This window comes from Arachidicoccus ginsenosidivorans (genome assembly GCF_007971385.1).
Classification (GTDB): Bacteria; Bacteroidota; Bacteroidia; order Chitinophagales; family Chitinophagaceae; genus Arachidicoccus; species Arachidicoccus ginsenosidivorans.
This window is the reverse complement of record NZ_CP042434.1, coordinates 3,748,643-3,863,985: the sequence shown is the minus strand read 5'-3', so window position 1 is coordinate 3,863,985 and position 115,343 is coordinate 3,748,643. Positions and strand designations below refer to the sequence as shown.

Annotated in this window: 109 protein-coding genes, 4 tRNA genes, 4 pseudogenes and 1 riboswitch (1 of these 118 cut by a window edge); of the genes and pseudogenes, 46 read left to right on the top strand and 71 right to left on the bottom strand. The window is 41.8% G+C overall.

The window, feature by feature from the left end; translation table 11 throughout:
- The first annotated feature begins 274 nt into the window (after positions 1–274).
- Positions 275–1,327, top strand: a complete 1,053-nt coding sequence (locus tag FSB73_RS15535; protein ID WP_225974062.1) for a DUF6807 domain-containing protein — start codon at positions 275–277, stop codon at positions 1,325–1,327.
- A 35-nt stretch (positions 1,328–1,362) separates the two neighbouring features.
- Here FSB73_RS15535 and FSB73_RS15530 read toward each other — a convergent pair whose 3' ends face one another.
- The 3 genes and pseudogenes from FSB73_RS15530 to FSB73_RS15520 all read right to left on the bottom strand — a co-directional run bounded on the left by FSB73_RS15530 (position 1,363) and on the right by FSB73_RS15520 (position 5,437).
- A complete protein-coding gene (locus tag FSB73_RS15530) occupies positions 1,363–1,863 on the bottom strand; it encodes a cupin domain-containing protein (RefSeq protein WP_146784161.1) in 501 nt (166 codons plus the stop codon).
- A gap of 254 nt (positions 1,864–2,117) precedes the next feature.
- Positions 2,118–4,420 (bottom strand): annotated as a pseudogene (locus FSB73_RS15525) (GH92 family glycosyl hydrolase).
- Positions 4,421–4,747: 327 nt separating this feature from the next.
- Positions 4,748–5,437 (bottom strand): GLPGLI family protein, encoded by a 690-nt coding sequence (locus tag FSB73_RS15520; protein ID WP_146784158.1) that lies wholly within the window; start codon positions 5,435–5,437, stop codon positions 4,748–4,750.
- Between the two features lie 159 nt (positions 5,438–5,596).
- Between FSB73_RS15520 and glgB the strand changes: the two genes are divergently transcribed.
- Together glgB and FSB73_RS15510 are read left to right on the top strand one after the other, a co-directional pair.
- The gene (gene glgB, locus FSB73_RS15515) at positions 5,597–7,552 is read left to right on the top strand and encodes a 1,4-alpha-glucan branching protein GlgB (protein ID WP_146784155.1); all 1,956 of its coding nucleotides are present in this window, start codon (positions 5,597–5,599) and stop codon (positions 7,550–7,552) included.
- Between the two features lie 71 nt (positions 7,553–7,623).
- Positions 7,624–8,235, top strand: a complete 612-nt coding sequence (locus tag FSB73_RS15510) for a peptidylprolyl isomerase (protein WP_225974061.1) — start codon at positions 7,624–7,626, stop codon at positions 8,233–8,235.
- A gap of 156 nt (positions 8,236–8,391) precedes the next feature.
- Here FSB73_RS15510 and aspS read toward each other — a convergent pair whose 3' ends face one another.
- From aspS to hisF, 5 genes are all read right to left on the bottom strand, one after another.
- Positions 8,392–10,224, bottom strand: coding sequence for an aspartate--tRNA ligase (aspS, locus tag FSB73_RS15505; protein ID WP_146784152.1), 1,833 nt, complete (start codon positions 10,222–10,224; stop codon positions 8,392–8,394).
- Between the two features lie 93 nt (positions 10,225–10,317).
- Positions 10,318–11,280, bottom strand: coding sequence for a TlpA family protein disulfide reductase (locus FSB73_RS15500; RefSeq protein ID WP_146784149.1), 963 nt, complete (start codon positions 11,278–11,280; stop codon positions 10,318–10,320).
- Positions 11,281–11,630: 350 nt separating this feature from the next.
- Positions 11,631–11,828: a phosphoribosyl-ATP diphosphatase gene (hisE, locus tag FSB73_RS25220; RefSeq protein WP_225974060.1), complete on the bottom strand. Its 198-nt coding sequence runs from the start codon at positions 11,826–11,828 to the stop codon at positions 11,631–11,633.
- The gene (locus FSB73_RS25215; RefSeq protein WP_225974059.1) at positions 11,749–12,120 is read right to left on the bottom strand and encodes a phosphoribosyl-AMP cyclohydrolase; all 372 of its coding nucleotides are present in this window, start codon (positions 12,118–12,120) and stop codon (positions 11,749–11,751) included. The genes hisE and FSB73_RS25215 overlap by 80 nt, the downstream gene beginning before the upstream one ends.
- A 56-nt stretch (positions 12,121–12,176) precedes the next feature.
- Complete coding sequence (hisF, locus tag FSB73_RS15490) at positions 12,177–12,935, bottom strand: imidazole glycerol phosphate synthase subunit HisF (protein WP_146784146.1); 759 nt, start codon at positions 12,933–12,935, stop codon at positions 12,177–12,179.
- A gap of 199 nt (positions 12,936–13,134) precedes the next feature.
- Between hisF and FSB73_RS15485 the strand changes: the two genes are divergently transcribed.
- A complete protein-coding gene (locus FSB73_RS15485; RefSeq protein ID WP_146784143.1) occupies positions 13,135–13,533 on the top strand; it encodes a GNAT family N-acetyltransferase in 399 nt (132 codons plus the stop codon).
- A 22-nt stretch (positions 13,534–13,555) separates the two neighbouring features.
- On the opposite strand, the gene FSB73_RS15480 is transcribed toward FSB73_RS15485, so the two are convergent.
- The 4 genes and pseudogenes from FSB73_RS15480 to FSB73_RS27685 form a co-directional block, all read right to left on the bottom strand.
- A complete protein-coding gene (locus FSB73_RS15480) occupies positions 13,556–14,209 on the bottom strand; it encodes a rhomboid family intramembrane serine protease (protein WP_225974058.1) in 654 nt (217 codons plus the stop codon).
- Positions 14,210–14,317: 108 nt separating this feature from the next.
- The gene (locus FSB73_RS15475; protein ID WP_146784140.1) at positions 14,318–14,791 is read right to left on the bottom strand and encodes a 23S rRNA (pseudouridine(1915)-N(3))-methyltransferase RlmH; all 474 of its coding nucleotides are present in this window, start codon (positions 14,789–14,791) and stop codon (positions 14,318–14,320) included.
- Positions 14,788–14,931: a hypothetical protein gene (locus FSB73_RS27690; RefSeq protein ID WP_394344796.1), complete on the bottom strand. Its 144-nt coding sequence runs from the start codon at positions 14,929–14,931 to the stop codon at positions 14,788–14,790. The genes FSB73_RS15475 and FSB73_RS27690 overlap by 4 nt, the downstream gene beginning before the upstream one ends.
- Before the next feature lie 50 nt (positions 14,932–14,981).
- Positions 14,982–15,277, bottom strand: a pseudogene (locus FSB73_RS27685) (phosphatase PAP2 family protein).
- Positions 15,278–15,541: 264 nt separating this feature from the next.
- On the opposite strand from FSB73_RS27685, the gene FSB73_RS15460 reads away from it, so the two are divergent.
- Positions 15,542–17,551, top strand: coding sequence for an LTA synthase family protein (locus FSB73_RS15460; RefSeq protein WP_146784133.1), 2,010 nt, complete (start codon positions 15,542–15,544; stop codon positions 17,549–17,551).
- 166 nt (positions 17,552–17,717) lie between these two features.
- Here FSB73_RS15460 and der read toward each other — a convergent pair.
- From der to FSB73_RS15440, 4 genes and pseudogenes are all read right to left on the bottom strand, one after another.
- A pseudogene (der, locus tag FSB73_RS15455) lies at positions 17,718–19,030 on the bottom strand (ribosome biogenesis GTPase Der).
- Positions 19,031–19,233: 203 nt separating this feature from the next.
- Positions 19,234–20,106, bottom strand: a complete 873-nt coding sequence (era, locus tag FSB73_RS15450) for a GTPase Era (RefSeq protein ID WP_146784130.1) — start codon at positions 20,104–20,106, stop codon at positions 19,234–19,236.
- A gap of 192 nt (positions 20,107–20,298) precedes the next feature.
- Positions 20,299–20,370 (bottom strand) — tRNA-Met (locus FSB73_RS15445).
- Between the two features lie 255 nt (positions 20,371–20,625).
- Positions 20,626–21,378 carry a C40 family peptidase gene (locus FSB73_RS15440; RefSeq protein WP_146784127.1) on the bottom strand — a complete coding sequence of 251 codons (753 nt, stop codon included), beginning with the start codon at positions 21,376–21,378 and terminating at the stop codon, positions 20,626–20,628.
- A gap of 120 nt (positions 21,379–21,498) precedes the next feature.
- Between FSB73_RS15440 and FSB73_RS15435 the strand changes: the two genes are divergently transcribed.
- From FSB73_RS15435 to FSB73_RS15410, 6 genes are all read left to right on the top strand, one after another.
- A complete protein-coding gene (locus FSB73_RS15435) occupies positions 21,499–22,068 on the top strand; it encodes an RNA polymerase sigma factor (protein WP_225974057.1) in 570 nt (189 codons plus the stop codon).
- Positions 22,061–22,423: a hypothetical protein gene (locus FSB73_RS15430; RefSeq protein WP_146784124.1), complete on the top strand. Its 363-nt coding sequence runs from the start codon at positions 22,061–22,063 to the stop codon at positions 22,421–22,423. Before FSB73_RS15435 ends, FSB73_RS15430 begins: the two co-directional genes overlap by 8 nt.
- Before the next feature lie 86 nt (positions 22,424–22,509).
- Positions 22,510–23,799, top strand: a complete 1,290-nt coding sequence (locus FSB73_RS15425; RefSeq protein WP_146784120.1) for an NAD(P)/FAD-dependent oxidoreductase — start codon at positions 22,510–22,512, stop codon at positions 23,797–23,799.
- Positions 23,800–23,969: 170 nt separating this feature from the next.
- Positions 23,970–26,009 (top strand): putative porin, encoded by a 2,040-nt coding sequence (locus FSB73_RS15420; protein WP_158639574.1) that lies wholly within the window; start codon positions 23,970–23,972, stop codon positions 26,007–26,009.
- Between the two features lie 34 nt (positions 26,010–26,043).
- The gene (gene murB / locus FSB73_RS15415) at positions 26,044–27,084 is read left to right on the top strand and encodes a UDP-N-acetylmuramate dehydrogenase (RefSeq protein WP_146784114.1); all 1,041 of its coding nucleotides are present in this window, start codon (positions 26,044–26,046) and stop codon (positions 27,082–27,084) included.
- Between the two features lie 30 nt (positions 27,085–27,114).
- Entirely contained in the window at positions 27,115–27,375 is a 261-nt protein-coding gene (locus FSB73_RS15410) for a PLDc N-terminal domain-containing protein (protein ID WP_146784112.1), read from the top strand.
- 47 nt (positions 27,376–27,422) lie between these two features.
- Here FSB73_RS15410 and FSB73_RS15405 read toward each other — a convergent pair whose 3' ends face one another.
- From FSB73_RS15405 to FSB73_RS15335, 17 genes and pseudogenes are all read right to left on the bottom strand, one after another.
- Positions 27,423–29,114, bottom strand: a complete 1,692-nt coding sequence (locus FSB73_RS15405; RefSeq protein ID WP_146784109.1) for an APC family permease — start codon at positions 29,112–29,114, stop codon at positions 27,423–27,425.
- Between the two features lie 342 nt (positions 29,115–29,456).
- A complete protein-coding gene (locus FSB73_RS15400) occupies positions 29,457–30,440 on the bottom strand; it encodes a polyprenyl synthetase family protein (protein ID WP_146784106.1) in 984 nt (327 codons plus the stop codon).
- A gap of 76 nt (positions 30,441–30,516) precedes the next feature.
- A complete protein-coding gene (locus FSB73_RS15395) occupies positions 30,517–32,394 on the bottom strand; it encodes a M13 family metallopeptidase (protein WP_262712653.1) in 1,878 nt (625 codons plus the stop codon).
- Positions 32,304–32,582, bottom strand: a complete 279-nt coding sequence (locus FSB73_RS15390) for a hypothetical protein (protein ID WP_146784100.1) — start codon at positions 32,580–32,582, stop codon at positions 32,304–32,306. The genes FSB73_RS15395 and FSB73_RS15390 overlap by 91 nt, the downstream gene beginning before the upstream one ends.
- Positions 32,583–32,684: 102 nt before the next feature.
- A pseudogene (locus tag FSB73_RS26815) lies at positions 32,685–33,286 on the bottom strand (chorismate synthase).
- 11 nt (positions 33,287–33,297) lie between these two features.
- Complete coding sequence (locus tag FSB73_RS26805; RefSeq protein ID WP_262712345.1) at positions 33,298–33,684, bottom strand: chorismate synthase; 387 nt, start codon at positions 33,682–33,684, stop codon at positions 33,298–33,300.
- Between the two features lie 63 nt (positions 33,685–33,747).
- The gene (locus FSB73_RS15380; protein WP_394344854.1) at positions 33,748–34,338 is read right to left on the bottom strand and encodes an HAD hydrolase-like protein; all 591 of its coding nucleotides are present in this window, start codon (positions 34,336–34,338) and stop codon (positions 33,748–33,750) included.
- A gap of 78 nt (positions 34,339–34,416) precedes the next feature.
- Positions 34,417–35,775, bottom strand: a complete 1,359-nt coding sequence (gene aroA, locus FSB73_RS15375; protein WP_146784094.1) for a 3-phosphoshikimate 1-carboxyvinyltransferase — start codon at positions 35,773–35,775, stop codon at positions 34,417–34,419.
- A 13-nt stretch (positions 35,776–35,788) separates the two neighbouring features.
- Positions 35,789–36,829 carry a 3-dehydroquinate synthase gene (aroB, locus tag FSB73_RS15370; RefSeq protein WP_146784091.1) on the bottom strand — a complete coding sequence of 347 codons (1,041 nt, stop codon included), beginning with the start codon at positions 36,827–36,829 and terminating at the stop codon, positions 35,789–35,791.
- 107 nt (positions 36,830–36,936) lie between these two features.
- Entirely contained in the window at positions 36,937–38,025 is a 1,089-nt protein-coding gene (locus tag FSB73_RS15365; protein ID WP_146784088.1) for a chorismate mutase, read from the bottom strand.
- Positions 38,026–38,098: 73 nt separating this feature from the next.
- Positions 38,099–39,793, bottom strand: a complete 1,695-nt coding sequence (locus tag FSB73_RS15360) for a DEAD/DEAH box helicase (protein WP_146784085.1) — start codon at positions 39,791–39,793, stop codon at positions 38,099–38,101.
- A 47-nt stretch (positions 39,794–39,840) separates the two neighbouring features.
- Entirely contained in the window at positions 39,841–40,380 is a 540-nt protein-coding gene (locus FSB73_RS26800) for a prephenate dehydrogenase/arogenate dehydrogenase family protein (protein ID WP_262712651.1), read from the bottom strand.
- The gene (locus FSB73_RS26795; RefSeq protein WP_262712344.1) at positions 40,275–40,745 is read right to left on the bottom strand and encodes a prephenate dehydrogenase/arogenate dehydrogenase family protein; all 471 of its coding nucleotides are present in this window, start codon (positions 40,743–40,745) and stop codon (positions 40,275–40,277) included. Before FSB73_RS26795 ends, FSB73_RS26800 begins: the two co-directional genes overlap by 106 nt.
- A 30-nt stretch (positions 40,746–40,775) precedes the next feature.
- Positions 40,776–41,951: a pyridoxal phosphate-dependent aminotransferase gene (locus tag FSB73_RS15350; protein ID WP_146784082.1), complete on the bottom strand. Its 1,176-nt coding sequence runs from the start codon at positions 41,949–41,951 to the stop codon at positions 40,776–40,778.
- Positions 41,952–41,966: 15 nt separating this feature from the next.
- Positions 41,967–42,821 carry a prephenate dehydratase gene (locus FSB73_RS15345; RefSeq protein ID WP_146784080.1) on the bottom strand — a complete coding sequence of 285 codons (855 nt, stop codon included), beginning with the start codon at positions 42,819–42,821 and terminating at the stop codon, positions 41,967–41,969.
- Positions 42,822–43,335: 514 nt separating this feature from the next.
- Positions 43,336–43,686, bottom strand: a complete 351-nt coding sequence (locus FSB73_RS15340; RefSeq protein WP_146784077.1) for a DUF805 domain-containing protein — start codon at positions 43,684–43,686, stop codon at positions 43,336–43,338.
- A 527-nt stretch (positions 43,687–44,213) separates the two neighbouring features.
- Positions 44,214–44,453, bottom strand: coding sequence for a hypothetical protein (locus FSB73_RS15335; protein ID WP_146784072.1), 240 nt, complete (start codon positions 44,451–44,453; stop codon positions 44,214–44,216).
- 153 nt (positions 44,454–44,606) lie between these two features.
- On the opposite strand from FSB73_RS15335, the gene FSB73_RS15330 reads away from it, so the two are divergent.
- From FSB73_RS15330 to FSB73_RS15320, 3 genes are all read left to right on the top strand, one after another.
- On the top strand, positions 44,607–45,173 hold the full coding sequence (locus tag FSB73_RS15330; RefSeq protein WP_146784068.1) for an RNA polymerase sigma factor: 567 nt from the start codon (positions 44,607–44,609) through the stop codon (positions 45,171–45,173).
- 7 nt (positions 45,174–45,180) lie between these two features.
- The gene (locus FSB73_RS15325) at positions 45,181–45,513 is read left to right on the top strand and encodes a hypothetical protein (protein WP_146784065.1); all 333 of its coding nucleotides are present in this window, start codon (positions 45,181–45,183) and stop codon (positions 45,511–45,513) included.
- Between the two features lie 170 nt (positions 45,514–45,683).
- Positions 45,684–46,277, top strand: a complete 594-nt coding sequence (locus FSB73_RS15320) for a S1C family serine protease (RefSeq protein WP_146784062.1) — start codon at positions 45,684–45,686, stop codon at positions 46,275–46,277.
- 202 nt (positions 46,278–46,479) lie between these two features.
- Here the strand turns inward: FSB73_RS15320 and FSB73_RS15315 are convergent, their stop codons facing one another.
- Both FSB73_RS15315 and eno read right to left on the bottom strand, forming a co-directional pair.
- Positions 46,480–49,704 (bottom strand): hypothetical protein, encoded by a 3,225-nt coding sequence (locus FSB73_RS15315; protein WP_146784060.1) that lies wholly within the window; start codon positions 49,702–49,704, stop codon positions 46,480–46,482.
- Positions 49,705–49,882: 178 nt separating this feature from the next.
- Positions 49,883–51,157 carry a phosphopyruvate hydratase gene (eno, locus tag FSB73_RS15310; RefSeq protein WP_146784057.1) on the bottom strand — a complete coding sequence of 425 codons (1,275 nt, stop codon included), beginning with the start codon at positions 51,155–51,157 and terminating at the stop codon, positions 49,883–49,885.
- Between the two features lie 377 nt (positions 51,158–51,534).
- Here eno and FSB73_RS15305 point away from each other — a divergent pair, with 377 nt between their 5' ends.
- On the top strand, positions 51,535–52,674 hold the full coding sequence (locus FSB73_RS15305; RefSeq protein ID WP_146784054.1) for an AI-2E family transporter: 1,140 nt from the start codon (positions 51,535–51,537) through the stop codon (positions 52,672–52,674).
- A gap of 107 nt (positions 52,675–52,781) precedes the next feature.
- Here FSB73_RS15305 and FSB73_RS15300 read toward each other — a convergent pair whose 3' ends face one another.
- Both FSB73_RS15300 and ligA read right to left on the bottom strand, forming a co-directional pair.
- The gene (locus FSB73_RS15300; protein ID WP_146784051.1) at positions 52,782–53,474 is read right to left on the bottom strand and encodes a Rossmann-fold NAD(P)-binding domain-containing protein; all 693 of its coding nucleotides are present in this window, start codon (positions 53,472–53,474) and stop codon (positions 52,782–52,784) included.
- Positions 53,475–53,506: 32 nt separating this feature from the next.
- Positions 53,507–55,615 (bottom strand): NAD-dependent DNA ligase LigA, encoded by a 2,109-nt coding sequence (gene ligA, locus FSB73_RS15295; protein ID WP_146784048.1) that lies wholly within the window; start codon positions 55,613–55,615, stop codon positions 53,507–53,509.
- 280 nt (positions 55,616–55,895) lie between these two features.
- On the opposite strand from ligA, the gene FSB73_RS15290 reads away from it, so the two are divergent.
- From FSB73_RS15290 to FSB73_RS15275, 5 genes are all read left to right on the top strand, one after another.
- Positions 55,896–56,501 (top strand): DUF5606 family protein, encoded by a 606-nt coding sequence (locus tag FSB73_RS15290; protein WP_146784045.1) that lies wholly within the window; start codon positions 55,896–55,898, stop codon positions 56,499–56,501.
- Positions 56,502–56,709: 208 nt separating this feature from the next.
- On the top strand, positions 56,710–58,443 hold the full coding sequence (locus FSB73_RS15285) for a M3 family oligoendopeptidase (RefSeq protein ID WP_146784042.1): 1,734 nt from the start codon (positions 56,710–56,712) through the stop codon (positions 58,441–58,443).
- A gap of 28 nt (positions 58,444–58,471) precedes the next feature.
- On the top strand, positions 58,472–59,020 hold the full coding sequence (locus FSB73_RS27285; protein WP_317132801.1) for an alcohol dehydrogenase catalytic domain-containing protein: 549 nt from the start codon (positions 58,472–58,474) through the stop codon (positions 59,018–59,020).
- Positions 59,008–59,508, top strand: a complete 501-nt coding sequence (locus FSB73_RS27280) for a zinc-binding dehydrogenase (protein WP_317132800.1) — start codon at positions 59,008–59,010, stop codon at positions 59,506–59,508. Before FSB73_RS27285 ends, FSB73_RS27280 begins: the two co-directional genes overlap by 13 nt.
- 18 nt (positions 59,509–59,526) lie before the next feature.
- The gene (locus FSB73_RS15275) at positions 59,527–60,174 is read left to right on the top strand and encodes a DUF1990 family protein (protein ID WP_146784039.1); all 648 of its coding nucleotides are present in this window, start codon (positions 59,527–59,529) and stop codon (positions 60,172–60,174) included.
- 104 nt (positions 60,175–60,278) lie between these two features.
- Here FSB73_RS15275 and FSB73_RS15270 read toward each other — a convergent pair whose 3' ends face one another.
- The 13 genes from FSB73_RS15270 to FSB73_RS15210 form a co-directional block, all read right to left on the bottom strand.
- Positions 60,279–61,397, bottom strand: a complete 1,119-nt coding sequence (locus FSB73_RS15270) for a DUF5074 domain-containing protein (RefSeq protein WP_146784036.1) — start codon at positions 61,395–61,397, stop codon at positions 60,279–60,281.
- A 47-nt stretch (positions 61,398–61,444) separates the two neighbouring features.
- Entirely contained in the window at positions 61,445–62,341 is an 897-nt protein-coding gene (locus tag FSB73_RS15265; protein ID WP_225974055.1) for a hypothetical protein, read from the bottom strand.
- A gap of 39 nt (positions 62,342–62,380) precedes the next feature.
- Positions 62,381–63,517 carry a YncE family protein gene (locus tag FSB73_RS15260; RefSeq protein ID WP_146784033.1) on the bottom strand — a complete coding sequence of 379 codons (1,137 nt, stop codon included), beginning with the start codon at positions 63,515–63,517 and terminating at the stop codon, positions 62,381–62,383.
- A gap of 3 nt (positions 63,518–63,520) precedes the next feature.
- Positions 63,521–65,647, bottom strand: coding sequence for a TonB-dependent receptor plug domain-containing protein (locus FSB73_RS15255; protein ID WP_225974840.1), 2,127 nt, complete (start codon positions 65,645–65,647; stop codon positions 63,521–63,523).
- Positions 65,648–65,814: 167 nt separating this feature from the next.
- Positions 65,815–66,016, bottom strand: a riboswitch (cobalamin riboswitch).
- A gap of 584 nt (positions 66,017–66,600) precedes the next feature.
- The gene (locus FSB73_RS15250; protein ID WP_158639573.1) at positions 66,601–67,125 is read right to left on the bottom strand and encodes a T9SS type A sorting domain-containing protein; all 525 of its coding nucleotides are present in this window, start codon (positions 67,123–67,125) and stop codon (positions 66,601–66,603) included.
- An 86-nt stretch (positions 67,126–67,211) separates the two neighbouring features.
- Complete coding sequence (locus tag FSB73_RS15245; protein ID WP_146784025.1) at positions 67,212–69,335, bottom strand: BspA family leucine-rich repeat surface protein; 2,124 nt, start codon at positions 69,333–69,335, stop codon at positions 67,212–67,214.
- Positions 69,278–69,703 (bottom strand): PKD domain-containing protein, encoded by a 426-nt coding sequence (locus tag FSB73_RS15240; RefSeq protein ID WP_146784022.1) that lies wholly within the window; start codon positions 69,701–69,703, stop codon positions 69,278–69,280. The genes FSB73_RS15245 and FSB73_RS15240 overlap by 58 nt, the downstream gene beginning before the upstream one ends.
- Positions 69,704–69,811: 108 nt before the next feature.
- Positions 69,812–70,444, bottom strand: coding sequence for a response regulator transcription factor (locus FSB73_RS15235; protein WP_146784019.1), 633 nt, complete (start codon positions 70,442–70,444; stop codon positions 69,812–69,814).
- A 153-nt stretch (positions 70,445–70,597) separates the two neighbouring features.
- Complete coding sequence (locus FSB73_RS15230; RefSeq protein ID WP_394344853.1) at positions 70,598–70,870, bottom strand: sensor histidine kinase; 273 nt, start codon at positions 70,868–70,870, stop codon at positions 70,598–70,600.
- Positions 70,870–73,605: a triple tyrosine motif-containing protein gene (locus FSB73_RS15225; protein ID WP_146784011.1), complete on the bottom strand. Its 2,736-nt coding sequence runs from the start codon at positions 73,603–73,605 to the stop codon at positions 70,870–70,872. Before FSB73_RS15225 ends, FSB73_RS15230 begins: the two co-directional genes overlap by 1 nt.
- Before the next feature lie 73 nt (positions 73,606–73,678).
- Positions 73,679–74,149 (bottom strand): pantetheine-phosphate adenylyltransferase, encoded by a 471-nt coding sequence (coaD, locus tag FSB73_RS15220; RefSeq protein WP_146784007.1) that lies wholly within the window; start codon positions 74,147–74,149, stop codon positions 73,679–73,681.
- Between the two features lie 36 nt (positions 74,150–74,185).
- Positions 74,186–75,121, bottom strand: a complete 936-nt coding sequence (locus FSB73_RS15215; RefSeq protein ID WP_146784003.1) for an aspartate carbamoyltransferase catalytic subunit — start codon at positions 75,119–75,121, stop codon at positions 74,186–74,188.
- Between the two features lie 112 nt (positions 75,122–75,233).
- Complete coding sequence (locus tag FSB73_RS15210; protein WP_146784000.1) at positions 75,234–75,461, bottom strand: hypothetical protein; 228 nt, start codon at positions 75,459–75,461, stop codon at positions 75,234–75,236.
- Between the two features lie 141 nt (positions 75,462–75,602).
- On the opposite strand from FSB73_RS15210, the gene FSB73_RS15205 reads away from it, so the two are divergent.
- Together FSB73_RS15205 and FSB73_RS15200 are read left to right on the top strand one after the other, a co-directional pair.
- The gene (locus tag FSB73_RS15205; RefSeq protein ID WP_146783996.1) at positions 75,603–76,157 is read left to right on the top strand and encodes a 3'-5' exonuclease; all 555 of its coding nucleotides are present in this window, start codon (positions 75,603–75,605) and stop codon (positions 76,155–76,157) included.
- Positions 76,158–76,241: 84 nt separating this feature from the next.
- On the top strand, positions 76,242–78,554 hold the full coding sequence (locus FSB73_RS15200; RefSeq protein ID WP_146783991.1) for a Tex family protein: 2,313 nt from the start codon (positions 76,242–76,244) through the stop codon (positions 78,552–78,554).
- A 131-nt stretch (positions 78,555–78,685) separates the two neighbouring features.
- Here FSB73_RS15200 and rfbD read toward each other — a convergent pair whose 3' ends face one another.
- Both rfbD and FSB73_RS15190 read right to left on the bottom strand, forming a co-directional pair.
- Positions 78,686–79,561, bottom strand: coding sequence for a dTDP-4-dehydrorhamnose reductase (gene rfbD, locus FSB73_RS15195; protein WP_192904063.1), 876 nt, complete (start codon positions 79,559–79,561; stop codon positions 78,686–78,688).
- A gap of 14 nt (positions 79,562–79,575) precedes the next feature.
- On the bottom strand, positions 79,576–80,703 hold the full coding sequence (locus FSB73_RS15190) for a DegT/DnrJ/EryC1/StrS family aminotransferase (protein WP_146783988.1): 1,128 nt from the start codon (positions 80,701–80,703) through the stop codon (positions 79,576–79,578).
- Positions 80,704–81,021: 318 nt separating this feature from the next.
- Between FSB73_RS15190 and FSB73_RS15185 the strand changes: the two genes are divergently transcribed.
- Positions 81,022–81,984, top strand: a complete 963-nt coding sequence (locus FSB73_RS15185; RefSeq protein ID WP_146783985.1) for a D-2-hydroxyacid dehydrogenase family protein — start codon at positions 81,022–81,024, stop codon at positions 81,982–81,984.
- Positions 81,985–82,248: 264 nt separating this feature from the next.
- Positions 82,249–82,872 carry a trimeric intracellular cation channel family protein gene (locus tag FSB73_RS15180; RefSeq protein WP_146783983.1) on the top strand — a complete coding sequence of 208 codons (624 nt, stop codon included), beginning with the start codon at positions 82,249–82,251 and terminating at the stop codon, positions 82,870–82,872.
- 116 nt (positions 82,873–82,988) lie between these two features.
- On the opposite strand, the gene FSB73_RS15175 is transcribed toward FSB73_RS15180, so the two are convergent.
- The 11 genes from FSB73_RS15175 to porT all read right to left on the bottom strand — a co-directional run bounded on the left by FSB73_RS15175 (position 82,989) and on the right by porT (position 90,154).
- Positions 82,989–84,560: an ArnT family glycosyltransferase gene (locus FSB73_RS15175; RefSeq protein ID WP_146783980.1), complete on the bottom strand. Its 1,572-nt coding sequence runs from the start codon at positions 84,558–84,560 to the stop codon at positions 82,989–82,991.
- Positions 84,561–85,077: 517 nt separating this feature from the next.
- Positions 85,078–85,359 carry a hypothetical protein gene (locus tag FSB73_RS15170; RefSeq protein WP_146783977.1) on the bottom strand — a complete coding sequence of 94 codons (282 nt, stop codon included), beginning with the start codon at positions 85,357–85,359 and terminating at the stop codon, positions 85,078–85,080.
- A 382-nt stretch (positions 85,360–85,741) separates the two neighbouring features.
- Positions 85,742–85,852, bottom strand: a complete 111-nt coding sequence (locus tag FSB73_RS27680) for an RloB domain-containing protein (RefSeq protein WP_146783974.1) — start codon at positions 85,850–85,852, stop codon at positions 85,742–85,744.
- Positions 85,846–86,118: an RloB family protein gene (locus FSB73_RS15160; protein ID WP_146783971.1), complete on the bottom strand. Its 273-nt coding sequence runs from the start codon at positions 86,116–86,118 to the stop codon at positions 85,846–85,848. Before FSB73_RS15160 ends, FSB73_RS27680 begins: the two co-directional genes overlap by 7 nt.
- An 81-nt stretch (positions 86,119–86,199) precedes the next feature.
- Positions 86,200–86,715: an AAA family ATPase gene (locus FSB73_RS15155; RefSeq protein WP_146783968.1), complete on the bottom strand. Its 516-nt coding sequence runs from the start codon at positions 86,713–86,715 to the stop codon at positions 86,200–86,202.
- A gap of 95 nt (positions 86,716–86,810) precedes the next feature.
- Complete coding sequence (locus FSB73_RS15150; protein WP_158639571.1) at positions 86,811–87,491, bottom strand: AAA family ATPase; 681 nt, start codon at positions 87,489–87,491, stop codon at positions 86,811–86,813.
- A 230-nt stretch (positions 87,492–87,721) separates the two neighbouring features.
- Positions 87,722–87,807 (bottom strand) — tRNA-Leu (locus FSB73_RS15145).
- A 33-nt stretch (positions 87,808–87,840) separates the two neighbouring features.
- A tRNA-Gly gene (locus tag FSB73_RS15140) sits at positions 87,841–87,916 on the bottom strand.
- Positions 87,917–88,019: 103 nt separating this feature from the next.
- On the bottom strand, positions 88,020–88,244 hold the full coding sequence (locus FSB73_RS15135; RefSeq protein WP_146783962.1) for a hypothetical protein: 225 nt from the start codon (positions 88,242–88,244) through the stop codon (positions 88,020–88,022).
- A gap of 62 nt (positions 88,245–88,306) precedes the next feature.
- Positions 88,307–89,317, bottom strand: coding sequence for a glycosyltransferase family 2 protein (locus FSB73_RS15130; RefSeq protein ID WP_146783960.1), 1,011 nt, complete (start codon positions 89,315–89,317; stop codon positions 88,307–88,309).
- A gap of 90 nt (positions 89,318–89,407) precedes the next feature.
- Positions 89,408–90,154, bottom strand: a complete 747-nt coding sequence (porT, locus tag FSB73_RS15125; protein ID WP_146783957.1) for a type IX secretion/gliding motility protein PorT/SprT — start codon at positions 90,152–90,154, stop codon at positions 89,408–89,410.
- A 123-nt stretch (positions 90,155–90,277) separates the two neighbouring features.
- Between porT and mgtE the strand changes: the two genes are divergently transcribed.
- From mgtE to FSB73_RS15095, 6 genes are all read left to right on the top strand, one after another.
- The gene (gene mgtE, locus FSB73_RS15120) at positions 90,278–91,708 is read left to right on the top strand and encodes a magnesium transporter (RefSeq protein WP_146783954.1); all 1,431 of its coding nucleotides are present in this window, start codon (positions 90,278–90,280) and stop codon (positions 91,706–91,708) included.
- A 66-nt stretch (positions 91,709–91,774) separates the two neighbouring features.
- A tRNA-Arg gene (locus FSB73_RS15115) sits at positions 91,775–91,848 on the top strand.
- Positions 91,849–91,952: 104 nt separating this feature from the next.
- On the top strand, positions 91,953–92,174 hold the full coding sequence (locus FSB73_RS15110; RefSeq protein ID WP_146783951.1) for a hypothetical protein: 222 nt from the start codon (positions 91,953–91,955) through the stop codon (positions 92,172–92,174).
- 566 nt (positions 92,175–92,740) lie between these two features.
- Positions 92,741–92,932, top strand: a complete 192-nt coding sequence (locus tag FSB73_RS15105) for a hypothetical protein (RefSeq protein ID WP_146783948.1) — start codon at positions 92,741–92,743, stop codon at positions 92,930–92,932.
- A gap of 45 nt (positions 92,933–92,977) precedes the next feature.
- Positions 92,978–93,280, top strand: a complete 303-nt coding sequence (locus FSB73_RS15100; RefSeq protein WP_158639570.1) for a hypothetical protein — start codon at positions 92,978–92,980, stop codon at positions 93,278–93,280.
- Positions 93,281–93,941: 661 nt separating this feature from the next.
- A complete protein-coding gene (locus FSB73_RS15095; RefSeq protein ID WP_146783942.1) occupies positions 93,942–94,442 on the top strand; it encodes a hypothetical protein in 501 nt (166 codons plus the stop codon).
- Positions 94,443–94,521: 79 nt separating this feature from the next.
- On the opposite strand, the gene FSB73_RS15090 is transcribed toward FSB73_RS15095, so the two are convergent.
- The gene (locus FSB73_RS15090; RefSeq protein ID WP_146783939.1) at positions 94,522–95,673 is read right to left on the bottom strand and encodes an FAD-dependent oxidoreductase; all 1,152 of its coding nucleotides are present in this window, start codon (positions 95,671–95,673) and stop codon (positions 94,522–94,524) included.
- An 89-nt stretch (positions 95,674–95,762) separates the two neighbouring features.
- On the opposite strand from FSB73_RS15090, the gene FSB73_RS15085 reads away from it, so the two are divergent.
- The 5 genes from FSB73_RS15085 (at position 95,763) to FSB73_RS15065 (ending at position 99,543) form a co-directional block, all read left to right on the top strand.
- On the top strand, positions 95,763–96,731 hold the full coding sequence (locus FSB73_RS15085; protein WP_146783936.1) for a helix-turn-helix domain-containing protein: 969 nt from the start codon (positions 95,763–95,765) through the stop codon (positions 96,729–96,731).
- Between the two features lie 49 nt (positions 96,732–96,780).
- Entirely contained in the window at positions 96,781–97,323 is a 543-nt protein-coding gene (locus FSB73_RS15080; RefSeq protein ID WP_225974054.1) for an RNA polymerase sigma factor, read from the top strand.
- Complete coding sequence (locus FSB73_RS15075) at positions 97,307–97,678, top strand: hypothetical protein (RefSeq protein ID WP_146783933.1); 372 nt, start codon at positions 97,307–97,309, stop codon at positions 97,676–97,678. Before FSB73_RS15080 ends, FSB73_RS15075 begins: the two co-directional genes overlap by 17 nt.
- A 344-nt stretch (positions 97,679–98,022) precedes the next feature.
- The gene (locus tag FSB73_RS15070) at positions 98,023–98,367 is read left to right on the top strand and encodes a hypothetical protein (RefSeq protein ID WP_146783930.1); all 345 of its coding nucleotides are present in this window, start codon (positions 98,023–98,025) and stop codon (positions 98,365–98,367) included.
- Between the two features lie 36 nt (positions 98,368–98,403).
- On the top strand, positions 98,404–99,543 hold the full coding sequence (locus FSB73_RS15065) for a hypothetical protein (protein WP_146783928.1): 1,140 nt from the start codon (positions 98,404–98,406) through the stop codon (positions 99,541–99,543).
- 88 nt (positions 99,544–99,631) lie between these two features.
- Here the strand turns inward: FSB73_RS15065 and FSB73_RS15060 are convergent, their stop codons facing one another.
- The 3 genes from FSB73_RS15060 to FSB73_RS15050 all read right to left on the bottom strand — a co-directional run bounded on the left by FSB73_RS15060 (position 99,632) and on the right by FSB73_RS15050 (position 102,664).
- Complete coding sequence (locus FSB73_RS15060; RefSeq protein ID WP_146783925.1) at positions 99,632–100,045, bottom strand: hypothetical protein; 414 nt, start codon at positions 100,043–100,045, stop codon at positions 99,632–99,634.
- Positions 100,046–100,316: 271 nt separating this feature from the next.
- The gene (locus FSB73_RS15055; protein ID WP_146783922.1) at positions 100,317–101,180 is read right to left on the bottom strand and encodes a hypothetical protein; all 864 of its coding nucleotides are present in this window, start codon (positions 101,178–101,180) and stop codon (positions 100,317–100,319) included.
- A gap of 161 nt (positions 101,181–101,341) precedes the next feature.
- Positions 101,342–102,664 (bottom strand): aspartate kinase, encoded by a 1,323-nt coding sequence (locus FSB73_RS15050; RefSeq protein WP_146783919.1) that lies wholly within the window; start codon positions 102,662–102,664, stop codon positions 101,342–101,344.
- 394 nt (positions 102,665–103,058) lie between these two features.
- Here FSB73_RS15050 and FSB73_RS25210 point away from each other — a divergent pair, with 394 nt between their 5' ends.
- From FSB73_RS25210 to FSB73_RS15035, 4 genes are all read left to right on the top strand, one after another.
- On the top strand, positions 103,059–103,841 hold the full coding sequence (locus tag FSB73_RS25210; RefSeq protein ID WP_225974053.1) for a S10 family serine carboxypeptidase-like protein: 783 nt from the start codon (positions 103,059–103,061) through the stop codon (positions 103,839–103,841).
- Positions 103,838–104,554, top strand: coding sequence for a hypothetical protein (locus FSB73_RS25205; protein ID WP_225974052.1), 717 nt, complete (start codon positions 103,838–103,840; stop codon positions 104,552–104,554). Before FSB73_RS25210 ends, FSB73_RS25205 begins: the two co-directional genes overlap by 4 nt.
- Positions 104,555–104,678: 124 nt before the next feature.
- Positions 104,679–105,416, top strand: coding sequence for a DNA repair protein RecO (recO, locus tag FSB73_RS15040; protein ID WP_146783917.1), 738 nt, complete (start codon positions 104,679–104,681; stop codon positions 105,414–105,416).
- A 69-nt stretch (positions 105,417–105,485) separates the two neighbouring features.
- A complete protein-coding gene (locus FSB73_RS15035) occupies positions 105,486–106,421 on the top strand; it encodes a DUF3078 domain-containing protein (RefSeq protein WP_146783914.1) in 936 nt (311 codons plus the stop codon).
- Between the two features lie 173 nt (positions 106,422–106,594).
- On the opposite strand, the gene FSB73_RS15030 is transcribed toward FSB73_RS15035, so the two are convergent.
- The 3 genes from FSB73_RS15030 to FSB73_RS15020 are packed head-to-tail and all read right to left on the bottom strand — an operon-like array spanning position 106,595 to position 108,136.
- On the bottom strand, positions 106,595–107,572 hold the full coding sequence (locus tag FSB73_RS15030; RefSeq protein WP_146783911.1) for a type II toxin-antitoxin system HipA family toxin: 978 nt from the start codon (positions 107,570–107,572) through the stop codon (positions 106,595–106,597).
- Positions 107,573–107,576: 4 nt separating this feature from the next.
- On the bottom strand, positions 107,577–107,927 hold the full coding sequence (locus FSB73_RS15025; RefSeq protein WP_146783908.1) for a HipA N-terminal domain-containing protein: 351 nt from the start codon (positions 107,925–107,927) through the stop codon (positions 107,577–107,579).
- Positions 107,924–108,136 (bottom strand): helix-turn-helix domain-containing protein, encoded by a 213-nt coding sequence (locus FSB73_RS15020; protein ID WP_146783905.1) that lies wholly within the window; start codon positions 108,134–108,136, stop codon positions 107,924–107,926. Before FSB73_RS15020 ends, FSB73_RS15025 begins: the two co-directional genes overlap by 4 nt.
- 255 nt (positions 108,137–108,391) lie before the next feature.
- On the opposite strand from FSB73_RS15020, the gene ribD reads away from it, so the two are divergent.
- The 7 genes from ribD (at position 108,392) to FSB73_RS14985 (ending at position 115,074) form a co-directional block, all read left to right on the top strand.
- The gene (gene ribD / locus FSB73_RS15015; RefSeq protein WP_146783902.1) at positions 108,392–109,558 is read left to right on the top strand and encodes a bifunctional diaminohydroxyphosphoribosylaminopyrimidine deaminase/5-amino-6-(5-phosphoribosylamino)uracil reductase RibD; all 1,167 of its coding nucleotides are present in this window, start codon (positions 108,392–108,394) and stop codon (positions 109,556–109,558) included.
- Between the two features lie 17 nt (positions 109,559–109,575).
- Positions 109,576–110,190, top strand: a complete 615-nt coding sequence (locus FSB73_RS15010; RefSeq protein ID WP_146783899.1) for an IMPACT family protein — start codon at positions 109,576–109,578, stop codon at positions 110,188–110,190.
- Positions 110,191–110,326: 136 nt separating this feature from the next.
- Positions 110,327–111,247: an acetyl-CoA carboxylase, carboxyltransferase subunit beta gene (accD, locus tag FSB73_RS15005; RefSeq protein WP_146783895.1), complete on the top strand. Its 921-nt coding sequence runs from the start codon at positions 110,327–110,329 to the stop codon at positions 111,245–111,247.
- 272 nt (positions 111,248–111,519) lie between these two features.
- Complete coding sequence (gene smpB / locus FSB73_RS15000) at positions 111,520–111,960, top strand: SsrA-binding protein (RefSeq protein ID WP_146783892.1); 441 nt, start codon at positions 111,520–111,522, stop codon at positions 111,958–111,960.
- A 190-nt stretch (positions 111,961–112,150) separates the two neighbouring features.
- Positions 112,151–112,663: a DUF2911 domain-containing protein gene (locus tag FSB73_RS14995; protein WP_146783889.1), complete on the top strand. Its 513-nt coding sequence runs from the start codon at positions 112,151–112,153 to the stop codon at positions 112,661–112,663.
- Between the two features lie 30 nt (positions 112,664–112,693).
- Positions 112,694–113,839, top strand: a complete 1,146-nt coding sequence (locus FSB73_RS14990; RefSeq protein WP_146783886.1) for a cysteine desulfurase family protein — start codon at positions 112,694–112,696, stop codon at positions 113,837–113,839.
- A 182-nt stretch (positions 113,840–114,021) separates the two neighbouring features.
- A complete protein-coding gene (locus FSB73_RS14985) occupies positions 114,022–115,074 on the top strand; it encodes a TerC/Alx family metal homeostasis membrane protein (protein WP_146783883.1) in 1,053 nt (350 codons plus the stop codon).
- A gap of 97 nt (positions 115,075–115,171) precedes the next feature.
- Here the strand turns inward: FSB73_RS14985 and FSB73_RS14980 are convergent, their stop codons facing one another.
- A protein-coding gene (locus FSB73_RS14980; protein WP_146783880.1) for a DNA gyrase/topoisomerase IV subunit A crosses the window boundary here: on the bottom strand, positions 115,172–115,343 show its 3' portion. It continues 2,363 nt past the right edge of the window; only the last 172 of its 2,535 coding nucleotides appear in the window; the start codon falls outside the window, past its right edge; it ends in the stop codon at positions 115,172–115,174.

Genomic DNA, 115,343 nt, shown 5'->3' with positions numbered 1-115,343 from the left:
GGTCCATTTACCAAAGATAAATAGCACTAATTTTTCCATTTTGCTGCTAATTAATCAACTAACCAAATTTGTCATTTTACAAGCTTATAATGGCTTTGTAACCTATTTTCATAGGCCTTATCTCTGTTAATAATACCCTCCTTCAAAATCAACTTCAATGATCCGCAGCTGCACGGCACCTACGGAGGCTACCCCAAATGCCCATTTTTACCGATTTATGGCTATTTTTAGACAAATTTCCTTTTAGCCAATCTTAAAGTAAAACAAAGTGGGGATGAAAATAATATTACAAGCAGGGATTACTATCGGTTTAATCAGTTTTGCACTATCTGGGACAGCGCAACGACACAGATATACGGTAACAGAAAATAAAGCGAATAATGAGATTGACATCAAAATTGATGGTAAGTTATTTACAGCTTACCTCTATTCAGACAGGTTGATGAAACCAGTGCTGTATCCCATCACCACTGCAAATGATGATACGATCACCAGGGGTTGGCCGCTGGCACCTCGCCCGCTGGATCATGTGGATCACCCCCATCATATTGGCCTCTGGTTCAACTATGAAAGTGTAAACGGGCTGGATTTCTGGAATAACTCTTCTGCTATAGCCCCTGAGAAAAAAAGCCACTATGGCCGCATCCGCCATGTACATGTAGATAAAATCACCACTGGCAAGGATGGTGCAACACTTCAGGTCAGCGCCTTTTGGGAAAATGCAGCGGGGAAAAGACTACTCAAACAGCAGACAAAATACGTTTTTGCCCAACTAAAAAATATGCGCACCATTGAAATGAGCGTAAAACTCACTGCTTTGGACAAGGAGGTCGATTTTAAGGACACCAAAGATGGCCTAATTGCAATCAGAATGCGAACTGAACTTGAACAACCTTCTACTGTCCGGGAAAAATATATCGACAGCTCGGGCCATATAGCCACAAATAAGCAGACCAACCAGGCAGTTGCAACTGGACTTTACAGAAGCAGTGCAGGCGTTAAAGGCGACGCAGTATGGGGCAGCAGGGCTAAATGGGTAGCGCTTGATGGCAGGCTGCGTAACAAAGATGTATCGATTGTTATTTTGGATCATCCAGTAAATATCGGCTATCCAACCTACTGGCATGCAAGAGGCTATGGCCTTTTTGCGGCCAATCCCCTGGGGCAAAAAGTCTTTAGCAACGGCAAAGAAGCCTTGAATTTTTCCTTAAAGCCAGGCGCATCCGCTCAGTTTAAGTATAAGGTACTGATCACAAGCCCTAAGCACCTGACAGATCAACAAATCACAAGGGCAGCTCAAAAGTTTTGGAACACCAAATCTTTTTAAGCGTTTAGTTACAAAAACAATTGATAAAACCTAGCTCAGTCCAGATAATCAGGGGGATAGATCGTTTGACCCATACGCTCACCAAGGGTTTTTAACTGCTCTTTTTGCGCTTCAGTTACGGGTTGAACCGGCAAAAACTGCCCGGGGGCAACAGGCGTCCCTATAAGTGCAAATACCGCTTCCAGACCGGCAGGCATTACCGTACAAAGCAGCCGGGCATTTTCTCCCGATTCATTTTTAAAGGCGTGTACACCGCCCTCATAAGGAATATGAACAAAACCACCTTTACCGATGGTAGCGTGTCCTGCCTGCGTCTTAAAAGTCACCTCCCCTTCCACAACATAAAAAAACTCTTGCATTTTTGGATGGGCATGTGGAGCTGGTCCGCCACCTGGTGGCACCAGCATATCAAAACAACTATAAGCTCCTGCCGTCTGGGCGCCTGTTACAATCATGCGGTAATTATTACCGGCAACACCCAGTGTATCACCCGCATTAGCTTCTATGACCTTTATATTGGTTGATCCTGTTTGCATCAGCTTACTTATTAATTTTTAAAATAGTTTACCAAAACTACCTTTATTTTATGAATATAACGGCTCAGCGGGTAAATAGTAACACCCTATTCGCAAAATGCAGTAAGTCACCGTATTTGTTCTGACGTGCAACATCAATGATATAAAATGCAAAAGGGCAACAGCCGACTTATCAAAGATGAAGTCTCGACTGTTGCCCTTTTAATTGTAATGGCTAAATAAACCTATAACGTATAGTATTATATCTTCGCGGCTTATTGCTCTAGTGATAAAGAGAACGGCCTGTCGCTCGCTTTCACCCCTCTGTTCTTATTGGGCTGGCTACCCATTTTGACATTGATGACTGCCCCATTTAAAAGATCTTTATGGGTGATAAAGTCTTTGCTGTACGCTTTACCATTCACGGTCATGCTTTCAATATAACGATTTTCTTTGCTGTTATCAGGGGCATTAATCACAAAGGTTTTACCGTTTTCCAGTTGTACGGTCATTTTCTTAAACAGTGGTGCCCCCAGGGTATATTGTGTAGAGGCCGGACATACCGGATAAAAGCCCATCGCTGAAAATACATACCAGGCGGAAGTTTGCCCATTATCTTCATCACCGCAGTAGCCATCGGGGGTAGCTTTATATAATCTGTTCATGGCCTCTCTTACCCAATACTGTGCTTTCCAGGGAGCGCCCGCATAACTATACAAATAAATCATATGCTGGATAGGTTGGTTACCATGAGCGTATTGCCCCATATTCATCACCTGCATTTCCCGCATCTCATGGATCATCCCACGGGATTTATGGCCGGGAGCTGCAAATAACGGCGGTGCAGAAAAGACAGAATCCAGTTTCTGGATAAAGAATTTATTGCCCCCATTAAGTCTATCAGCCCTTGTACATCCTGAAATACAGACCAGGTATAATGCCAGCTATTGCCCTCAATAAAATCCCGGCTCCAGCTATAGGGATCAAAATCAGCAATAAAAGAGCCGTCTGTATTTTTACCCCGCATAAAGTTTGTGGAAGCATCAAACACATGTTTATAGTTGAGCGCTCTTTTTCTGTAAAGATCCGTTTCAGCCTTGGGTTTACCCAGGGCCTTGCCAAGCCTGTAGATCGCATAATCATCATAGGCATATTCCAGGGTACGGGCCACGCTATGGCCGGCCTTGGTATCACTGGGTACATACCCGTATTTATCGTAATCCTCAAATCCGACCCTGCCGGACGCTTCAGGGCCTTTGCTATGTGCACCATGCACGACTGCATCATATAATGTATTGATGTCATAACCGCGAATACCTTTCAGGTAAGCACCTGCGACAACGGAAGCAGAATTTTGTCCCAGCATGATATTGGAATATCCGGGACTGGACCATTCTGGCAGCCAGCCGCCTTCTTTATAATCATTAATCAATCCTTGTTGCATTTCTTTATTGACATCTGGAAAAGCCAGACTCAAGAAGGGATATAATGCCCGGAAAGTGTCCCAGAATCCGGTTCCCCCAAACATATAGCCGGGTTTTACTTCTCCAGTATATGGACTCCAGTGCACCGGTTTCCCTTCAGCATTGATTTCATATAGTTTGTTAGGAAAGAACATCATCCGGTACAGACAGGAATAAAAGGTCCTGGTCTGGTCTACTGTGCCGCCTTCGGCCTTAATACGGCCCAACTTATCATTCCAGATCTTGCGGCCTTCTGTCACCATCTGATCAAAGCCTTTACTGCCCTGTTCTCTTTTCAGATTTAATTCTGCCTGCGCTTCACTGATAAAAGAAGAAGCGACTCTTGCATGAATCTTTTCTCCCTGAGTCGTTTTAAAACCAATAACAGCCAGTACATGATCTGCCTTGAGTGATTTTTCATCAGTTAAGGTTTCATTATCATATAGCTGACTGAAATCAAACGGCTTATCCAGATAAATAACAAAATAGTTTTTAAAGTTTTTTAGCTTTCCTCTGGAATATCTGGAGGTATATCCAACAATCTTGCGTTCAGCAGGTATTACTTTGATATAGGAGCCTTTGTCAAATGCGTCAATTACCAAAGCCGCGCTGTCTGATTTGGGATAAGTGATCTGGAACTGCGCCGTACGCTCCGTTGGCGTAAGCTCAGTCGTTACATTGGCATCTGCCAGAAAGACTTTATAATAATAGGGTTTTACCGTTTCTGCTTTATGAGAAAACCAACTGGCTCTTGCTTTTTGGTCCACTTTCACACCACCCGTGGTAGGCATGATAGCAAACTGACCATAATCATTCATCCAGGGAGAAGGCTGATGGGTTTGTTTAAAACCGCGGATTTTGTCAGCTCCATAAGTATATTGCCAGCCGCTACCCATTTCACCGGTCTGTGGCGTCCACATATTCATGCCCCAGGGCATACCAATGGCGGGATAGGTATTGCCATTAGAAAGTTCAAATTTTGAGTCCGTCCCCATCAGTGGATTCACATAATCGACCGGATTTTGCAAGTGGGAGACAAACTGCGCATTTGCCTGTAGCGTGATAGCGCCCAAACCCAGGCCCAAGGCCAGAAAATTCAGTAATACTTTTTTCATTAAATTGATTTTTGATCAGTAAACGTAAGCCTATGCCTTAATTTCAGCTTGATTTGGTATTAAACCTCTATATCCTGCTAATACAAAGCATACGGGCAGTGAATGTATGATTTTTTGTCATTTTCCTTCCATTCTGATAGCAGCAATAACAATTTGGATAAAATTGACTAACATTTTAAATTAGAAAACGCTTGGACCGGGCGCAAATCCATTCATAAAGGCCGGTAATCCTGGAAGATTAGATATAAATCTAAAGGCAAATAAAACAGTTGATAGATCCAGATTCCAGCTGGTATTACAAGATTGATTTTCCACTGTATGATCCCGCTAATCCTCCTGTTTTAACCTATTGGGATCCAATAACCTGTAACCTTCTTTTGGAATAATAAAATCTGCTGCCGGTACGGGATTAAAACTAATTTTGGTCGCCGTAAAGGTGATTTTGTATTTATGCATGACCTGAGCTTCGTATTCAAGGATTAATCCAGGAATCAGTTTAAATTCATAGGGATTATCCCCTACCGTTGTTTTAAGTTCCGGCGTATAATACATATTGATGGTGGCGCCATCCTTTAAAGTAGCAATTGCCTTAATACAGTTATAACCCAAGATTTTTTTGCTGTCTTTTTTATCAAAATCTACCTTCATGTCCCGGTATTTACCGTATTGGTTTTCCCACTGCTGCTTGCTGAGTACAGACATATAATCCTGATCATTGAGGTGATAGAGCACATAAGCCTTATCCCCATTCTGGTTATAGATAATTGATTGGGAAAAACCATTAAATACCATAGTGGATTTACTCATACCTCCCCTGACCAGTAGCGTTTTGGAAGCAGATTTGATCATATTAGAATCCAGGTGCTGGTTATTGCCGGCCGTCAGTTCATAATGCAGGCTCAGATCTCCAACTGTCTTTTGCGCAGATAGACTTGTAAAACAACCTAACAGCACCAAAATAATCAGTGCCAGCCGGCCTGTTTCCAATACAATTTTTATAGGTTTAAATACAGACATTTTTTTTCTCTCCAAAAAAGAAATCAAGGCTTATAATAATTCATTCTTTTAAATCCCGCTTGATTTATTTCTACCAGTGAAAATAATACATTATCGCCTTAGTTACAACAATTTTATTCCTCTGGAATGTTGTATATTGCTTAAAAATTGACAATTTCCATGCCCACTCCTACTAAAATAAAATATGAACAACGTTATTTTGTGGACAGCAGCAAATCCGTTTGGAACTATTCGTTGTTTACAGATGAGGATATTACGCTTTTCCAGCAGGGAATCCATTGTGGCATGCATCACTTGCTTGGCAATCATCAAATTGAGGTCATGGGCACCAGGGGCACTTATTTTGCCGTCTGGGCACCCAACGCTGCAAGTGTAAGAGTCGTAGGGGATTTTAACAACTGGGACAGTGATGCCCACCCCTTAATTGTCCGCCAGGACAATTCCGGCATCTGGGAGGGCTTTATTGCTGAGGTAGGAATGGGAGAACTCTATAAATACCGCATTATCACACCAGAATCAGCCGTATTGGACAAAGCAGACCCTTATGCCTGTTACTGGGAGAAAAGACCGCTTACGGCCACCATCACTTATGAGCCTAAATATCCTTGGACAGATAATGACTGGTTGCGCAAAAGAAAAAAAGTCAATAGTCTGAATGCGCCTTTTTCTGTTTATGAAGTGCATCTAGGTAGTTGGATGCGTCCGGATCCTAACAATGAAGATAGCTATAACAGCTATCTGAATATGATCGATTTACTTGTTCCTTATGTAAAAGAAATGGGTTTTACGCATGTAGAATTTATGCCGGTTATGGAATTTCCCTATGATGGCAGTTGGGGCTATCAGGGTGTCGGTTATTTTGCGCCCACCAGTCGCTTTGGGACACCGGAAGATTTTATGAAGCTCATAGACGCTTTCCATAGTGAGCAGATCGGTGTTATTTTGGACTGGGTTCCCTCCCATTTTCCAAGAGATGCACACGGTCTTTATCTTTTTGACGGTTCCAATGTTTATGAATATGCGGATAGCAGAAAAGGATACCATCCAGATTGGAACTCATATATTTTTAATTATTCCAGGGGAGAAGTCAGAAGTTTTTTACTCTCCAGTGCCCATTACTGGTGTGAGCAGTATCACGCTGATGGACTGCGCGTAGATGCGGTGAGTTCTATTTTGCGTCTGGACTATAGCAGAGAAGAAGGACAGTGGGAACCCAATGAATTTGGGGGTAACGGCAATACGGAAGCCATCGCTTTTGTCAAACTTCTAAATGAAACGCTTTACCGGGATTTTCCGACTATACAGGTTATAGCTGAGGAATCAACTGATTGGCCAGGTATCAGCCGGCCAACCTATCAGGGTGGAATGGGCTTTGGTATGAAATGGATGATGGGCTGGATGCACGATACAATTAAGTATTTTCAGCGGGAACCCGCGCACCGCCCCTATCATCAAAATGAATTCACTTTCTCCATGGCCTATTTTTATAACGAAAACTTTATGTTGCCGTTAAGCCATGACGAGGTGGTTCATGGTAAAAGTCCCATGATTTATAAAATGCCGGGGGACGATTGGCAAAAATTTGCCAATCTGCGGCTACTGTATACTTATATGTTTTGCCATCCGGGCGCGAAACTACTTTTCATGGGAAATGAAATCGCTGCCACCCAGGAATGGAATTACAAAGGAGAACTGCCCTGGTCACTACTAATGTGGCCCAGCCATCAGGGCATGAAAAAATGTGTCAGTGATCTGAATCTCTTATACCGGACAGAAGGCGCTCTTTTTGAAAAACAGTTTGATAAAGCAGGTTTTGAATGGGTAAATCTGCATCATGAAGACCAGGCCATCATCGTCTTTAAAAGAAAAGGCCTTAAAAGCAAAGATGATCTAGTCATTATCTTAAACATGCGCCCGGAAGTCCACTGGAATTTTGAGTTGGAACTATACGGCAAAAACAAATGGACAGAGATCTTTAACTCTGATAAGGAGCTTTATTGGGGGTCAGGCAATGTTTATAACACAGAAATACCCATGGAAGCATTGGATAAAAAGGCCAAACATTACCTTGTGAAAGTTCATTTACCGCCCCTGGCAGCCATTGTTTTAAAATAAAACAGCAAGAAGAAAGCAAAAAAAGAAGAAGACTTACTCTATTAATAAATAGCCACAGATTAGTTGAAGCAATGATGAAGACTTTAATATCCCTTCCCGCAAAAAGAATTTTAACCGGTTTATTATTTTCCATTATCCTGGCCAGTTGCGGTCATCAGTATGCTCATCCGCACGTATTAATTGAGACCAAGTACGGCGATATAGAAGTAGAGATTTATCCCGACAAGGCACCGGCAACCTGTAAGGCATTTCTCTCATACGTGCACCAGGGATTATACAAGAATTCCAGTTTCTATCGGGTGCTAAATAGTGATAATCAGGCCTCAGATGCGCCCAAAGCGGAACTTATCCAAGGGGGCATCTGGCAGACAAACCCAGACAAACTCCGTACACTCAAAGGTATTCCTCATGAATCTACCAAACGTACCGGCATCCTGCATAAAACAGGCACCATATCGCTGGCCAGAGAAGCGCCCGGTACGGCAAATTCTGAATTCTTTATTGTGATAGGTGATCAGCCAGGCTATGATTCGGGGGGCGCGAATAATCCGGATCATTTAGGATACGCTGCCTTTGGCCGGGTGGTGCGGGGTATGGACATTGTTATGCTGCTCTATGATAAACCTGAAAGTGGGCAGTCTTTTGATCCGCCTATTCCTATTTATGATATCAAGCAGCTTTAGCAGTAGCCGTGCTTTACCTTGAATATGTAGCGTATCTTATAGGGCAGCGCCCTTTGATCAAATGATCAAAGGGCGCTGCCCTATAAGGTTGTTTTTGGGATAGCCTATTTACAACTTGCATATATTCAGGTACTTATCCCGTCTGACTTTGCATTTTTAAGGCTTGCCCGGCGCCAACTTGAGCGCTAATTCATCCAGTTGCTTTTGGTCTACACCAGAGGGCGCATCAATCATAACATCCCGTCCACTGTTGTTTTTAGGAAAAGCAATAAAATCACGGATACTCTCACTGCCACCTAGTAGGGCGCAAAGCCTGTCAAAGCCAAAGGCCAGGCCGCCATGCGGTGGTGCCCCATATTGGAAGGCGCCTAACAGGAAGCCAAATTTCTCCTGCTGTTCCTTTTCGTCCATCCCCAAGGCAGCAAACATTTTCTCCTGCAATTCCTTTTGGAAGATACGGATCGATCCGCCACCGATTTCATTACCATTTAAGACCATATCATATGCATTGGCCTTAATATTCGCATAAGGATGTTCCAAATATTTTTCCGGATCGCTGATTTTAGGATCATTGCCAATCATGCGCTCAATATCACTGGGCTTGGGAGAGGTAAAGGGATGATGTTTGGCGACCCACCTGTTTTCTTCAGGCGCATATTCAAACAGCGGAAAATCAAGGACCCATAACAGTTTGTACTGATCTGCTCTTCTCAGCCCGAGACGTTTGCCCATTTCCAGGCGTAGTTCACTGATCGCCTTACGGGTACGCTCCTCCTTACCAGCCAGGATCAATACCAAATCACCTGCTACCGCACCTGCTTTACCGGCGATAATGCTCAGGCGGTCGCTGTCATAAAATTTATCAACGCTACTCTTATAAGTGCCGTCGCTTTGGCATTTGATATACACCAGTCCCATCATACCAATCTGCGGTCTTTTAACCCAGGCCGTTAATTCATCGAGCTCTTTGCGTGTATATTCGGCTCCACCGGGTACGGCGATCGCCACAACCGTTTCAGCTTCATTAAAAACCTTAAAGTCAACCCCTTCAAAAATGCCCTCAACGGCAGGTTTAGTCGGAAAAGTATGGGCTGGAAATTTTAAGTTGGCCAGTTCCATGCCAAAGCGGATATCTGGCTTATCATTGCCATAACGCCACATGGCCTCTTCCCAGCTAAGGCGAATAATCTCTTCTGTATACTGCTTTGCCAGGACATCTTCAAAAACCTTGCGGATCAGCCCTTCAAACATCTGCAGCACATCTTCTTGTTCAACAAAAGCCATTTCGCAGTCAATCTGGGTGAATTCCGGTTGACGATCTGCCCGCAAATCCTCATCCCTGAAACACTTGACAATCTGATAATATCGATCATACCCGCTGATCATCAACAGTTGTTTGAAGGTCTGCGGGGATTGTGGCAAGGCATAGAACTCCCCTTCATTCATCCGGGAAGGCACAATAAAGTCCCTGGCCCCTTCTGGTGTTGATTTAATCAAAAAAGGTGTTTCTATATCCATAAAGCCCTGATCGTGCAGATAATTTCTAACAGAACGGCTCACCTGATAACGCAGCTGAAGGTTCTTTTTAACCGCGTTTCTTCTCAGGTCCAGATAACGGTATTTCATGCGCAGGTCCTCTCCACCATCTGTATCATCTTGAATGGTAAATGGAGGCACGGCTGATTTGTTTAAAACAGTAAAGCTTTCCACCAGTATTTCAATTTCACCGGTCGGAATTTGCTTATTTTTATTGGAACGCTCGGCCACCTTTCCTTTGACCTGAAGCACGAACTCACGACCCAGTGGCGTTTGATCCAGCTGTTCATTTAAGGCTTCTCCAAAAAGCAACTGTGTCAGTCCGTAGCGGTCTCTGAGATCCACAAACGTAATGGATCCAAATTTACGGATGGTTTGTACCCATCCCGATAGGGTAACTTCCTGTTGTATATTTGCCAGTGTTAATTCACCGCAGGTATGTGAGCGATACATATAATTGATGATTTCTTTTTTAGGGCCACGAAGATAAGGTTTATTCAGGATTTACACACTGAGAGAGAGAGGATCTGACGGGCCGTCTATCCATTACCGGGCCATAGCACCCGATTTGGCCATCAGTTTCAATAAACCCTGGGCGGAAATATTTTTGGCCACTATTTTACCCTCCGGCCCAATGAGTATATTTTGAGGTATACGGTGAATGGCATAGTTACGAACAACCGGGCTATTCCAGGCCTGTCCGTCATAAACATTGATCCAGTCTGTCCGGTCTTGTTTTTTGGCACGTAGCCAGGACGCTTTATCTGTATCTACGCTGACAGCTATTACTTCTAGCGGACGGTCTTTGAACTGGTGATAAACAGCCAGAAAGGAAGGCATTTCTGCCCGGCACGGACCGCACCAGCTAGCCCAAAAAAGTACCAATACGTATTTTCCACTGTACGCTTTGGTTGCGATCATGTGCCCCTGGTCATCAGGCAGCACAAAGTCAATAAAAGCCTGCCCGACCTGATTATTGGCCCTACCTTTTAATTCCTGCCGCAGATACGCCGCATAGCTATTGTTAGCGCCATTTCCTTGTAAAAGCCCAGCCAGACTATGTAACGTATCCTGATTGATCTCAATTTCTCTAAAGCAACTAATCAAAAGTGCTTTGGCGCCAGTGTCCTGATCTCTATGTTTCAATACGAACCGGCGCATGGCGGCTCTGTAATGACTTAAGACATTTTGATAGGCCCTCAGATTCGCCTTGCGCTGGGCCGGCACCTGAGGTTGCTTTATGGCTTCCTGATAGTGGGTAACACTGTCTTCCAGTCTGGAAAAGTGCTGATTATACCAGGCCAGCTCTGCGCTGTCACTCAGCTCCGTCATCATGTTTTGCGCCTGGAGTGTAACCGCAATAAAGCTTAACAGTACCAAGAGCGTTAATTTTCCCAGGTGTGTATATAGCGTTTTACCAGACGTTTTACCCATTTTTTTACCCGGCGTTTTTAAAAAACGGTGGAAAAATAAAACAAAGGCCAATAAAGCTGTTTTTGTATGATTCATGAATCAAAACTAAATATTCAAATATTAGACGTAATCATCAACAAAAGCCAGGCCATGCTAAATATAACTAATGACCGAAATATTTTCACGTAAGTGCCACCCCTTCGGCCTGATTTCTGGCCAATAATGCTGGATAATGCGAAAATAGTAACCAGGTTTACATTTAGCATGAATTAAATTTTCGCCAAGCGCTACTGCGACCCTTATTTTCCGCTTATAGCCTTCCTGCATGCATTACTTCCCGGCAGCCTGATCGTGGCGCTTACGCAGCACCTGCAATACGTCTTCCAACCTGTATCCTTTTGCATTTAATAAAATCAGGTAATGGAAAAGCAAATCAGCACTCTCATTCAAAAGAGGCCTTCATCACTGTCTTTGGCCTCGATTACGACTTCAACCGCTTCCTCTCCTACTTTCTGAGCGATTTTATTGATACCCTTATTAAAAAGACTTTTAACATAGGACTTTTCATCTCCTGAAGTTTTCCGCTGCTGGATGATATTTTCTAATGCTACCAGAAAACTGCCACATTCGTTTTTCTCCCCCAACAAGTATCTGCACCTGTATGACAGACCGGTCCAAAGGGACAGCCTTAATCAGAATTGTATCCTGATCGCAGTCTACTTTCATCTCTTTAAAAAGCAAGTAATTTTCACTTTCTTCACCTTTTGTCCAGAGCCTGTTTTTGGATCTGCTAAAAAAAGTAACCTTGCCCAACTCCTTGGTTTGGTTTACGGCCGCTTCATTCATAAAGCCCAACATCAGCACCTTGCTGGTCTTAGCGTCCTGTACAATCGCAGGCACCAGACCATCGGGATATTTTGCATAATTAATTTCCATGCTTTGTTTTTTATATTTTCTTATCTTGGCTATTTACCTTGCTTTTATCATCTTTATTATCTTCTGACCGGTACGCCGGCAGCTGCCAGCTGTTCTTTCAGGTAACCGATTTCAATTTCCTTAAAATGAAAGATACTGGCAGCCAGCGCCGCATCTGCATGCGCTGTTTTAAATACATCTATAAAATGTTCTATGGTGCCGCCACCGCCACTGGCAATAACCGGTACGGGTAAGGTCCTTGCCAGCTGCGCTGTTATATCCAGCGCAAATCCTTGCTTGGTACCATCATTATTCATAGAAGTCAAAAGAATTTCTCCTGCACCCAGCGCCACTGCTTTTTGCGCCCAGTCTTCACAGAGCACTTCTGTTTTTAGCCGTCCGCCATTTAAATAGACATACCACTTGCCATCGGCTTCCTTTTTAGTATCAATGGCCAGTACCACACATTGACTGCCGAAGGCGTCTGCCATTTCTGTGATCAGTTCGGGCCGTTTAAAGGCCGCAGAATTAATTGATGTTTTATCAGCGCCGTTATTAAGGAGTACCCGGCCATCGGCTACTGAGCTGATGCCGCCACCTACCGTAAAAGGTATATTAATATGCCGGGCAATTTTGCTGACCAACTCACTTAAAGTTTTTCTTTTTTCTACCGTGGCGGTGATATCTAAAAACACCAGTTCGTCAGCCCCCTGATCAGCATAAAACCGACCCAGTTCAACCGGATCACCGGCATCTCTGAGACTTTCAAAATTAACCCCTTTTACGGTCCTGCCATTTTTTATATCCAGGCAGGGAATGATTCTTTTTGTCAACATAGTTATTAGGTGGTCAAAATTACTGGCATTCTACGGGAAAGACAAATAAAGGGCCGCTAACCCTTAAAAAAACAGTGCAAACACACCAAAACAAACAACCACTTGTTACTAAAAATTTTAAGGGGAGGTCTTTCAAATTAATTAATTTTGAAGTGGTAAAGGACCATTATTTATTTCACCCAAAACATTTACCATTACCATGGCCATTCATTATAGCCTAACCAAAGAGATCGCTGTTGACGCCATTATCGACGTATTTAATAGCTCAGCCATCAATCGGCCTACCCAGGATCCTGAGCGGATTAAAACCATGTTCGCCAGGGCAGATCTGATCGTCAGTGCATGGGACGGGGATCAATTAGTAGGCATTGCCCGCAGTCTGACCGATTTTTGTTATTGCTGTTATCTTTCAGATCTGGCCGTCAGTAAGCCTTACCAAAGCGCGGGCATAGGCAAGGAATTAGTCGCCCGGACCAGGCAGGCTATTGGGCCTAAGTCCATGCTTTTACTGGTGGCTGCCCCTAGTGCAGTGGATTATTATCCAAAAATCGGTATGGAACCGGTAAACCGTGCATTTATCTATCCCCGGGAAAATTAAATTACTCCGTGTCAGCGCTGGGTCAGATCTGAAAATAACTTCTGACACTGAGTACAAATTGGGCCAGAATATTAAAATGGGACAACAGCTGACAGGCGATTATGGCAAAACCAATCCCATAAAGACCACCGTACAGGTGGGCGGAGTGGTTAATTCTGGAGCTGCCTCTTTTATCCAGCCAGGCTGTGATAATCAGGTAAATCGCCCCAAATATAAAAGAAGGCAGGCTTAAAAACGGGATAAAAATCAGACCGATTTCAGCGGTTGGCATCAAAAGGATGCTGACAAAGACAACCGCCGACACCGCCCCGGAGGCACCCAGGCTCTGGTAGGCACTGTTATTTTTATGTTTGACATAGGTCGGTAATAAGCAAACCATTAAAGCAGATACATATAACAGAACATATAAAAATCTACCCAGGCCGCTGCCAAAGATATAAGCAAAGTTATTTTCCACAGCGATGCCAAAAGTATAAAAGGCATACATATTAAAAGCCAGGTGACCAAAATCACCATGAATAAGTCCACAGCTGAAAAAACGGTACCACTGTCCCTGTTCGCTAATGGCGGGCGGGTAAAAAATCAACTTGCTCATCAATACCTCATTGGAAAAGGCCCTGAAAGAGACGATACAGGTAATGATAATAATGATAAGGGTCACACTTATATGCTCCATAATAATTGGTTAGTTGGGACAGACTGCACGCACCTATAGCCTTTTGGCAGTCCTATTTTTTATTTAGATTTAAATTTAAATATATTCTATTGGTGGTCTCTTTTTGGTTTATACATGATGGTATTTTTCCCCCCGATTGATACTACAGGCCCTGTAGATTTGTTCGGCCAGGATCAGGCGCACCAGCATATGCGGGAATACCAGATCAGAAAGACTCCACACCAAATGGGCTGTCGTTCTTACCGCTTGATCCACCCCAAAAGCACCACCGATCAAAAATACAATCCTTTTGGTACTTTGCACGCTTCGCTGGGCAATTAAAGCCGCCAGCGCGGGCGAGGACAACATTTTTCCTTTTTCATCTAACAGCACGAGATAGTCTGCTGGCTGCAGCTGCGCTAAAATCAGCTGCCCTTCTTGTTTGATTAAAGTTGCTTTATCCAGGGACGCTGCATTTTTGGGTGGGGAAATAATTTGCCACTCGGCCGGATAATATTTTTGTATGCGCGTGGTAAAATCCTCTATGGCGGCTGATAGTTGCCGGTCATGTGCCTTACCCACAGACCATAATGCTATTTTCATAACCGGGTCGTTTTAGGTAGTGTTTTAGCTGGGGCAATGGCTGGTAATTCAGTCTGATCTTCAACCCTGTCCTTTTGAGCGTCTGCCAAATGCGTCTTTTTGAGCTGTCCATCTGATAGTGGTGCTGGCACTACAGGCATCTTAAAAAAACGGTTAAACAAAAAGTACATGCCTGTTCCAACAGCCGAGCCTAGTAGGCCCCCCCTATGATATCTGTCGGATAATGCACCCCTACATAGATCTGCCCATAGCAAATGGTCGCTGCCCAAAAGATAAATAGCCAGACCCATTTGCCAAAATAGCGCCTGAGCGTTAGAAAGAAAAAAGCGCAAGCGCAAAATGATTGCTTGCGTGGGAGGAAGGAAAGCTTCCGCTTTGTGGCCGGTGACGCACCAGAAATCTTTCTTTTAGGCGCATGACCACATCATTGCAAGGACGGACCCTGTCAAAATATTCTTTTAAAAAATGACTACTGAGCTGATCCATAATAGCTACAGTGGCGAGCACAAATAAAAACCAGGGCAATGCCTTCTTACCAAAATTAATAAAGGCAAAAAGCGCCAGAAAGATATATAAAGGGATCCAGGTGTTTTTATCCCGCCACCAAGGCAAAATGGCATCCAGCACTGGACTGGTCCAGACCGTATTTATTTTCAGAAAAAGATATTTATCAAAATTTTCAAAGTAGGAAAATATCATTTATTAGCGGAGGTTTAAAAATTTACTACTTTTGGAGCCAAAAATCAGCTCATGAAGCGCATAAAAATACCAAGTTCTATCCAATGGTTATTGATAATTAGCATATTTTTTATCCTGCTCATGTCTGTTATGCGGCTCATAGAGATGAATGTCTTCCCCAAACCTGCATTGGATATCGATCATCCCATGGGCAAAGCTTTCTTTTTGGGGTTGCGCTATGACCTACGTGTGGTAAGCGTAGCGGCGCTCGTAGGCTTTCTTTTATCCCTGATTCCCGCACTACATCCTTTTAAGAAAACCGCAGGGAAAAAAGCGGCCTTTATTTATTGGGGAATATTCACATTTCTTTTTGTTTTTATCTATATCGCCGGCTTCGCCTATTTTGCCTATCTGGGCGCCAGTCTGAATGCCAGTGTGCTGGAATATTTGCAAGAGGATGCCTCTTTTGGGATGGTCATGGAGACTTATCCGGTATTCTGGATACTTTTTACTTTGATCATAGGCACCTTTTTACTCCACTGGTTTATCCGGCTTTCCTATCGTTGGGTAAAAAGAAGATGGGAAGCTGCTGGTAATCAGAACTTTCAGGTAGAAAAACCTTTCCGTATCAGTACCGGTATCGCTTTTTTCCTTTTACTGGCCTTTTTTATTTTCGGGCGACTGGGGCAGTATCCACTCAGGTGGAGTGATGCCTTTACCCTGGGCAGTGATTATGCCTCCAATATGGCGCTCAACCCTTTTCAGAGTTTTTTTAGTACCCTACAGCATTCTAATGTTTCTTTTGACAAGGAAGCGGTCAGAAAAAATTACGCTAAAATGGTGGATTTTCTGGATATAAAAAATCCGGATCAAAATACGCTTAATTATGAAAGAGTCATTACACCAGATACGCCTTCCCTGCAACCACCCAATGTCGTGGTGGTGATCTGTGAGTCTTTTAGTTATGTCAAGAGTTCCATGTCGGGCAACACCCTAAATCCCACACCTTATTTTGATTCCCTCTCTAAGCAAGGTTTATTTTTTACCCGCTGCTTCTCACCATCGGTGGGAACAGCCAGAGGTGTCTGGGCCGTGGTGACCGGTCTTCCCGATGTGGAGCGCAACTCCACCTCCAGCCGCAACCCGGGTGCCGTCAATCAGCATACCATTATACAGGCTTTTAAAAACTACGACAAAAGCTATTATATTGGCGGCAGTCTTAGTTGGGCCAATATAAGAGGTCTTTTGGAGAATAATATTCCGGGCCTGAAAACCATTGAACAACCCGATTATGATGCCCCAAAAATCAATGTATGGGGCGTCTCTGACAAACATATCTTCGCCAGGGCCAATCAGGACTTTTCAAAGAAAAAAGGGCCCTTTTTTGCCGTCATCCAGACAGCAGATAACCACCGGCCGTATACCATCCCGGATGAAGATAAAGACAGTTTTAAATTGGTCAATGTACCGGAAAAAGAAATACTGGCCAATGGTTTTACCAGCCTTGCAGAGCTCAATGCCTTCCGCTATACGGATTATTGTTATCGGCATTTTATAGAGGCAGCCAAAAAAGAGGCCTATTTTAAAAATACTATCTTTGTATTTGTAGGAGACCACGGCACCAAAGGGGACGCTTCTAAATATTATCCAGACGCCTGGACCAATGGTTCTTTGGTAAATATGCATGTCCCCTTGCTGTTTTATGCACCCGGCCTGATAAAACCAGCCGAAATAGATAGTTACGCCTCGCAGATAGACCTTTTGCCAACCGTCGCTGGTTTGGCCAAGTTACCTTATAAAAACACGACCATGGGACGTGATCTGATGAGTCCTCATATGCGGGAAAATCCGGATCATAACGGCGTGTTTATCTACGATCCCAGTAATATTACGATTGGTCTGATTCAGGATTCGCTGTATTATTTTTATGATGTCGACCGTCAGCAAAAACCCAAGGTGTTTAATATGTTCAATAACCATCCGGTTCATATCACGGATTCCATTAAAAACCATTACGAACCCATGATTAATGCCATATATCAGACAGATAAATACATGATTTTAAACAATAAAGTACATTGACCCTTCGCCTCTTATTGGCGTCGTACGGTGCCAGCGCCGTACAACCACAAGAATCACAACCACCACAACCTATCCTTTTTCCATCAAATAAAGTACCCTGCCCGCTGTGGATGATACAGCTTGGGCAGGGTACTTTATTTAATAAACGGCGGCCATGGCCACTTTGTTATTTCTTTCTAAAGAAAATCCGGACCGGCACACCTTTAAAATTAAAATGACTGCGCAATTGATTCTCTAAATAATTTTTATAGGGTGTTTTGATATCATCCGGGTAGTTCGCAAAAAGGCAAATGACGGGACATGCGTTGGTAATTGCATGACGTATTTAATCTTAATAGAATTACCTCTAACCACCGGAGCGTGATAGGATTCAATGGCTTTAAGCATGATGTCATTAAGCTTACTGGTGGCAATCCTTTGCTTTTTATTCTCACAGACTTCCAGTGCAATTTCTATCGCCTTGAAAATCCGGGTCTTTTCTTTGGCAGAGATAAAGACAATAGGAATATCATTAAAAGGCGCGATGCGCTTTTTAAGTTCTTTCTCATAATCTCTGGCCGTATTGGTATCCTTATCTTCAATCAAATCCCATTTATTGACCAGTAGCACAATTCCTTTGCCCTTTCTGGCGGCCAGTGAAAATATATTAATATCCTGAGCCGTTATGCCTTTTTCGGCATCCAGGACCATAAGACAGGTATCCGCCTCATCCATAGCCTTGATAGCACGGATCACAGAATAAAACTCTAAATCATCCTTTTCCTTATTTTTTTTACGGATGCCCGCAGTATCGATCAGTACAAATTCTTTCTGAAAGAGATTGTAATGGGTATGGATGGTATCTCTGGTCGTACCGGCAATTTCACTGACAATGGTTCTTTGTTGACCGGTCAGGGCATTGAGTAGTGAGGATTTACCCACATTGGGTTGCCCGATAATAGCAATTTTGGGCAGATCTGTTTTTTCAGCAGAATCTTCTGCCTGTGGTCCCATCATTTCTGTTACGGCGTCCAGTAATTCTCCTGTCCCGCTCCCACTCATGGAACTAATAAAAAACACTTTTTCAAAGCCCAGAATATAAAACTCTGTAGCCTCTAAATAGCGGTTATTGTTGTCCACTTTATTAACTGCAACAAGCACTGGTTTGGTGGTCCTTCTAAGCATATTGGCCATCGCATCATCCAGATCAGTGATCCCGGTAGCTGCGTCTGTCATAAATATAATCACATCCGCCTCATCAATAGCAGTTTTTACCTGTTTGCAGATTTCTATTTCAAAAACGTCCTCAGTTCCGTGAACAAATCCACCGGTGTCTATTACATTAAATGAGCGGCCATTCCACTCCGTTACACCATATTGACGGTCTCTGGTAACGCCACTGACATCATCCACTATGGCCTTTCTCTCCTCCAGCAGGCGGTTGAAAAACGTACTTTTCCCTACATTGGGACGACCTACTATCGCGACTGTATAACTCATAAATTTATTTTTGTGTGGACCAATCAACGCCGGCTTTGTTGTAAATACCCCGACTTTTTTCCTGAGCTGTTTTCTAAATTAATTATTAGGTTCTATCTGCTTAATATATGCTTATTATGTACTTATTATTTGCCTGGGCTTCTCATTTATAAATGCCTGTTTCCTTATCCTTTAGATGTTAAAACAGGGGCATTTAACCCAGCTTAATTATACCCGTATTCTTTTAGCTGGGCATCATTTTCTCGCCATTTTGGACGCACTTTGACAAATAACTCTAAAAACACTTTTTGTTCAAGAAACTTTTCAATGTCTTCCCTGGCCAGCGTTCCGATCTTTTTGATCATTTTACCTTTTTCTCCGATCAGAATCATCTTCTGGGTTTCTCGTTGAACAATAATATCTGCCTGTATCTTTGTCAGCGTTTGTTTTTCTTTAAAAGCATTGACCATAACAGCTGTATGATAGGGAATCTCATCTTGAAAAAGCTGATAGATTTTTTCACGGATTAATTCTCCCACAAAAAACTTTGTGGGCAGGTCAGTGAGTTCATCCTCATCATAAAAAGCCATGCCTTCTGGCAACAGCTCCACAATAGCACGGGTTAGCTTCTCAAATATCTTTTGATTTAATGCACTAAGCGTCACTACTTTTTTACAATAAGGCAACTCGGCGAAAAACGCTTTGGCCTCTTTAACCCTTTCTGGACTTGCTACATCAATTTTATTGAGGGCAATAATACAAGGAACCCTGAGTTTCAATGCGTTAAATAGTTCAGCGCATTGCTGCAAGTCATCTTGTATATCCACGAGCAATACAGCTACATCCGCATCCTCCAGGGCACTTTTAACATTGCCCATCATTTTTTGATGCAACTTGTATTTTGGTTCAATAATGCCAGGTGTATCGGATAAAATGATCTGGTACTCATCTTTTTTATTCAAAAAACCTTTGATCCTGTGTCTGGTCGTTTGAACCTTACTGGAGACAATTGCCAGCTTCTCGCCTAACAGCGCATTGAGCAAAGTGCTCTTACCGGCATTTGGTTTCCCAAATATATTGACGAACCCAGATTTCATGAAGGTGATTTAAACAAAAATTAATGAACCGTTACCAAACACAAAGGTAGAATTTTAATACCGAACGAAAAAAGCATAAAAAAGAATATTATAGGTGGCAGCGACCGGAAAAAAATGCCCTAAAAACAGAAAAGCTCCACATTATGTGGAGCTTACTAAATTTAGCATTTGCTATAATTTCCCTTTCGGCTGTTGCGAGGGGCGGGATCGAACCACCGACCTTCGGGTTATGAGCCCGACGAGCTACCGCTGCTCTACCTCGCGATATAGTCTTTATCAAATATGGAGTTTAACTCCTTGAATTCGTTTATTTCGCGCTTATTTAAAGGCTTTCTTATTCCAAAATCAAAACTTTTTTTGATCTTTTCTAACCCTTATTAGCTATGTCTTTAGCTATGTTTTTAGCTATGTCTGCCATTTGTTCTATTCGGTGCATTATCAAGTGTTACGCACTTCAGATACACCTTGTTTCCCAAACGGGTTGCAAAGATAAGGGGGAAATATTTACCGACCAAACTTCTACCAAACTCTTTTTATAATCCTCAAAAAATGAGTTCGTTTTCCGCTGGCCTTTTGTTTGATTCCCTGTGAATCGATCATATCAATTCTGACCTGTCCTGAGCTGTGGATAATTTTATTGGGCGCCAGTAAAATCCCAACATGCGTAATGCTTCCTTCCTCATTATCAAAAAAGGCAAGGTCTCCGGGCATGGATTCTTCCAAAAAGCCAATCACCTCTCCATGCGCCGCCTGCTGATAGGCATCTCTTGGCAAATCGGTTCCAAATAACTTGAAAACCTGCTGCACAAAACCGCTGCAATCTGTACCTGCGGTGGTCTTCCCACCCCAGAGATAAGCCGTGTTCATATAAGCCATTGCAGCTTTTTGCAGGCTTCTTTTAGTTTTGTGTTTGGGTTTTAAGCTGGGCAATACTCCGTAATCCACTTTTATCCCAGCCAAGGTCTGGCATTTCCAGATCGGTGTACCCGGATAGATCAGCATGGGCCCACCGGCAAACTTTATTGTAGTGGCGCAGTCTATATACCCCAGGATTTTTGATTTTTCCAGCCAGCTTTCCAATACATCCGTTACCTGACTTGCTTGCACCCAACCAACATACTGATCAAAAACGGTTCTGACCTGAACAAAATCCCCATCCCTATTGAGCAATTCTGCCATTTCTCCAAATAATAATTGACTGACCATCTCAGCGCGGTGGCTAGGCGCCAGTCTAAGTGGTGAAATAGGTGTTATACCGATAACGTGAAACATAAATTTCTCACTAATAATTAATTATAAATGGCTAATTTTAGCCTAAGAAGCCGTTTTTTCAATAAAACATTTTATGGAAATTCCATTTAAAATGCATCTAAATAAAAAAGATTCTTCTCTTTGCGTCAACATCACGAAAAATACAATGATGACTTTCTACTCAGCAAATATATGCAGAGTCAGGATAATTATTGGCTTGGAATCTTACTTGAACGATATACCGTGCTGGTTTTAGGGGTAACGATGAAGTATCTGGGCGATCCTGAAGCCGCCAAAGATGCCACCCAACAGATATTTTTTCATGTATTACAAACGCTCAGCCGCCATAAAATCACTAATTTTAAGAACTGGCTTTATACAGTGGCTAAAAACCATTGCCTGATGCATATCCGAAAAAATAAACAAACCCGCATAGAGGAGCTCAAAGAAGAATTGCTGAATATTCAATCAGAAGGCGTACCCGAGGGGCTCCAAACCAGAGAACGATTACTGGAGCAGTTGCAATCGGCACTAGAGCAGTTAAATGCAGCGCAAAAAACCTGTATTTCACTGTATTACCTGGAAAACCACTCTTATCAGGAGATTGTGACCCGGACGGGATATAATGGAGACCAGGTGAAAAGTTATATTCAAAATGGCAAAAGAAACCTAAAAAACTATATTATAAAAAACGACCCGCCTAATGGCTGAAAAAAAGAAAATATCCGCCAACGCCAGTACAAAAGACCTGGACAAATGGCTCCAAGACAAATTGGACGCTGTTAACAATGGTGGTATGGCTGAGGGTCATGACGAGAAAACAGATGAGCAGGATCCTTTTTTGCAGGACGCGCTGGAAGGGCTCAGTAAATTTAGTTCAACTAAGGAAATCTACCGGCAAACCGGACGGGTTAACCGTGCCCTGGAGAAAAAAACAGGCGGCGCACGCAAAATAAATATTTTCGAGGCTAGTCCGATATTTTGGTTTATCGTCGCCATTATCATCATCATAACAGTAATAATACTGGCTTTTGTTGTCCTGCGCATGAGAATGGGACAAATTTAGCGGATCAGTTATACTATAATTGCCACATATAGGGTAAATTGCACCTTTATTTAGGTTCTATTTACGGGTAATTAAAGTATATACATATGCAGAAAAAAATTGTTATTATAGGAGCCGGGTTTGCCGGACTGAAGTTAGCCAGAAAACTGCATAATGCGGATTACCACATCACCCTTATTGATATCCATAATTTTCATCAATTCCAGCCCCTATTCTACCAGGTGGCTTCGGCCAGGTTGGAGGCAACGGCTATTTCTTTTCCCCTTAGAAGAATATTCCAAGGTAAACGCAATGTCAATGTGAGAGTAGGGATGATCCGCCAAATTGACACCAGGGCCAAAAAAGTCTTTACCCGACACAATATCTATGAATATGATTACCTGGTCATTGCTACTGGATGTACCAATAATTTTTTCGGCAACGAAAATATTGAACAGTATGCCTTCCCAATGAAGTCCACCAATCAGGCCATTGCCTTGCGCAATAAGATCCTACTGAATTTTGAGGCGTCATTATCCGCCCGAACACCTGCAGACAAAGAGGCCTATAATAATATTACCATCGTGGGCGGTGGCCCTACGGGGGTAGAGCTGGCCGGCGCCCTGGCAGAGATGAAATCCAAGGTGCTGCCCAAGGATTATCCTCTGATTGATTTCAGTAACTTGGGGATCAACCTGATTGAAGGCAGCCCCAGCACCTTATCCTCCATGAGCGAACAATCGCAGAAAAATTCCAGGCGCTACTTAGAAGAGATGGGGATTAAAATCCAGACCAATATTCACGTAACAGATTATGATGGCGAAGTAGTTACACTGGAAAATGGGACCAAGATCCGCAGTAAAACGCTAATTTGGGCCGCAGGTGTTATTGGCAATGTACCTGTTGGCATTCCAAAAGAATGCATTACTAGAGGTAACAGACTGATCGTCAACGAATACCATCAAGTAAAAGGCTTAGATGACGTTTATGCAATAGGCGATATTTCTTATTTAGAGACCAAGGACTGGCCCAAGGGACAGCCACAGCTGGCCCATGTGGCCAATAAACAGGCCGCGCATCTATCTGAGAACTTTGAGGCTATACTAAAAGGCCGGACACCCACCGTATTTACCTACAAAAATCCAGGCACGATGGCCACCATTGGTAAACGCAAAGCGGTGGTGGATCTGCCAAAACTGCATTTTCACGGAAGATTGGCCTGGTTAATATGGATGTTTCTGCATCTGATGTTAATTTTGGGCGTTCGCAATAAATTATTGGTTTTTATCAACTGGATGATCAGTTATTTTACCAATGATTCTACTTTGCGTATCATTTTGCTCCCCTCCAAAAAACAAACCTGGCTGGGGCAAGAATATGATGAACTTTCCGTTTAACACTAAAGACAAATGTGCAGTGCAAAACATTGCCATCAATCAATGCAGCAAAAGGTAAATAGCAACAAAGGGCGACACTCTAAAGATTTGATGACTGATCCATGCAGATAAATAAATACAGAAGGAACGAGGTATCCCCCCTCCTATGCAAGACCGTGCCCATAATTGTTATGGCCTGGATACTGGTTATGATAACCGGTACACTACGGGCGCAGGTAACGGACGAAAATCAGACTTATCAGACCGATAACCAGGGCCGTCCTATAGCGCCCAATCAAGGAGGCAATGATTCGCTCAAAATGCGGGATAAATTCGAGGACTCCATTACCATCAGCTACCGTTATTTTGACTCTACCTTAGATCATCATATGGACAGTTCCATCAATGATTTTAATACCCGACTGCAATTACCTTATACCTATAATGATTTAGGCAATATAGGTTCACCTGCTCAATCCTTATTATTCAAACCCTATATGAAGCCTGGATGGGATGAGGGAATGCATAGTATGGATTACGCCCGGTTCACCTTAAAAAATACCCGTTACTTTACCTCTACACGCCCCTATTCTGAGCTGGGCTACATGCTGGGCGGCAAAGGGGAACAATATATTGATTTGCTCCACACCCAGAACCGCAACCGAAATGTTAACTTTACCTTTGAATATCGGTTGTTAAATGCCCCTGGATCTTTTAAGAATCAAAACGATGCCAATAGCAACCTCAGGGCTAATATTTCTGTGAAGAGCACGAATAAAAGATATTCTTCTAACCTGATTTTTATTCGCAATAGCCTAAAAACGGCCACCAATGGCGGGTTGGTGGACCCGGATCAGTTAAAAGACCTTTCCTTAGGCGATCCCTTCCAGGCTGGTGTAAAACTGGGCAATAGTAATACATCTACCAGCAACCCATTCAATGCAACTGTGGTGACCGGTAACACATTTACAGACGTTTCCTTATATCTCAGGCAATCCTTCGATTTTGGACAAAAAGACTCTGTCGTGCAGGATACAGTTACTTACTATCAGTTTTATCCCAGGTTAAGGTTGGAGCATGCGATTTCTTATACCACCCATGGATATAATTACCATGATTACAATCCCACCTCCGATGACTATCTGAACTATTATAATTTTATCGTACCCACCGATACTATTTTATTTGAGGACAAATGGAAGGATCTAACCAACCAGTTCGCCATTTATACTTATCCGGATAAAAAAAATAAAAATCAATTTTTAAAATTGCATGGGGACCTGCAGATGCTAAATGGACGCCTGGGCGATAACTACAAAATTAATTATAACAATATCTTTGTTGGTGCAGAATACCGCAACCGGTCTAAAAATGAAAAATGGAATATCCAGCTAGCGGGCAACTTCTATCTGGCCGGCAATTACAGTGGAGACTATAATGTTCAGGGCAGCCTCAGAAGAGATTTCGGGGAAAAACTAGGCGGCCTGGAACTAGGCTTTATGAATGTCAACCGGACGCCTTCTTTTATTTATAATGCCGGCAATGAAGGCGCCTTTACAACCGATACCTCCAAGGTCAGCTATCATGCCCATTCTGATTTTCCGGTCATTGGTGTCAGTGACCTGAATAAAGAAAATATTTCCAGAGCCTACGCCAGCTATTATCTTCCTGCACTCGGACTAAGTCTGACCGGTAACTATTATTTTGTTTCCAATTACACGTATTTCAAGGATATATTTACGGCTGCACAATCCAGCAGCCTCTTTAATGTATTACAGGTCGGGGCTCAAAAACATACCCGTCTGGGCAAATTCTTCCATTGGTATCTGGATGCAAATGTACAGCAAAGAGCCGGTGAGGCTCCACTGAATCTGCCCCTGCTCATTTTAAGGAACCGTATCGCTTTTGAAGGCCATTTTTACAATAACCTTTATCTTTCCACCGGCATTGATATTCGCTATGTTTCCCCTTACAAGGCTGACAGTTACTCCCCTTTTACCGGGCAGTTTTATTATCAGGATCAAACAAGGATCAGTAACCGGCCGGATATTTCCTTTTATATTAATTTTCGGATCAAACGATTTAGATTCTTTGGTGAACTCGCCAATCTCAATACCATGGACTACAGTAATAATACCTTTGGCTTTAACCATTATAATTACGTCAACCCAAATATGCCCGGCCAGGCACTGTGGCTCAGAATGGGTGTATGGTGGTATTTTATTAATTAACCGGCTTTTGCCTTGCAAAAAACAATGCAGTTAGATGCAATTAACCGAAAATTTTAATATCCAACCCTATAATACTTTTGGCATAAGTGCCACTGTCAGCGAATTTCAGGCATTTGACAATGTGGCAGCGCTTTCTACCATTCTAAAAAAACACGCGAATACCCCCTTATATGTCCTGGGTGGCGGCAGTAACGTCCTTTTCACGGGTGATTATGAAGGACTCATTTTAAAAAACAACTTAAAAGGCATACAGCTGTTAAAACAGGATCAAAAATATTATTACATAAAGGTCGCAGCCGGAGAGCCCTGGCATCCTTTTGTGCAGTATTGTGTACAGCATGGTTATCCCGGCCTGGAAAACCTGAGTCTGATTCCCGGTCTGGCAGGGGCTTCCCCTATGCAAAATATCGGGGCATACGGCGTGGAGATCAAAGACCATTTTTTTGAATTGGAAGCCATGCGCATCAGCGATCAAACGATCAGGCAGTTTACCAATGCGGATTGTCAGTTCGGCTACCGGGAAAGTATTTTTAAAAAAGCGCTTAAAGGACAGTTTATCATTCTAAGTGTAACCTTCAGGCTCCCCAAAAAACCAGTTCTGCATTTAGAATACGGTGCGATCAAAGAGGAATTGAACAATGCAGGTATTACCCTAAATAAGACCCAGCCTTCTATCAAGGACATATCCGAGGCGGTCATCCGGATACGCCAGCGAAAACTTCCGGATCCAAAGGAAATCGGCAACGCCGGGAGTTTCTTTAAAAATCCAAGTATTCCCCTTGAGCAGTTTGAAGCGTTAAAGGCTTTATATCCAACGGTTCCGGCATATAGTCTTCCCCCAGAGAATGCCCTGGCTGCAACCCATATTAAAGTAGCAGCAGGATTTCTAATCGAATCATGCGGCTGGAAGGGATACCGGATGGGAGACGCCGGCGTGCATAAAAACCAGGCTTTGGTTCTGGTTAATTACGGACAAGCCACCGGAAGTGAGATACTGGCTTTATCACAGCGCATTATTGAAAGTGTCGTAGATAAATTTGGTATTCACCTGGAAAGAGAAGTCAATATTATTTAATCTAAAAAAAGCTTAAACCTTTTCCCTTATATGATTTTAATGCAAATTCTTGGTCGTGTAAGCGCCCTGTCAAATACGGCCGCAACCAGTGAGAACCCTCATTCAATCCTGCCACTCGTTTTATTTTTCGGGATTATCCCACTGGCTTTTTTAATCTATTGTTTACGCGATATTATGCCACGTACTTATAATGGCAATCTCAAAAAAGTATGGATCATACTTATTATTGTCCTGCCCATGCTCGGGCCTTTACTCTACCTGTTTGTGGGACAGGATAAAGCAATCAGATAACGTAACTAAAGGAAAAGCCTTTCATTTATCGCTTCAATACCGCAGATTTACTTTGCCTCAGCCGGTGATTTTTGGATCAGCCGACTATGTTTATAACCATAAGCAAAATACAGCAAAAGACCTACTGCCATCCAGCCAAAGAAAACCAGCCAGCTTTTAGCAGGTATGGTAATCATCAGGTAAAGACAACAAAGCGTGCCCAGTACCGGAATCAAAGAATAACGTTTTATAAAACTAAGCACTGCTGCAATAATAGCCACGAGGATAAAAAGAATAAATAAAATCTCCTCATAAGATTCTGTACGCAGATGCTCCATAGCACTCAGCAGCCTGGCTCTGAAAAAATAAATAAAGACAGCCACGAGCACGGGCGCAATAAACCGCGCATTGATATAGGGTAATGTAAATTGATCTTTGGCTTTTTTTATTTTAGGCAATACCAATACCCCACTGCATACCAAAACAAAGGCAAATAAAGTCCCAATACTGGTTAGATCTGTCATCAGAAGGTCATCAATAAAAAGCGTGGGAATACCTACCAATAGTCCGGTAATCAGGGTGGCAAAAGCAGGCGTCTTGTACCGTTTACTGACCTTGCCAAAACGCTTGGGCAGCAATCCATCTCTACTCATGCTCATCCAGATTCTGGGTTGACCAATCTGAAATACCAGCAGTACACTTGTAGAAGCGGCCACTGCACTCACAGCGATAATCAGTCCAACCTTAGGCATATTAATCTTATTGAAAACATAGGCCAATGGATCTGCAACCCCTTCAAATTCTTTATAATTGACCAGGCCGGTAATCACTAGTGCCACCAGTATATAGATCACCGTACAAATGAGTAGCGAATAGAGCATCCCCTTAGGCATGTCTCTTTTGGGATTCTTACATTCCTCAGCGGTCGTAGAGATGGCATCAAAACCGATATAAGCGAAAAAAACGGAAGACACGCCTCTTAATACACCATCCATCCCATTGGGCAGAAAAGGAGACCAATTATCTGTTGATCCGTCAGCGGCAATCAGGTAAAAGCCAAAGACCACGATAAAGGCCAGCAGTACAAGTTTTAACCCAACCATAAAATTGGCACTTTTCTTACTCTCAGAGATTCCGATATAGGCCAGCAGTGTAATCAGCACGACTATTAAAAATGCTGGCAGATTAATAATAAACTTTAGTGGTCCCAGGCTAGGTGCGTTTGTATAAATCAGATCATTGACAGGCATGCCTGCTGCCAGTGCACTGTCATATTTAATCTTTGCCGTCTGATAACCAATGGTCAACCAGTCAGGCAGGTGAATATGCATGCCAATCAAAAGGTTATTAAAATAAGCGCTCCAGGAGATGGCCACCACAATATTACCAATGGCATATTCTAATATAAGTGCCCAGCCAATGACCCAGGCAATGAGTTCCCCAAAAGTTACATATGAATAAGTATAGGCCGATCCGGACACCGGTACCCTGGAGGCGAACTCTGCATAACAAAGCGCCGTAAATCCACAGGTGACAGCTGTAATCAAAAATAAAAAGATAACCCCCGGGCCGCCCTCAAAAGCAGCCTTGCCTATGGTAGAAAATATGCCGGCACCGATCACCGCTGCCACCCCCATAAAAGTGAGATCCCTGACGGTTAATACTTTTTTTAAGTTCATGGGCTGACCATCTTCTTGGCCCTTGTCATATTCTTTTTGTATGGTGTCAATCGACTTTTTCCTAAATAGTGGGTTACTCATTGTACTGTCGTATTATGTGGTAAGATCATTATGCGTATGAAAGCATTATCCTGGTTTTTCCAAATATCCCCTGCTAGTAAGGCAATACTACGCTTTAATTATCCTGGATTTATCTGCTAACTTTTACCTTTCAATTGCTATCGCCCTATTTTTCAACCAGCCAATTCTGGCTGAACTTTGCTTGTCAAGCGGTCTTTATCTCACTTCCTCACTTCCTCTATTCTATAATTATATACCTAAATCTACCTGTACTTGTGCGTGTATATACCCGTTTGGGTTTTGAATTCAGGTTTTAGTTTATCCCTACAGGCAAAACACTAATATGCTTCTATTATAAAAATTCTAATATTCTCTGTGGAGCAGATAATTAGCCAGATCCTGTAGTGGCTGTTTACGAGAGCTGACCACCACAATTTGCTCCAGGTGCTCCATGGCTTTGGTCGCATAAAACTGGATCAGTTCCAGACAAGAAGCTTCTACACCCGATTTGCGGTATATATCCAATACACCAGTTATCTTATCCTGCTCTTCGCTTTGAGTTGCCGGCTGAAATGCCAGCAGCTCTTCGAGCTTTTCTTTATCCGAGCCAGTAGCCATTTGGCGGGCACTGATCAAAAGACAGGTCTTTTTATTTCTTAGGATATCACCCCCGACCTGCTTGCCAAATTTCTCTGGATCCCCAAAACAATCCAAAAAGTCATCTTGCAACTGGAAGGCAATCCCCAGGTTCTTACCGAAGCCATAGAGCCTGTCACAATTATGCCGGGTTGCACCGCCTACGATGGCCCCCATTTTCAGGCTGGCCGCCAGCAGTACTGCGGTTTTAAGTTTAATCATCTGGATATAATCTTCCAGGCTGACCATATCAACAGATTCATAATCCATATCATATTGTTGCCCTTCACAAACTTCTCTGGCAGTCTGGTTAAAAAGTTTGAGTATCCAGTGCATATAATCTCCGCAAATCCCTTCCAGCTGGCTATAGGCCTGGACCAGCATGACATCCCCGCTAAGGATGGCCGTATTCTCCCCATTGCGCATATGCACGGTTGGCTGGCCTCGCCTTAGGCTGGCTTTATCCATAATATCATCATGCATCAGGGTAAAATTATGAAAAAGTTCAATAGCGGTCGCAATCCGCCAGGAGTCCTCGTGTATTTCCCCAAACAGTTCATTGCCCATTAAACAGGCCACCGGGCGGATCCTTTTACCCCCGATTCCCAGAAAATAACTGGCAGGTTCATATAAACCGGCAGGTTGGCTTGGAAACTGCGGATGACTAAACTTCTGACAAAATAGATTCGTTAATTCAGTAAAAGAATACACTTGATAATCAGTTTTTTATTAATTCAAATGGAATACCGCTGCAAAATACCGGATTTGCCCTGGAATGGCAAAAATATTACCATATCCGAACCCGGTTTTCTGGAGCGATATACATTTTATCACCAGGTTTCACATCAAAAGCCTGATAAAAAGCATCCACATCCGAGAAAGGACCATTAACCCGGTATTTAGCGGGTGCATGCACATCGGTCAATAAACGCTCTGCCAGCGTTTCCGGACGGATCGAGTAAAGCCAACCCAGGGCATAGCCCATAAAAAACCGTTGAGCAGGCGTATAGCCACCGATTTTTTTGCCCGACTGATACGCCTTGGTCTTTTTAAAAGCCTCCCAACCCAGTAAAATCCCTCCTAAATCTGCTATATTCTCCCCTAGTGTTGCCTGTCCGTTGATATGCAGGCTGTCAACTGGCATATAATGATTAAACTGCCTGACCATTACTTCGGCTCTTTGCTTAAAGCCAGCCGCATCCTCTTGCGTCCACCAATCACTTAGATTGCCCGCTGCATCATAGAGTCTGCCCTGGTCATCAAAACCATGGGTGATTTCATGACCGATGGTAGAGGCACCGGCATAACCATATATGGTGGCATCATCTAGCTGATCATCTTTTTTGCCAGGCACGGTGAAGATACCTGCCGGCAATACAATTTCATTATTAGCCGGATTATAATAGGCGTTATAGGTCTGGGGGGTCATGCTCCACTCAGTGCGATCTACCGGTTTTCCCAATTTAGCGACTTCATAAGCATGCCACCATTTAAAGGCTGCCACAATATTTTTCACATAAGGTTGCTTGCTAATCCGCATGGCTGAAAAGTCCTTCCATTTATCCGGATAACCTACTTTGGCCGTTATTTTGGAAAGCTTATATAAAGCTTTCCTTTTGGTCGTATCGCTCATCCAGTCCAGCCGCTCAATTCGGTCTTTTAGGGCCCCACGAATATCTTCTACCAACTTTGTATAACGCTGTTTGGCTTTTTCAGGAAAATAAGCTTTGACAAATAATTGTCCCAGCGCCTCACCCATACAACTTTCCTCCGTTTCCAGCACACGGCGCCATCTGGGCTTTTGACCTTTGAGGCCGTTCATTGTTTTGCCATAAAAATTAAAATCTTCCTCTTCCAGACGAACATTCACATATTTGCCCAGCCGGTGAATCAGGTGCCATTTCATATAAAGCTGCCAATCTGTTATTGGCACACTGGCTAATAAGGCGTCTAATTCTTTAAAAAACAGTGGCTGCCCAATAATGACCGTATCTGCAGGTATTGCTGCGCTTTTAAGGTAATTTTCAAAATTAAACGTATGGTATTGGTGGCCTAGATCACTGACCGAAAACTTATGGTAATTCTTATAAGGATCTCTTAGATCCTCCAGGGGGAGACTGGCGGTAGCCAGTTGTTTTTCAATCGCATATACTTTTTGGCCTGCAGCAGTGGCCTGCTGTCTATCCATACCTGTAAGGGCCAACATCTGACCGATATGCGTGATATAGGCCACTCGGATAGCGGAGGTTCTGGGATCATTTTTTAAATAATAATCCCTGCCAGGCAACCCCAGGCCTCCCTGGAAAAACTGCATCAGCATTTTACTACTGTTTTTGTCATCCTGACCAATGTACCCTCCCAGTAATGCACCCACACCCTCTGCGGCCAATCTGCCGCTTACAGCAACCAGATCTGCAGGTGTACGAATAGAGTCAATCATGGCGAGCTCCGGTGTCAGCACGGCTATACTTTGCGTAGCCAGTGCCCCTGAATCCATACCACTGTTATAAAAAGCCGCAATTTTCTCACTAATGGCACCGTTTGGGCTGTTTTTCCCATCACTGTCAGCAGTTTTTACGGCATCTTCATTGATTTTTTTGAGTCGTTTATATAAATCGTCCTGGACTTCATTGCCAATACCCCAACTTTTATAAGCCGGTGGGATCGGATGACGCTTAATCCAGCCTCCATTGGCAAAATCAAAAAATCATCCTGCGGACGGACGGTGGTATCCACATGTGCGGCCAGAATATCTGTCTCATGCTGATCTGAAGACCCACAGCTAGCAAAAAAGGCACAGCCCACAAGTAGCGACGCTGTACCCAATAACAAATTTTTAGTAAGATTTTGCATCCCTTATTCGGCTTATTTAATTGAAGGTTTAGATTACACAGCAATAAAAATAAACTTTTTCGCTCGAATGCAAAATAAAGAAACGATTTAACGTTCGTTTTCTTATTTCCAGATCCGGTCCACTTTACCGGCCAGCATCATCAGATCCAATAAAACAATGGCTGTCATTGCTTCCAGGATAACGGGAGCTCGTAGGCCTACACAGAGATCATGTCTTCCTTTGACAGAAAATTCAGAGACTTCGCCACTTTCCCAGTTAAGCGTGTTTTGCACTTGTGGCGTGGAAGACGTAGGTTTTACGACAATTCTGTAAACCAGCTCATTGCCATTGGTGATACCGCCCACTACCCCACCTGCATGGTTGGTTCTGGTCGTACCATCCATATCGATGATCGCATCATTGTGCTCCAGTCCATACATGGCTGCTGCCGCAAAACCAGTACCGAATTCTACGCCCCTAACGGCCGGTATGGCCATAGCCGCATGAGCTAGTTCGGATTCTACGCTATCAAAAAAAGGCTCTCCCAGCCCAATGGGTAGTCCGGTGGCCCGGCATTCAATGATAGCACCGACACTGTCCTTTTTTCGATGGCTTTTTGTAGTCCGGCTTCGATATCTTTATTGCCACCGATCTCAGTGACTTTTGCCTCAATCTTAATACCACTGGGAGCAAGTATTTTTTTTGCAATGACACCAGCGGCCACAATACCTGCTGTCAGGCGAGCACTAAAACTGCCGCCGCCCCTAAAATCTTCAAATCCCCAAACTTCTCATGAGCAACAAAATCAGCATGACCTGGTCTTGGATGTGAACGGTGTTTTTGATAGTCCTCAGAGCGGGTATTGTTATTTTCAAATAAGATGGTGATCGGCGCTCCTGTGGCAAAATCATTAAAAATGCCACTTTTAAAAATGGGCAAATCATCTTCCTTCCTGGGCGTCGCTCCTTTTTGCTTGCCGCCTTTGCGCCTTTCCATATCTGGTATAAAATCATCCACGGTCAGCGGCAATCCAGCCGGTACCCCATCGATATTAATCCCCACACTTGCTCCATGAGATTCTCCAAAAATATTGAGCCTGAATAATCTGCCAAATCCGTTCATAATATAAATATAATGGTCGTATATAAAAGAATCTTAATTGAATCTTGTTAATAAAAATTGAATTTACTTTTCCAGCAATGCCAGTAACTTTGCTTTAGTACTATCCAGATCTGTATGAATAATCCCTTTTATGCCCAGTAATCCAGCCACCTGGACAAACATAGGTCTGTCATCCAAATACACCACTTCATCGGGGTGCATCTGTGCGATATCCAGCGCCAATTTGAATATATCTTCATCCGGTTTACGAATATGCACAAAACTACTGGAGATAAATGCATCCACAAACTGATTCAGCCCAAAGTGACGGATCCGGTGGTCATTGAGTTCCCGGCCTTCATTGCTGACCACCACTATATGCAACTGGTATTTTTCTTTCAGGTCTTTAATGAGTTCAATCATTTCTGGAATCGCGGCACTCTGGGCATACATAAATTCCTTAAAATCCGCTTTGGTAAAGTCCCTTGTGGTGTAAAACACCGTCCGGTCCAGGTATTGATCTAAGGTAATTTTACCGGACTCATAGGTATCAAAAGTCAGGTGATGCCTTTCATTGAGTTCTTCGGCATCCAGACCAAAGGTGGATACCGCCAGCGCACGTTTGTTTCTGTCCCAGCCGTTGTTTAACAACACACCGCCAATATCTGTAAAAATGGCTTTGATCTTTTTTCGGATTGCTGGGGTTGTGTCATATTGTGGTATTTTTAAATGGTTCTATGTTTGTACTGTATATTAATCACTTAAAGTTACGCCTAAGTTTTCAAGATGCCGGTAAAAATTAGGATAAGACTTTTTCACAGCAGCGGCCTCCTCTATGGCTACAGGACCAGTTGCCCCCAGTGCTGCTACGGCAGCTGCCATGGCAATACGGTGATCATGTCTGGAATGCGTTGTAACGTCACCTTTCAGTGGCTTTCCTCCTTCAATGATCATCAAATCATCCTGCAGGTCGATTTTTACGCCAAGTTTGGCAAATTCCTGCTGCAAAGTAAGCGCTCGGTTGCTTTCTTTGTGTGCCAGTCGACTAACCCCTTCTATGACTGTCTTTCCCTGGCAGTAACAAGCCAGCGCGACCAGTGGCGGAAATAGATCAGGACAATCTGTAGCGTCAAAATGAAAAGCTTTAAGGCGCATGTCACCCGCGGCAGGTCCGATTTCAATCAAATCACTGGTGACAGACAACTGACAGCCCGTATCGGCCAGTGCTTTAAGAACCGCTTTATCGGCCTGGGTACTTTGTGGGTCCAGGCCACGAATCGTAATGGGTCCCTTGATAGCTCCTGCAACCAGTAAAAATGCGCCACCGCTCCAATCACCCTCTACCTGATAGGTAGTAGTGGTGGTGGTATTAGTGTTAGTAGTAGTACTTGCTTTCCCCTTAGGAGAATTACCAAAATAAAAACTTTCGTAATGATTATTTTCAGGCACTTTTAAGCCAAAATCAGCCATAACCTTTAAGGTCAGATCAACATAAGGCCTGCTTTTTAAATTGGTCACAAAAATCGTCACATCCGTCGCATCCGCAGCTGCGTAGGCCAGTAGTAGCCCTGTAAGGAACTGCGAACTCAATGAACCGTCTATCGTAATATCTTTAGGCAAGAGTGGCCCTTGAATATCCAGGGGAAGCCTTCCCTCATGACTTTTAATTTGAACATTCAATTTTGGCAAGGTCTGATCAAAAAAATCCATTGGGCGGGTGAGCAGGCTGCCCTCGCCTTGAATATGTGTCACCCCGGATCTTAGTGCAGCGATGGAAGTAAACATTCTAATACCCAATCCACTCTCTCCAAAATGAACGGTGATCTCCTTATCTTGGGAGGCTTCCATTTGCAGACTGTTTGCTGTCACCAACAAAGCCCCCGAAGTTTCTTCCTTTGTAACAGTAGCCCCCAAAGCTTCAATTACACCAATGGAAGCCTGATCATCATTGGAGATACCAGGATTTAAGATGCGTGAGGAGCCCCCACTGACAAGGGCTGCAGCAGCGGCTCGCTGCATAGAGCTCTTGGAGGCCGGTGCTGTAATTTCCCCTTTAACAGGCCCCGGATGGATCCGAACCAGGTAGGGTATCTCTATCTTTTCAAAAGTCATTGTCGTCTTAAAATTATTTATTTGAAATTGCTTTCCCACCCATCGCTTCTACAACAGGAGCGATCTGGTCCATAGACAGCGGTTTATGGATGGCTTTGCCTATTTTTTCCAGCAGCACAAAATGAATCTGATCTTTAACGCGTTTTTTATCGGAGCGCATTTTAATCAGTGCATCCTTTGGATCATAATCATAATAGGCTGGCAACCCGTAAGCCTTTACCAGTTGAATGATTCTTTCTGACTCCTTAAAATCCAGTACCGCTTTTGACAAATAAGCAGCGACCACCATACCGATGGAAACTGCAGATCCGTGTGGTAACTGATAGGTGTTTTCAATGGCATGCCCCAAAGTATGCCCAAAATTAAGTAGTTTTCGATCGCCCTTTTCCGTTTCATCTTCCTGTACGACTTTCGCCTTAATCAAGACATTGCGCTGGATGAGTTTGCTTAACAGTTCAGGGCTTTTTTTAAATGCCTTCAGTGAGTGCGCTTCCAGTAATTTAAACATGGCTGCATCTTTGATGCAGGCATGTTTGATAATCTCTGCGAACCCTCCTATCCACTGATCATGCGGCAGTGTCTTCAGCAGACTATAATCATAGAGCAAGAATTTGGGTTGGCGGATAATACCGGCCATATTTTTAAAGATACCGACATCTACACCATTTTTGCCACCAACCGATGCATCCACCATGGCTAATACAGAGGTTGGAATAAAGCCAAAGTCGACGCCTCTTAAATAAATGGAGGCCACAAATCCCGCGATATCAGTCGTCACGCCTCCTCCCATACCAATGATCGTGGATTTTCTATCGGCACCTGCCTCAATCAGCTGACCGATCAGCTGCTGTACGGCATCTATATTTTTATAGGCTTCCCCTGCTTTGATCAGCAGTACATTCCAGCCTTTTAATTTCTTCTGATAATGGTGATAGACGTTGTCATCGGTAATAATAAAGGTGGCGTTTTTATCCACCAATTTATCCAAACTTTCCAGGCTACTGTCAAAATGAAAAATTGTTTCGCCTGAGCTATATTTTATTTTCTTTTTCAAGGGCTTTTTCTTTAAAGGGTACCAAAGAAGAGCCACCCTTAAGCAGAGGTGCTTAGGGTAGCTTCTTTGAAAATAGTACAGCCATTACAGATGCTATTTATCTGTCCTTAATCGTTCATCACTTTATTTTGGTGTGCGATACTTTCCATATGAATCGCATCAAAATATTTGGTGATAAAATCCTTGCTTAATCCTTTTTTCTCACCTTTGATAACCGCTTTTTCCAGAATTTCATTCCAACGGTTGGTCTGCAGGATGGTGATTCCATTTTCTTTTTTGTACTGTCCTATCTGATCGGCGACTTTCATGCGCTGAGCGATCAGCTGAATCATCTCATCATCCAAATGATTGATCTGCTGGCGATATTTTTCAAGTGTTTCATGATCCATTGCATGAACGGTTTCTTTGCGCCATACAATCTCATCTAACATGGCACCCAGTCTTTCAGGGGTGACTTGTTGTTTAGCATCGCTCCAGGCTTTATCCGGATCAATATGAGATTCAATAATCAGACCATCGTAATCCAGATCAATGGCTTCCTGAGCAACCGCCACCAGATTGTCTCTGCGGCCACAGATATGAGAAGGGTCATTGATGAATAAAAGTTCAGGATAACGGCGTTTCATTTCAATGGCCAGATGCCACATTGGCGCATTACGGTATTCACTGTTACCATAAGAAGCAAAACCACGGTGGATTAACCCGATATCTTTAATACCTGCACGGTCAATACGTTCCACGGCTCCAGTCCAAAGTTCCAGATCCGGATTGATTGGATTTTTGATCAGTACCGGCACATCAACACCACGCAGTGCATCGGCCAGATCCTGAACACTGAATGGGTTTACAGTGGTTCTGGCGCCTAACCAAAGAATATCCACTCCAAAATGCAAAGCATCCTCTGCCTGTTTAGGTGTGGCGACTTCTACAGCTGTCAGCAGTCCAGTAGCATCTTTTGCAGCCTGTAACCAAGGGAGCCCCTTCGTACCAATCCCCTCAAAACTACCCGGACGGGTTCTGGGTTTCCAGATACCGGCACGCAGTACATCTACTTTTCCGGTGGCTTTCAGGCCAAGGGCGGTGGCCATCACCTGTTGTTCTGTCTCGGCACTGCAAGGTCCTGAGATAATCAATGGGCGCTTTTTCAACACCTGCAAAACCTTTTCTTTTTGCGCTGCAATGTTTGCTGTTTCCATTATTAATGAATTTACAAATGATTAATGATGATTTATGTAACTATTCAAAGTTTTAAATTTGTTTGCTTTTTAATTAACGACGACCTCCTGTTTCTGCATCATTCATACGAATTTTGCGTCCTTTAAACTTTTTGCCGTCCAGAGATCTGACCATCTGTGTGGCTGCATTTTTATCGATTTCTACCCAGGAATTCATCTCCTTCATATCAATACGACCCAATACATCCTTTCTAAGATCACTCATATCCAGGATAAACTGCAGGAAACTGGCTTTATAAAAACCATCTTTGGTGCCGATATTGATAAATAATCTGGTCGTGTCCCCCTGAAAATCCCGGTTATCTCGATCTTTTCTTTGACCACGGCGATCATTATCTCCACCCCGGTCTCTGCGGTCCCTTCCTGTCTGGCGGTCTCTTCTGTCTGCTCTGTTTTCACCGGGTCTGACATTGAGATCTCCTGCATTTTCATAGTACTGCAAAAAGCGGTCAAATTCCAGTGCAGCCACTCTTTTGAGCACTTCTTCTTTGGAAATGTCCGCAAATCTCTCTTCCAGCATCGGGACATATGATTCATAATCCCCGTGTGAGACATCTGCGCTCAACAGGCGGTCCATAAAAGAAAAGAACTGTTTGCGACATACATCCTTTCCGGAAGGAATTTCCATTTTATTGAAAGGTGCCTGAACGATTTTCTGAATCTGTTTTAAGCGGTAGCTTTCTCTGGAATGGATAATACTGATACAAATACCAGTAGACCCTGCCCGGCCTGTACGACCACTTCTATGGGTATATACTTCTACATCATCGGGCAATTCATAGTTGATGACATGGGTAATTTCCTTTACATCAATCCCACGGGCGGCCACGTCTGTTGCGATTAGTAACTGCAGGCTGCGGTCACGAAATTGTTTCATCACCCTGTCACGCTGCGGTTGGGTCAGATCACCGTGCAATGCATCGATATCATAACCTTCACGCGTGAGTTTTTCGGCAATATTCTGGGCATCAGCCTTGGTGCGGGTAAAGATGATACCGTAAATTCCGGGATTAAAATCAATCAATCTTTTTAAGGTCTCATAACGGTGTTGTGCTGCCGTTACGTAATATTGATGGTCAATGCTGGTATTGACCGTATTGGCCTTGCCGACAGTGATTTCCACAGGATTATCCATGTATTTTTTAGATACTTTGCGGATTGCTGCGGGCATGGTCGCACTAAACAACCAGGTGCTTTCTCTGATCGGCGTATTTTTCAAAATGAATTCAATGTCATCTTGAAAGCCCATATTGAGCATTTCATCTGCTTCATCGAGTACGACATACTGGATTTTTTCCAGATTCACGGCCTTGCGTTCGATCAAATCGATCAATCTGCCAGGTGTGGCGACTATGATCTGCACCCCTCTTTTGATATCACGGATCTGCAGGCTGATGGAGGCACCTCCATATACAGCAACCACATTAATCTCTTTCATGAATTTTTTAAATCCGACGATTTCTTTGACAATCTGTAAACAGAGTTCTCTTGTCGGACAAACGATCAGGGCCTGAGGATATTTCTTATCCTCCTTAATAATACTGAGCAGCGGTAATGCAAATGCTGCTGTTTTTCCTGTTCCAGTCTGTGCCAGACCGATCAGGTCTTGTGTTGCGCCAAGTAGTACAGGAATTGCCTGTTCTTGAATTGGCGTTGGGTGGATGTAACCTAATTCGCTGGTAGCCTTTACCAAGCGATCATCCAGGCCCAGTTGTTCAAATGTAATCATTATATGTGTTTATATTGCGTGGCCCCTTCACTGAGGACACGACTTGTTTACGCTTTATTGATGAGTCCCGCAGGCTGATTTTTATCTTGCTGCTTTTTATCCAACACTTTTTTAATTTTGTTAGAGGACTCAATCAGTTCATTTAAATAAGTCCAGTTTTCTTTTTCTAAAGAAGACTTGAATTTTCTGAGCTGGCTGATATATTCATTTAAAACATCCAGCACATTCTCTTTATTTTGTTTAAAAACCGGCACCCAGGTCTCGCTATTGCTCTTGGCAAGCCTGACTGTACTCTCAAATCCGGAGCTGGCCAGATTAAAAATAGTTTCTTCTTCCTTTTCTTTTTCAAGAACCGTGTTAGCCAGTGCAAAGCTCGATATATGTGCAATATGGGAGACATAAGCCAGATGAGTATCATGACTTAAACTGTCCATATATACAAGGCGCATACCCAGGCTCCGCAATAAATGCTCTATGAGCGCTAATGCATCTTTATCACTGTCCTTTTGGTCACAGATGATATTAACCACTCCTTCCAGCACGTTTCTGCGGGCTGCTTCCGGTCCACTGAATTCAGTCCCCCACATCGGGTGCGCAGGCACATAGCGGCCTCTTTTGGGATGACCCGCTGCTGCGAGCACCAAGCCTCTTTTGTAGATCCGACATCGGTAATTACCTGCCTGTCCGTCATATCCAGTATCTGGGGCAACAGCGTCGCCGCCGTCGTGACAGGAACTGCCAGGATTACGAGATCTGCTGCTTTTACCGCCCTGTCAAGCGGTAACAGTTCATCGATGATGCCCAGTTCCAGCGCTCTTTTGCTGTGCGCTTCATTATTATCTACACCTATTATATAGCTGGTCAATCCCTGGTCTCTTAAAGCCCAGGCCATCGTGCCTCCAATAAGTCCCAGCCCGATAATCGTTGTTGTTAAATGTTGTTTTTGTTCCATTGTTTGTCTGGCCCTTTTAATTGCTGGCCCTTAATTTTGCGCTTGCTGCATTTTCTCTACTCTTGCGATAGCCGTTTCAAAGCGACTAATGTCGCCACAAAGGCTGATCCGGATATACTTATCTCCTTCAGAGCCAAATATGCCACCGGGTGTTATAAATACATCAGCACCATATAGCACCTCATCTGCCAACTGATAGCCGTCCTTATATTTTGCAGAAATCTTAGCCCACATAAAAAGGCCGACCTGGCTTTTATCAAAACGACAATCCAACAGCGTTAATAGCGCTTCTACTTTCTTTCTTCTTTCGCTATATATTTTATTGATTCCATCATGAAAATCCTTATCCAGTGTCAGTGCTTTAGCTGCTGCCAATTGCAAGGGTAAAAACATACCGCTGTCCATATTGCTTTTAAAGCGCAAAATTTCCAGAATCCGCTGTTCACTTGCCAGCAGCATCCCCAGACGCCAACCAGCCATATTGTGTGATTTGCTCAGGGAATTTAGCTCAATAGCCACCTCCAATGCACCTGGTACACTCAATAAACTAATAGGATGATCATTTAAGATAAAGCTATAGGGATTATCATGTACCAGCAGGATCTCGTGTCTTTTTGCAAAACCTATTAATTTTTCAAAAAGCTCCCGGCTGGCCGCCCTGCCCGTAGGCATGCCGGGATAATTAACGAACATGAGCTTGATTTTAGCAAAATCCAGCTTTTCCAGTTTTTCAAAATCAGGTTCCCACCCGTTTTCTTCTGTTAAGGCGTAAGTAACCGCCTCAGCACCTGTCAGGGCCACATTACTAGCATAGGTCGGATATCCAGGATTGGGAACAAGTACCTGATCGCCTGGATTCAAATAAGTCATGCAGATATGCATGATCCCCTCTTTGGATCCCATCAGGGGAAGGATTTGCTTTTCGGGCGCGACGTCTACTCCATACCATTTTTTGTACCAGTCGGCAATTGCCTGTCTAAAGGCTGCCGCGCCTTTATAGGATTGATAGCCATGCTGACCTGGCTTTAAAGCCTCCTCGTATAAGGTGGCAATGACTGCCGGATCCGGCGGCAGATCAGGGCTGCCAATGCCTAGATTGATAATATTTTTGCCTTCCCTATTCAGGCTTTCTATCTCTCTTAATTTCTTAGAGAAATAGTATTCCTGAATCCCTTGTAATCTGTCTGCTACTTGTACCTGACTCATAAAATAAAATGTCGCTTATATTGTCTTACCTTTTCTGTAAATCCCATTAATGCGCAGCTCTTCTGTGAGCGGGCGAATCAAATCCAGCGCCAGCTCAAATTTGTCTCTGCTGTCAAACTCCATATCCGCATGAAAGCTGTACTTCCAATCGCTGCCAGGAATAGGGAAACTCTGCAGTTTACTCAGGTTAATATCCACTTCGTTGATTTTATTCAGGACTTTAGCCAGGCTTCCTTTGGAGTTATCCGTATGAAAATAAATGGAGGCCTTATTGGCATCCGGAATATCTATGGCGTCTTCCTCTCTGCTTAGGATCAAAAAACGGGTATAATTGTTTTTGAGGGTATGTATATTGGGCGCGATCAGCTCCAGATCATAAATCTCCGCTGCCAGTTTACTGGCAATGACAGCTACATGCGGGCTCTTGCTTTTACTGAGTTTGCGGGCGCTGAGCGCGGTATCTTCTGTTTCTACCAACTTCCAGTTATAATCATCCAAAAATTTAAAGCACTGTTGAATGGCCATGGGATGAGAATGAACTTCCTTAATATCCTCCAGGCGAACACCGATGGAGACCATCAGGTTTTGGCGGATCAAAAGATATACTTCACCAACAATTTTCAACTTGCTTTTTTGCAATAAATTGTAATTGGGTAGAATACTGCCGGCAATGGTATTTTCAATGGCCATAATGCCGCCATCACTTAATTTTTTATCAGAGGTGACTTTTACTACATCACGGAAAGTGTCGCATGCGATGACTTCAACTTGTTTGCCATAATAATATTGAGCTGCTTCCTGATGAAAGCATCCCTCATAGCCTTGTATCGCTATTTTTTTGGGGGCAGTATTACTTTTACGAGATTCCATAGTTGATTATAATAATTCTGTTTAATTATGTTGTTTTAAAACAAAAATCCCGACACCTAAATGATCGGGATGGGTTATTTATGTTTAAGATGATTCACGTAGTACAACACCAGCCCTATTTCTTTCTAAAATAAAAGAAACTAAAAAAGCCAAAATAAAAGGTGAAGGACTGTGCCATGGGTGTTCTTTATGTCTCTTGATACTTATTAAGTATTTTTTATATACTTTTTTTTATTTATTATCGGGGTCAAAGGTACATACATAATTTATATCCACAAATTTTTTTTTGGATTTAACAAATTGACCTGATTTTCAGGCTGACATCGACCATTGCGCCACATCCTTCCAACCCCATATTATCCTCCTAAAATACCGACATTTGTAGACGGTTCGTGACAAATGGGAAGCAATTTTAAAAGAAAATAGCCTGCGGGATCGCTTCGAAATTTAAAATCGTGGATTATTTGAACAAAGAAAAGATAGCTGCAACAGACAATTATACCTCCAATAGCCTTTAACCGCCATTAAGACTTTGTCCGTCCTGGGGATCCATGCCATATTGATTCTTTCCTTTTTCCCCACTTTTTATCAGCATATAGATAAAAAAACCGGGAATCAACTGGAACCAGCCGCTGAGTCCAACATCATGACAGCGTTTGGTTCCTTCAGCAAGTGTTAGCAGTCCCACGGGGGCGAGTGCCAGCAAATAGATGAGTAAATCTGATAAGACGGGGACAACCTGATCGCTGTAATTCCCGAAGATAATTGTCGTGATTACCATATAATAGACAAACTGAATCAACAGCATAAGGCCATATTCAGTTCTACGAATACGTCCTTTAAAGGAAAATGGATTTTTAAACATGCAGTTAAATACATTTGGGTGAATAGTCCATCCTAATTACAAAGCTCAAATAATTCAATCATCATACTTCTGGAGCCTTTTAGGTTCTTTTTAAAGATCTCAGTGATCGTCCTTTTAAAAGATAGACTTCATATAAAATCAAATATACAACTAACAATCAAATAATTATAAAGTTTTCCTTTCATTTTTCATTAAGACGCTCCCCATTGAAATTGCCCATAAAAAAAGCCCTCCCTAAGAATAAGGACGGCCTCTAACGATTGCTTGCCATATGAAAAATCTTTCATGTACCCTGCAATTTTCAGCTTTAAATGACCGAAAATCCACGAAGTACACCTATTTAATAAGTCTATAATAAGTCAAATTCGTGTAGATGGTGTTAAATAGTCTTCACGACTATCTGTTTGGTTTTACAACTGAACGCACCATCTTGTTAAAGGTAAAAGGAGTTAAAGCGCAAATAATTGATCGTTAACGAATTAACTCCTTTTCACTTTTATTTCTGTGATAGATCTGGTCTACTAAAATTATTTAGTAGCAGCGTCAGCAGCAGCTTTTACTGAATCAGCAGCAGCATTAACGTCAGCTTTTGCAGAATCAGCAGTAGCGTTTACAGAATCAACTGCAGCGTTAGCTGTAGAATCGATAGATTCTGTAGTAGCATTTGCTAAAGAATCAGCGCTAGCAGAAGCATCAGAGTTTGCACCACCGCAAGCAGCAAAAGATAAACCTAAACCTAATACAGCAACAAATAATAACTTTTTCATCTTGTTTTTAATTTAATTTTTGTTTTGAATTTTCAGTTATTAATACCCCAATCTGAAAAAGGTAACCCAGTAATTTTATTTTTTCTAAAAAATTATTTTTCGGCTCGAATTTGGGTTACTTTTAGGCACATTTTAGCATTAAAAGTAGACCTGGTGAATTCAGATCAGAAAGAACAACAATTATTACGTGGATTGGTTGAAAACGATACAAAATCAGTCCAATCCATTTATGCAGCCAATTTTAGCCTTATTCAGGCATTGGTGCTGAATAATAACGGTTCCTATGACGATGCACGTGATGTATTTCAGGAAGCAATGGTGATTTTATACGAAAAAGCCAAAAAAAGCGATTTCAAACTGACCTGTCAATTGAAGACTTATCTGTATGCAATTGCTAAAAGATTATGGCTCAAGAAATTAAAGCATCATGGGTTATTCGTAAGCAATACAGATCTTAGTTTATTGGAACCAGTGATCGCGGTGGAGGAAGATCTGGAGATGGCAGAAAGGAAGAACGCCGAGTTTGAGGTGATGGAATCTGCCTTTGCAAAATTGGGGGAACCTTGCAAAAGTTTGTTGGAGGCTTTTTATTTACAGAAAAAGTCTATGTCGGATTTAGTGGAGATTTTTGGCTATACCAATACGGACAATGCCAAAACTCAAAAATATAAATGTTTAATGCGGCTTAAAAAGCTGTTTTTCGCACAATATTCAAAATAAAGAGATCATGAGCGAACAATTATTGATAGAAAGTCTGGAGCGTTATTTCAATGATGAAATGCTGCCCGAAGAGAAGGCTTATTTTGAACAAAAGCGCCTGGAAAACCCAGAGCTGGATCAAATGGTCGTCACGCACAAGATTTTCATGGATAAGATGGCGCAGTTCGCTGAGCGTAAAAAGCTGATGAACAGCCTAAGCAGCACACATGACTATTTACTGGAAAAAGGCGCCATTGCAGAAGATCAGAAAAAGATTTCCAAAGGGAAACTCGTGCAGCTTTGGCATCGCTATAAAAAACAACTGCTATTGCGGCCTGCATCGCAGGACTTACAGCGCTGATAATCAGTGGAGTCATTTCAACTTTTGGCACCGCCAGCCGCCAGACAGTCGAATTATTAAGCCGCGATATTGAACAGCTTAAAAAGAATCAGGATTATCAATATAGTCAAATTAAGGAAGCAACCAAATTACCCGAAGGAGCTGTTGTTAAAAGTGGTGGCTCTGCCTTTATGATTGATGGCAAAGGCTACTTACTGACCAACGCCCACGTACTAAAAGGAAGCAGTGCGGTGGTTGCCAACGCACAAGGACAAGAATTTAAAACATCTATCGTCTATGTAGATCACATGAAAGACCTGGCTGTTTTAAAAATAACTGACAGCGACTACGAACCGGTTAAAACCCTCCCTTATGACCTAAAAAGTACCAGTGTGAGCTTAGGAGCTGATGTCTTTACCCTGGGTTACCCGCGTAATGATATCACCTATAATAAAGGTTATCTGAGTGCTTTATCCGGATTTGATGGTGATACCTCTACTGTACAGATTTCTTTACTGGCCAATCCCGGGAATTCAGGAGGACCTGTATTTAATAAATATGGCGATATTATCGGTATTCTCAGTACCAGAGAAGCCAATGCACAAGGGGTTACCTTTGCTATTAAATCCAAAGAAATTGTCCAATCTCTGGAAGACTGGAACGACAAGGATACCAGTGCGATCCGTGCTTCTGCACTGCGTAGTAGCCATAATTTAAAAGGGATTACCAGAGAAAACCAGCTTTTGTCCTTACAACAATACGTTTATAACGTAAAAGCCTATTGATTGATCTAAATGCATCTAAATTAATTTCAATAAACAAGTAAGATTCAAATGGAGCGCTCCTTTTATTCAAGGGCGCTCATTTTTTTGTAAGATCCTAAGCGCCGTTATACAATTACTGGCGGCCATTATTAACAGACGCTGGCCTTTGAAAAGCAGGCTATATCTGCTCAATAAAAATTCAAAATAGCCACTTAAAGCTTCACTAGAATATTTTGATGGGCAGGATCACTTCCCAGTTATTTTTTATTGGGAAATTCTGGTTCAGTATATGGTTATAGCGGAGTCCTATGGTAATAGGATATTGATTGCCAATATTCATATCTGCATAAACAGTTCCTCCTACAGAGCCGTAGCTCGCCCTTTTATCCACGTTATCGAATCCATAACTCTGGTCAAAATACAGGTTGCCACGAACCCTGAAAAAATAGGCCATGCCCGCAAAACCAAAATCAGGATACCATAAAGGCAGATCATAATCCCAACCAAACTTCCACATCGTTTTAAAGGCAGGCCTGCTATAACCTCTGGAAAAAGGGAAACGGCTGTTATAACCATAAGTACCTGCCGTGTCTCTATTTTGATAAGCGAGATTTAAGCGAAGACTATGGGTTTGTAATAGACCAGGCAAATAAATAGTCGTACTATTCATCCACTGTCTGGCTCCCTGGCCATCGAGAGGTGTATTCATTTCTGTATAACTATTAAGGCCTAATCTGGGATAAAGCTGCCGGGTGGCCTGCCGGGCATAAATGGAAAATTGAGCCCTGCTGTATAAATAACGGATCTCAGTTAAGGCCGCTTCTGGTTTTGGTGTAGGCTCCGCCCAGTAAAGGTTACTTTGACTAAGGGCTGTAGAAAGATAAAGACTACGCGACCACCTGCCACCGGTAAAACTTAAAGGCAACTGAAGTCCTAGCTGACTGGTGAGTTCCTTATAGGCATATTGATTGCCTTTGCTGTCTGCTGCCAGATGGTTCCAGCTATAATCCACATGTATATAAGGTTCTAAGTACCAAAGCCCTAAAGTAAGATCTGCCGCTGCCTGGCTGATCTCAGTTACCCGGTTATAACTATAAGATAAGTCTGTTTTTACCGTGTTTAAGATATTTTGGCCCAATAAATCCAGACTATACACCGGATCTTCCACTGTTGGTTGCAGACTGTGAAAGTGGAAAGGATGACTAAGCAGGGGATATTTTCTATCAGCAGCTGCGTAGTGCGCTTGCTGTTGCTCAGTTATCTGGTAAGCTATGTTCGCTGCTGACAAATCAGTCGTATCCAAAAATGGGGAACTGTCCCCTGCAAATACCCGTTCATTTATTTTGTCCTTAGCATTCACTGGCTCGGGCCGCTTGGAAGTTCTGTCAACAGCCTTAGCGCTCCACCCACCCACCGGTAGGTAACCATTAAAATTATGGTTGTCCCAGGTGTCTGACTTTATGGTCGACCCAGCTGCCCTCTGCTTTTTTGGGTCGTGGTCCTGCCAGTTAAATAGTCCATAACCGCCAGCTGTTTGCAAACTAGCCACCAAATGCCCATTCGGCAAACCATAGGCCTGATGAATATCCCGGATGGCCCTGGCTATCCTGACTGGGGCGCGCTTATTTGTCTTTTTCGATGCAACACTTGTTAAATCCATCTGGAAAATTTCGGTATAGGGGTCAGATTTACCTGGATATATACTTGAAAAATAAAGTTTCCCTTTGGTAACAACTGGACTTGCAATTAACCGGTTGCTATAGGGTAGTAGTATTTTTACTGGTGTAGACGAGCTGCGATCCTTCCCCGTCTGAACATAGCCCAGCCCCATCTGACCATTGGATTTACGCATAATAAAAACCAGGGCAAGGCTTGTGTCCGCATTATAAAAAGCCTTATTGTCTGATCGGAAAAATTTAGGATAATCGTATAACACTCCCTTTGGTGCAACCCATTTTTGCAGCACATTGCCATTTTGATTTAAAATGGCAATGGCCGAGCGGCCGTCCGGGTTTCTTTCACTGGCCGCGATCAAAAACGCGCTTTCGCTTTCGCTTGGGTTTCGCTTTTGACGATTACCAGCCTTTATTACCTCAGTAACATCTGGGGTAAAATACCGTCCCTTACGAGTGATCCTTTTTCTTCTTCCTGTTTTTATATTGAGCACCTCCAGATCGCTATATTCTTTATAGGCCCATCTGGGATCCGTCTGATAGCGCGTATAAACAATATAATCTGCATTATAACCAAAATAGCCGTCTCTTGATATGGGCGCCAGTCCCAGATCATATTCCATAGGTGAACCGTTCTTTTCATTCAGGTACACAAACCGGCTTACAGATTTACTGGGTTGTTTTAGGGCAATAACGCCCTGACCCAATCCCGGCTCCAGATTATTATTAGTCTTAGCAAGCGCTCCATCTGTCAGGTTGCTGGGATAAGGATATAAATAATCGACCACTTCCTTTGCAGATGGGGCCGTTAGACCAATGATAGCTTCCGTCGTATCTTCTATTTCGTGCAATGGCCGTGGGATTATCCAGTTTAAACTGTCAAAATCATTTAAGTAAGCCTGGAAGGCAGCTTGCCTGAATGATTTAAAAGAAACACCGCTATTGGTTTTGATCGCTTTTTGAAAAGGATAAAACAAGCCTTTATAACGGGCAGCATCCAGGATGACTTTTCCCCAAAAATCTTCTCCATAATTCTTATACCCATAAGCCACCAGGATATATCCCAGGTTATAATGGCCGGGGATGTAATCCTTATAAGAACCGTTACGCCATTTCTGGTAATTATAATGTCGGCCATCCCTTTTAAGCATGGGATAAACATTCATAAAACGCGGCAGCCTTCCCCGGCCCTCGGTACTATGCAGGGTTTCACTATAAACAGCATCGCCTTCAAAAAACCAGTTGGGCACTGCCATATCGCTTAACAGCGACCTGGCATTGTCACCGAGCAGCATATCCACCACCCGCGTAACACCTCTATTGATATTATTATATTGCAATACATGCCTGTATTCATGCAGCGCAAGTGTGGAGGCCCAATCAATGCTACCCAGATCCATTACATCTCTAGGGGCTGACAAATAAAATTCACTTCTATAGGGCCCCAGTCCGACATATCCATTGCTGTTGGAGGTTTCGGTTTGTAATACAACAGGGATATTTTCCAGTCGGTCTCCTAACCGATAGGTGCTCGTCCGTTGTAATCTTTGTATGAGCGCCGCCACCCTAAAAGCAGTACTGTCTGCACCTGTAGGGTATACAATATTGACACTGTCCGTTTTAAGCTGCCGCCACCTCAAGGTGGGCGGATTCCCTCCAAATTGCTGGGCAGATAGAGAAAAAGTACCTGCCATGAATACCAGTCCTAAAACCAGCCGGCGGACAGGTATTTTACGGTCTGGATAGTGAATGCAGGACAGCAGTTTGCAATACATGAATAATTTTATAAAATCTACGATCATTACCGGGCATTGGTCCATTAAAAGTCAGCTTGTTTATTTATTTAAGTGACTAATTGAACTTAATTTACAGTTGCCCGCCAAAAAAAAAACCCGGCAGGGTTTGTTTTAAAAACACCCGCCGGGTTTAAAGATATTAAATATTTCGCTAGAACTATTTACCAAACAAGTCTGGAAAGATACCATCAGTATCCAATTGCTCTTCAATACGGATCAATTGATTGTATTTAGCGATACGGTCTGTACGGCTGGCAGATCCGGTTTTGATCTGTCCGCAGTTCAGGGCAACAGCTAGATCCGCAATAGTGGTATCCTCTGTTTCACCGCTTCTGTGGCTCATTACAGTAGTATAACCAGCGTGTTGTGCCATTTGTACTGCTTGAATGGTTTCAGTCAGTGTACCGATCTGGTTTACTTTGATCAGGATGCTATTGGCAATCTGATTGTCAATACCGCGTTTTAAGATTTTGCTATTGGTGACAAACAGGTCATCACCTACCAGCTGAATCTTATCACCCAAGGCTTCGGTCATTTTTTTCCAACCGTCCCAATCTTCTTCGGCCATACCATCTTCAATGGAAACGATCGGGTATTTATTAACCCATTCTACCCAATAAGCGACCATTTCATCGGCGGTCAGTTCTTTGCCACTGCTCTTATAAAATTTATATTTCCCGTCTTTATACATTTCGCTGCTGGCAGCGTCCAGTGCAATAGAAACGTCTTCTCCTGGTTTATACCCAGCAGATTTGATTGCTTCCAGTACCGTTTCGATGGCTTCTTCATTGCTTTGGATATCCGGTGCAAAACCACCTTCATCTCCCACATTTGTGCTGTAGCCTTTCTTTTTCAGAACGGATTTCAATTCATGGAAGATCTCTGTGCCCCAACGCAGCGCTTCACTAAAAGAAGTGGCGCCATGTGGAACGATCATATATTCCTGATAATCGATTTTATTATCAGCATGAACACCACCATTAAGGATATTCATTAAAGGTACCGGTAATACGCTGGCGTTTACACCGCCGATATAGCGGTAAAGTGGTAATCCAGCTTCCTGAGCAGCAGCTTTGGCCACTGCAAGTGATACTGCCAGGATCGCGTTAGCGCCCAATTTGCCTTTATTGTCCGTACCATCGATTTCCAATAATTTCTTATCAATACCCACCTGATCAGAAACACTCCATCCAACCAGTTGTTCTGCAATAATATCATTTACATTAGAAACGGCCTTTAAAACGCCTTTACCCAGATAAACGCTTTTATCTCCATCGCGCAGTTCAACAGCTTCATGGATACCGGTGGACGCTCCAGAGGGAACGGCAGCACGGCCCAGAATACCATTTTCGGTTAATACATCCACTTCTACCGTCGGGTTACCGCGGCTATCTAGAATTTGTCTTGCATGAATATCGGCTATAAAGCTCATATCATTAAATTTTTACAAGTATTGAAAAGAATTTGACTGCGCAATGTTATTATTTTTTTGCTAGACAGAAAAATAAATAAATAAAATTTCACATACGATTGTTAGTTATAACAGGTATGAATTTCAGGGGTTATCATAAAATAGTCTTCTGATTTTCTTATCCAAAAACATGATATTCTGAAATTTTTCATAGGTGAATGTCTGGTTTTCAAAACAAAACAGCCCTTAAATAAATTTAACGAGTCCTTTTATTATTGCACCTATTTTATCTTATTTATCCATGATTAATCCTATTTTTACATTAAGCTGTTGGGACTATAGCCCATTTAGCTTTACCCTTAAAACCCTATACAATTACACTTAGTAACTAAAACTACATGGAAAAGATAAGTACAAATCTGATCAAGCAGGTTGTACTGTTGATCCTGATTACCTTTATCGGTATTGAGATCATTGTACAGCTGAAATATTTTCTGCCGGGCTTCTTCGGCGCCATTACCTTATATGTACTGTACAGAAGCTGGTATTATAAACTCATTGAGCAAAAGCACTGGAAAAAATGGGCCGCAGCCCTGGTTTTAATCCTGGGCAGTATTATATTAGTGGTTTTGCCGATATTTTCGCTTATTAAAGTATTGATTCCAAGGATCAATCAGGCCATAGAACAGGCGCCGACTATTACCGGTAAGCTGACACATACCCTGGATCTGGTCAAAAACCATTTTCCCTCTCTGAATGTCTCCAATGAGACGATCCTTGAAAACTTCAAAAAACTGGCGGCTTATATTCCCAAAATCCTCAATGCCACGGCCTCAGTTGTTTCCAATCTGGCAGTCGCCTTTTTCATCTTTTATTTTATGCTCATGGGCGGCAGAAAGATGGAAGAAAAGCTTGAATCCTTTTTGCCACTCAGCCAGCAAAATAAGTCTACGCTCTGGCAGGAAACCAGAAATATGGTGGTATCCAATGCAATCGGCATTCCTGTACTAGCCGTATGCCAAGCCTTACTTGCGATCTTGGGTTATTGGATATTTGGGATCAAGGAATTTATATTCTGGGGACTTTTAACCGGCGCTGCCTCCATTATACCCGTTGTAGGCACCATGATCGTCTGGGTACCAATCTGTATCATTACAATGGCAGGTGGAGAAATTGGTATGGGACTTGGGTTATTGGCCTATTGCGGGATTGTTGTGTCCAACAGCGACAATGTCCTGCGCTTCGCCCTGATGAAAAAATTTGGTGATGTCCACCCTTTGATAACCGTTTTTGGGGTCATTTTGGGTCTGCAGCTATTTGGACTCATGGGACTTATATTCGGCCCCTTGATGATCGCCTATTTTCTACTACTCTGCCAAATTTATAAATTTGAATACGGTTCGGGCAGCAGACAAAACAATAAAAAAGGCGCTATAAAACACAGCGATACTGCAGCAGCCACGGGGGCCATGCCTTTAGCGGAAAAGAAAAAACTGGACAATCAAAAGGATGAAAAAGACAGGGATCGGGCAAGATAATAATTAAATTAAAATAAATAACAACCGAGGCAGATCACTGTTCAAAGAGCGCTCCCCGAAATCCCATTGAGCTGCTTATCGCTTCATGCATGGCATGATTTGTCAGTTTATTTGGCAGCAGCGGCCTTTCTTATATCACTTACTTCATAGACGATTCTGTCAAGGGGTTGATAAACGCAGCTGATCATGGCCTGGCTAAGTTCTTCCAACCGGCAAAAGGAGCCTGGAAAACATACGCGTAGCAAAGGAAACAGCCAACTAAAATATTTATAAAATCCAAGTGTGTGTTGATTACCAGGTGTAGGACGGATAAAACTTGGCCTGAAACAACCTACTTTTTTAAATGGCAGCCGGTCAAGTGCATTTTCTGTCTTGCCTTTGACACGGGCCCACATAATGGCACCCTTTTCTGTGCGGTCTGTTCCTTTGCCGGATATATAACAAAAACACAGCTGCTGGTTGATTAAACAGAGCGTCTTTGCAAACGCCATGGTTAAATCATAGGTCAATTTTTTATAGCTGGCTTCAGTTTTTCCCAAAGAAGTCACACCCAAACAAAAATAACAGGCATTGTATCCATCCAGCTCACCCGCAATCTTGGACAAATCAAAAAAATCCTGATGGATTATTTCTTTGAGTTTTGGGTGCGTTATTTTGCAGGAGCGCCTGGTAATGACCAGTACAGCCTCAACATCTTCCCTTACCAGACAAGCCCTTAACACCCCTTCTCCTACCATGCCGGTCGCACCTGTGATAATAGCTCGTATGGGGGCCTTGGGCAGAGAAATGTCTGTTGTCATATATTTTTTATTTAGTGCAAATTCTTAAAAAACTAAGGTCGCGGTTCATTCACCATGGTGATAAATTCTTGTTCGGATATAATATTCACTGTATTGAGCTTTTTGGCTTTTTCCAGTTTACTACCAGCCGCTGCACCTGCTACCAGGTAATTGAGTTTTGCTGATACGCCACTTAAGATTTTACCACCTTTGGCCTCGACCATAGCCTCCGCATCATTTCTTTTGAGATGTTCCAGTGTACCTGTAAACAGAAAAGTAAGGCCTTCAAAAGGACTTGTTCCTTCCTGCTGAAGCGTCGTTTTCTGCCCTTTAAAATTAAGTCCCTCAGCTTCCAGTCGTTGTAAAAGAGCTATACTCTCGGGCGCCTGGAAAAATTCATAGATGCTGCCCGCCACTTTAGGACCGATATCTTCCAGTTCCATTAAGTCCTCCTGGGAAAAATCTTTCAATTCCCAGAGTGCCGCCACTTTTTTTGCCAGCACTTTAGCGGTAGTTTCTCCCACGAATCTGATACCCAATCCAAAAATAAGTCTGTATAAGGGCTGCGTTTTACTTTTTTCTATTGCCGAGACCAGGTTTTCCAGTGATCTTTTCCCAAAGCCTTCCAATTGAGCGATACGTTCCAGATCGAGCGAATAGATTCCAGGAATGTCTTTTAGAAAACCAAGCTTATAAAATTTGCGCACATTTGCTTCTCCAAATGAACGTATATCCATGGCATCTTTACTGACAAAATGAATCATTCTTTCCACGACCTGCGCCTCACAGTAAGGATTAATACAGCGCCAGACGCTTTCTCCCTCTGGTTTATGGAGTGGCGCCTGACAGACTGGACAATTTTCAGGGAATACAATGGGGGTCTCCGTTCCCTTTCGCAGTTCGGTCAAAGCTTTGACAATATTAGGGATCACATCCCCTGCCCTTTCTACCAGCACCTGATCCCCTATGCGCAGCTCCTTTTCCTTAATAATATCCTCATTAAATAAAGAGATGGAACTTATTGTCACACCACCCAGCGCCACAGGTGTTATCTTTGCCACAGGGGTAATGGCGCCAGTTCGGCCCACCTGAAACTCCACTGTTTCAATGGTGGAGGTTGCCTGGCGGGCTTTAAACTTATAGGCCATGGCCCATCTGGGATGATGAGAGGTCATACCTAATGCTTCTTGCAGCGCAATGCTGTCAACTTTGATGACCATACCATCAATTTCATAGGGCAGACTGTCACGCATGGCTTCAAAATCGCCTACATGGGAGATGACGGCGTCCATGGTGTCAAAGATTTCGCTTTCTTTGGTTGGAGATCTGAGTCCACACTTCCAAAGCAATGCCAAATTACCACTATGGGTATCCAGCAGCTGTGTAGGCTTTTTACCTTCTATCAGTACGACACTGCTGATATGATATAAAAAGGCGTCTAGTCCCCTATGCCTGACAGCAGCCGGATCTTTTAAGCGCAGGCTCCCGCTGGCCGCATTGCGTGGATTGGCCAGCACTTGCAAACCAGCTTCCGTCTGTTTATCATTGAATTTTTGAAAAGAGACTTTACTCATCATGACTTCACCCCTGATTTCTATTTGCTGTATGCCGTAGGTTGCAAAAGGAGCACTTAGCGGAACGGATCGGATCTGGCGTATATTGGCCGTTACGTCTTCGCCTTCAATCCCATCCCCTCTGGTGACAGCTCTTATCAGCTGATCGTCTTCGTACAATAAAGAAATGCTGGCACCGTCAAATTTAGGTTCTACTGAGTAACGCAGGTGCCCACCTTTACTGGCTTCCTGCACTTTTTTGTCCCAATCCACCAAATCGGCGGCATTGTATGAGTTTTCAAGGGACAGCATAGGCACCAGGTGGCGTATTGTCTCAAATTGCCCGGTTAGATTCGCTCCGACACGCTGCGTGGGGGAATCGGAAGTGATCAGGTCTGGACGGGCCGCTTCATAGGCTTCCAGCTTTTTATACAACCGGTCATATTCTTCATCCGATATCAGTGGATTATCGGCTACATAATATCTGTACTCATGAAAACGTAATACACGTCTGAGCGCATCTAATTCATTATCTGTAATGGTTGTGGCAGCTTGTAAGAAGTTGGCACTCTGGGCTTGTAAGGTTTTTATCTGATCTGGCGTATACATAATCTACTACTGTATAAATAATTTATCTGGGTGTTTAGCAAGGCAATGTTAATTAAAATTTACGACTCTTAAAGCCATTTTAGCTACCTTGACTGGATAAAAAATACCAGTATACACTGCATTTTGACGGTCTGCAAATTTTTGATAAAAGCCTATGGCGAAATGACTAGATTTTAGAATTGATAATCAACATATTACAAACACTTCAATAGCATCTCTTTTCAAATTTGGCTTTCTTGGCGCACTTAAGTATTTTCGCAGCCTTAAATCAAACTATCAAATGGAATACAACAAGATTATTTCCGTCACCGGGCTTGGCGGCCTTTTTGAATTAATCGGCAGTAAGGCAGATGGCGCCATCGTACGTTCTTTGGAAGATAAAACCACTAAATTTGCCTCTTCCAGGAGCCACCATTTTTCCCATTTGGAAAGCATTGAAGTATACACGATCCGTGAAAATGTCAATTTGATCGAAGTGTTCAGATCCATGCAGGCAGCCGGCAGACCCATTCCAGATTATAAAGATATTGCTGCTGTCAAAGCTTATTTTGCGGAAGTATACCCAGATATGGATTTTGAAAGAGTCTATACCAGTGACTTGAAAAAAATGGTTCGTTGGTATAATATTCTGGTAGACAACAAGATCAGCCTGGAAAGCGAGCAGTCGTCTACTGATGCAGTTGTTGAAGAAGTTGAAAGTGCTCCTGCACCAGCCACTGAGCAGCAAGCGCCTACGCAAGAACAAAAAACTAAAACACCTAAAAAAGCGGCGGCAAAGAAAACAAAAGAAGACACTGCAGCGGTAACAGAGGCGGCAAAAGAAGCACCTGCCAAACCTAAGAAAAAGGCGGCACCTAAGAAGAAAGAAACGAAAGAAGCAAAGTAAACAATAGCAGCATCTGAAAATGCCGGCAGGCAATTAGATATTTGCTAAGAAATATTTCCCCAAGCGTAAGCAAAAGGTTAAAACCTTTTCCTTGCGCTTTTTTTGTGGTATTTTTGACAAAGGATTTTAGAAAAATTAAATATGAATGATTGATTTTCAATTAGAAGCATATTTAAATAAATTTGTAACAATTTAAAACGTTTTATATATGGCAAATGCGCTACCAACTGCGGATATCCAGAAATTACCCAGACATTATTTACCTAAGGATTTTACGGTGACCACCTGGGATACGCTGGAACCCTTTTTTAAAGAACTGACAGAGCGCGTGGTTAATAGCAAAGTAGCTCTAGAAGGGTGGCTAAAAGATTTAAGTGAACTGGAAGCCGTGGTTAGTGAAGATGCCTGTTGGCGTCAAATCAAAATGACCTGCGATACAACCAATAAGGAATTGGAAGATGCCTTTACTTATTTTTGTATGGAAATTCAGCCCAAATTACAGCCTTATTCCGACCTGTTGAATAAAAAGCTGATTCAGTCTCCGTTTGTAAATCAGTTGGATCAAACACTTTATCATACTTATCTAAGAAGTGTTCGCAGAAGCATTGAACTTTTCCGTCCTGAAAATATACAGATCCAGGCAGACCTAAGCGTCCTGCAACAGCAATACGGCACCATTGCCGGTAAGATGACCGTAGAGGTAAAAGGACAGGAATATACCCTGCAACAAGCCGCTAAGTTTTTGGAAAACCCAGATCGAGATCTCAGACGGGATGTGTATATGAAAGTACAAAGCAGGAGGCTACAGGACAAAGATGCTTTCAATAACTTATATAGCGAACTAATCCAAAAAAGACAGCAAATTGCCCTAAATGCCGGTTTTGAAAATTACCGCGATTACAAATTTGCTGAACTAGGCCGCTTTGATTATACAAAGGATGCATGTTTTCAGTTTCATGAAGCAGTTAAACTTCATGTACTACCACTGGTGGACCAGATCAATCAGTATAAAAAGAAAAAGTTAGGGTTAGATGATCTGCGGCCCTGGGATCTGGAGGCAGAACCTGCCGGTACCGAACCCTTACATCCTTTTAAGGATGGAAAAGATCTGCTCAAAAAAACGGAAGCCTGCTTTGAAGCCCTGAATCCTTTTTTTGCAGATTGTCTAAGAAAAATGGATGAATTAAAACATTTCGATCTGGAAAGCAGAAAGGGCAAGGCGCCCGGTGGATACAACTGTCCATTATCTGAAAGCGGTGCACCTTTTATCTTTATGAATGCAGCCGGCCAGATGAGTGATGTAACCACCATTGTGCATGAAGGCGGTCATGCCATTCATTCGTTTTTGGCGCACCCCTTGCCGCTCAGCGCATTTAAGGAATATCCGATGGAAATTGCCGAGGTCGCCTCCATGTCCATGGAATTACTTAGTATGGATCACTGGGATGTATATTTTAAAGACAGCGAAGAGTTACGCCGGGCCAAGATCCATCAATTGGAAAGAGTCATTACCATTTTCCCCTGGATCGCCATTATCGATAAATTTCAGCACTGGGTTTATGAAAACCCTACGCATACATTGGCTGAGCGAGAAGAAAACTGGTTGAAAATATTAAATGACTTTTCTTCGCCAGTCGTTAATCAACAAGGGCTGGAAGATTTTCGTGCGACCAGTTGGCAACGCCAGTTACACCTATTTGAGGTACCTTTTTATTATATTGAATACGGGATCGCACAGTTAGGTGCTATTGGCATGTGGATGCAATACCAGCAAAACCCTAAACAGGCGCTCGATAACTATATCAAAGCCTTAAGCCTGGGTGGCACAAAAACGCTTCCTGAACTCTATGAAGCTGCAGGTCTCAAATTTGACCTGTCTCCTGCCCATATCAAAAAACTGATGGATTTTGTCCATGCCCAGATGCAGGCTTTGCTGGATTAATTATTAGACATTAAAAAAAATTAAAATCATGATACCCGTTAAAGGTTACGCTGCACACAATGAAAAGGATCCACTTGGCCCCTGGAACTTTGAACGCAGAAATGTCGGGGCCGATGATGTTGAAATTGATATTTTATTTTGTGGCATCTGTCACTCGGATATTCATCAGGTAAGAAGCGAGTGGCGCCCCGGGATCTTCCCCATGGTGCCCGGCCATGAAATCGTTGGCCGCGTGGTCAGTTTGGGTGAGAACGCCCGTAATTTTAAAGTAGGCGAACTAGTTGGTATTGGCTGTATGGTAGACAGTTGCCACGAGTGCCCGAGTTGCAAGAGCGGTCATGAACAGTTTTGTGAAAAAGGTGAAACTGTCTGGACTTACAATGGATTAGAAAGAGACAAGAAAACCCCTACGTATGGAGGCTACTCCAATAAAATAGTCTGCAATAAAGATTTTGTGGTACATGTTTCAGAAAAACTTGACCTGAAAGGTGTCGCACCACTACTTTGTGCAGGCATTACGACTTACTCCCCATTAAAAAATGGGGTATTGGCAAAGGCCATAAAGTGGCTGTTTTAGGTCTGGGCGGATTGGGTCATATGGCGGTTAAATTTGCTGTTGCCCTGGGCGCGGAAGTCACACTACTGAGCCGTTCAGAAAGCAAAAAAGAGGATGCGAAAAGACTGGGTGCACATAAATTTTGCAATACCCGCGAAAATGATCAGGTGGCACCGCTCAAGCGTTATTTTGATTTTATTATCGACACGGTTTCTGCACCGCATGATTATGACTGGTACATGTCCCTGCTGAAAGATAATGGTGTTCATATTTGCGTTGGTTTGCCTCCAGGTGGATTAACCCTAAAAGGCATTCCCTTCAATAGAGCGATTACCGGATCTTCCATCGGCGGTATCCCGGAGACTCAGGAAATGCTGGATTTTTGTGCGGCACATAATATCACTTCAGATGTGGAAGTCATAAACATCAATTATGTTAATGAGGCCTACGAAAGAGTACTGAATAGCGATGTACGCTACCGGTTTGTCATAGATATGGCCACGCTTTAAGCTAAAAAGTATCCGCTTATGAAACTGTTTTGTCTCAGCCAGCAAAGGCGGTTTGGTGTGCTTTTAGAAAAATTTAAACAAAAGCAGGTGCTGGCCTGTCGCCATGAAGCATTGAAGGAAAAAGTTTCTGTGACCATACTTTCAGAAAACACTTCTGACAATCAAACAGACAACCAACCAGAAAATCAAAAAAGCAAATTAAGGGATAATCAAATAGCCATTCAAGATATACAACTTGAATGGCTATTTGATTATCATATATTCCCAGAAAACATCCTGCTGCCAGCCACTCAATGGCAGGTTGAAGGCAGAAAGATTAAAGCTGGCGATATCATTTTGCAGCAGATTAATTTTCCCCCGTTCAGTCGTGCCCCCTTAAAAATCATCTGCGCTGTTAAAGTCAGCCAACTTATCGATGAACCCCACAAAAGAGGATTTGCCTATGAAACCCTGCAGGGTCACGTTGAAAAGGGCATTTCCGTTTTTACTGTCGAGCAATTGACTACGGGTTCCCTTATCTTCAAAATACAAACATATTCAACCCCCGCCACCTGGTTTGCCAGATTACTGGCACCTGTTTTTTCTTTGCCGTATCAGGCCTATTGCACCAGGGCAGCACTGCAAAATGGGCTAAAATCTTTTCAGAAAGCCTGCAATAAAGCCTAATGGCTGTAAATTGAACTAACATAGCTCTATTCACCAACCATTAGGCTTTATGTATTTTGTCAGGCTGAATCTTGTATAGCTAAGACAAAGACGATGACGATGACTTAAGGGTAGAAGACAATATTTGCCGGGAAATAAATATGGCCATACTTAATGGATTTGACCAATTCACCAGTGGCTGCATTATAAAAACGCAGAAAATTACTGTCTGATTCTGTATATCCGGTAATAGACCAGGTTACGATCTGATCATTTTGCTTGTCATAGGCCAGACCAGTATTATAAAAACTTTCCCCAGCCGGTAAGGTAATAAAAGGCGTATTTAGGGAACTGACATCTCCCTTAATGTATTTATAAATGGTATTACTGCCATAACCTGAAGTTGGCGTGGCAATATAAAACACTGCATTTTCTTTGGAAGAGCTGACCAGACATGGCGGGTTATAGGTATAATTATTCACCCAGATCGGCTGGTTTAATTTAATTTGCGTGGTATCCTGGTTTGCCGCATTGATACTGACCAGAAAATTGCCACCAGCACCATAAATTTTACCATCTGGGGTGGTAACATAACCTTCCGTAGGCCCGTCAAAATGGGAGACTAAACTCCAGTCACTTATTTTAATGATATCTACACCGCCATTATCACTGGCTAGCAGATATTCACCGCTGACAAATAGTTTTTTAATATTACTACCTGTAAAAACTGGATCCTGGCTAACAGTTAAGGCATTTAAGTCAACGGAGTAGATCTTACTACCGCTGCTTACAACAGCCGTCTGGCTATTTAAGGCGGCCATGGACCTAAAATCCGAACCTTCCAGGGTAATCTGTCCCACCTGTTTTAGGGTTGCAGCATCTGCCACTGTAATCGGACCGCCCGCTTTTGATATCAGAAATAGCCTGTCACCGATCAGCACGCCATCTTCCAAAGTAGCCGAAGTGGTTGTTGGGGCACTGCCCTGATTGGCAGTGCCAAAAGCGCGCTGCTGCAGCGTATCTGCACCGTATGCGTAAAAATTAACACTACCGGGCTCCTTACCATACCAACCTTCATTTAAGATAAAGAACCCATTAGCATAAGGCCCCTTTGGCGCGGTAATTTTTTGATCATCCTTATTGCAGGATGAGATGACCAACGCAGCCAGCATGACCACCATTAAGGATTTACCCCATCTTTTTAAGTGTCCGGCTTTTAAATTGATTTTTCTTTTTTGTATCATTTTATTTTTCTGTTTGTTTTAAAATCCTATTAATTGAAGTTGATATTTTATTTTAACAAAGAAAGATCTCCCACACTGGACAGCTCCGTTGACTGTTCTCCCAGCCAACCCATATCTTTCATGACACCTGTCTGAATCATGATAAAGTCAATCCCTTTGAGCTGCACCAATTGCCCGTTCTGATCCATAGCACTACTGATATCCAGCGAATCTCCCCCATCTGCAGTAGCGATATTATCGGCATAACCATAATCGAAAGGAGTACTGGTTATAAGAGTCGCATTATCCGTATTAATATTCGTGTCAGGCAACTTGCTCCCTTCCAGCGTGTAGCTATCCTCCGTAATCCAAGAAGGAAAATAGGACTGTTTATTAAAGGTATTGGCCTTTACAAAACCGCTATTGCCCTGATTGTCTTCCCACTTAACATCTACGGCCTTATCCCCTGCTTTTGGATTATAATACGTTACTTTATAATTCCTTTCATAACCTGCACTGCCATAAGCACTGCCTTTAAGTTCATACCAGGTGTCATCTGGCTGACCGTTACCATTGGCATCAAAACTCACCCAGACAATGCCTGGTTCTGCATTGTTATGGGCAGCGTTCCCCATTACCAACAGGTCCTCTCCTGCCTGATTTAGGACTGTGTGATCAAAACCAAGAACAATCTGACCACCCCAGGCGCCCAGAGAAATGGTTTTATTTTCTGTAATCTTTTTGACCGTATTAATATCGGCAAAATCAGTATTGACAAACTGTCCGGGTGCTGGATTAAAACTAAATACAGTATCCACATAGGCACTGCTCGCATCTGTAACAGGTCTTATCCCCAGCTGGCCATCATCCTTGCTTACTGTGTCATCATTCTTACTACATGAAACCGCCACTAATGCAAGAACTATGCTTGCCAAAAACAAAAAGCATATTTGTTTTTTCATCATTATTGAATTTTATCCTTTATTATTTAACTACTATTACTTTTATTCTAAAAAGGCAATATGCCCAGGAATTTCACCTGTCCTGACTTTCCATAAGACCTCTCCATTATTTCCTATCCAGTACAAAGTGCCGGGCGTTGTATTGTCACCTGCATCAGAAATCAATATTTTATTATCAACAGGATCAACTGCCAGCGCAAAAGGAATTTTAATCAAATTCATGACATCTTCCGCTAAAAAACTGCCCTGGACGCCACTTAACGTCTTCAAATTAAACCTGCCATAATTTACCTGCCCGCTGAGTGTCCCATCCTGATTATAAGGGGAAGTGAAATAATACATGAGATTACCCTGAATGGTAAAATTTCCCAAGGGAATAGCCACCTGCTTGATCAATTTGTCTGTAGCACTATCTATTACATAAAAGCTGGGTGAGATATCCTTATAGTTGCCTCTGGCACTGACAATGATATGACCAAAGTCATCTTTTTGTACATCATTTAAATTAACACCCAGCACAATCGACTTTTGTACGTGCTCCGTAAGCAAATCGATAACAGACAGGGTTTTATCATAAATTGGCGGGCTATAGCCACCGCTGTTGGCTACATAGACCTTATCCCCTGAAACGGCCAGTCCTTCGGGCTCTCTTCCAACCGGTATTTGATTATCCAAACTGACACTGCCCGCACCGTTTAATAGGCGGGAAGTATCCACTACACCTACAAACCCCTTATAAGAGGTAATTAATACTTTACTTTTCCAAAACGCAAGCTTCCTGCAGTTATCCACTAATATCTGACAAAGCTTTACGCCAGTATATTTATCCAGTACTTCGACTTTACCAGAACCATTCACTGCTATATACAGCTTACCACCATAGATTTTAAGATCATTTCCCACATCTCCCAACCCAAGGGTAACGTCAGGATTTATACGCTCATAGATATTAAGTGCATAAGTGCCCGCCTGATGATTAAAATAATCCAGGCTAGCGTGGTTGCTCCCCATATTGCCTTCGTTGAGCAAATAAAAATCCAGCCCACCGCCATAACTTCCAGGGGCCATCACCTGGGTTGTTTCTGGTGGGATTACCCCCAGCTCCTTGCGACATCCTGCAAACAGCACCAATATGCATAAAGACAGGAACAACGGGCTATTTTTAATGACTCTTTTCATATTTTAAAATTCAAATTGCATTCCCAGCTTAAAATTTCTACCTGGCATTGGATAATTTTCAATTACATCATAGTGTTGATTTAGCACATTATCCAAAGAAAACAACAGCTTTGCTTTTATATTTTTCGCGAGCGTCCAACCATAACTTACAGATAGATCATGTGTATACCAGGCCGGGACATAACTCACCAGACTATTAAATCTCTCGCTATAACGCTCACCATCATAGATAAAACTATAGTTTACGCCAAAATGCTTATTCACAGCAGACAAGGTAAAAGAACCGCTATGTTTGGGGATATACGGCAATATATTCTTATAGGTAACAGATCCGGGGTCAGTGTAATCTCTCGCATCCTGATAAGTATATTGGAGACTGGTCAGGAAGATCCACTCAGCAATACCCCAGGAGGTTTTAGCCGTAAAATCGAGTCCTTTTATCCTGGCTAGCCCCAGATTTACCATTTGCCACCTGAAAAGACTAGTCGTGGGTATAGCTACAATCTTGTCCTGTACATTATTATAATAAGCATCTGCTTCTATAAGCAAAGTCTTTAAAAAACCCGGCCAGCTTAGAAAATAATAGAGTCCCAGATTATATTGCTTGCTGTTTTCGGGGCGTAGGGCGGTTTGATTAAATTGAGTCAGGTATAAATCATTAAAGGTGGGCATCTGAAAGCTCCTTTTATAAAAAGCCCTGAATTTAAGGGCATTTGTCTTAAAAGGCTGCCAGCTGGCGCTTAATGAAGGTGAGAATTTGCTTTGCGAAATCCAGTCATTTTTAATCTGCTGGTGATCCTTTACTGCTGTATACAAAAGATTCCCAGCAAGATGCATGCGGCCGAGCGCCAACTTACTGGCTACGGCTGCGTAGGTTGTCCACCTAGAAGGATGCGCTTTGCCATTCAAATCCATATTCAGGTGATCATAATGAAGATCTGCTGAAAAGTCTACTTGCCAGTCACTCGTAAGCTGATAAATATTGGCTCCTGAGAAAAAATAAGAAGATTGCCGGTAATGATTGGTCAAAGGCGCAGCAATGGTATCACCACCTGAGACATACAGTCTTGTAATGTCAGGATTGCTGTATTTTAAATAACTATGATTGTATTTAAACTGTAGTTTCAGATGATCATTGCCTCCTATAGGTTTTAGATAGGACGCTTGCAGATAATAATCAGACTCATCCTGGCGCTCTTTATTGGAAAACTTATTGCTGACAATGGCGCCAGGGAGCCCCATTTGCCTTCTAAACCCGTAAGCAGTCAATGATAGAGAGCTGCTGTCCTTAAATTGACCATAAAGAGAAATTCTGCCAATATATCGCTTCACATCTCCACCCTCCCGTTTTAGCGTGGTATCGTAAACGCCATTTGTATAAGTATATGGATAATTTCCCCTAGCCCTGAGCACCGAAATACTTCCCTGCATCTGCCAAACCTTACTTAACCTGGTGGATCCGTAAAATGCACCGTTTAGCAGTCCAAAAGAACCTGTTTGCAGGTTAATACTAGCTTTGGCAGGGTGTAAACTATCCAGTTGATCCAATCTGGATTCCAGGTAAATCGCATTGCTGCTGGCAAAAGCAGTCGCCGCCTGAAATATCTGACTGTTCTGGTTCTTATAAATTGAGATACTACCCAGGTCACTTAATCCATACCGTCCCAGGTCTACTTGGCCATTTTGTGCATTTTCCAGTGGCAACCCGTCTAACAATACCGCGGTATGACGGGTACCCAGGCTACGGACATTAACCGTTTTAAGCCCTCCGACGCCGCCATAATCTTTTAGTTGCACGCCGGAAAAATACCGCACCATATCTGATACACTCAGGCCATCTTGCCAGGTAGGCTGCGCCCTGGTAATAATTTGAACAGGATCGATGCAGGTAAGCACTTCGGGCAAAATAGCCGTATGCACCTTTACGTCCTGTAATTTATGGATGGAGTCTATGATAGGCTGAAGTGTATCGACCGCAAGCATAACAGCAACCTTCTGGTTCTGCCAAGCGGAGTCATTGGCAGCAGACTGCCCTACCGCACAAAAGGGGCTGGCTAGGAATAGCCCTACCAGCAGACCTAAACCTGCGGTTTGTATCCTATTTTTAACCGATTTACGCCTTAATACCATCACGACTGGATTCAATAAGCGGGCTACCGGTCAAAAAGAAATAAATAATAAGGAAAACAGCGAACATGTAAGCTACGACAACAAGCCGGTTTAGGGAACACCTAAACGCCGCGCTGCGTATATTGACAATGTGCTGCAGACCTTTCACCCGAAAGTCCATATTTAGCTAAATTTAATCGATCAGGCAGGTCTTCTGGCTTACTTTGACACCGGCACCTTCCCACCAGCATTGCTGGCAGTGGTATTTTACCGGAAAACAGACAAAAAAATCATTGTCTGCAGCTTACAGCTACGGGGATAGCGTTGGAATTGCACCAACTTCCCTTTTAATTTTGCCCTAGGGCAAAAACCTAAATCGACCGCAAAGGTACATAAATTAATTTAGGTACCTAGCCTCAAAAAAGCCATTAAACATACTTTAGATTACTTTGTTTAGGCATAGTTGTATAGGCATAGTAAAAAAATCAGGATAAGAACTACCCTTAAAGCTCTTATCCTGAACACTGACACAATTCGCTTTCCTGGAAAGGAACCGAAATCTGGTTGCGACCCGCTTAAGTTCCCTCATTTATCGCATGACTCAAATACAGTTTTTGGCGTTCTGGATATCAACTTAAACTATTATTTCTCTTCGATTTTATTTAGAATTTCAAAAAATCAAACCTCCATTCAATAAATCTTACAAAGCCAGACCTATTTAAAGAAAATCAATTTCTCCTCCATAATAAATGAATGACCCGTAAAGGAAGTAAAAATAAGCTCATCAACACCTACCCAAACGGGTAGATTTTACCCCAGGATTCATAACACATTGGAAAACAATTTCGTTTAATACTCCATTATTATTTTACCCAACCCTTTTGACGATAGCGAAGTTCATTAAAACTTGATATTTGCTTTCTGGAGGTAAAAAAGGATAGCCTAAGCTATCCTTTTTAATTTATAAGTCGGCACTACTGCTTGACTACTTTCACAATTACCGAATGCTTAGCATCTTGATAGTGGAGGATATACACACCAGCTGCCAATCCCTGTAGATCCAAAAAGCTTTCTTTTGAGCTTAATTGCTTTTGCCTGAATATTTTGCCGGCATAATTCATTAATATCACCTGCGCATTATTTGCGAGCTCTCCTTGAATTTTAAGATGCAATTCATTTTGAACAGGATTTGGAAAAGCCAACAATTTAAACTGAAGCTCCTTTGATTCTAAACGAACCACATTAGATACCGTCTGAACACCATTTTGATCCACCTGAACGAAACGGAAGTAAGTAGTCCCACTAACAACACCCGCATCATAATTATAGTTCAGTTTAGATTGCCCTGTTCCGTTTAAAGCCTGGGTCGCCACAAATCCTTGATTGGTAAATTGGACGCCATCACTGGAGCGTTGGATATAAAAGCCTTTATTATTCGTTTCCGTATAGGTAATCCAGCTTAATACAGCGTGCCCCACAGAAGAGACACTCCCAGTCAAATCCCCTGATTTTACCGGCAAGCCACCGCCTGTAGACTCAAAAGCGCCTAAATCGATATTATTATTTACAATTCTTTGATTATCAGCTAAATCAAGGCCCCATTTGCATCACCATTTAGGTAGGCGTCCAAAGCCGAACTAAGTGAATCATTCAACCCGGCATCGATGGCGGGGCTGCTATTTAATAATTTAAAATTACCGTTAACGGAATCGACAAAAATCTGCGAATTTCCAGTCCCATCCAGCATATGGTTTGACTGGTTGGCGGCCAATCCTTCCATTAAACTATAGGCCAATGCTGAACTAACCTGTGTATTCCCCTGATCCAAAACTGTTTTCCCTGAATTATCCCAAAATATACTATTGGTGATATAACTGGCTGATTCCATTGAATTTAATATTATCGGAGCTGAAGTGGTGGGGCTGACAGCGCTTTTATTATTTACAACAGTGCAATTGATTAAGCGGCTGCTGCCAAATTGTAAATTGCCAATAATTGCATTATTTATATCACTCGCCTGGACCGGGAGTGCCGTTTCACTTAGACCATGTATGAAATTATTTTTCATCAAACAATTAACGTAAATGGGTCTTCCACCTGATACATTGAAAGAGATTGGAAATCCATCAGCCTCATTATTTATAAAATTGCAGTGATTAAATAAAGGTTGGGCAAACAACATATTCATACTGCTACCTCCCATATAGGCATTATTTTCTACAAAATCACAATGATTAAAATAGGGCGATGCAGCCATTATTCCTATTGTTCCAGAAATTTGCGCATAAGATCCATCCAGTCCTGTCACAATTAAATTATCTTCAAAAAGACAATTTAAAATCTGTGGATTGGGTAGATGCTCAGGATCCAAACTGCTTTGATCGGTTACTTCATTAAAACCTGCAATGGACATCGCCGAAGCAACAATGCTTTGATTGCTAACAATCCGACAATTACGCAAGACGGTGTTGTCATAACAACCTATAATCGATACTGCGGCTCCAGCATCCGCATCACTATTAGCAAATTCACCAATAGCAGCCACCTCAGAGATCGTAAATCCATCAATAATCAGACTGTCCGTCCTGGGAATATTTGCTATATAAAGCATATTGAAGGAATTATCATTTAAATTATTGGGATCGGCCAGATTACCACTAAGCACTGTTGGATTAGCATTTAATGCTCTATCTCCTCCTCCATTAGGGTAGCCACCTAATACTTTTAAATTTGATCTTGAAATCACAAAGGCACTATCCTGGACAATTAAATTTTTGTCCCCCGTAGGATAATAGGATCCTTTGGCTACATGTATTTCGGTAATATCCATATTTGTATTTGCAGATTCAACCGCATTACTCAAATATTTTAGCGCATTTGTCCAACTACTGCCATTACCAGCAACGGCTATCATACTGTCAACATAAACAACACCTTCATTATCTGGAACGGCTGGTACCAGGCAAGTCTGCCGGTCCCCAACAAAATCCCATCCATCATCATTTGCCAGAATAGAATGCCCTGAATTATCACAATACTTAAGTCCATCCACTCCTATGCTAAGTCCGTGTATTACTGCACCAGCAGCCCATCCATTTAGCGTAGCCTCATAATTGGCAGCTGATAGACTCGTGCCACTCAACAAACCTTTAACTTCTTGAACATTAGAAATATTCCAGTTACCCAGAGGCTGATTAAAGGCAGAATCATTATTAAACATGGAGTTTAGGTGGGTCGCGCTATGCATATCCCAACTACCAATAGGCTGATTAAAGGATGTTGCCTCTTTAAACATTGCAGTAAAATCCGTAACTTGGCCTACATCCCAAAGGCTAATATCCCCGTTAAAGGAAGTTGCCCCATTAAACATATTATCCATCAGCGTCACATTTGTTACATCCCAGGAGGATATATCAGCATTAAATGCGAGTGCATTATAAAACATATCTTGCATATTCGTCACATTAGAGACGTTCCAACCAGATATATTACCATTAAATACGGTACAACCATAAAACATAAAAGAGGTTTCACGAACATTTGTCAGATCCCATTTATCCAAATCACAATTCAAACTAGAACAACCATAAAACATACAGTACAGGGTAGAATTAGGCGCAAATATCGGCCCGTTATTATTGGGCACACTTGTTAAATTATAACAAGACAAAAAGGCCCCATCCATCCCCTGCCAGGTACCATTACCCACTGAACAACAGATTTTATTAACCCGTTATTCACTCCATCGCCACTCTCAAAATCAATGGCGGGGAAATTACCGGTAATGGTTACGTTATATACCCCTTGCTTCGTATAAACATGGGTTGCGTTACCTGTCTGACTCAAGGATTTCTGACCATCTCCCCAATCCACATTATAAGTATAATCACCTTTATACTGAACTTGAATCGGAATGAGTATCTGTTGGTTATCACTGGTGGTTTCCCACTGGGTAATAAATCCATCTGTAATAGCGGCGGCATTTGAATTAGCCTCGTTTTTCAGGTGAATAACCGGCGTGGCTGATAAAAAGAAAATAAAATGAATAAAAACAATTAGAAGTAGCGTTCTTTTCATGACAATAGGTTAAATGATTGAATACCACAAAGAAACTTATTAAATCATTAAATAAGCCTACCCAAATGGGTAGAATTCTATGCTCTACTCAAAATAAATCAATACTTACTAAAACTGCTTGTATTTGGCAATGAGCTCTGCTCTACTGCTTACCTGTAGTTTGAGATAAATATTTTTAATGTGGAATTTAACCGTATCAACAGATAAACTCATTTGCTCTGCAATCGCTTTATTGGCAAGTCCCTGTTCCAAAAAGGATAATATTTCTATTTCCCGGGCTGTGAGATTTTCCGATTCAACAGCACTTACTTGTTTTCTTTTATTAAAATAACTGATTACCTGCATGGCGATCTTAGGTGACATAGCAGCACCTCCGTTAAGGATATCATTAATACCAGTCTTAATTTCTGCAAGTGGCGTGCTTTTGAGCATATAGCCCGAAGCTCCTGCACATAGCGACTGAAAGATCTTTTCACGCTCTTCAAAAACAGTTAACATAAGAATATGCGTTTTCTCACTCTTGCTTTTGATGTACCAGACCGCATCTATACCTGATTTTCCTGGCAATCCAATATCACAGATCACTACATCAATTCGCGTGTCCGCCGGGCGCCACTCGTCATGAAACTTTTCAAAACTACCTGCAGACAATACCACCTCATAGCCTTGTTCAGCACTAAAATAGTCTGTCAATACACCTCTGATACTAATATTATCTTCTATTATCGCTAGATGGATCATCTTTAAAGGGTTCTATACATTTACTGCCTTCGGATCATAACAGGACTTCTTAAATAACTTACATTATATGTCACCGACCAGCCTCACAGCAAAATACGCCTATTTATTTAAGAAAATACCTACCCAAAAGGGGAGTTTATTAAAATTACTCTCCTACCCTCTGAAAGTCAATAAAACTTCAAATCCTTTATCCACTAAAGGAAAGGATAATTCAGCCTCCATCAACTGAGCCCGCATCTCCATATTTTTTAGTCCGTGCCCCGTAGCAATAGGTTTTCCATTGATTAATTGTTCTGGTTGAAGGCCTTTACCGTTATCTATAATTTGGAGCTTAAACCCTTTATTATAGGCCATAAAGCGCACATCTACCCTTGTGGCATCCGAATGTTTAATAATATTGGTTAGTGCTTCTTTATAAATAAGCATCACATTTTGCCGAATTTTTTGTGGGATGTACTGCTTTTCTGAAAAACCTTGACTTTGCAGCCCAATGGCGATATCAGAATCCCCCAGTACTTTATTGCCATATCGTTCCATTCTCTGGTACAAACTGAGGCTGTCATCATTTCTGGGGTCAATGGACCAGACGATATCCCCATGGTCTGCACTGCTGCCCTGCCATTATCTGCGATACTTCTCAGATATTTACTTTGCAACTGCTGATGACCACTGAGCAGCATTTCTGCCTGCATTGACATCCCGGCCAGTGTACTGCCAATCTCATCATGCAGGTCTCCGGCAATTTTCAATCGCAAGCCCCGCTCTTTTTCTGCCTGCTTTTCCCTGTATTTGATCACCGACCAAACAAGGCCAATAAGTAATAAAGCCAATAATAATTTAAACCAGATGGTCTGGTAAAATGCCGGTGCTACCTCAATGGGCATATTTAGCAATGTTTTGCTCCAGTTGCCATCCGGTAATCTGGCGACCAGTTCCAGCTGATAATGCCCCGGCGGCATACCAATAAAGGTCACTTTTCTATTGGCTCCTACAGAAATCCATTGTTGATCTGCCCCAAGCCGGTAGTAATAATCCAGATGCTCCATCGATTGCTTCATACTTCCAAAACCTATAGAAAAATAGGCCGTTCCAGCTGCAATCCTAAAACCCTTGGTACTTTGATAGGGCAAAGTATAATCATTGACAGTATTGCCCTTCTTATCAGTAACGGTCAGCTCCGTTATATAAAGATTTCCTTCTAATGCTTCGGAGCCGTAAGCATCCAATTTATCTGTATTAAAGCGGACCACTCCGTCAATAGTACCCAAATAAACCGTATTGCCAGCCTGGAATTTCGCCGCACTATTAAATTCATTGGCTGGCAATTGATCCAAAGTGGAATAATTGGTTATATGATGCGTCTGCTTATTTATTGCACTTAACCCATTTTTTGTACCTGCAAGTATATATTTATCTGTTGCAGCTAGGGTAAATACAATTCCTGCTGCCAGTCCTTCTTTCTTACCAATGGTATCAACAGATTGCCCTTGCTCATTATAAATAACAATACCGTACCCCCCCGTGGCAGCCCAAATTTCCTGACCAACTGCAACCATTCCATAAACAGGTACCGCAGGTAATTCTGCCTCAGCCGTCGTTAAACCAAAGGGAACAATGGTATCAGTCTTACTTTGCCAACTGAGGATCCCATTTTCTGTGGCTATCAGATAATCATTTGGGCGCTTTAATATACCAAGCACTCTTGTTTTCAATAACTGATCCTCTCTGACAGAGCGAGCCCTATGCTCATAAGGATTAACCTTGTAGAGTCTTTCATAGGTACCAACTAAAAAATGTTTTTTGTCATAACGGCTTAAAAACGTCAGAAAATTCCCCATGGGCTTCCCGTTAATATTATCATCCGTAATAGGGATCTGCGTTAATTTATTCAGGCCGATTTCATACCAATATAAGCCATTGCCTTCTGTGCTTAAAAGGACAGTATCTTTATTCCATGGTAGTATACTATATACATATCTTCTGATCACTATCTGTTTTTCCCCTGTGTGTTCATCAAAACGAACAAAACCGTCTTTATAGGATCCGGCAAGCAGGGGACCGCCGGGTTGTTTATAAATGGCTCTGATACTGTTCAGTGATTTTGGAGCGGCCATAATGGCCGAAAATGGGCTGTGGGAAGGCGCCAGCTCCAATAAATGATCATTTAGAGAAAGTAGAATTTTGGATCCGGTATGACTTAACCAGACAATGTGATTTTCATCCAGGTAACCCGGATAATGTAATTGCTGCACCGAAAATGAATCCGAGCGAAAATCATATATAAAAAGCTTTTCTTTGCTGATTCCAGGTGTGTTGGTCATAATAATCGTCCTATTGGCATCCAAAGGCGTCATGTATACCTGTCCATGCGTGCCTAAATTCCCATAAGGAGCTTTTATTTTTCTGATGTCACCCGTTGTGCCATTCATAAAATAAAGGCCAAAATTAGGCACTTCCATGATACAATTTCCTTGTGGATTAAAACTGGCCATTACCACCTGTTCCCTTTTGAAAATATCCAACCCGAAAAACTTCGTCTTGCCATAAGTGCCATCTGGATGAATATCCAAACGTACAAGTTTACCCACAGAACTTCCAATCCATAATTGACCGTTGCCCACTACTTGCAAAAATGTAATATTCGGTAAATCATACAAGTCCTTAAAAGCCAAATTCATATCAAAGATACAAACCATGCTGTCTCGAACGATTTTATAGACGCGTCCATCCTGGCTACCTGCATAAACCATCCCGTTTTTATCCTCAGTCATCGTTCTGATATAAAGACTTAATGGAGATGAATGCTTGGGTGCCTTAATTTCTGAGGTAGTCCAATTATGAAGGTTTAATTTAGTGATGCCGTCCTGCGCACCGATCCACATATTATTTTTTCGATCATTAAAAAGCGATTTTATATTCAAATGGGCAATTTTGGGATCTGTATCAGCGCCTAGATGAACGACATCATTGCCATCAAATCGAAATAATCCATCATTGGTCACAAACCATAACATTCCTTGCTTATCTTGTTCTAAACAGGTTATGATTTGCTGACCGAATTTCGCAGGCAGGTTGATGGAATGCAGTACGAATTCACCTTGCTGCGCCCAGGAAAACACATAGCAAAAAAGCAGACCAATTAAGGCGAATAGTCTTTTCATAGGTAATACGACTTTCAAGTCAGTAGCTTAAAATGCTACTAACTATTTGAATAATAACAAACGTGGCTAATGTCTACTGGCCGATCCCCTTACGAATCACCTCCGGCAAAAACATGGAGGCGTTTCCACCATTTCTAATTACATCTCTTACCAATGTGGATGCTACAGAAGAATATTTAGGTAAACAGGTCAGAAAAATAGTTTCAATTGTATCATCCAGGCTTCGGTTCATATCTGCAATCGTCTTCTCATACTCAAAATCACTCACAAACCGGATTCCCCGAATAATATAACCTGCTCCAACCTCTTTGCAGAAGTTCACCGTCAAACCTTCATAGATTCTTGCGTCCACCCTGGATTCATCCTTGTAAATTTCTTTAATCCAATCCACACGTTGCTGCTCTGAATACATCGGTTTCTTATTGATATTTGTACCAATACCAATAATGATCTTATCAAACAGATCCAAAGACCGATTGATAATATCCACATGCCCTAAGGTCATGGGATCAAAGGTTCCCGGAAATAAGGCTATTCTTTGCATACTTTTGTCTTAGGTGGTTTTTAATATATGCACACATCAGGACGGAGAAATATCCTTACCTGAATAAAGATAAAGAGCAGCCATACGGACGGCCACGCCATTTTCTACTTGATTTAATATAATGGAAAAGGGGCCATCCGCTACATCACTGTCCAGTTCAACCCCTCTGTTAATAGGTCCCGGATGCATAATAACGATTTCCTTATCCAAAGACTCCAGCAGTTTGCGACTGACGCCATAAGCCAGGTTATATTCCCTGAGCGACGAAAATAGCGGTTGATTTTGCCTTTCCAGCTGAATACGCAATACATTGGCAACATCACACCAGGCCAGCGCCTTTTTCAGATTATACTCCACCCTCACGTCAAGTGCCTGGCCCATATATTTAGGGATTAGCGTCGGTGGACCTGCCACCATTACCTCTGCCCCCATCTTTTTCAATAAATAAATATTACTAAGTGCCACCCTACTATGCATCACATCGCCGATAATTGCCACTTTTAATCCTTCCAGTTTATTAAACTTTTCAGTCATAGATAAGGCATCCAACAACGCCTGCGTCGGATGTTCATTAATGCCGTCTCCGGCATTAATGATAGCTGCATTAATATGTTTTGCCAGAAAATGCGGGGCTCCACTGGCGCTATGGCGCATTACGACCATATCCACCTTCATACTCAGGATGTTATTGACCGTATCCAAAAGTGTTTCACCTTTTTTAACGGAAGAAGCAGCCGCAGAAAAATTCAGCGTATCCGCAGAAAGTCTTTTTTCTGCCAGCTCAAAAGACATTCTGGTACGTGTGGAATTCTCAAAAAATAAATTAACAACAGTAAGATCCCTGAGAGAAGGAACTTTCTTAACAGGTCTTTGTAAAACTTCTTTAAATTGATGGGCAGTGGAAAGGATGATTTCAATATCCTTTTTGGAGATGTCTTTAATGCCTAACAAATGTTGTGTAGATAGTGCCATTAAAAAACGAAGTTAGGCGTTTTTCTTTTTTGCGCGCATTTTTTGCTGAAAAAAATTTCAGACATAATAATTTATTTACATATATTAGCCTAAATATGTAAAGGGGTTTTGTTTAAAGTCCAAATTTAGCCGCAAAGCCTTCCCGAAGAAAATAGTTCAGCGGGTGCGGGTTTTCCGCAGCCGTAGAATCTCCCTGGTCCAAACTTACCTTATCCAGGACAGAATGCCATAGGGAACTGCGCATTTGGTCTTTAAAATCCTTAAATTCTGACATTTGATTCTTGCAGGCAGTTAGCAGCAGGCCTCCAATAAACAAACAACAATAGAAAATTTTTCGCATAGCCAAAAATTTGAATATCCAAAGATAAAGAATACCTGTCAAATAAAAAAATCGTGAAAATATGTCTAACTTAACTCATCATCAACGCTTCAATAGGGCAATTTTCATGAAAAAAGCCTTATTATTGTGGCCTTATAAGTTATGAAGAGAAAAAGAATATATGCCGTTGTCGATATAGAAGGTACGGGCAGCCCAGCCAGTAAAAACGGCATCACAGAAATAGCCATTGTTTTATTTGACGGTCAGCAAATTATTGATCAATATTCCACCTTGGTCAACCCAAAGATGGCCATTCCTAAATATGTAGCTAAATTAACGGGCATCAGTGATAAAATGGTGGCAGATGCGCCCGTTTTTGAAACGGTCGCTCCTACGATCCTCAAATTATTAAACAAAACCACTTTTGTGGCGCACAACGCTTCTTTTGACTACCCTTATCTTAAATATTTTATGGAAAAGGCTGGTCACAAACTGCAAATGCCTGTGCTTTGCACATTGGAACTCAGCAGAAAAGCCTTCCCTAATCTGGTCAAACATGGCCTGGAAAGCCTCTGCGAAGACCTGAATATCTGTTTAGATAACCGGCACCGCGCCGGAGGGGACGCCTTAGCAACCACCAAAGTATTGGAGCTTATTCTTAAAAATGGCGGGGAAAAACTCTCAGAGTCTATGATCATAAAAAATTATGGCGAATAAGTCCATAATCTGGATTTAAAAAACTGGATTTCACCAGAATTAATTTTACTTTCGCTCCCCTATTAGAATAAAAACACGTTGAATATGCTGGAATTCGCACAACCCATTGCGTCTAAATTAAATATACGCCCTGCCCAGGTAGAATCCGTCTTGACTTTACTACAGGAAGGCAGTACTATACCCTTTATTGCCCGGTACAGGAAAGATAAAACAGGAGCACTGGATGAAGTTCAAATTCAATCCATACAGGATGAAGCCAAATTTTTAAAGGAATTTACAGAACGGAAGGCATTTGTTGAAAATGCCATTACAGAACAGGGAAAAATGACCCCTGCCCTAGAAGAAAAGTTAGCCAAAGCCACCACGTTGGCCGAGATTGAAGATATTTATCTGCCCTACAAGCCTAAACGCAAAACCAAAGCACAGGCCGCCAGAGAGGCCGGGCTGGAGCCACTTGGTTTATTGCTATTTGAGCAAACTGATATGGACCTGGAAGCAGAAGCCACCAAATACCTGAGTGATACGATTACGACTACGGATCAGGCACTACAGGGTGCACGTGATATTATTTCGGAGATGATCAATGAAGACGCCGAAACCAGGGCTGAAGTGCGTCGCCTTTTTGAAAATGAGGCGGTACTGATCAGTACAGTCATCGCCGGCAAAGAAACCGAGGGTGCTAAATTCAAGGACTATTTTGAGTTTTCCGAATTAATTTCAAAAATACCTTCTCATCGGATACTGGCAGTTCTGCGTGGCTTCCTGGAAGGTTTCCTCCGAATGTCAATCAATCCTTCTGAAGAAGTTGCTCTTGCCACCTTAGAAGATAAATATTATAAGCCCAATGGTACCGAGGCTAGCCTGCAGGTAAAAAAAGCCATTCGTGATACTTATCGCAGACTATTACAACCCAGCCTGGAAACAGAATTTAGGACACAGTTAAAACAACAGGCAGACGAAGAGGCCATTACTGTATTTGCAGAAAATTTAAGGCAATTGCTACTTTCATCTCCACTAGGCAGTAAAAGGATGCTGGCCATCGATCCAGGTTACAGAACTGGATGTAAAGTGGTGATTCTGGACGAAAAAGGTGATTTACTCACCACAGATCTCATTTATGTCCACGAGAAAAATCACCGGCTAACCGCCGCCGAAAACACGATAAGGGCACTTGTTCAACAGTATGATATTCAGGTATTTGCTATTGGGGATGGCACTGCAGGCAGAGAAACCGATCAGTTTATCAGAACGCTTAATCTGGGACTCCCGGTATTTTTGGTCAATGAAGATGGTGCCTCCATCTATTCTGCCTCTGAAATCGCCAGAGAAGAGTTCCCTGATCAGGATTTAACTATCAGAGGTGCGGTCAGCATCGGCAGAAGACTTATGGATCCGCTGGCTGAACTCGTAAAAATCGATCCCAAGAGTATTGGTGTAGGGCAGTATCAGCATGATGTAAATCAGTTTCGCTTAAAAGAAAAACTAGATCAGACCGTAATCAGCTGTGTAAATGCCGTCGGTGTTAATCTAAATACCGCCAGTAAACATTTATTAAGTTATGTTAGTGGCATCGGACCTTCACTGGCGGAGAATATCATTCGTCACCGCACAGAGGTCGGTGGGTTTTCTACCAGAAAGCAATTACTGGAAGTTCCCAGACTAGGCGGGAAAGCATTTGAACAATGTGCTGGTTTTATGCGTATCAAAAAGGGTGCAAATCCACTTGACGCAAGCGCTGTACATCCGGAAGCCTACGCCCTGGTGGAAGCCATGGCCAAAGACCTACAGGTATCAGTTGGTGAATTAATCGGCAATGAGCCATTGATTAAGTCCATAGATCCTAAGAAATACATTACCGAAGCCTTTGGAGAACATACCATCAAAGACGTTTTAATTGAACTTAAAAAACCAGGACTGGATCCACGTAGCGAAATCGAACAATTTGAATACGCCAATATATACAAAATTGAAGATGTCAGTATAGGCATGGTGGTTCCGGGTATTGTCACTAATATTACCCGCTTTGGCGTTTTTGTAGATATTGGTGTTAAACAAGATGGCCTGGTACACGTCTCTGAACTTGCGAACAGATATATTACGGATCCAAACGAAGTCGTTAAATTAAACGACAAAGTAAAGGTTAAAGTGATGGAGGTGGATATACAACGCTCAAGAATCGGGCTATCAATTCGTCAGGCAGAGGAAAATGGAAGCCCAAGCAATGGCAGCAGTAAAGGCCCTCAAAAGGAAGAGATAAGGCCAGAACAGAAAATAAAAAGCCCGAACAAGACCTTTCTTCTATGGCCATGGGAGATGCACTCTCTTTGCTTAAAAAGAAATTCGGCAAATAGAACGGGCAAAAACAAAAAACATTTGTCCAGATATCGTTTAAGTTAATAAATAAGGCGAACAGTGTAAAAATGCATATTAACACTATTCGCCTTTTTTATTTTTAAGGAGATAAACCTCCATTAGTTAACTCAACACCTCATCACCACGATAGAGCGGAGCATAATCTTTTGGAATCATCAGGCTAGCCGCTGTAGATAGCCTAAGCATTCCTTTAAAGCCACCTGCCAATCTCTTGGTTGGATGCCATAATCGCGGATAAGACTGCCTTTGTCCAGAACAGAATAAGCGGGCCTTTTAGCGGGCGTTGGAAAATCGGCCGTTGTAATCTCATTCACTGCACAGGTAAGGCCTGCCAGGTCCCTGATGGCCCTAGCAAAGTCATACCAGGAAATCTTGCCCTCATTACTAAAATGATAGATTCCTTGATGAGCCGCACCTTTTCCAATAATATCCATGATAGCCAATGCCAGATCTCTTGCATAAGTTGGTGCACCATATTGATCACCGACCACATTTATGGATGGACGTTCACTCATCAGACGTAGCATCGTTTTGACAAAGTTATGCCCATAGGCACTATATACCCAGGCGGTTCGGATGATAATAGTACCAGGATTATGGGCAAGCGCCGACTCCTCTCCTTTTAATTTAGTCTGCCCGTAATAATTGAGCGGATGAGTGGCTTGGTCTGGCATATAGGGAGCGGTTCCATTTCCATCAAAGACATAATCTGTGGAGATATGAATCAATTTGGCACCATATTCACGGCATAATGTAGCTATTTTGCCAGGTGCGATGCCATTAACGGCCATGGCCAGTTCTTTTTCTGTCTCGGCTTTATCTACCGCAGTATAAGCACCCGCATTGATAAAAAATGCAGGCTTATACTGCTCAAAAATAGCTTCAAACTGTTCCGGTTTTGCAAGGTCTAACTGATTTCTGTCCAGAAATACAAACTTATATCCCGGATATGACATGTGAATATCCAGCAATTCGCTGCCCAGTTGGCCATTTTTTCCGGTTACTATAATCGTAGGAGTCGTTACGCTCAAAATAATAGGAGGTTTTAACGGTTACAAAATTCCAAAACATGACTTGTTATATGGGCTAATTGCTGCTCATCCAGTTCAGTATGGATGGGTAGTGATATCACCCTGGATGTCAGATAATCAGTTACAGGCAAGTCATAATCCGTTTCAAAAGCAGCAAACATCTGCTGACGATGGCCTGGCACCGGATAATAGATCATAGCTGGGATCTGCTGCGTGCTCAAATAAGCCTGCAAACCGTCTCTATCCACTCCTTCAAGAATTAATGTATATTGATGAAATACATGGTTGGATTTGTCACTTCTGACAGGTGTTTTGATTTTTGGATGCCCGGCGAATGCCTTATCATAATAATCTGCTGCCTGATTACGCGCAGCAATATACTCATCTAAATGCGGCAGTTTAATATCTAAAATAGCCGCCTGAATAGTATCCAAACGGGAATTGACCCCAACGACTTCGTGATAGTATCTTTTGGCAGAACCATGTGAGGCAATTATCCGCATTTTGGCGGCCAGTGTATCGCTATCCGTGCATATCGCACCTCCATCGCCATATCCGCCCAAATTTTTTGAGGGGAAAAAAGAAGTCGTACCGATATCACCAATGGTGCCTGTTTTCTTAACGGACCCGTCACTGAAGGTATAATCACAGCCAATCGCCTGGGCATTGTCTTCAATAACAGCTATATTGTGTGCTTTTGCAAGCGCCATTAAGGGTTCCATGTCGGTGGCCTGCCCATACAGATGCACCGGTACGATGGCCTTTGTTTTGGGAGTAATGGCCTTTTTAACGGCATCAATATCCATACAAAATGTATCCTTATCCACATCCACAAAGACCGGTTTAATCTTTAACAAGGCCACTACTTCAGTCGTAGCTATAAAAGTAAAAGAAGGCGTAATGACTTCATCACCTGGTTGTAAGTCCAGTGCCATTAGCGCAATCTGCAACGCATCTGTTCCATTTGCACAAGGAATTACATGCTTAATTCCCAAGTAGTTACCTAAATTTTCAGCGAAAGTTGCTACAGGTTTGCCACCGATAAAAGCGGCACTTTCCAGCACATCAATGACTGCTTTATCGATCTGTGGTTTTAATTTTTGATATTGGGTCTTTAAATCGACCATCTGTATAGGACGCATAAATTTTGAATGTTTATGCGGCAAAAATAAACTAAAACCAAGGAATTGCCGGTTAAAATCCATATAAGATCCTCTTTGTAGTAGCCAGAATTATTCAGTTAGTTTCTTTTGGGAAAACCAGGTAATTAGCTCCACCAATCTTGTTGGCCATTTTCCATATATTTGCTTTATAACGCCTTGGGGTTATTATGATCAAAATAACCTCAGCACACTGCCAGCTGTATCAAAAATTTAGAAATGCAATCTTTTGCTAAAATGCGTTACAAGAAAATGCAGATTACCTAGAAACGAAAAGACATAACCTACAATTAAAACACAATGAAAATCAGCATATTAGACGATTATCAAAACGTAATTAAAGACCTTACCTGTTTTAAGCTACTCCAGGGACAGGATATAAGCATATTGCACAAAAGTCTAAAAGACCCGGTGGAGCTGGCTGCTCATTTAAGCGATACGGAAGTACTGGTACTAACCAGAGAACGTACGCAGGTTAATGAAGCGTTACTATCCTTACTGCCTAACCTTAAACTGATCAGTCAAACAGGGAAGATTTCCAATCACCTAAATCTGGCAGACTGCACAAAATATGGTGTTGCAGTGGCTGAAGGCGTTGGCTCACCTGTTGCACCAGCGGAGCTAACCTGGGCCTTACTATTAAATACCGTTAGAAAAATTCCTCAAGCCATTGAAGGGATGAAAAACGGAGACTGGCAGATCAATATGGGCGACTCTATTTATGGGAAAACAATAGGTATCTGGGGCTATGGCAAAATTGGTCAAAAAATAGCGCAATACGCCAAAGTCTTCGGTGCCACTGTCCTGGTTTGGGGCAGTGAAAACTCCAGACAAAAAGCTCTGGAAGATGGATTTAATGCAGCAGCTTCAAAGGCTGCGTTCTTTGAATTGTCCGATATTGTCACTTTACATTTAAGACTCAATAAGTCTACAAATGGTATTGTAAAGCCGGAAGATCTGATGATGCTCAAACAAGGTGCCACCCTCATAAATACTTCCAGGGCGGAGCTGATTGAAGCCGGTGCCCTTTTAGAGGTGCTAAATAGCGGCAAGCAAATTAATGTAGGCACAGATGTTTATGACGAAGAGCCTATTTTTGACAAGGATTACCCCCTGCTTGCCTTTGACAACGTAGTCTGTACACCGCATATAGGATATGTGGAACGCAATGGCTATGAACTGTATTTTGGCAAAGCCTTCGAGAATGCGCTCAACTATATAAATGGAAGTCCGACCCTAATCGCTAACCCGGAGGTATTGTAATCAATATGCGTACGTTAATTGATAATGTACGTTTGCTCATTATTTATGCTTAGCAATAATCACTTGCCAGATGGCTTTTTTGGCAAGTGAAGATTTCAGTATCTTTACAGCTAAAAAGAAGAAACATCCCTTTAAACCTGATTAACCATAATAACATCAATTACGCCTTGATTTTAGGGAAAATTGATTTTTAAAGTAACCATTACTGATTGATGGACATTATGTAAAAAACCATCAGCTCCTGAATAAAACCATAGGAAACACATGAATCAACTTCATACGCTATATACGGTTATTGACCTTGGAGGCACTTTCGCCTTTGCCATCAGTGGTGCTATTGCAGCTAAGGTCAAAGGCCTGGATATCTTTGGGATACTGGTCGTTTCCTTTACCGTAGCCTGTGGTGGGGGTATTTTAAGAGATATCAGTATTGGGGCCATCCCTCCGACAGGCATTTCTGACTGGCGCTATCTTTTTGTATCCCTAATTGCCGCAGCTGTGGCAGTAGGTATTAGTCCGATTTTAAAATTACTGAATCGCCCGGTAATTCTCTTTGATGCACTAGGACTGTCTTTATTTGCAGTGACTGGAGCGCAGAAGACCTTAAGTTATGGGCATAATTACGAAGTAGCTGTTCTGTTAGGGATACTAACTGCAGTGGGTGGCGGTGTCATCCGTGATATTTTCCTTAACCGCATCCCGGTGATCTTTGAAAACGAAATCTACGCATCAGCCGCACTTTTAGGAGCGCTGGTGGTTGTCACCGGTAATTATCTGGGCATTTCCAATCAATGGACCTTCCCTGTGGGATTTTTGCTCTGTTTTACCTTAAGAATACTGGCCCTGAAATATCACTGGAAATTACCCACCTTCAACAAATCAAAGTAATAATAAGATTACCCAAGTAAATTTTGAACTAAAGAGCAGCTGAATTTCTTAGCTGCACAATTAATCTATCTTGCTAGTTTCAGTCCAGCTTCAACTTTCTGCCAATAATAAATATTTTATTTGAAAACCGCTCTTTCCCTTTCTATTTTCATTTTTACCATCTTTTTGAATTGATCATTTACCCCCTTTAAAAGTATAATCAGACTTCCTTTTTCTTTTGCGTAGGGGTTTGTAATACTATCCACCAAAATAGCCTCCTGGCACTCCTTAATAAAAGGATGGCTCATTTCGTGATGGTCGTCTGTCACCAGAACGATATTTTCCAGGTTCATACTAAGACTTTCAGGGATCCAGTTCAGGTAACTAGCATTATCACTTAAGGGCGTAGGAAGATTTAATTTATCCTTATAATAATCCACGGCTCCAGCCTGACCATAGTTATCACAATAAATTATCGTACGGCTTTTCTGGGCTGCATCTAATAAATTATAGGCCTTTGAGACCTTAACAGCTATTTCCTGCCATCCCAGCATATCAGCAAAATCCTGCGGCAACGGATGATTTTTAAGGTCTTCCCATTGTAATAGACCTGTTTTGGCAGCACCTGTTTTTTGGTAATAACCTGCTAACTTAACAGGTTTCCAGACGGGCAGCATCAGCGGAATTAAAAATATACCAAGTGTTACTGTATAAAAAATAAGAACAGTAATCAATATTCTTGCTGTCCTATTGGTGATCAACCTTTCTATTGAATAGGCGCCAAAGGCGAATACAATTGGATAAGCGCCCAGAGCGTAATAATTTTTTCCATGCAGGATTATTAAAATCAGCAGCACTGATAAAAATGCCAGTCCAACAAATCGGTACGCCTGCAGACGCTTAGAAAACAGCAAAAAACCTAAACCCGTTATCCATATATATATCGTCGGCAAGTTCATCAATAATTGATCCTTTAAAAAGCCTGTGGGCGTAACATATTGCAACTGATATTTATTGAGCAATTCCATATGGTGAATAATCGGTAACCCATGCATAAATTGCCAAATCAAATTGGGCAAAAAAATCAAAAAACCAATTAAGGAAGCGATCCAGAAATGTTTATTAAATAGAACTTTCCGACTCTTGGTAAGAAGCAGCCCTAAAACCATACTAATAATAAACACGCCTACTGAATATTTGCTCATCATCCCAAGTCCCGCAGCGACGCCAAATAAGTAAAGCCATTTCATCGACCCTGTTTGTATATAACGGATAAGTCCAAACGCAATAAGGGTATCAAAAAAAACTTCTGGACAATTAGGCTGAAAGAGAAAAAATAATCTCAGATAAACACCAAATACAAAAGGCAAAAAGAGCAAACAAAGCGCAAGTGTTTTACCTCCAAGCGCTTGTAACGTCTTTGCACAGATTATAAAGGTTCCCGCACCAAATAATGCCGGCCAGATTTTTATCCAGAACAATCCTCCTCCAAAAAGATCCGTAATAAAGGCAAATAAGGATAACATTGGTGGCACTTCCATAAAGCCCCAGGCCATATGACGGCCTTCTGCCAGGTAAAGCAGTTCATCACGGTGTGGACCATAATAGCCGCTTTGTAATAAAAATGGAACAATCACAATTAAAATTGCCAGGAAGTAAAGCAATCTGTTAGCTGAAACAGTTGTACCTCCGGAAAGTCCTTTTGTCATAACAGTGCTTGAATTTAAATTCAAAAAGAGAACAAACCATCTGTAAACCAATCCTCCCAAAAAACCTTTTAAAGATAGGGCATTCCTTGCAAAAGCTATTCACCGCTCATCAAACAATCAATAACAAATTCATAATCAAAAAGAAATAAAGCCCATCAATAAGCATTCTTATAAAATTCCTTAAACAGCTGACTTTCTATCTATTATAAATATTTAAATCAAATACAGCTACCTGGAATACCAGACATAGCCAAAGCGAAAAAATTTTCTTATCTTATTTTCCTTTAAAGGTTTGAATGCAAATTCCCGCTCCATCATTTTAATAAAATTGATTAATTGTTGCTTTCTTTTAGGATTCATGCTTGCCGGTTTAAGTTTATAATCAGAAATATTTAATCGCCTTCCATCCTTGAAATAAATACAAATTGAAATCGTAAAAACAGTAGAAGTCTTATAATCAAAACTGTAGAATCCGACAACATCAGATTTCTGGTAACAGATATTTGCTCGGTTAATTTTAAAGTACCTTTATTTCTTTCGTTGACCATGTTTTAAGGTTTAGTCTTGTTAGACCATCCTTGGCACCGATCCATAAATTATTATGAGCGTCGGCAAATCCCGTATTAATAGCTGCATGCGGAAGCTTAGGATAACTATCTGCACCAAGATGAATGGCTTCTCCTCCATCGTAACGGTAAAGGCCATTGCCCGTAACCAGCCACAACATCCCAGACCTGTCCATTTCAAACCATTTGATAATCTGCTGGCTGAACTCATCAGGGAGGCGAATATCATGCAATAAAAAACTATTTTCCTGCGTAAAAGCAGCAAAAGAGACACAAAAATGTAAAAATTTGTTTCACGTCAATATTTGAAAAATCAGATGCTGTTTAATACTTCCCTTAGAACGAAGCTATTACATTCTTAACCGTCGGCAAAAACAATATGGAAACAAAAACCAAATGTCACAATATTATGTCTAGAGTCAAGCCTTAATACCCAAACGAAAACCACCTAGATATGTGCCTGGCGGGACTTGAACCCTCCAACATAGAGCCAAGGAATTAGACATTAAGATACTTTTCCTGTCAATCCAAAGGTCGCGTTTCATAAAAAATGTGCCAAATCTTTCTTCAAAACTAATAAATTCCAAAATCCCTTAAGGCTTTTAAAAGAAAAAATCATCTACAATGACGAAAACAGGTAAGGAAGTGCAATGCATTTTCATAATATTGAAAATGCAATAAATACCATAGCTCAAATGCTTCATTGCTCCAGGTGCAACCTACCATAGAATTATGGCAACGTTGAATAGCGCGTTAAAGTCCTGAGCAGAAAAGCTGTCCTTATCAAAACCTACCCAAAGCCTGTCTATCTTGGGTGTTGTATTCTTTTCGTATACAGTTTGAAAGCGCAAAGCTTCACCCACTAATGATTGTGTATTTCTTCCGGTTCCGGCAATATCTATTTGATATGCAGTCAAAACTCCTTTCGGTAAATTCTGTTTCAAGGCTTCAAAATAGTTAGGCTCCGTCACTTTCCCCTCACAGTCAATCACATAATATTTCCATCATTCCGTATATCTTTTTTATGCTTTTGCTATTCCCGGGCAAAACGCTTTAATCACTCATTAGGTTCTTTATTTTTCTTGCCATTCCGTTACTATATTAGATAAGTTACCAATAAACGGAATCGCGCCATAACGACCCTCAATATAATCTTTTTCAAAAGAACGATCCTTTCGAATCGTTTTCCCTTCTTCTTTATATTCGACTAAAGCGTACATGTCTGAAGCTCCATACTGATCCTTTTCCACGAAATAGATCTGATCTCTCCGGTAATTCCCGTAATATAATAAGTTAGTATCATGTGTCGCAAAAACCAGCTGAGCATTATTGCGATTAAATTCTTTAGAATTGAAGAGCTTTGTAACAGCAAGTGTTAACAATGGGTGCAAACTGTCATCCAATTCATCGACAACTAACACGCCTCCACCATTCAAAACGTCAAACATAGGGCCGGAAATATTAAAAAGCTTGTTGGCCCCAGCCGACTCCTGACTACGCATATCAAATTCCACTTTACCAACAACTTTGTCTTTTGCGTTATACTTTTTATGTATTGTCCTGATGTCCATTTTGAATGCGCCCTCCAAATCTGTCACTAATTGCTTGACGAGGCTTTCCGGTATGTCGTAAGGGAATTCTTTAGGATCAAATATTTTCTTGCTAATGGTGATGTCATCAAATCCTAAATCCAGTTTTTGTAAAAATCAAGTAGAGCTAAACTTGTTTGCTTATTCTCCAGCATCTTAAATGTAACCCCTTTATATCCTTCATGACTTAATCCAGAAATAGTATTAAAATTGTTGAACCATTGCAGGATCCTTTTAGCAATTTTACCGTTAAACTGATCTGCTACAGCAAGAAATAAAGCATTATCGCGGGTGCGTTCTTCCAGGCCTTTTCCCTCCGGAAAATTTTTCATCACTTCAATGCCATTTTCTTCTCGGAGAAACAAAGGCTTTTCAGCACTCATAATAGCTTCAAATAGCCATTCGGCATGTATTTTCTTGTCATCTACTTCAAAGCCATATCGATAACGAATGTCGTTAATGATAAAAACAGTCTCGAAAAAGGATGGTGCTTTTTCCGTTTCTGTATTTAGTAAGAATGGTGTGACCCCTAATACATTAGTTGATGATTTATCAAAAGAGAGCAAAACTAATCTTCTCATTGTGGACATCGCACGGATGAAATTGCTTTTACCACTCGCATTCGCTCCATAAATTACGGCTCCTTTCAGCAAAGCACTGCGTTCCGTAGAGAAAATATTAGTATCATTATGCTCTTTTATGGAAGTAGCCGCAAGGTTGAGCGTTGTCTTGTTTTTGAACGAAAGGAAATTGCCTACTGAAAATTTAAGTAACACACTTATGTATTTATGAGAGATTATCTCAAAAATACATAAGTTTAATTATAAAGCAAAATTTGAGAAGAAGTCTCAATTTTGAACATATATAGGCATAGGTTTAAATACAACAGTTGCTAATTTTGTGTTTTTTTGTTGATTATCAATATTTTTTGATGTCATCAACATATTCGATAGACTAGCAAACGAAAAAACCCTTGTAAATCAAACGATTACAAGGGTTAATTGTGTGCCCCGGGCGGGACTTGAACCCGCACGACCATTGCTGATCACAGGATTTTAAGTCCTGCGTGTCTACCAATTCCACCACCAGGGCGGTTGAAAAAAAATCCCGCAACTTGCGGGATTTTGGAGCGGAAGACCGGGCTCGAACCGGCCACCCCGACCTTGGCAAGGTCGTGCTCTACCAAATGAGCTACTTCCGCTTTTATACTTTATAAGTGTCTGTTAAAGAGCTAATTACCTTGTTTCCGTAATTGGATTGCAAAGATAATATTTAATTTTACACTTCCAAATTTTTTTCAAAAATTATTTATACTGTGGCGTATATAAAGTGCTGCTTTGAATCTCAATATCTGGTTTACCCATGTATCGATTTGCCCACAGTTCATAGAATACTGTAAACATTAAAAGAACAAATCCAATTACCTGAACATAAAATAAGAATCTGGAAGAAGAGACTTTATTGTAACTATAGTCCATATTCTTCATTTTTTCTAATTCTTGCTGATATTCATGATTTTCGTGACTCATAATGTTCTATTTAAAATTACTTTGCAAATGTAAGTATGAAAGAGAAAACGCGCAATATTATTTTATAAAATCTTCAAACTTTTTTTTCCTTTTAAAAAATACTGCCATACCAGCAACCCATCATACACGCCTGAAAGCTTTAGCAGCTGCCTATTTGAATGCACCTTACTATTGTTTTTACCAAGGCACCATTTATAAAAGGCCATATGTGCATTCCAAATAGCTTTAACAGAAGTAAAGTCGCCACCAACCAGGCATTTTACTGCAAATACGCCGTCAAGCATCAGCCTGAGCGGCAATTTCCATCTTTTTTCTTTGATTGAGAGATTGCGCGATAGCATCATAAGACTGTTCCTGAAATTTAAAAAAGTCTTCCGATAACCTTTGGGCAGGGTGCCTCCGCCTACATGATATACCACAGACGCTGTACAACAGGCAATCTTATAACCAGCATTTTGTGCACGCCAGCAAAAGTCTATTTCTTCCTGATGCGCAAAGAACACCCCATACAATCCCTTCAATTCTTTATAAACCGGCGCTTTCACAAATAAAGCGCAACCCGATGCCCAAAAAATATCTTTACTTGTTTTAAATTGGCCTCGATCTTTTTCTATATCATCAAAAACCCGTCCTCTGGCAAAAGGATACCCCAGTTTATCAATCCACCCTCCTGCCGCACCAGCGTATTCAAACTGCTCTTTTTGCTTATGCGCCAGTATCTTAGGCTGGCAGACCGCCAGCCGCTCATCTGCTTCCATTAATGCTATAATATGAGTGATCCAATCTGCACTTACTTCAACATCAGAATTCAGCAGGACAAAATAGTCTTCTTGTCTTTTAAGCAGCGCCTGATTATACCCTTCAGCAAACCCAAAATTTTGCTCCAGCTGATCCAATTCAATTTGTGGATATTTGGTTTGCATAAAAGCCACTGAATCATCTGTTGATCCATTATCAGCCACCACTACCTTATAATTAGGGTAAGTAGTAGCCATAACAGAAGGCAGGAACTTTTCCAGAAATTTCCGACCATTATAATTTAGAATAACAATTGCAACAAGTGGATACCGCATTAATTAAGACTATTTCAGCAGCGAAGCTATTATTTTTGCCGTACATTCCTCTAACCCAATGGTTAAAACTGCCGATTGATTTATTATAGTTTACTGCTCAAAGGTCACAGAAAAGACCAGCATTTGGGTTCTAAATCGCTGCATTACATTGGAATAGGGGTTTTCTGTGTCTCTAACATGGCTATTACCCAGTGTATTGGATATTTTTATCTGCGGGGAAATCACCGTAAATGGCAGATAAAAATTAAATCCAATGCCCCCTTCATAGCCCAGGTCGCCCTTTCTAAATAAAGGAGGTGGGTTTTGATCTAATTGCATGGCCTCTTTATATTCACTGGAATTCGCAGTCAGATTAATATCGTATTTCATGCCGCCAAACATATAGACCCTAAAATTGCGAATCCTGTCAGAATTAAGTTTTAATTGCAATGGAATACTTAGGATATTAGCCGGAAGCTTTATATTTTCAATGGGCTTCTTTTCGGGGTGAGCGGAAAGATAATCGGCTGTATAATAATAAGAAAGATATTTGGAGCCCCCCAGAATCAATTTAGGCACAGTTCTGATTTCCAGCCGGTCAGAAAGCCTTTTTGTCATCATAAAACCAAGTGCCAGGCCATTGCTACTATGGGGTTCTACCCTGGAAAAGGTAGATTGCTCTTCAAAAGCGGCCGCACGGGTTGTTGCCAGATTACTATTATTATAACCAATACTAATCCCAAAATAAAAAGGTAACTGGTCATGATTTTCCCTGTTCAGACGGGGCTGCGCTGCCACAAATCCTGTAAATAACAGTGCGGTTATCAGGCCAGTAACATTTTTGGTTCTTAAAATCATGACAATGACTAAATTAGTTAAATAAGCAACAAATATCTTTAAAAAACGTCAGTCTTGCCAATTAATTATATCAACTACCTTTAAACTAGATTTGAAATTGTAATTTTGCAAAAATTTTGGCCGATGAGTGAAGAATTAGAACAAAATCTGATCGATGCGCAGTTTGAGCTGTTGCTTCACGATAAGGATATCGTTAAACTCCAGGATTTCTTAAATGAACAGGGGATTAGCGATGTAGTGGCCCTAATTGACCGGTATCCTGAAAATGAAGCGGCTATTATCCTAAATATGGCAGTGCATAGAGCCTCCAGGGTCTTTAAGCTGCTGGATATCTCTACCCAGAAATCGATCATCAAAGAGCTGCCTCCCTTTAAAACGGCAGAATTACTGAACCAATTGTCTCCCGATGACCGTACAGACTTTTTGGAAGAACTACCCAAAAGTGCCCTCAGAGATCTGATCAAACTACTCAATCCTGAGGAAGTAAAGATTACACTCAGAATGCTGGGATATCCAGAGGACAGTGTCGGCCGTCTGATGACTCCTGACTATATCTATGTCTATGAGACAGATACCGTTGCTGAAGCCTTCAGGATCATACGCAAAAATGGCAAGAATTCAGAAACCATCGACGTGATCTATGTCATCAATAAAAAAGGAGAATTAGTTGATGACTTTAGAATCAGGGACTTAATCCTGGCATCCTCCGATATGAAGATCAGTGAACTCATGGATGGAAGGATCATTGCCTTAAATGTCAATGATGACCAGGAAAAGGCAGGACATATATTCAGGATGAATAACAGAGTGGCCCTGCCTGTCGTGGACGACAATAATATCCTACTGGGTATTGTAACCATTGATGATATCCTATGGGTAACGAATGAAGAGTATAGTGAGGATATGCAGAAAATGGGGGGTACAGAAGCTTTGGATGAACCTTACCTGGATACACCTTTCTTTAAACTGATTCGGAAAAGAGCTCCCTGGCTGATTATTCTTTTCTTAAGTGAAATGCTGACTACCTCAGCCATGACGCACTACGCCGACGAATTGAAAAATGCAACAGTCCTGGCCTTATTTATCCCCCTGATCATGTCTAGCGGTGGGAACAGCGGCTCACAGGCATCTACCTTGATTATTCAGGCCATGGCTGTGGGCGAAGTAACCCTAAAAGATTGGTGGCGTATTATGCGCAGAGAAATCCTCAGTGGGCTGACCTTAGGGCTTATATTGGGCATCATCGGCTTTTTAAGAATTTCCTTATGGGAATTTTTCTATAACATGGGCATTTGGGATATCACCTATGGAGAACATTGGCTGCTGATCGCTATTACGGTAGGCTCGGCTCTAGTAGGTATTATTCTTTGGGGTTCGCTAACCGGATCCATGCTACCCATTTTACTCAAACGCCTTGGCGCTGACCCGGCTACTTCCTCTGCTCCATTCGTTGCAACACTAGTGGATGTAACGGGTATTATTATTTATTTTGTTACCGCTTATTTTGTCATGGGTCAGCTTATTCAAAGCGGCGCATTGAATCTGCCTACTTGATTTAGAAATAAGAGGAAAGATTTTTGGGTTTTCACATTGAAACCTATATTTTTGCACCCGTTAAATGGCTCGGTAGCTCAGCTGGATAGAGCAACTGCCTTCTAAGCAGTAGGCCATTGGTTCGAATCCAATCCGGGTCACATGATAATCAAGCACTTACAGTACATGCCAAGTAAGTGCTTTTTTATTTGATACCTAATTTGATAGATATTTTTTAAATATTAATTTAAAATCTAAATCAAATATGGCCATAACTTTTGAACAGATTGAAAGGCTCATTAATGAAACGACTTGTACACTCTATGCCGATATAGAAGATAGATCACAACAAGAATTTGATTTAAACGAACTGTTAATCGCTGAAGAGCAAGATTTTTCCGAACACACTTCTAATTATGACGGGGAAGTTCACATCCTAAGTGAATTTCAGAAAATTGATTTCCAAAAGAAATCAAATGACCTCTAAAAGAAAAGAATTGGAGGTTGATTCCATGACATTTACAACCTAAGATTTGATTTGCCTGTTACATAATCCTAATTTCGACTATTCTTTTTTTGGCAATGGAGTTGTTGGTATTATTTTCACGAACCATTGTATAAAGAGGATATACTTAAATCATATAGTATAACTTAATTATATTCATTCCGAAATCGCCTTGCTTAAAGATTGTAATAGATAGGGCAACTTTAGATAAGCAATAGTTTGTATTGTTACCATTATGAACTTTGTGGGAGCAGAGCTGAACCAATCCTTGGGTTAACTGATCGATCTGGTGCCTATGCATACCACTTTTCACCCTTTTGTCTACTATTTTGTTTAGCACAAAAAGCGCATTTTATGAATTTCAAAAAGAAGTATTTACATTTAGTCCCTCATAAGCAGTTAGTTTTGGTTGCAGCCTAGGTTTTACATAGGCCTTTTTTATGCTTGAATGCCCCTGAAATGGTGAATTATTTTGCATCTTTGTATACCATTATGGAAGTAGTCTTTCAGTCAAAGGTCCGAATGAATTAACTTTGTAAAAAGAGGTCATGACAAAAGAAGTAAAAATTAAAAAAGGCGAAAAAATGTCCGTAGACCCACGGCTTACAGGTCTTGATACATGGGTAGAAGGTGAGGTAATAGATATTTACACAAACCCTTTCAAGGGGCTTATAATAGCCATCAAAGACTCATTAGGGCGTATTTTCTTTGGCGAAAGTGAATATTTTAAACTTGCATAAGGATGTACGCTATTAGCTTTGACATAGTCATAAGCCTTAAAAATATTGGCTGGTTTGGAAACGCTGTCAGAGATATTAGGGCTTGCAGAGCGGAAGACTGGTCTAACTTTACATCATTTTTTAAGGAAGATATTTAGTAGATATGAAAAAAAGAAGAAAACAGGCAGTCCGCAAAAAACTGGGAAAAAGAAAGTAAAATTTAACGCCAAAGCCCCTTTGACGGAAAAGGACTTATATTTTTCTGACCCTAAAGTAATGGCACACATTCAGGAAGGAATAAGTGATATGGAAAATGGGAGAATGGAAGAAATCAAATTAGAAGATATACGTGACTTATTAGGGTTATAACTTTACTCCCATAGACCTGGCCAGAAAATGGCAAACGCGGGTTTAATAATACTTTCAATTTGATTGAGTTCCTTCTATTCGTAAGGTTTTGGCTTGTGTTTAAACGACTTGTCCGCCCTGTCTAAATTATATTCCCACTGCAACTTTGCCCAAATCCCCGCCCCCCAAAAACATCTTTGAAATTCTAATTTGTCATTTCCCAAGAGATTCCCCGCTTAAGATTAATAATCGCGGATAAATTTGTCCTTGTTACTCCTATTAATTCTGCAGCATCCTTTACGGTTACATTATATCCATCAACAATTTCTTCCTTCAATAACATACCGGGATGTTATACCACTATCTATTCTCATAACTTTTTTTTCTTGCTGGCAGATCTTAGCTGTCTCATTTGATCTAAGTCATCAAACCTTTGATTTGGGCTATTGTATCTTTTCAAGGATTTTATTTTATTCCTGACCTTCCTGCTCGCTGCCATTGTCATCCAATTCCACTAAATTCAGATTATTTTTGCCTTTCTCCCTACTGAGATCCATAAATATTCGTTTAGCAACATGTTTTATTAGCATTCAAAAATATATACTAATTTTATTGCAAATAAATGGCCTCCTATAATCGACATTAAAATCCAATCTAACCAATAACGCATAACCTATCTGCTATGTTTTTAAAAGTAAAAAACATATTAATCATTTGTCTATGCTGCCTATTTCTGTCAGCATGCAGCAAAGATGGCACTGTACTGAGCACTGGCTATGCAGAACCCTACCTTTCAGTTTCGGGTGAGCTGTTAGGCAGCTTTAGCAGTGCAGCAATTGGTCAAATAAAGATCCTGAACCGCAATGACAAATTTAAAATAATTATGGGAGCCAAATCCATTAGAAAGAAGCAGCCATTCAAATATTTAATTTTGTATGCGAAGCTGATGGATAAGACTGGCGCGAACAGCGGCACAGAATTCACGCCCATCGATCCAGAAAAAATCCAGTATTCATCTCTCTTATCGGGATCCAGCAAAGGGATAACAAGTGGGGATTCTGTTGAATATACAATAGACAATATTGCGCTCGAGCCTGGCGTTTATGATGCGCAAATGACCTTTGAATACGGCACTCAGAAAAAAATTATCAACTGTTATTTTGGGATTTCGACAAATCCTTAAACGGCGGCAAAACCATAAACAACAATAGGGTACTTGTTCAAAAAAAGCAATCACTTTATCACAAAAAAAGACTTATGCATTAGGCCAGCTGTAACATTTTTCTAAAATCAAAATCAGGATCTCGCATCTCTAATTCATTTTCCCTGGACTCTGCACTGGCAGCTTTTGCATACGCCATCATTTGTTTTTCATAATCATTAATAGCATCTGTTACATTACTAAAACGATCACTTACCAGGTTTTCAGTTAATATCGTCGCATCCATAAGCCCAATATTCACGCCCATTCCAGCAAAAGGAGGCATTAGATGCGCAGCGTCTCCAATCAAGGTAATGGGCAAAGGACGGTTGGGCTTCCAGGGCTGAGCAAGCGGCAGCACTCTTGTAGGCAGCCCTACAAATTGCGTCGTTTTTTCAATTAAGCTGTGATACAGTTCGCTCCAGCCGCCAAGCCTTGCTTTAAGATATGTAGAAGCCATCGCCTGATCAGAAAAATCAATTTTTAAGTCCTGTTCCAAATTCCCTTGCCAGGTCTCAGGTTTTTTAAAGATCAGGCCATAAGTCAATTTATCACCGTTCAGCGGATTTGCCACCAAAAGATTACCGCCACTGGCCACCATCAGTCGATGATTATCACATAATTTGTAAAATTCAGGCAAATTAACTGCTGGATCAGGAACATCTCCCTGCACAATAAAACTACCTGTTTCCTCCACCACCTCATCCGTTACAATACTTCTCATTTTGGCCATACCACCACTGGCTAGAATAACCATATCTGCTGTTGCTTCTGCACAATTGGCAAATCTTAGCCTCCACGCGCTATTTTGTGCTTCCAGCGAAACTAAATGACTGTCCCACTGGACCGAACCTGGCATTAAACTATCCAGTAACATCGTTCTTAATACATTTCTATTAATTTCCGGGTTATCACGGCGGTGTTCAGCAGTCATGGATTTTACCGCCATAATTCCACCCTGAATATCAGCGAATTTGATTCCCATGGGAATAGACAGTTCATAATATTTCTCTAAGAGTCCGGCCTTTTGTAATGCAAGTTGTCCCGATGTTTTGTGCAGGTCCAGCGTCCCACCCCAGATGCGGGCATCTCGATCTAGGTCTCTTTCATAGACAGTTGTCTTAGCACCCTTTAATTGTAGCAGCCTTGCCATCAAAAGTCCTACGGGCCCCGCTCCTACAATGGCTATTTTTTTATCGTTGAGTAACCTCATTCAAATTATTTTAAGTAATGCAAAGATAGGTCGTCATTTACGCATAAAATAGCTATATTGGACATACAAATAGTCCAAAAAGACATTTTATGATTCATATTCCAGCGCAAAATATACCAGAAGTCCTGCGTCAGTTTGCTGCCGCAATGAACACTAAAGTCATCAGCAATACCCTGCGTATCCCTGCAGCCTTTGGCAGCGGCTATTGCTCAGGCTACCTTTTTGGCGACCAGATTCGCCTATTAATTTTAAACTACACGCTCCATCAAGATATGGTGCTTAAAAATCCAGACAGCGATATACACCACAATATGATCCTTTTTAAACTGCAGCATGTATTTCCAGTGAATACGAAGCTCCAAAAAAGTCCACTACCCACTGTACTTATTGCCACAAGAAAAGTCGGACCCGATATTTTAATGCCCGTCCATACCCATACAGCTACGATCAATCTGGAGATCAATACCGATTATTTATCAGGTCTTATTGCCTCAACCGGCCAATCGACCATTATCGCCAGCCTGCTGGCCAATAACCAGCCATTACTATTTGAAGAAGCCATCCCCCCATCCCTACCCAATATCGTCCTGGAAATCCTAAACGCTCCTGCCAGCGATCCATTCCACCAATATTTTCTCCGCATTAAGGCAGAAGAGATTATTTGCCACTTATTAATGAACCTTGAAAAAAGAAAGGAAAAGAGATTGCAGCCATTAAACCAGGCGGATATTCAGCTGGTATATATGGTCAGAGACAAAATACTGGAAAATCTGGACAAGCCACCCTTATTATCAGCCCTGGCCAGTGACGCCGCTGTTAGTACATCCAAGCTTAAAATACTTTTTAAACAGGTATTTGGTAAGCCTATTTACAATTATTACCAGCAGTTCCGGATGCAGGAGGCTGCCCGTCTTTTAAAGGAGAAAGGTTTAGGCGTGGCCGAAGTTGGCTACCAATTAGGATTTACGAATATGAGCCATTTTGGGCGCTTATTTGAGCAACACATAGGGGTAAAACCCAAAAATATGCTTCACAGTCCTAAAAAAATATTGACTTAGGCAACCTTTAGTAAACATACTGCATTTAACCAATAGAAACCAGTACAATTTGGAAGCAATTAGAATTATTCAAGGATGCAAAGAAAATCAACCATGGGCCCAAAAAGCCTTGTTTGAACAACTGGCGCCTTCCATGATAATGGTTTGCAGAAGATATACCGGTAATCTACCTGATGCAGAAGAGGTCATGCTGTCAGGGTTCATGCAGTTCTTTTTAAAAATACATCTTTTTGAATACAGAGGCGAAGGAAGTATCAGCGCTTATCTCAGACGCATTATGATTCACGAGTCGCTGATGCATTTAAGAAAACAACCTAACATAACGGAGCAGGAAATTGAAGACACGTTGGTCAGCGAAGAACAAGATCCATTAGACCGACTATCCACAGCAGAAATTATGGAACTTATAACACGTCTGCCAACTGGATACCGGACTATTTTTAACCTCTATGTCATTGACGGAATGAGCCACCGGGAAATTGCAGATTTGCTTCATATAAAGGAAGGCACCTCAAAGTCTCAATTAAGTAAGGCCAGACGCCTGCTTCAGCAAATGGTCATTAAAATCAATAATCATGGCATCACAACATAAACACAATTCCACCCATCAAAAGGACAATCAAAAAGGCGACCAGCAAGATCCCTTTAACCAGATACAAAATACTAAGGACCAGGCATTAAGTAAACGCATCCTTGAATTGAGGGCAGAAAATTACGATACGGCCAAAGGCTGGGAAAAGCTATCAGGTAGACTACCCGTTAAGTCAACCGAGGTGCCTGTCCAACAATTAGCCCCGCCATCTGACAGCCAACGTCCACAGCAAAAAAAATCAAGGCCTTTATTATCCTTTTGGAAAATGGCTGTGGCCGCCATGGTACTACTGGCCGCAGGTTTTATTGTCGGCAGGTATTCCAACTGGCACAAGACAGGTAATCAGGGCAGGTAGCTATTCAGCGGCCTAACACTCCTATCCGGCAATCAGCGGATTCCAAGCGTTCCGCCAAGGCAGTTGGTACAAGCCGAATAACATCCATTCAAAAAGACACAAAAGCAACTGGAACAAAACAGCGAATAAACCTCCCCGGTCCAATAAATAACCTCCACCAAGATGCCTATACACAAAGTAGTCATAAAAATAAAGTTCATCTCCACCATAACGACAATAAGGCAAACAATACAGCTCTAAATTTCAATAACACAGTTGCCAGTATTAGCAGTAGCAGTCCTGGCAACAATGCCAGTAAGACTGCTGCGCAATCATCTATACCCAGTCTGGATTTAAATAAATCAATGGCCACAATAAAGCCCGACGCGCAAACAAATAATAGGCAAGTGATTGATAAAAAATTAGCAGTAACGGCTATGCCCATACAGATTCCCACGCAAGTTTTGGGGCAGGTTTCGGGCGCCGAGACAAACAACAGCAGTTTGCTGCCCTCCTCGGCCACCGAGGCGCAGGACCAGACGCAAACGGCCCTTCCTGTCATCGCCCTTTCCGCGATCCATATGGAGGCAGCCCTTCCAAGCGTAAACAGGCAAATGGGCCATCAAAATAATACCAAATCAAATATATATAAAACACTTAGCCGTAAAAGCGGCGCATCTTCACAAAACCCCTTTAAAATCAGATTCTAAACAGTTAGGTAATAATCATTTCTAAATACAGACCCGATGAAAATTAAAATGTTATTCAGTACCCTTCTAGTATTTAGTGCAGCGACCAGCCTGCATGCACAATACTTTGATCCACACACCGACCTTATCACAGGCAAATCCCCCACCAATAATATTACAATTCCTCTTAAAGAAGGCTATAGCTTAGACTTGGGTCGTGGAAACAAACTCTTTATACCCAGGGTTAATAGTTATCCAGGGTCTAAATCCGGATTAAAAGGGCTGCTACCCACCGCTCAGTTAATAGAGGCCGTAAAAGCAACTTATGCAAGGTTCAAAGATTCTCTGCAAGATCCGCTCACGGTTAAAAAGATCCAGTATTTAGATTTTAATGGCAAAATCAAAACGCTGGTCAGTCAAAAGCCAGCCACAGAAGAAAAGTTATACTATACGGCAGATGGCCAAACCTCCATGGTAAAACCACAAATGGATTCCATCACCATTGCCAGGGTAGACTCAACAGCCAATTACTATAGACCCGCGGTGATTATCTTTACCCTTAATTCCATAAGTGATTTTAGTAAGGTAGCAAATAGTGCGCTAATAGATCAATTTATTGACAGCATAGAAGCAGCCATCCCTGCTAAAGTCGCCAGCCATGCTCCCTGGAAGTATTTCATGTACGGCAATTACACCTTAAATAATCAAAACAGCTTTTCAGGCAACCTTAATTCCACCTTAAATGTCCAACGCACGTTTACGATCGGTTTTTCTGCCGACATCCAAAATATCAAAAACCACTTTGTGCCTTCTGCCTCTATTGGCATATCTATGTTCAATTATTTTAAAAAGCAACCCAACAGTTATAATGGATTCGGGCTCTACTGGACGCCTTATTTTTTCTTTGATAAAGACCAGAATGGTAAAACAAAGACCTATCGCAACGACTTTTTATTTGCCACCTACACTACAATTACCGATAGAAAAGATATTGGTAATAAACTAGACATTTTTCTACCGATCTCACTTGGTTATCTGATTCACAGAAAAGGAGATTTTCTGGAAAAAAACACCTTCGGTTTTAATGCATTTGGGGTAAAATACGGCAATGCCACGTTAAAACCATTTATCTATTTCCATAATTTTATTAAAGGTGTTACTCCCAGCATTCAGCTCAGTATTGGTATTGGTAAATAATTATGCATATACCTTAAAAACTTATTTTAATTACGCTGAAACTGGCTGCTTATTTCTATCTTAAAACTGCCATCTGTCTTTTAGTGTCCTATGCCAGCGTATTTTTTAAGTATTCAAACCAGGCTTTATTTCTAATTAAAAGGTCCATACTGCCATATATAATCAGATAGATCTGCGCCCCATTTTTTAGGGTGATTCGAAGAGGCGACCAGGCGTATCCAAAGTTTTTAGAGAGCCTTGGTGGATACAAGTCATCATAACCCAGATAAATTGTTTCAATTAGATCAAAGGGGATCTCTTCCTTCTTCTCATTTGACTTTCCAAACAGTTCTATCCCATTGTCCGTCAGTAGCAAACGTCCCTTATGCTGTAAAAGCGGAAAAATGCCAGTGGTCAGCATTAACAGGTCGTTTTTCTGATTACGTTTGGCTAGTTCAAAATCATAACACCACCTGACTGAACGTACTCGATTTATCCAGTCATTCCTTTTATTACTTTGCATTCTACAAAGGCTTTTAGATTTTACTCACTTATTTAAGCATTGGCCAAGTGCCAATAGCCTGCCCCTGCCCTGGTCAGCCTTCACAAATATAACGTAAGCTGTTGTAAAGGCAAGTATCATCACACATTAAATATAACCTCTATACATAAAAATACCTTTTCTTCCAATCTTGAACCGATTGGTAAAAAAGGTATTTTATTTTAGCCGACTATCCTAATCTATAGTTGAATAGGCAAATATAAACGACGACGACTCAAAGCGCTGCAGCCATTTATTTTTTATGTTCTTTAATCAGCGGGATACTTGCTCCAATGGACAAAATCATTTCATCGGTCGCAATAAATTGCTTAGCCCGTCCCTCATAAAGTCTTAAATTATAATACTGGGCCGCCAGAATTTTATCGGTAAATTCCAGATAAGCGTATTTGAAAAAAGTAGCCCTGATACCGGCCTCAAAGCCCATGTCAAATCCGCCAAACTGAAAACCTTTTTTGTTGGCGTGGCCATCAATTACGTTTTGCACATGCGGAATCACAATACCAGCCCCACCTTTGACTAATAAAGCCGCATCAAACCAGCTTTTATTAAAGCTGGTTAAATGTTTTCTATGGACCAGATTAATCAATAGGAAATTTGCGCCGTTGTTGAGCTGATATTTCATAAAACCTGACCGGTTGTTAATAAAAGTATCGACTGGTACACCATTCATCATCCCTTTTGCATGTAATAGCTGATTGTCTGCCACCACAAACTTTGTATGATCAAAATTGGCCTCAATCGCCCAATTATCCTTAAAGAAATAGCCCAACCGGTAATTGTATTGCGGGATGGTAAGCGCACGATTAAAAAGACCTTCATTCCAGCCTGGATGATCAGAGGCAAGGGTATTATAGAGCGTATAATCATTGCCCAGCTTCGGTTGATAAATATGAATATTGCTGGGCAGATACCACTCCTTATTATATCCCCAGGAGAGATAAAGCTCTCCTTTTTTACCGACAGAATTCCCTTCATCTGACAAGTGAAAACTGTGTTTATGTTTTTTTTCTTTATGAAATTCCTGTGCCTGAATCTGGGTAAAGATCCCCAGTGCTATTACAGCCAATAAGGCGGCTTTTAAGAAGATGGAACGCATAGTATATGCTTGAATTTTCGAATTATTTGTAAATGAACTTATATGATATAGTCCGACTACCATATCGGGCGCGAAGTTAGGGTATTCCACTAAAAAAAGCGCCATCTAATCAATTTGTAAGATGGCGCATATATTAGGAGTGCTTTAACGAATAATAAAGGTTAATCCAGCCCAAATACGCCCTTATTGATGGCCTGGAGCATTTCTTTTTTGCTGCTGGCCGGCACCAAAAAGGAGATATTATGCCTGCTGCCACCATAACTGATCATGCGTACCGGTATATGACTAATGGTTTCAAAAATATTCAGTAAGACAGATTTTTCTTCCACGATGGCATTGCCCACAATGGAGACGATCGCCTGATCCTTATCCACCGTTACACTTCCAAACGGTTCTAGTTCTTTTATAATCGATTTTAAATGCTGATCACTATCAATGGTCAACGAAACGGCTACCTCAGAGGTGGTGATCATATCAATTGGGGTCCTGTATTTTTCAAAGACCTCAAATACTTTTCTTAAGAAACCATAGGCCAGCAGCATTCGGCTACTTTTAATTTTTATGGCGATAATGCCGTCTTTTGCCGCAACTGCTTTAGCGCCCTCACCTTGCTCATGATCCTGAATAGTCGTTCCTTTGGCTTTTGGCGCCATCGTATTGAGTAGTTTTACCGGCACATGGGCATGCTGTGCAGGCCAGATACAGGTAGGATGCAGGATTTTCGCCCCAAAATAGGCCAGCTCGGCTGCTTCCTCAAAGCTTAGGACTTCAATCGGCCTGGTTTTACCCACAATGCGCGGATCATTATTATGCATGCCATCAATATCTGTCCAGATCTCACAGACACTGGCTTTGATCGCTGAGGCAATCAAAGATGCTGTATAATCACTGCCGCCTCTTTTTAAATTATCGACTTCCCCCCTGATATTCTTACAGATATATCCTTGGGTTACAAAAAGATCCACTTTAGCATGTTTTTTAAGGATTTGGGACAATTCAGTCTTAATAACCTTTAAATCAGGCTCCTCATTGGCATCAATACGCATGAATTCCAGCGCCGGCAGCCATAAATGCTCGACCCCAATCTCCTCCAGGTAAATGGAGAAAAGTTTGGTGCTCATGAGCTCACCCTGGGCCAATATATCTTTATTCAGCGCATCGCTGAAAGATATTTTTAAAATGATATTTAAAAACTCAAAATGTTCTCCAATGGCGGCCTGTGCCTTTTGCCGGCGTTCATCGGATTTTAAAAGCCCTTTGATGAAAGTATGATAATGTTTTTCAAGGCCGTCAATAATTTTCTTTGCGCCCGGCTTATCGCCTGCGGCAAGTGCATCACTAATACCAACCAGTGCATTTGTCGTACCACTCAGGGCACTGAGCACCACAATTTTGGCTTCTTTTTGTTCGGTTACAGTGGCAGCGACCTGATGCATACGCTCTGGCTGCCCAACGCTGGTGCCCCCGAATTTCATTACTTTCATCTGCTGTTAACTTTTATTTTTTTTGTGAACAAATGCTAAGCGCCAGCTTGAAAAACCTTATCCATCGTATTATGAATACAGCCGGATGCTATTTGTTCGTATTATTTACATTTTGTTTTTAACGCTCCCTCAAACGAACGAATGGATAAAAATAAGCGGATTCACTTAAGGAGAATGCCTTGTTTTTGCCCATTTGCATTTTGGCACGTAAAGATAACCTCCATTTCGATTCTAACCCTATAAAAAATAAGCTTTTTAATTAACTGACAGTCGTTTGTACCGCTCAATTAATAAAAAAACAGGGGAATCGTGATTTTTTTCTTGGATAGAATAAAAAAATATATGTAATTTGTTGTGTAATCTAATTAAGCAAAACCGCTCCAATCACTTTAAAATGCATAAACTATATACGCTCATGGCGGCTGTATTATTATTTACAGCCACTGCTCAGTCCCAAAATAATATTCCCAAAGACACCGCCGTTTTGACCCATCATGAAGCCACCATTAATGGCCAGCACTTTACTTATAGTGTATATAAGGGCACACAGCCAGTGTGGAACAAAGAAGGCAAAATTGTCGCCACACTCAGTTATACCTATTACGAAAGAGAAGGTATCAAAGACAAAAGCAACCGGCCTTTAAGTATTTCCTTTAACGGTGGACCCGGTTCTGCTTCTTTGTGGATGGAGCTGGGTTATACCGGGCCCATGCGGGTAAACCTGGATGACGAAGGCAGGGCTATTCAACCCTATGGGTTGAAACAAAATCCATACAGTATCCTGGATGCCACTGATATCGTGTATGTAGATCCCGTCAATACAGGCTACTCCAGAATCCTGGACAAGGATGCAAAAGGCAGTGAATTTTTTGGAGTCAACCAGGACATTGACTATCTGGCAGACTGGATCACCACTTTTCTAACCCGCAACAGCCGTTGGCTTTCTCCAAAGTTTCTGATCGGAGAAAGCTATGGGACAACCAGGGTCTCCGGTCTCTCTGAGGCTTTACAGGAACCTTCAAGAGGCGTCTTTTTAAATGGCGTCGTACTGGTTTCTCCGACCGAATTAGGCATAGAGCGTCAGGGAGCTGTAAGCGCGGCTTTAAACATCCCTATTATGCAGCAACCGCCTGGTATTATAAAAAATTACCCACCGATCTGCAGCAAAAAAAATTGACCGACATACTGCCCGAAGTGGAGTCTTTTACCTTAAATAAACTATTGCCGGCCATCGCTAAAGGCAGTTCCATCGACCCCCAGGAAAAACAATCCATTGAAACCCAACTCGCCCGTTACACGGGCATCGAAAAAAATATCTGGGACCAAAATAACCTGAATGTTCGCACCAGTCTTTTTTGGAAAGAACTACTCAGAGATAAAGGCTATACCATTGGCCGGTTGGATTCCCGTTATTTAGGCATTGATGAAAAAAACGCAGGTGATCGCCCGGATTTTAATGCAGAGATTCCCGCCTGGGCCCGGTCTTTTTCCCCCGCGGCCAATGATTATATGCGCAATGACCTGAACTTTAAAACAGATGTTGCCTACTGGGTTTTATCAGACCATGTTTACCCCTGGGATTCCCAGCGCAACCACACAGGTGACCAGTTAAGAGAAGCCATGGAGGAAAACCCTTCCTTACATTTACTGGTACAAAATGGCTATTACGACGGATCTATCTGTAATTTCTTTAATACAAAATATACGATCTGGCAGATTACGACTTCTCCCAGTTTAAAGGCGCGAACCACCTGGAAGGGTTATCCTTGTGGACATATGATTTATATGGACAAACAAAGTATGATTAAGGGCAATGAAGATATCCGCCAGTTTATCCTGTCCTCTATCCCGGCTAAAGACCAATCCTCCGATTATAAAATCGGCGGTTAAAACAACATACAATGGCCCGCTGTTTTGACGTTGTATAGCCCAGACATGGAAAGACATTCATTGCCGATGAAGGGCGCTGGGCTGTGCACAACATTTTAAGCAAATAGCCTATTTTTGTCCAGATATGACGCATAAAAGCAAAGCCGTTGTGCTGAGAACGGTCAAATATGGCGAATCCAGCCTGATTGTGACCATGTTCACCGAGCTATTTGGTTTGCAAAGTTATATGGTCAAAGGGATTCGGTCCAGTGGCAAATCTGCTGCCGGCAAAATCAGTTTTTTCCAGCCCGCAGCACTACTGGATGCAGAAATTTACCACAATCCCATAAAGCACTTGCAATATATCCGGGAATATCAGTGGGCCTATATCTATAAGGACGTTTATTTTGATGTTTTAAAAAATGCTGTGGCCACTTATATTGTAGAAATGGTGTTGCATACCATACGGGAAGAAGAACCCGCACAGGAGCTTTTTGAAATCGTAGAAAATGCGCTCTTGTATATTGACCAGCACGAGGGGCCGCAGATATTAAATATTCCGCTGGTGTTTAGCCTGCAATTAGCCTCGCTACTAGGTTTTATGTTCCACGGGCAATACACAAGCCAAACGCCCATTTTGGATTTACAGGAAGGCAGGTATGTTCAACAGTCCCCACAACATGGCTTTACCCTGGAAGGCGAAACGGCCCAGATCAATAGTTTTCTGATGTATATAAATGATATAAATTTAGCTAAAGATGTACAAATCAGCAATATAAATCGGCGATCTCTTTTGAAATGTTATCAGCAGTTCTTTTCTTTGCATCTCGAAAACTATCGGGAAGCCAAAAGCTACCAGATATTAAGAACCGTTTTGCAATAGGTGAACCCGGTTATACATACTTACCCGTTGACTTAAATATTAGAAACTAGAAAAACAAAATCCATTCTTATGAAAAAATTGCTTCTTGGCACCTTCCTGTTGGCTGCAGCCGTTAGTTATGCCCAGGATAATGGCAGAACAGACATCAAAAGTGATTTGGCCACCAAAGTAGACAAAAATGGCAGAACCTATGATTCTACCAAAAACTGGAATAAAGGCGGCTCCCTTTCAGTAAATGTGGCACAAACTTCTCTGGGAAACTGGTCTGGGGGTGGTACGGACGCCCTTTCCGCCAATGCCTTTGTGAATCTGTATGCAGATTACCTGAAAGGCAAAAACAGCTGGACCAATAACCTGAATATGCAGTATGGCTATCTGAAAACTTCCGGACTGGATGGGCGCAAAAGTGCGGATCTGATCGATTTTGTCTCCTTATATGGGCACTCAGTCAGCTCCAAAATGGATGTATCTGCTTTATTCAGGCTTAGAACGCAGGGTTTTAAAGGATATACCTATGGCACCGATGCAGATGGCAATGAAACCAAGACCCTGAACTCTAATTTCTTCGCTCCGGCCTATATTACTTTAGCTCCTGGTATAACCTATAAGCCTTTTAAGAATTTTAATCTGTTTTTGTCTCCGGTCGCAGCAAGAGCATTGGTCGTTGCCGACGATTTTCTGTCCAATCAAGGCGCCTATGGCGTTGACTCAGGTAAAACCATGAAATTTCAATTGGGTTTCTTGCTGAATGCAGGGTATACAGCAGATATTACAAAAACGATTTCCTATACCGGTAATCTGGAACTCTATAGCAATTACCTGCAAGATCCGCAGAATATCTATATATTTATGACCAATACCTTTGCTGCCAAGCTGACAAAGGCCATTGCCGTTACCTGGAACTTTAACCTGGCCTACGATGATCTGTACAGACCCGTAGAAGGCAAAGGCCCTAAATTGCAGACACAATCCATTTTAGGCGTTGGATTGCTCTATAAATTATAAAATTAGCATGGACATTTGTGCCCTTTATTTAAATGTTTAAATATTGGCACATCTATATTATAAACAGATGCGGCCTATTATAAAAGTAGTTTTATAATAGGCCGCATCTGTTGTTTTGCTTAACTCCGCAAGCAAGCATTGGACTTATAGGGATTTGAGTGCCATCATTAGCCTTAATCAAAGGCCGTGCGTTTCCCCTTTAGAAGCGCTATATACTTTTCTTTGCTGCTATCCGATAAAAAGCTGTTTTCTACCATCTGGCTCACCTGATCCATTTTTTGCTCACTGGTAAAATCAGCCAAAAACCGTCGGGCGCGACTTTCTTTGATACCCAGTCTTGCCGACAGCTCCAGAAATTCCGGCGTTCCATAACGACCATAGGTGTCGTAATAAGGAAAATCCATATCCCCTTCAAACAAATCAAGTGCTACGTCAGATTCCACCCGTGTATGCAAACGAGTACAAAGCAAATCATAGGCGGGTGATAACCGGTAACCACCCTGGTCGGCCCGAATCAAAGAAAAGTTTTTCAAATGAGCATCCCCATTGGAAATCAGATAATTGAACAAGATTTGTTTAAAAAAGGCTTCTTGTTCCGTAACGGGCGTTCCGATCTCTCTAAAAATCTGCCCCATCTCATCATAAGAGCTGTCATACTTAAAATTTTCTCCATTTACGCCGGCAGATCTATTCATCAATTGGCAAAAATCCTCCTGGGCCAGTTTTAATCCATTATCCAGGACATCAAAACGCCGGGTTAAATAAGCGGGTCGCCCATCCTGAAAATAAATGAGGGCATTATCAGCCGTTTTAAGACCGAATACCTGGCGGGCGATCTGCATGGTGAGATGCTCGTTTTCAGGTAAATCATCAATTATCTCCAATTGATGATATTTAGGTATAGGTTTTAAAATATATTCACCCTGATTAACTAATAACTGAAGTTCTTTGTTTTGTAGTTTTAAAGAATATTTCAACTGCATTCCAGATACAGATAGCAGCTTTTTTTTACTTGGATCAACATAAAAAATTTCAGGTACTGGCGTATCAAAATTTAATGTATCAGGTATATTTATTCCTTTAAACAAAATTTTTCTGCAAGAAGGACAGTAAGCTTTTGCACTTTTTTTATAACAACTTAAACAAATCATATTATCAATCTATTCTATTTCTTGGTATTTTCAAATCAGATTCTTGTTTTACAATTACTGCCCCTATTGGGTTTTCATTACCAGTCAATAACAATCTAGTAAATTCATCTTCAGGATCGATTTTAAAATATTTACATTGCAATTCTTTATTTACTCCCTCAGCTAATAATCCCGAAAAGAAAGAAAAAAGAAATGCGGAACGATACTCCTGTTTTTTTTTGGGTAAAGTCACACTAATTTGTGGCATTTCAGGGTTCATAAAATAAATATCATCATACCTGAATACATATATATCGTTAGGTGTCTTTTCAATAATACCTGCAAATTCATTATTATAATAAACCAAGCCTCTCATAAATTTTCCACTTTTAGCATTATAATAATTTTCATTCCCAAAATTTCCATTATTTTTTCTAATGTTTGGAATGACGGATTTCCTGTTCCATTTTCTATTTGAGAAATCGTCTTAGTTGTCACTTCAGCCATTTCACCAAGATCCTGTTGTGTTATTTCAAGCTCTTTTCGTCTACTCGTTATTTCCTTCCCAATTTCTTCAAGTGTCATGATTATAGTTCTTTTTTATTACAAATATATACTATAAAATATATTTTTAAAAAATTATTTATTATAGTATATATTTAAATTACATAGCTTTTTCCTCATTAAAGACCAAACAAAAGTAAGAAATTATTTACATATTTTCTAACTTATAAAACTTATACTTCCATTTTATCATATTTTTTATATTATAAGTTATAATATAACTCCATTTTTAAGAAATACACAAATTTTTCAGCCAATAAGCTATATTTTTGCACCATGCACCACCAAGTCAATATCCTTAGTGACAATAACTATATGCAGCGCTGCCTGGAACTGGCCAAAAAAGCCGTGGGTTATGTCGCCCCAAATCCCATGGTAGGTGCCGTTTTAGTTTATAAAAACCGCATACTGGCAGAAGGTTGGCATAAACATTATGGAGAGGCGCACGCAGAGGTAAACTGTCTGGCTGCCGTAAGGCCTGAAGATCAGGCCTATATCCAGCAGGCGACGCTTTATGTATCTCTGGAACCCTGTGCGCATCATGGCAAAACACCGCCCTGCGCTGATCTGATTATCCGTCATCAAATACCCCGGGTAGTCATCGGCTGCATTGATCCTTTTGCTAAAGTCGCCGGTAAAGGCGTTGAAAAACTGCAAAAAGCGGGTATAGAAGTCATAACAGAAGGGCCCTGGACTAAGGACTGTATACAGCTAAACCGTCGCTTTTTCACTTTCCATCAAAAAAAACGGCCTTTTATTACCCTAAAATGGGCTGCCACGGCCGATCATTTTATTGCGCCTGTTCAGCAATCAGGTAGTACAGAGCGGTTAAAAATCAGTGGTGCGATTACTGACAAACTAGTCCATAAATGGCGCAGCGAAGCGGCCGCCATATTGGTTGGTAAAAACACTGCCCTTAAAGACGATCCAGCGCTCACGAACCGCTTATATTTTGGGGCCACTCCCATTAAAATGGCACTTGACCCGCATTTAGAAATCCCGCCATCGGCCAGGATTTTTGAGAACACTACTTCAGCGGCTACGCCAGTTGTTATCTTTAATTATATCAAAAGCGAAAAGATCCTGCAAAGTCCGCTGCGTCCTGCTACACAGCAGTCCATCAGTGCCGCTGTCGCCGATGTTCAGCCAAACCGTGGCCTCCCTATCCATTATGTACAACTGGACCCCGTCAAACCGGTCCCCCTGCAAATAGCAGCTTACTGTTTTGAGCATCATATACAAAGCGTTTTAATTGAAGGCGGCAGGCGGTTATTGCAATCCTTTATTGATCAAAACCTGTGGGATGAATGCCGGATTATCACCAATACCCAGCTTAAAATCGGGGCAGGTCTATCAGAACCGTTTTTGGGCAAAAAAGAATTCCAGCTGGAAATTCCGCTGGGACAGGATAAAATAAGCTATTTTGCGCCAGATTTTGAATAAGGATTTATCAGAAATTCATGACAACAGACCAGACATCATTTTATACCATAGATCAGGAGGCGACCGCAGAATATAAGGACAGAGGCAGTAAATTTTTAGCCTACGCTTTCCCCATCAACAGCCCTGAAGCGTTTAAAGCCAGGCAAACAACGCTCAAAAAGGAACATGGCAAAGCTGTTCATTTTTGTTTTGCCTATAAACTAGGGCCAGATAACCTGATTTTCAGAAGCAGTGATGATGGCGAACCCTCCGGTAGCGCAGGCAAACCGATACTGGGCCAGATCACCAGTAAAGGCCTTACGGATGTAGCCATTATCGTGGTCCGGTATTTTGGCGGCACGTTACTGGGCGTGCCGGGACTGATCAATGCCTATAAAACGGCTGCAGCATTAGCGCTGCAAATGGTACCAACGGTCAAAAAACAAATCATGATCGATTGCCAGCTGGATTTTGACTATACCAGACTAGGCGAAGTGATGCGATGGATAAAAACCTTTAATGCATTGGTCAAACACCAGGAATCACAGCTTTTCTGCAAGATGATTATCAGTATTCCAAAAGCAGCACTGGAAGAAGCAGCTACGGTGTTTTCCTCCTTGCAGGCAGTGGATTTTAAAAAATTGGGTAAATAATGCCCCATATTTAAACACTTCAACAAAAATAACGATCGTTTGTCATTATTGTATTAAAACAAATAGCCTTAATTTGCCCGATAAAGAGGGAAAGTCCTTAATTTTGTCAGTCTGAAACATATATCTAAAAGTAAATATGAGCGAAGAAGAACTGAAATCAGAAAATAATTATATACCAGAGGAAGATAAGAATACAGACGCAGAACCCAAGCAAAGATGGTTTCAAAGGTTGCGCAAAAACATCCAGACAACCACCTCTGAAAAAAAAGAAGTACCCGAAGGGTTATGGAGTAAATGCCCGGATTGTAATTATATCTGTACCTCCTCTGAACTGGAAGAGAACTTGTTTGTCTGTCCGAAATGCGGTTACCACCACCGGATTGGCAGTGAAGATTACTTCAAAATATTATTTGACGACAAAGCCTTTAAAGAGCATTTTGCCAATATTAAAAGTGTGGATTTTCTTGGCTTTACAGACCTTAAATCCTATCAAAAACGCCTGGACGACATCTACAGTAAAACAGATTTAAAAGATAGCATGCGGGTAGCTTCCGGCAATATGAATGGGGCGCCCATTATTATTGCCTGTATGGACTTCGCCTTTATCGGGGGCTCCCTGGGTAGTGTTATGGGAGAAAAGTTCAGCCGGGCGGTTAATTATGCCATCGATAAAAAAATTCCTTTTATGGTCATCAGCAAATCCGGCGGGGCCCGAATGATGGAAAGCGCCTTCTCGCTGATGCAAATGGCCAAAACCAGTGCCAAGCTCTCCGAGTTAAGCGACGCACAACTCCCCTATGTTTCTTTATTAACTGATCCGACCTTTGGTGGTGTTTCCGCTAGTTTTGCCATGCTGGGAGACATCAATATTGCCGAACCAGGCGCACTCATCGGTTTTGCCGGTCCACGTATCATTAAAGAAACGATACGCAAAGACCTGCCAAAGGGCTTCCAACGCAGTGAGTTTTTGCTGGATCACGGATTTTTAGATTTTATTGTGGACAGAAAAACACTGAAAGATAAACTCAGTGTAATGCTGCGCCATTTTAAGGTTTAACTGGCTGGTTGCAAAAAGTTCCATTAGTGCCTGACACCATTTAAATTGAATGATTTATCATTTATCAGCTTAAGTTTGCAGGGCGTTAAAACCAGGCGAATCCGGCAATGAAAAAAATAACCCATGCATTCAATAGGTTTACGGTCAGCTACTTGATAAAAGTTAAAAGAATCGTACTTTAAAAGCGACAGCAATAAACCGCAGCGTTAAGGATAGCTGCATTTTTTAGATAAAAATATCCTTTAAAATCGTTATTAGAACCATTGAATTTTATGGGTGCATCACATTCAAATAGACAGGCATATTTCCATTACAACATTGATACTAAATATGTTGCAGGCATTGTACTGTTAGGCACCGAAGTCAAGAGTATTCGCAGCGGAAAGGTAAGTTTCAATGACAGTTTCTGTCTATTTGATAAAGGCGAACTCTGGCTCAGAGGCCTGTTTATCGGGCAATATGGATTAGGTACGTCTAATAATCACCTTCCTGTTCACGATAGAAAACTTTTATTGACCAAAAGGGAGTTAAAAAGATTACAGGCCGCTATTAAAGAAAAGGGACTCACCATTATCCCCTTACAGGTCTTCATTAATGAAAAAAACCTGGTCAAAGTAGAAATTGGCGTGGCCAAGGGTAAAAAGCTGCACGACAAGCGGGAAACCCTGAAAAAACGGGATACCGAGCGAGAAATCAAGCGTTATCTCAAATAACGCCTTACCAAAAGGCTACCTGCCCATCTTTTAAATTATATCTAAAGTCAAGCACGTAATTTGCTTACATTAAGATCTTTGATGTAATTTCACGAAGTTACTTCACCTCATGAGACTAATTCTGGCCTTTAAAAATACCATGGCCATGGATGATCTCAGGATGCCATTTTAAAACCTAAAATAATTAAAAATGAAAAAACTCATTTTGGTTTGCCTGTTTGCCATCGGACTTGGTGTGTTAGCCAACGCCCAGGCACCTAAAAAAAGACTTAGTCCTAAAGACAGTGTCAGTGTTAAAACAAATTCCGGGGTAAATCTAAAAATCGTCTACGGCAGACCTTCTTTGAGAGGTAGAGAGATTACCACTGTCGTTCCTTTTGGCAAAGTCTGGCGCACCGGTGCTAATGAGGCGACTGTCTTTCAAATCGATAAAGATGTGAGCGTCGGCGGCAAAAAACTGCCTGCCGGTAAATACAGCCTTTATACCATTCCTGGCGAAACCTCCACTGTACTGATTTTCAATAAGCTGTGGAACCAATGGGGCACCCAGTACGATGAGTCAAATGACTTCATACGTGTAGAAGTACCGACTAAAATGGATGCCAAGCAAGTAGAAGAATTGACGATTTCACTGAAAAAATCAGGCCTGGTTACCATTCGCTGGAGCAATTGGGATATTGAATTTACCGTAGAAAAAGCCTAATTTAAAGCGGCGCTAAAGTATTCGTACAAAATGATTTATCTGGATTATAATGCAACCACGCCGGTGGATGAAAGGGTAATATCTAAGATCTTACCCTTTTTTTCTACCCAGTTCGGCAATGCGGCCAGTGCACATCCTTATGGTCGTAGTGCACATACTGCAGTGGAAAATGCCCGTAAACGTATTGCAACCCACCTTGGAGCAGACGCTTCTGAGATCATTTTCACCTCAGGAGCTACAGAGAGTTGCAACCTGGCCATCAAAGGTTGCTATGAGACCTATCGATCTAAGGGCAACCATATTGTCACCACTGTTACGGAACACCCTGCGGTACTCGATACCTGCCGGTACCTGGAGACCAAAGGAGCCGAAGTAACCTATTTGCCTGTAAACAGCGCCGGATTAATTGATGTAGACCAGTTTAAAGAGGCGCTGCGGGAAGAGACTATTCTGGCAACAGTCATGACGGCTAATAATGAAACAGGCGTCCTGCAACCGATAAAGGCACTGGGCCAGCTTTGCCACGACAAAGGCGTCATTTTTTTTACAGATGCCACCCAGGCAATAGGCAAGTTGCCTATTCAGGTAAACGAAAACTGTATTGACTTAATGGCGTTCTCAGGACACAAAATTTACGCCCCTAAAGGAATCGGCGCACTCTATGTTCGTAGAAAATCTCCCAGAGTCAGGCTTACCGAGCAGATGCAAGGCGGTGGCCATGAGAAAGCCATGCGCAGTGGCACATTAAATGTTCCTGGAATTGTCGCGCTGGCTGAAGCCCTGGATTTATGTGGTGAGCCATTGCAGCAGGCCCATTTAACGGAGATTACCACCTTAAGGGACCAATTGGAAGCAGCACTCAGCAAATTGCAAGGTGTTCAGTCGAACATTCCAAAAGGGACACCCAGACTCGGGCATGTGGCCAATCTGCGCTTCGATGCAGTGGATGGCAAAAGATTACTAGGCAGACTAATCCAGGAAATAGCCGTTTCCAGCGGTTCCGCCTGCAGTACTGCCAGTAACGAGCCCAGTCATGTACTGCTGGCCATGGGGCTTAGTGAGACCCAGGCGCGCAGTAGCATCCGGTTTTGCCTGGGACGCTTTACTACCCAGCAGGAAATAGCGCAGACCATTGCCTTAGTAACAAATGCGGTCAGCCAGCTTCGTTTGTCTTAAATTAAGGCCACAAAATCTGGTATTCATTTTGGATAATAATTCTTGAAAAACTTTTAAAGCCACAAATAGTGACACCATCAACATATAAGATTATAAAAAAATTAAACAGGGTCTGGCATTTACCTCACTTTAAATATTAGCACAATTAATCCCCAAAACCGAAAATCTGTTATTTTTACAACATGAACACAACACTTTTATCCACTATTTCGTCTACCTTAAATGCTGTGCTGGCCTTTGCCCTAACACATACGGAGATTGTGTACGGTGCCTTTGGCATTGTACTGATCATCGCATTGCTGCTGGATCTGGGACTAATGAGCAAAAAAGGAAAAGAGATCACCATTAAACAAGCCACCATTCAGACGATTTTCTGGATCGGGCTTTCACTAGTCTTCTGGGCATTCGTCTGGTATGAAAACGGCTCAAATGCCGCCACAAAGTATATTTCTGCTTATCTGATGGAATGGAGTCTCAGTATCGATAATATCTTTGTCTTTATTTTAATATTTGCCGCTTTTAAAGTAAAGGAAACGGATATGGGCAGGGCCCTTCTGATCGGTATTTTGCTGGCTATTGTTTTCAGGATATTATTTATCGCAGTGGGCATCGGCCTGATTGACCGGTTCCATTGGATTATGTATATTTTTGGCGCCTTTTTACTCTATACAGGTATCAAACTGTTTGCACAGAAAGAATCCCATGAGTTCAATATGATGGATTCTAAATTTTTTAAATGGGTAAAAAGAACGCTTCCTTTTACTGACGAGGACCCGATGGGTAAATATGCCATCAAAAAAAACGGCAAAAAATTATTTACCTCTCTGACACTGGTTGTGATTGTGCTGGCTGTAACGGATATTGCATTTGCACTGGATAGTATTCCAACCGTTGTATCCCTGGTTAAGGACAGTGCCACTGCTAAATTCTCCAGCAGTGATATCCTGGTAATTTATTCCAGCAATATTTTCGCCATCTTAGGGCTCAGAAGCCTGTTTTTCCTACTTAGAGGTGCCGCTAATAAATTCCGTTTCCTCCAACAGGGTATCGCCTTTATTCTGATCTTTATCGGGGTTAAAATGCTCATTGAATTCTTCCATATACATATCCCGATTGGTATTTCTTTGGGGGTGATCGTATTATGCGTAGGCGTTAGTATTGCAGCCTCTGTTATGATCCCGGTCAAAGAAGAAGCGGTTAAGCCAAATCCAGAGGCCTCCAATCAAAAAGGATAAATCCGGCCCATCCGTTAAATTATTAAAAAAGCCTGTTTCCAAATGTAATGGAAACAGGCTTTTTAATATTTAATAGCTGTTAGACGACTCCTATCAGCTAAAACAAACTTGGCTGATCGTCTGAAGAACCAGTTGATTTTTTGGGACTAACCCACTCCATTGCCACAGATTTGCTAAAGTCCATGAGCTTAGCTCCTACGGCCTTCCAGCCCATGACCTCTACCAGATTGGCAATTCTGAACTTGGTCGTTCTCTGAGCGGATCCCCGA

What these genes read in the sequence shown, in the direction of transcription:
- FSB73_RS15535 (WP_225974062.1), top strand. Translation starts at nt 275, where the DNA reads ATGAAAATAATATTACAAGCAGGGATTACTATCGGTTTAATCAGTTTT.
- FSB73_RS15530 (WP_146784161.1), bottom strand. Translation starts at nt 1,863, where the DNA reads ATGCAAACAGGATCAACCAATATAAAGGTCATAGAAGCTAATGCGGGT.
- FSB73_RS15520 (WP_146784158.1), bottom strand. Translation starts at nt 5,437, where the DNA reads ATGTCTGTATTTAAACCTATAAAAATTGTATTGGAAACAGGCCGGCTG.
- glgB (WP_146784155.1), top strand. Translation starts at nt 5,597, where the DNA reads ATGCCCACTCCTACTAAAATAAAATATGAACAACGTTATTTTGTGGAC.
- FSB73_RS15510 (WP_225974061.1), top strand. Translation starts at nt 7,624, where the DNA reads ATGATGAAGACTTTAATATCCCTTCCCGCAAAAAGAATTTTAACCGGT.
- aspS (WP_146784152.1), bottom strand. Translation starts at nt 10,224, where the DNA reads ATGTATCGCTCACATACCTGCGGTGAATTAACACTGGCAAATATACAA.
- FSB73_RS15500 (WP_146784149.1), bottom strand. Translation starts at nt 11,280, where the DNA reads ATGAATCATACAAAAACAGCTTTATTGGCCTTTGTTTTATTTTTCCAC.
- FSB73_RS25215 (WP_225974059.1), bottom strand. Translation starts at nt 12,120, where the DNA reads ATGGAAATTAATTATGCAAAATATCCCGATGGTCTGGTGCCTGCGATT.
- hisF (WP_146784146.1), bottom strand. Translation starts at nt 12,935, where the DNA reads ATGTTGACAAAAAGAATCATTCCCTGCCTGGATATAAAAAATGGCAGG.
- FSB73_RS15485 (WP_146784143.1), top strand. Translation starts at nt 13,135, where the DNA reads ATGGCCATTCATTATAGCCTAACCAAAGAGATCGCTGTTGACGCCATT.
- FSB73_RS15480 (WP_225974058.1), bottom strand. Translation starts at nt 14,209, where the DNA reads ATGGAGCATATAAGTGTGACCCTTATCATTATTATCATTACCTGTATC.
- FSB73_RS15475 (WP_146784140.1), bottom strand. Translation starts at nt 14,791, where the DNA reads ATGAAAATAGCATTATGGTCTGTGGGTAAGGCACATGACCGGCAACTA.
- FSB73_RS27690 (WP_394344796.1), bottom strand. Translation starts at nt 14,931, where the DNA reads ATGCCTGTAGTGCCAGCACCACTATCAGATGGACAGCTCAAAAAGACG.
- FSB73_RS15460 (WP_146784133.1), top strand. Translation starts at nt 15,542, where the DNA reads ATGAAGCGCATAAAAATACCAAGTTCTATCCAATGGTTATTGATAATT.
- era (WP_146784130.1), bottom strand. Translation starts at nt 20,106, where the DNA reads ATGAAATCTGGGTTCGTCAATATATTTGGGAAACCAAATGCCGGTAAG.
- FSB73_RS15440 (WP_146784127.1), bottom strand. Translation starts at nt 21,378, where the DNA reads ATGTTTCACGTTATCGGTATAACACCTATTTCACCACTTAGACTGGCG.
- FSB73_RS15430 (WP_146784124.1), top strand. Translation starts at nt 22,061, where the DNA reads ATGGCTGAAAAAAAGAAAATATCCGCCAACGCCAGTACAAAAGACCTG.
- FSB73_RS15425 (WP_146784120.1), top strand. Translation starts at nt 22,510, where the DNA reads ATGCAGAAAAAAATTGTTATTATAGGAGCCGGGTTTGCCGGACTGAAG.
- FSB73_RS15420 (WP_158639574.1), top strand. Translation starts at nt 23,970, where the DNA reads ATGGCCTGGATACTGGTTATGATAACCGGTACACTACGGGCGCAGGTA.
- murB (WP_146784114.1), top strand. Translation starts at nt 26,044, where the DNA reads ATGCAATTAACCGAAAATTTTAATATCCAACCCTATAATACTTTTGGC.
- FSB73_RS15410 (WP_146784112.1), top strand. Translation starts at nt 27,115, where the DNA reads ATGATTTTAATGCAAATTCTTGGTCGTGTAAGCGCCCTGTCAAATACG.
- FSB73_RS15405 (WP_146784109.1), bottom strand. Translation starts at nt 29,114, where the DNA reads ATGAGTAACCCACTATTTAGGAAAAAGTCGATTGACACCATACAAAAA.
- FSB73_RS15390 (WP_146784100.1), bottom strand. Translation starts at nt 32,582, where the DNA reads ATGCAAAATCTTACTAAAAATTTGTTATTGGGTACAGCGTCGCTACTT.
- FSB73_RS26805 (WP_262712345.1), bottom strand. Translation starts at nt 33,684, where the DNA reads ATGAACGGATTTGGCAGATTATTCAGGCTCAATATTTTTGGAGAATCT.
- aroA (WP_146784094.1), bottom strand. Translation starts at nt 35,775, where the DNA reads ATGACTTTTGAAAAGATAGAGATACCCTACCTGGTTCGGATCCATCCG.
- FSB73_RS15365 (WP_146784088.1), bottom strand. Translation starts at nt 38,025, where the DNA reads ATGGAAACAGCAAACATTGCAGCGCAAAAAGAAAAGGTTTTGCAGGTG.
- FSB73_RS15360 (WP_146784085.1), bottom strand. Translation starts at nt 39,793, where the DNA reads ATGATTACATTTGAACAACTGGGCCTGGATGATCGCTTGGTAAAGGCT.
- FSB73_RS26800 (WP_262712651.1), bottom strand. Translation starts at nt 40,380, where the DNA reads ATGTGGGGGACTGAATTCAGTGGACCGGAAGCAGCCCGCAGAAACGTG.
- FSB73_RS26795 (WP_262712344.1), bottom strand. Translation starts at nt 40,745, where the DNA reads ATGGAACAAAAACAACATTTAACAACAACGATTATCGGGCTGGGACTT.
- FSB73_RS15350 (WP_146784082.1), bottom strand. Translation starts at nt 41,951, where the DNA reads ATGAGTCAGGTACAAGTAGCAGACAGATTACAAGGGATTCAGGAATAC.
- FSB73_RS15345 (WP_146784080.1), bottom strand. Translation starts at nt 42,821, where the DNA reads ATGGAATCTCGTAAAAGTAATACTGCCCCCAAAAAAATAGCGATACAA.
- FSB73_RS15340 (WP_146784077.1), bottom strand. Translation starts at nt 43,686, where the DNA reads ATGTTTAAAAATCCATTTTCCTTTAAAGGACGTATTCGTAGAACTGAA.
- FSB73_RS15335 (WP_146784072.1), bottom strand. Translation starts at nt 44,453, where the DNA reads ATGAAAAAGTTATTATTTGTTGCTGTATTAGGTTTAGGTTTATCTTTT.
- FSB73_RS15325 (WP_146784065.1), top strand. Translation starts at nt 45,181, where the DNA reads ATGAGCGAACAATTATTGATAGAAAGTCTGGAGCGTTATTTCAATGAT.
- FSB73_RS15320 (WP_146784062.1), top strand. Translation starts at nt 45,684, where the DNA reads ATGATTGATGGCAAAGGCTACTTACTGACCAACGCCCACGTACTAAAA.
- FSB73_RS15315 (WP_146784060.1), bottom strand. Translation starts at nt 49,704, where the DNA reads ATGTATTGCAAACTGCTGTCCTGCATTCACTATCCAGACCGTAAAATA.
- eno (WP_146784057.1), bottom strand. Translation starts at nt 51,157, where the DNA reads ATGAGCTTTATAGCCGATATTCATGCAAGACAAATTCTAGATAGCCGC.
- FSB73_RS15305 (WP_146784054.1), top strand. Translation starts at nt 51,535, where the DNA reads ATGGAAAAGATAAGTACAAATCTGATCAAGCAGGTTGTACTGTTGATC.
- FSB73_RS15300 (WP_146784051.1), bottom strand. Translation starts at nt 53,474, where the DNA reads ATGACAACAGACATTTCTCTGCCCAAGGCCCCCATACGAGCTATTATC.
- ligA (WP_146784048.1), bottom strand. Translation starts at nt 55,615, where the DNA reads ATGTATACGCCAGATCAGATAAAAACCTTACAAGCCCAGAGTGCCAAC.
- FSB73_RS15290 (WP_146784045.1), top strand. Translation starts at nt 55,896, where the DNA reads ATGGAATACAACAAGATTATTTCCGTCACCGGGCTTGGCGGCCTTTTT.
- FSB73_RS15285 (WP_146784042.1), top strand. Translation starts at nt 56,710, where the DNA reads ATGGCAAATGCGCTACCAACTGCGGATATCCAGAAATTACCCAGACAT.
- FSB73_RS27285 (WP_317132801.1), top strand. Translation starts at nt 58,472, where the DNA reads ATGATACCCGTTAAAGGTTACGCTGCACACAATGAAAAGGATCCACTT.
- FSB73_RS15275 (WP_146784039.1), top strand. Translation starts at nt 59,527, where the DNA reads ATGAAACTGTTTTGTCTCAGCCAGCAAAGGCGGTTTGGTGTGCTTTTA.
- FSB73_RS15270 (WP_146784036.1), bottom strand. Translation starts at nt 61,397, where the DNA reads ATGATACAAAAAAGAAAAATCAATTTAAAAGCCGGACACTTAAAAAGA.
- FSB73_RS15265 (WP_225974055.1), bottom strand. Translation starts at nt 62,341, where the DNA reads ATGATGAAAAAACAAATATGCTTTTTGTTTTTGGCAAGCATAGTTCTT.
- FSB73_RS15260 (WP_146784033.1), bottom strand. Translation starts at nt 63,517, where the DNA reads ATGAAAAGAGTCATTAAAAATAGCCCGTTGTTCCTGTCTTTATGCATA.
- FSB73_RS15255 (WP_225974840.1), bottom strand. Translation starts at nt 65,647, where the DNA reads ATGGTATTAAGGCGTAAATCGGTTAAAAATAGGATACAAACCGCAGGT.
- FSB73_RS15240 (WP_146784022.1), bottom strand. Translation starts at nt 69,703, where the DNA reads ATGAAAAGAACGCTACTTCTAATTGTTTTTATTCATTTTATTTTCTTT.
- FSB73_RS15235 (WP_146784019.1), bottom strand. Translation starts at nt 70,444, where the DNA reads ATGATCCATCTAGCGATAATAGAAGATAATATTAGTATCAGAGGTGTA.
- FSB73_RS15230 (WP_394344853.1), bottom strand. Translation starts at nt 70,870, where the DNA reads ATGCTTATTTATAAAGAAGCACTAACCAATATTATTAAACATTCGGAT.
- FSB73_RS15225 (WP_146784011.1), bottom strand. Translation starts at nt 73,605, where the DNA reads ATGAAAAGACTATTCGCCTTAATTGGTCTGCTTTTTTGCTATGTGTTT.
- coaD (WP_146784007.1), bottom strand. Translation starts at nt 74,149, where the DNA reads ATGCAAAGAATAGCCTTATTTCCGGGAACCTTTGATCCCATGACCTTA.
- FSB73_RS15215 (WP_146784003.1), bottom strand. Translation starts at nt 75,121, where the DNA reads ATGGCACTATCTACACAACATTTGTTAGGCATTAAAGACATCTCCAAA.
- FSB73_RS15210 (WP_146784000.1), bottom strand. Translation starts at nt 75,461, where the DNA reads ATGCGAAAAATTTTCTATTGTTGTTTGTTTATTGGAGGCCTGCTGCTA.
- FSB73_RS15205 (WP_146783996.1), top strand. Translation starts at nt 75,603, where the DNA reads ATGAAGAGAAAAAGAATATATGCCGTTGTCGATATAGAAGGTACGGGC.
- FSB73_RS15200 (WP_146783991.1), top strand. Translation starts at nt 76,242, where the DNA reads ATGCTGGAATTCGCACAACCCATTGCGTCTAAATTAAATATACGCCCT.
- FSB73_RS15190 (WP_146783988.1), bottom strand. Translation starts at nt 80,703, where the DNA reads ATGCGTCCTATACAGATGGTCGATTTAAAGACCCAATATCAAAAATTA.
- FSB73_RS15185 (WP_146783985.1), top strand. Translation starts at nt 81,022, where the DNA reads ATGAAAATCAGCATATTAGACGATTATCAAAACGTAATTAAAGACCTT.
- FSB73_RS15180 (WP_146783983.1), top strand. Translation starts at nt 82,249, where the DNA reads ATGAATCAACTTCATACGCTATATACGGTTATTGACCTTGGAGGCACT.
- FSB73_RS15175 (WP_146783980.1), bottom strand. Translation starts at nt 84,560, where the DNA reads ATGACAAAAGGACTTTCCGGAGGTACAACTGTTTCAGCTAACAGATTG.
- FSB73_RS27680 (WP_146783974.1), bottom strand. Translation starts at nt 85,852, where the DNA reads ATGGTAGGTTGCACCTGGAGCAATGAAGCATTTGAGCTATGGTATTTA.
- FSB73_RS15135 (WP_146783962.1), bottom strand. Translation starts at nt 88,244, where the DNA reads ATGAGTCACGAAAATCATGAATATCAGCAAGAATTAGAAAAAATGAAG.
- FSB73_RS15130 (WP_146783960.1), bottom strand. Translation starts at nt 89,317, where the DNA reads ATGCGGTATCCACTTGTTGCAATTGTTATTCTAAATTATAATGGTCGG.
- porT (WP_146783957.1), bottom strand. Translation starts at nt 90,154, where the DNA reads ATGATTTTAAGAACCAAAAATGTTACTGGCCTGATAACCGCACTGTTA.
- mgtE (WP_146783954.1), top strand. Translation starts at nt 90,278, where the DNA reads ATGAGTGAAGAATTAGAACAAAATCTGATCGATGCGCAGTTTGAGCTG.
- FSB73_RS15110 (WP_146783951.1), top strand. Translation starts at nt 91,953, where the DNA reads ATGGCCATAACTTTTGAACAGATTGAAAGGCTCATTAATGAAACGACT.
- FSB73_RS15105 (WP_146783948.1), top strand. Translation starts at nt 92,741, where the DNA reads ATGACAAAAGAAGTAAAAATTAAAAAAGGCGAAAAAATGTCCGTAGAC.
- FSB73_RS15095 (WP_146783942.1), top strand. Translation starts at nt 93,942, where the DNA reads ATGTTTTTAAAAGTAAAAAACATATTAATCATTTGTCTATGCTGCCTA.
- FSB73_RS15090 (WP_146783939.1), bottom strand. Translation starts at nt 95,673, where the DNA reads ATGAGGTTACTCAACGATAAAAAAATAGCCATTGTAGGAGCGGGGCCC.
- FSB73_RS15085 (WP_146783936.1), top strand. Translation starts at nt 95,763, where the DNA reads ATGATTCATATTCCAGCGCAAAATATACCAGAAGTCCTGCGTCAGTTT.
- FSB73_RS15075 (WP_146783933.1), top strand. Translation starts at nt 97,307, where the DNA reads ATGGCATCACAACATAAACACAATTCCACCCATCAAAAGGACAATCAA.
- FSB73_RS15070 (WP_146783930.1), top strand. Translation starts at nt 98,023, where the DNA reads ATGGCCACAATAAAGCCCGACGCGCAAACAAATAATAGGCAAGTGATT.
- FSB73_RS15065 (WP_146783928.1), top strand. Translation starts at nt 98,404, where the DNA reads ATGAAAATTAAAATGTTATTCAGTACCCTTCTAGTATTTAGTGCAGCG.
- FSB73_RS15060 (WP_146783925.1), bottom strand. Translation starts at nt 100,045, where the DNA reads ATGCAAAGTAATAAAAGGAATGACTGGATAAATCGAGTACGTTCAGTC.
- FSB73_RS15055 (WP_146783922.1), bottom strand. Translation starts at nt 101,180, where the DNA reads ATGCGTTCCATCTTCTTAAAAGCCGCCTTATTGGCTGTAATAGCACTG.
- FSB73_RS15050 (WP_146783919.1), bottom strand. Translation starts at nt 102,664, where the DNA reads ATGAAAGTAATGAAATTCGGGGGCACCAGCGTTGGGCAGCCAGAGCGT.
- FSB73_RS25210 (WP_225974053.1), top strand. Translation starts at nt 103,059, where the DNA reads ATGCATAAACTATATACGCTCATGGCGGCTGTATTATTATTTACAGCC.
- recO (WP_146783917.1), top strand. Translation starts at nt 104,679, where the DNA reads ATGACGCATAAAAGCAAAGCCGTTGTGCTGAGAACGGTCAAATATGGC.
- FSB73_RS15035 (WP_146783914.1), top strand. Translation starts at nt 105,486, where the DNA reads ATGAAAAAATTGCTTCTTGGCACCTTCCTGTTGGCTGCAGCCGTTAGT.
- FSB73_RS15030 (WP_146783911.1), bottom strand. Translation starts at nt 107,572, where the DNA reads ATGATTTGTTTAAGTTGTTATAAAAAAAGTGCAAAAGCTTACTGTCCT.
- FSB73_RS15025 (WP_146783908.1), bottom strand. Translation starts at nt 107,927, where the DNA reads ATGAGAGGCTTGGTTTATTATAATAATGAATTTGCAGGTATTATTGAA.
- FSB73_RS15020 (WP_146783905.1), bottom strand. Translation starts at nt 108,136, where the DNA reads ATGACACTTGAAGAAATTGGGAAGGAAATAACGAGTAGACGAAAAGAG.
- ribD (WP_146783902.1), top strand. Translation starts at nt 108,392, where the DNA reads ATGCACCACCAAGTCAATATCCTTAGTGACAATAACTATATGCAGCGC.
- FSB73_RS15010 (WP_146783899.1), top strand. Translation starts at nt 109,576, where the DNA reads ATGACAACAGACCAGACATCATTTTATACCATAGATCAGGAGGCGACC.
- accD (WP_146783895.1), top strand. Translation starts at nt 110,327, where the DNA reads ATGAGCGAAGAAGAACTGAAATCAGAAAATAATTATATACCAGAGGAA.
- smpB (WP_146783892.1), top strand. Translation starts at nt 111,520, where the DNA reads ATGGGTGCATCACATTCAAATAGACAGGCATATTTCCATTACAACATT.
- FSB73_RS14995 (WP_146783889.1), top strand. Translation starts at nt 112,151, where the DNA reads ATGAAAAAACTCATTTTGGTTTGCCTGTTTGCCATCGGACTTGGTGTG.
- FSB73_RS14990 (WP_146783886.1), top strand. Translation starts at nt 112,694, where the DNA reads ATGATTTATCTGGATTATAATGCAACCACGCCGGTGGATGAAAGGGTA.
- FSB73_RS14985 (WP_146783883.1), top strand. Translation starts at nt 114,022, where the DNA reads ATGAACACAACACTTTTATCCACTATTTCGTCTACCTTAAATGCTGTG.